Below are 115,343 nucleotides of genomic sequence, written 5' to 3' on the forward strand. Positions count from 1 at the left end.
TGTCCCCGCGCGCGACAGGCCCGTTCGTCAAAGTGAATTGCGCAGCAATTCCCAACGAATTGTTCGAGAGTGAACTATTTGGGCACGAACGAGGCGCGTTCACGGGCGCTGTGTCTCGCAAACGAGGCTTCTTCGAACAGGCTCATGGAGGCACGCTGTTTCTCGACGAGATTGGCGACATGGCTCCATCGGCGCAAGCCAAGGTTTTGCGCACGCTGCAATCCGGAGAAGTCAGCCGCCTCGGCAGCGAACATTCGATACAGGTCGACGTCCGTGTTCTCGCCGCATCCAACAAAGACCTCGAACGCGAAGCTTCTGCCGGTCGCTTTCGCGAGGACTTGTACTTCCGTTTGGCCGTCTTCCCGATTCGCGTCCCTGCGCTGCGCGAACGCATGGAGGACATCCGCCCGCTCGCCGATGCGTTCATGACCGCGTTCTGCAAAGAGAACGGCCTCAAGCCAAAGCGCATCGATCCCACGGTCTACAGTGCGCTCGAAATCCGCAGCTTTCCGGGCAACGTACGCGAGCTGAAAAACGTCATCGAACGCGCGGCGATCTTGTCCGGTGACATGGTGACCATCGCCGATCTTCCCGAAGATCCGCACGCGAGCCCCTTCGACGACGACATCGGCAACGAATCAGCGCCCGCACCGCGTGAATCCACGCCGGCACCGAGCATTCCTGCACCGCCATCACTCGCCGAGATTCCTCGATCCGAAGGAGGCCGGCGTCTCACGTTGCGCGAGTTCCGAGATGCAGCCGAACGTCGCTACATCATCGAAGTGCTGCAAAGCCTCGAGTGGAACATTTCACGCGCAGCCATCGTGCTCGGCGTCGAACGAACCAACCTGCACAAGAAGATCCGCGCGTACGACATTCGTCGCGGATGAAACGTTGGTGCTCAACGCTTTTGCGCGAGCGGCGCGACAATCTCCGACACGTTCTTCGCAAACGCAGGACCATGCTTCGATGATCCCGCGGACGCTCGAAGCACCGGATCCGCAATGAAGACGGCAAACGACACGTAGTCGTGAAGCCATTGCGCAAGCATGCCTTCGGCTTGATCCGGCCCTGCGAGCATCGATGCGTTGTCGATGAGCCGCTGCTCGTCGAGCGTTCCATCGGGCTTGGGCCCTGCGCGCATGAACAGCGTGTCGTAGATGCCTGCACCCGTTGCAAACGAAGCGAGGTGCTTGCGCACTTCGTCGCCTCGACCCACCGCATCGACTTCGCGCATCACGAGCGTCATGGCTTCGTTGAAGAGCGCCACGATCGCTGCCGGTCCCGTCGGTCGTGGTGGACGCACGACGACGCAACCTTCCTGCATCATCTGAAACACGTGTCGCGTGACGTCGAACTCACCCTGCCCCACGACGCGACAGATGTCGGCGATGGATCGCGCTCCGTCGATCGCGTTGTACACGCGCACGAGCTCGTCTTCCTTCGGACGCGCACGATCCTTCACGCGTTCGGGCACATGCTGATCGGACGGAATGCGCTCGCGGAAGTACCGCATTTCATCCATGCGCCGGACGCCTTCCATGATGAGGCTGTTCACGGGCATGTTTTGCCGTGACGCCAGGCGCGATTCGTCGAAGCGATCGAGAAAGAAAAAGACGCCGCTTTCGGTGTGTAGCGTCGCGTAGACGATTTCCTCGACCTGCTTTGCTATGAGCTGAAACAATTTTTCGCGCGTGATGAGGCACATGCGCACGGCGGCTTCGCCAAACCGCGTCTCGGCCGTGACCGCTTTCATGACCGCTGCGATCTGATCTTTCGTGAGCGCGCCGTAGCGGTAGAGCACTTCGCCGAGGCGTTCGCCTTCGACATTGGACTGCGCACTGATGATGGTGCCGCTGTCGAAGAACACGCTTCGCAGTGCGGTTCCGTCGAAGACCGACAGCTCACCGCTCCAGCGGCTCTGGCCGACCATCGCGAACACGTCGCACAGCACGCTCGCCGTGGTGATTTCACCGCACAGGCGGAGCGATCCATCGGTTGGGATGGCGCGTCCTTGCTCGTCGGCTTTGCGCATCAATACGACGTGCGCGGGCGACGGCATGAGTCGGAAACCGCCCTGCCTTGCGCGCATCTTTTGGCTGGCCACTTTGCCAACCGGATGCGCTGTCCCGGTTGCGTCGACGCGCACGAGGTCGTCGCTCATTTGCAGATTGCTCGATCCATACCAGGAACCCATCGGCATGGCGGCATTTGCGGACGATTCTGACCGCATCAAGCCGGGAAAGGCGCCGTGCTAGGGTGCCCGCGTGACCGCCATGGGCCTGACGCCTCCCCCTGCCGCAAACGATCCGCTCGCTTCCGCGCAAAGCTTGGCCACTGCACTGGCTCGAGCCCGCTACTTGGCCGACCCACCGATTGCATTGTCGCTCTGGCTCGCGCTTCGCATGGAGCGTCCGCTGATGCTCGAGGGACCAGCAGGCGTTGGCAAAACGGATCTGGCGCGCGCTGCTGCCGAAGCGCTCGGAAGGCCGCTCTTACGGCTCCAATGTTACGAAGGACTCGACGAAGCCAAAGCGCTCTACGAGTGGGACTACGCGCGTCAGATGCTCTACACGCAGCTCTTGCGCGACGCCGTCGCCGCAGAAACTGCTGGCAAAAGCATCGCCGATGCAGCGCGCATCGTCGCTCAAAGCGAAGCCACGTTTTTCTCGGAACACTTTCTGCTCGCACGTCCGCTTCTCGCGGCACTCCGTAGCGACCAGCCCGTCGTGCTGCTCATCGATGAAGTCGATCGCGCAGACCCCGAGTTCGAAGCGTTCCTCCTCGAAATATTGTCGGAGCTCCAAGTGACCATCCCCGAGCTCGGCACGTTCCGCGCCAAACACCGACCGCTCGTGCTGCTCACGACGAACGCCACGCGCGAGATGACCGAAGCCTTGCGTCGCCGATGCTTGCACGCGTTTCTCGACTACCCGTCGGCCTCGCGCGAGCTCGCCATCATCGAGTTATCCGTGCCCAAGATAGAACGCACGCTCGCGTCGCATCTCGTTTCGTTTGTCGCAGAGCTACGCAAGATGGACCTGCGCAAGCCGCCTGCGGTGAGCGAAACGCTGGACTGGGCCCGAGCGCTCCTACTGCTCGGCGCGTCGACGCTCGAGCCAAACGTTGCACGCGACACGCTGGGCCTGCTCCTCAAGCATCAGGAAGACAAGGAGACGGTCGAGGTTCGTCTGGACGCACTTTTGCCTCACCCCCTAGCCCCCTCTCCACACGGTGGAGAGGGGGAATAGGCCTCACCCCCTAGCCCCCTCTCCACACGGTGGAGAGGGGGAACATCTGTACGGCTCTTTCTCCCCCTCTCCGCTTGCGGAGAGGGGGTCGGGGGGTGAGGCTCTCTCCCCCTCTCCGCTTGCGGAGAGGGGGTCGGGGGGTGAGGCCCTAACGCAGCTCCGCCACCTTCTCGCCGAAAAGCTTCTCCAAGCTCGCAAGCATCACGTCGCTCGGTGAAACCTGCAGATCCCTTCCCAGCGCAAGCACCGCTTCCGCTCCATCGTCGAGCTGAATCAGCAATTGTACCGGACAACCTCCAGGGCTCGATTGCAACACTCCCCGTAGCTTGCCGATGTGATCACGCGTCACCTTCTTCGCCACGAGCTTGATGCGCACATTCTTCGTCTCCGAACGAATCGCATCCGCGAGCATCACCACTTCATCGAGCATCAGCGTCGGATCGCGCGGCCCCGCGTTTTCCTCGTCCCCCTCGTCCACTTGCGGAAAACTCACCTTGCCCGAAACCAGCACCGGCTCTGTCCCGCGCAAAATCTCGCCGTACGCCTCGATCTGTTTGTCCCGTACCTTCACCTCCACGCGCCCCGACGTGTCTTCGAGGTGAAAGAATGCAAGCTTGCCGCCGCCCTTCATGATCTTCTCGCGGTAGCCCTCGACCATCCCGGCCACGCGCACCTTCGCCCAAGAATCCTTTGACGCCAAAGCACCCGTCGGTGTGACGTCGAAACGTCCGAGCTCCGCACCGTAACGATCGAGCGGATGCCCCGAGACGTAAAATCCAAGCGACTGCTTCTCGCGCAAAAGCATGTCGCGCAAATCCCACGGCTCGCACTGCGGATACTCGTCGAGCTTCTGCTCTACGACGGGACCCGCTTTGGCAAAGAGACCAAACAACGACGTTTGCCCCCGCTCGCGATCCTTGCTCGCACTTCGAGATCGCTCGAGCGCTTGATCGAGCGCGGCAAATGCCCGCGCCCGCGTGATGCCTCGTGCCGAAAGCGTCGCGTCGAACGCTCCGGATTGCACCAGCGATTCGAGCACACCCTTGTTCACCCGCCGCGGATCGATGCGCTGCGCAAAGTCGAACAGATCCTCGAATGGCCCGCCCGATTGACGCACCTCCAGGATCGCCTCGAGCGCCGATTCACCCACGCCGCGAAGCGCTCCGAGACCGAAACGAATCTTCGGCTCGAGACGATCCTTCACACGCGTACGTTTTTTGTTTTTCGGTGAACCATTTGCAGACGGCGTCGAATAAATGACCGAGAAGTCGATCTGCGATTCGTTGATGTCCGGCGGCAGGATCTCGACGCCCCACGCACGCCCCTCCGCGATGATGCGAACGACCTTTTCAATCTTGTCGCGATCGGCCGTCATCAGCGCGCACAGGAATTCGACGGGATAGTGCGCCTTCAAAAACGCCGTTTGGTACGTGATCAGCGCGTACGCCGCCGAGTGGCTCTTGTTGAAGCCGTAGCCCGCGAAGTACTCGAGCAGCCCGAAGATCCGCTCGGCATCCTCCGCCGCCACGCCATTGTTCACAGAGCCGTCGACGAACGTTTGCTTCTGCTTCGCCATCTCCTCGGGCTTCTTCTTGCCCATGGCGCGCCGGAGCAGATCTGCGCCGCCAAGCGTGTAGCCCGCGAGCTTCTGCGCGATCTGCATGACCTGCTCCTGGTAAACGATGACGCCGTACGTCGGCAGCAGGATCTCGTCGACCAAGTCGTGCATCTTCGCGATCGGCTTGCGACCGTGCTTGCAGTCGACGAAGTCCTTCACCATGCCGGTGCCAAGCGGTCCCGGCCGGTAAAGCGCCACGGCTGCAACGATGTCTTCGAAGTTCGTCGGACGAAGGTCCTTGAACAATTGCTGCATGCCACTCGATTCGAGCTGGAACACGCCCGTCGTATCGCCCGACTGCAAAAGCTGAAATGTTTCGACGACATCCGGAACGTTGTCGTTCATCGGGATCTTGGCGATGTCGAATTCTTCGCCCGCGGGTTTGTCTTTCTGGTCCGGCCGAGCTCGGATGAGACGCACCGCGATGTCGACGACGGTGAGCGTTTTGAGCCCCAAGAAGTCGAACTTCACGAGGCCCGCGGCTTCTACGTCGTCCTTGTAATACTGCGTGACGAGCGATTCGCCGTTCTTGAAACACGGCACGTGATCCCACAGCGGCCCTTCGCTGATCACGATGCCGGCCGCGTGCATGCCCGCGTGTCGCGTGAGCCCCTCGAGCTTCTGACCTTGTGTCAAAAGCTCCCGTACCGTTGGATCACTTTCGTAAAGCGCCTTGAGCTTGGGCTCGATGTCGAGCGCTTCGGGGATCGTGTACATCTGCCCCGGGCCTTTTTGCGGAATGAGGCTCGCGATCTTCTGCGCCTCGTTCGCAGGAAAGCCCATGGCACGCGCAACGTCCTTGATGACGCTACGAGCCTTCAGCTCGTGAAACGTCGCGATCTGCCCAACGCTCGTTTTGCCGTACTTTTCAGCAACATAACGAATGACTTCGTCGCGCCTGTCCATGCAGAAGTCGACGTCGAAGTCCGGCATGCTGACGCGTTCCGGATTGAGGAAACGCTCGAAGAGGAGGTTGTAGGGGATCGGGTCGAGGTCCGTGATGCGCAGTGCGTACGCGACGAGCGATCCCGCACCGGATCCACGTCCCGGACCGACGGGAATCCCGTGTTCTTTGGCGTGTCGAATGAAGTCCCAGACGATGAGAAAGTAGCCTGGGAATTTCATGCCGATGATGATGTCGAGCTCCATGTCGAGCCGCCTCCGGTAGGAAGCCTCGTCCACGGAAATCCCCACGCGCCGGCCCTCTTCGAATCGTCGCGTCAAACCGTCATGCGCCACTTTCCGGAAGTACGAATCCGTGTCGTACCCTTCCGGCAAGGCGAACGTGGGCAGCATGGGTTTGCCCAGGACGAGTTTCAGGCCGGCGCATCGTTCGGCGATGTCCAGCGTGCTTTTAATCGCACGTGGATAGTCCCTGAACGTATGCGCCATCTCGTCGGGCGACTTGAGGAACATCTCGAAGCTTTGGTGGTGTGCTTCGAAGGCATCGGCATAGGAGCGGTTGGCGGCGATGCACGAGAGGTAAAGGTGGCCTTCGCCGTCCTCGCGGTTGGCGAAGTGTGCGTCGTTCGTGGCGACGATCGGCAAGTCTCGTTCGGCCGCGAGGCGCGCGAGGATGCCGTTCAAGACGGGTTGTTCGACGAGCCCGTGGTCTTGCAGCTCGACGTAGAGACTTCCGGGCTCGAACGTCTCGACGAGTTTGTCGAGCATGGTTCGGGCGTCGTCTTCGCCCGATTCGAGCGCGCGTTGAGCCAGCACGCCGCCCATGCACCCGGACAAACCGATGATGCCCTTGTTGTTCTGCGCGATGACGTCAAGCGTGACGCTCGGAGCCATGCCGCTTGCTGGGGTCACGTGTCCCTCGGACACGATCCGCACGAGGCTTTTGTAACCTTCGGCGCTCGACGCGAGCAGAACGACGTGATCGACGGGTGCGTCTTCGGACTTGCCAGCGCCTTCGCGAGCGCGGTTTCGTGCGACGTTGACCTCGCATCCGAGGATGGCGCCGACTCCGGCATCTTTGCAGGCTTTGTAAAGCTGAATCGTGCCGAACATGTTGCCGTGGTCGGTGAGGGCCACGGAGCGCATGCCGAGCGCTTTGGTTTTGCTTACGAGGTCCTTGATTTTGAGGGCCCCGTCGAGCAGCGAGTATTGCGAATGGACGTGGAGATGAACGAACTCGGCTGCCACTTTTGCCCTCGGTAGCTTGGGGCGATCCACGTGGCGCTGCCTCGTATGCCGTCGCGCCAACGCCGGCAGCTCTCGAGGCTGCCGGATCGCCCTTGCTGAAAAGCTCGGTGCATGGCTAGCATGCGGCCCATCCACGAGCACTCGATTGGCTGCCGTGCGCTTCGCGAACGACCCGGGAATCCGGTTCGAGAAAGTGAGTTCCGTCCCATGCTACGTACTTCTCTTTTGGCCGCGTTCGCGGCGACATCGCTTGCGGTGATTGCAGTCGGCTGTGGCCCGGATGCCACGTCGAACCCGAACCCCACCCCTGTTGACGAGACAGGCATCGTTCCGCCGAAGGAGCCCGAAGGGGCGATGGCATGTGCCGACCCTGGCGGGACCCACGCCGTAAATGAGTTGTTCTTGGGCGATACCGATCGCGACGGCACGCCCAACCCGACAAACGGCTGGAAGACCTACGGTTTCAACCTCGACGGTTTGAAGTCGAGCAAGACCTCGACGAACCTCTGTAAGCCGCGCGCCGGCGGCTCTGCCGCGGCGGTCTACCCCGATGGCACCGACGGCATCGACAACTCGTTTGGCAAGAACATCCTTCCGATCATCCTCGGACTGGCGTCGGATTTGAGCACGACGGCGAACGAGTCGATTCAGAAGGGCGAGTTCACGCTCATGCTCGACTTCTCGAAGCTCGGCAAAGACTGCAACGCCGCATCAGCGAAGCTTTATGCCGGTGCGCAGCTCGTCGACGCGATGGGCATGGACATCGCGCCGAAGTTCGATGGGAACGACGAGTGGCCCGTTTCGCCCGAGCTCTTGAGCAACCCGGCGGATGTGACGTCGTCCAAGATCTCGTTCCCGCAAGCGTACATCGCGGGCAATACGTGGGTCTCGGGCACGAAGGGCACGGTCGCGCTGCAGCTCACGATCAGCGGCTTCACGATCTCGCTCGATATTACGAACGCGTACATCACGCTCGACCTCGGCGATGGCAACACGTCGGGCACGAACGGGACGATCGCCGGCATTCTCGACACCGAGCAGCTCGTCTCGCAGATCGGCAAGGTTGCCGCAGCGTTCGACACGTCGTTCTGCGATCCCGAGTCGCCGACGCTCGTGAGCATCTTGAACCAACTTCGCCAAGCGTCCGACATCATGAAGGACGGCTCGCAGAATCCGGCGGCCGAGTGTGATGGCATCACGATTGGCCTCGGCTTCAACACGAAGTCCGTCAAGCTTGGAGGCGTCGCTAAGCCTGGAGCAGCTCCGCCCGATCCCTGCGCCATGGGTGGCGCCGGTGGTGCCGGTGGTGCCGGCGGCGGCGGTGGTGGCGGCGCCGGTGGTGCTGGCGGCGGCATGTGATCCGTCGCGAAAAACTTTGATGTCGATGGGCCGGGGCTTCCTACCCGGCCCGTTGACTGGTAGCAGTCGTCTCACGGAGGGGGGAATCCGACCCAGGTTTAGAAAACGCCATTCACTTTGAACAAACCTGTTAGGAAACCGTCCCAGCATCGTTTCGCTTGAAAACTTGCTCGATGGCGCCGGGTGCTGATGCCTCGATCGCGCCGTGCATCTCAGAGGAGAACCGTTTCTATGCGTAAACTCGTCGCTCCCGTTCTGTGTACGTTCCTGATGATCTCCGCCGTTGGCGCGTTGTCTGGCTGCACGGCATCTGCATCCATCGGCGGCGGTGCAGACACCCCGCCCCCCCCCCCGCCTCCGCCCCCGCCGCCTCCGCCCCCGCCGCCGCCGGCTGCTGCGCCTGAATTCAAGATGGAGGGCAACAAGCTCTCGTTGCCAGGCGCCATCGTGTTCGAAACGGGCAAGGCCGCGATCAAGATGGACGACGCGGGCACCATCACCGTGCTCGACCTCGTCAAGGCGTACCTCGACGCCAAACCGCAAGTCACCAAGCTGCGCATCGAAGGCCATACGGACAGCGTTGGTGATCCCAGGAAGAACCTCGAGCTCTCGGGGGCTCGCTCCCTCGCCGTCGCCAAGTACCTCGTCGGCAAGGGTGTCGACTGCAAGCGGCTCGTCCCCACCGGGTTCGGCGACACGCGTCCCGTGGGCGACAACAAGACCGAAGAGGGCAAGGCCCAGAATCGCCGCACGGACTTCATCAACGCGGAGCTCAAGGGCAAGGCCATCATGGGTTTGCCTGTCGACGCCAGCGCTCCGGTCGTGAAGGACGCCTGCGCACCGTGACGCATTGGACGCTCGCTTGAACGTCGTTCAGGCGCGCCAATCCCGATCGCGGTCCCATCGAGCCCGTGGTTGCTCATCGCAAGAGCGCCGCGGGCTCGATGCTTTTTCACGTCGAAACTCCTTTCCCCCTTCGCCAATCTCGAGCAACAGTTTCCACCCGTGCTCGTTCGCATCCGAAAAACGCTCGCCAACCGCGCTCGCTTCCGTCATTGCACCGTCATGAAGGTTCGATTCGCCGTGTCGCTGCTCGTCGGCGTCTGCTTTGCGCTCGTCACGTCGGCGTGCGGTCGTTCAAGCGACGTGCGCGAGTGGCAGGCATCCGATCACGAACAGCCCACAGGACAACCAGGCCAAGTGGCTGCCAAGCCGGGTTCGTCCAGCCAAGCAGGCTCGGACAAGAGCCTCGTGGAGCTCGCTTGGGCGCGCAACTGCGCAAGCTGTCATGGTCCCGTTGGTCGCGGCGACGGCCCGCAAGGTCCGATGATGCGCGCGCCCGATCTCACGCGCAGCGAATGGCAGTCACAGGTGACGGATGAACAGATGGCCGAAGTGATCCGCAAGGGCAGAAACCGCATGCCCGCATTCGAAGCGCTTCCGCCGCAAGTCATCACGGGTCTCGTCGCTCGCATTCGCGAAAACCGCTCTCCCCGCTGAGCGATCCTCGTCAAACGCGCAGTACATCGACAAACTCCGCGGGCAAACGGGCTCGGCGCCAAGGTTTGCCCTTGTTGACTTCCCTGCCCCAGAACTTCACCCTCAACAGCGCCCGCTGCCGCAACACTGCGCCGATGACCACCCAAGACACGACCGACCCGCCGGCTTCCAGCCCCGAGCCCTCGAACAGCTCGCCACCACCGCGTCGCAGACGTTTCCTGCCGCTCCTGCTCGTCGCAGGTGCCATCGCAAGTCTCGCACCGCTTGCGTCGCTGCGTCCGAGCGAGCACCAAATCGACTTCCGCATCGAGGACGATGTCGCGTCCGTCACGCGATTCGACGTCGACTGGACACGCATGGACGGCGACGTCCCAGGTGATGTCGTCGCGGGCAGCTCGCGGCGTTTCGAGCGTGGACGTGCACCGGAAATCGTGAATGTAACCGTGCGTTTACCGAACGGATCGTACGCGCTGGACATCCGGATCGAACATGTCGATCACACGGATGCGATGCAGCGTCGCGTGACGCTTGGCGACGCCGATCGAATCACAATTCCGCTTCGCGCAGATGCCGTGCGTCCTTGAAGCATCACTTGCGGCTGCCAAGACACACTCGGATGACCTAGAATCGACTTTGATAACTGACCCCAAATCATTGTTTTTATTGTCTTTTTTATCAACTTTAAGGTTTGCCCCGATCCGTGGAACGGATCGTGTGACGAATTCGCTTGATGCCGCGACAAGATTCACCCTACTTCTTGGCCCGTTGTCTTGGGGTGTGTCACCTTATCCTACATGCTCTTATCTGTCGGCGACACACACACCTTATCTCCTTGGGAGGAGAGTGTCGCGGCGGAGGCGGTGCGCGTAAGCGCGCTGCCAGCACTGACGGAGGACCGATGAAGATCACGCCCTGGTATTTGGCTGCGCTCGCTCCTTTTGCTGCGATTGGTTGCAGCGGCGCCTATCTCGGACATGCGGCTGTCGTAGTTCTCACAATCGGCATCTTCTACGGCACGTTGTCGCTTGGACGGACGCCCAACACACCTCCCCCTTCGCCTCCCAACGCGCGCGTGTGAAAGACGCGTTTCAGGACTGAGTCCAGCGCGCCATGACCTACGACACCGTCGGTACCCTGAAGGGCATCGATGAGCTCACCTTGATGGATCTCGAGGCTGTGCGTCTCGTGCTTCGAGGTGACTCGGTGGTCGACTGGCATCGTCTGCACGTCGAGTCCGAGGAGCAGGCGCGAAGGCTTCTCGTGGCGCAGGACTTTCGCCCGGACGAACCTGCGGATCGCGCACGGCTCGAAGCCATCAAGAACGAAGCCATCGCGTATTTACGGCGTCATTTCGAGTTTCCCATTCCGAAGCCCGTCGCTCGAGCTTCCGTCGAAGAGATCCTCATGTTGGCGTCGGGCAAAGGGCATCGACAGCTCTGTGCCTGCACGATCTTGAAGGCGATGCACATCATCCATCACTTGGATGGGCGCGAGCTTCTGTTCTCGATCCCGATGTCCGATCAGGACGTGTTTCATCTCGTCGAGGAGAAGGTTTATCGCGTCGTTGGCGGGATGCTGGCGGCGGGTTTTCCGATCACCGAATTCGTTGGTGGTCGAAAGAACAAGGACTCGCTCTACACGAAGCTCTTGTCGAAGTCGGACACGGTGGCTTCGGCCATTTACGACAAGCTGCGTTTTCGCATCGTGACGCGTGAAGCCGACGATGTGCTGCCGATCCTGCACTATCTGTCCGAGCGGCTCTTTCCGTTCAACTACGTGGTGCCTGGGCAGAGCATCAACACGGTCTTTCATTTCCGTAGTTATTGCGAAAGCCACGCGTACTTGCGGGCGCTGGTGAAGGGCCTTCAGTCGGGCGTCGATGACGGCATGACGCTGAGCAACAACTCGTTCAGCGATCAGAACTATCGCGTCATTCACTTCGTCGTTGACATGCCCGTGCGTTTGCCGCCTGAGATCATGGAGCTTGCGCCACCGGCAGCGTGGTCGCTCGGGCCCATCGTGTTCGTGCTGTGCGAGTTTCAGATCATCGATCGCGAGACCGAGGCGGCCAACGAGCTTGGGGATGCGAGCCACGCGAAGTACAAGGAGCGGCAGAAGGTTGCCGTGATGCGTCGGCTGAAGCTTGGGCGAGGCGCGCCACCGAGGCCGCAGACGAAGCGGCCGCGTTGACGTAGCGATCATCCGGGGGGAGCGTCGCCACGGGTTGACGAAGGTTTCTCGCCGCGCCGCGGCGCTGAGTTAAAGAGACCGTCTCAGAACTCGAAACGTGCGTCCTTGCCCCAACCCCGCGCGGGGTTGAAACCCCGCGCTACACGTTCAAAAGTCCCTCACTACCGTTCGGGACTGGCGTTGTCCGGTTTGGGATCATCGTCGAGAATTGACGGCCATTTCGCAGCAGATACACATTCTCACGATGCGGGATGACGCTAGTCCGAGCGCGGCAGCGCGAGGACTTTTTAATGTGTAGGGGCGGGTTTCAACCCGCCCCGGGGCTGGATCGCAACCTTGTGCCGGTCAAGTACGCGTCTTCAAGCCTTCGCGGTCGAGCACGACGATGCGGCGACGATCGACCTCGATGATGCCCTTGCGGCGCAGTTCGCCGAGCGTGAGCGTCACCGTTTCGCGCGTCGAGCCGATCATGCTGGCCATTTCCTGATGCGTGAAGGGCGCCGAGATGAGCACGCCACGCGGATCCGGGATGCCCCAGCGGCCAGCCGCCTTCAGGATGAACTCGGCGAGACGTGCTTCGACGTTGCGGAAGAGCATCGAGGCGAGGCGTTCTTCCGTTTCCGCGTTGCGTTCGACGAGCGACGTGAGAAGCGCGTTCGCGAAGGCAAGATCGGTGCCCATGAGGCTGCGCACGGTGGCCATCGGGACGACGAGAGCCTCGACGTCTTCGGTGGCGATCGCGCTTTCGCGGTGGTTCGGGATGCTACCGAGGGCAGCTTCGCCGAGGAGGTCGCCCGCGCCGCGGTAACCGAGCGAAAGCGTGTGGCCTTCGTTCAGCGCGCGAACCAAGCGGACGCGGCCGCTGCCGATCATGACGATCGAGTTGGCCGGATCGCCTTGCGTGACGAGCGGACGACCGCGCGTGACGCGTTGAACCGTTCCCGAGTCCGAAAGCATCGTTTGCGAAGCGGCGGAAGCAGCACTTCCAACCGCTCCACGTCGCAAAATCCGACGCTTGCGCGCATCCGGATCGAGCCCCCCGTCGTTGCCGACCGCTCCGGTGCGTGCCGCTGCGTTCGGTGCCATCGCATCCTTACCCATCATATCGATTGCTCCTACTGGTGTCGTGGTGCGTCATTTCGCCGTTCGGGCCCTAAAAAAAACGCCGTTGCGTTGACATCTCCGAAGTTTGGCCCGTACCTTTCGGCATCGGTCCCCGGAGAACCCTCTCCGGCGGGGGCCGCTGCCCCGCTCACCTCCCAGATACGGATCGTTGGATGCGCCTCTTTAGCGGTAAAATTACTCCCCTCAGTGAAGAAATCGTAAAGACCCTGGCAGACGCGGGGGATGTCGAATGTGAGGACCGCAAAGAGGTGGTCCGCGACATCGAGTCGGTCTTCTCCAGCTACCTGGCCACAGACCGGGATGTCATGGAAAAGGCAAAGACGACCCTCGAGTCACGCGGCCTACCTCAGTCCGAGTTCGGCCGGATCCGCAAGATCATCGCCGAGCAAAAGGGCATCAAAGTCGGCGAAGACATGCTCGACTACTTGCTCGACCAGTGTATCGAGATGCTGCTGCACTCGAACAACGTCGACGAAGTCTTCGTGGCCGACCACGACCTTCGTCGAAAGATGCGACCTCTCCTGAAAAAGTACTTGGCTGCCGACGAAGAGCTCGACACCGAAGTACGAAGCAAACTGAAGCATGTTCAGGAAGGAACGCGTACGTGGGAAGTCGAGTACAAGCGTATCGCGAGCGAAATTCAGCGCCGAAAGGGCCTGACCTGAGGAGCGGGAAATGGGTTGGATTCCCAAGGTCGAACAAAAGCGCCACTTTTGTTACAAGTGCAAAAACGAGCTGATCTTCGAGGTCAAGCTTCAGCGCCAAGACAACTGTCCGCACTGCGGCGTGGACATGCACTGCTGCAAGAACTGCGAGTACTGGGATCCGTCGGCGCACAACCAGTGCAAAGAACGGATCGCCGAGTACATCCCGGATCGGGAGAAGGCGAACTTCTGCACGTTCTTCACGTTCAAAAACGGCGTCCCCGAGGATACGTCCGCGCAGATCGCCAAGTCCAAAGCGAAACTCGACGATCTTTTCAAGAAGAAGTAGCAGACCGCCGCGGCGGCTCGAGCATCTGAGTCGGCATGTCCAATCCTCGTTATCTCGTCACTGGTGGAGCTGGCTTCATCGGCTCGAACATCGTCTCCGCGCTCGTAAGCGCAGGCGAACGCGTCCGTGTGCTCGACGACCTCTCCACCGGTTCCTGGGAAAACCTTGCAGCGCTGGAGAGTTCGTCGTCCGTCGAGCGCATCCAGGGTGACATCCGTAACGCCGACACCGTCGCCCGCGCGTGCGCAGGCGTCGAAGTCGTGCTCCATCAAGCAGCGCTCGGATCGGTCCCTCGCAGCATCGACGATCCCATCACGAGCGACGCCGTCAACGTCGGGGGCACGGTCACCGTGCTCGATGTGGCTCGAAAGCAAGGGGTGCGCCGCGTCATTTTTGCAGCGTCGTCCGCGGCGTACGGCGACACGGAAGTGCTGCCCAAGCACGAAGACATGGCCCCGAGGCCGCTGTCACCTTACGCCGTGACGAAACGCGCGTGCGAACACTACTGCGAGGTGTTCGCCCGAATTTACGGACTCGAAACAATTTCGCTGCGCTACTTCAACGTCTTCGGCCCGCATCAAACGCCCGAAGGCGTGTACGCCGCAGCGATCCCGCGCTTCGTCGATGCAGCGCTCGCGCAAAGACCCATCCGCATTTTCGGCGACGGCGAGCAGACGCGCGACTTTTGCTACGTCGACAACGCCGTCGCAGCGAACCTGCTCGCTGCAACGACGCCGCGAAAATTGACGGGCGAGATCGTCAACATCGCAGGCGGACGGCGCGTCAGCTTGAACGCGCTCTGCACGGAAATCGGCCGCGTCATGGGCCGCCGTCTCAGCGTGCAGCACGAAGATCCGCGGCCGGGAGACGTCCGCCATTCCCTTGCAGACGTCTCGCGCGCGAAGGAGCTCATTGGTTACGAGCCCAAGGTTCGCTGGGAAGAAGGCCTCGAGCCGACGATTCGGTTCATCGAAGCCTTGCGCTCGTCCGGTCTTGCTGCCGCTGCCCGGCTCGTTGCAGCATCTCGGCCGGCTCGTACGCTCGTTTTTGCACACAACAACCATGGTGCGGTCAACGCGGTTGCCGCGCGGCCCGAGGCGACGTAGGCGCACTGCATGCGCAGCATGACGGGATTCGGACTTGGCGAAGTGCCGCTCGGACAGGGCCGCGTGCTTGCCGAGATCCGCTCCGTCAACCAACGATTCCTCGACATACGCGCACGCTTGCCGCGCGAGATGGCGGAGCTGTCGCTGTTCGCCGAACAAGTGATTCGCGAGCGGCTCCGCCGAGGTCGCGTCGAGCTCGTCGTGCGCACCGAAGGCCCGTTTCTGGCGCACGCAACGCTCGATGTCGCGCGCGCGAAATCCGTCTTTCAGCAGCTCTGCACGCTGCGTGACGAGCTCGCGCCGGGAACCGACCTTCCACTGTCCGTGCTTGCTGCCGTGCCCGATCTTTTCGTGCCGCCTGCGGGTCCCGAATTGGCAGAAGTGCGAGACGCAGTTCGTCGTGCGATCGAGGCATCGATCGTTGCGATGGAAGCGATGTGTCGTGCAGAAGGCGAAGCGCTGCTCGCGGATCTCACCGCGCGTTGTCAGGTCCTCGCGAAACTGCTCGATGACGTAGCGGCACTTGCTGCATCGTCGCGTGAAGCTGCGCAGCGCAGGCTCCACGAACGCCTCGAGCGCCTTTTGTCTTCGACCGAAGTTGCCATCGATCACGGACGGCTCGAGATCGAAGTCGCGCTGCTCGTCGACAAGAGCGACTTCAGCGAAGAAGTCACTCGTCTGCGTAGTCATCTCGAACAGGTCGATCGCGTGCTTGCGTCGGGCACGACCGAGCCTGTGGGCAGACGGCTCGACTTCCTTCTGCAGGAAATGGTACGCGAGGCCAATACACTCGGCGCCAAAGCGCAGGACGCTGCGATCTCGCAGCTCGTCGTCAGCATGAAGGTCGAGCTCGAGCGGCTTCGCGAACAAGTGCAAAACGTCGAATGACGATCATCCACGAAGGACCACGACGAGTGCGCGATCAGGGCGTAACGACATGAGCGATTTTCTTCTTCTCATCGTCTCGTCTCCATCGGGGGCGGGCAAGACGACGCTCTGCAACCGGCTTCGGTCGGAGTTTCCGGGCCTCCGTTTCTCCGTGTCGCACACGACGCGCAAGCCGCGGCCGAACGAAGTCGATGGGCGCGAGTATCACTTCACGGACAAAGACACGTTCACGCGCATGATCGACGTCGGCGCGTTCGCCGAATGGGCGCACGTGCACGGCAATTTGTACGGCACGAGTTTGTCCGAGATCGAAGTTGCCAGAAAAACGGGCACTGGAGTGCTGTTCGACGTCGACTACCAGGGAGCTCGGCAGATCAAGGCCCGCATGCCCGAGGCTGTTGGTGTGTTCATTTTGCCCCCTTCCCTCGCAGAGCTCGAACGACGCTTGCGAGGACGCGGCACCGAAGACGAACCGACGACACTTCGGCGTTTGCAGGCAGCGAAGGGCGAAATCGAGCATTACGGGTTCTTCGACTACGTGATCGTCAACGACGACATTCAACGCGCTTACGACAACCTGCGCGCGGTGGTTTTTGCGGAGCGATGCAAACGCGATCGGCATGCGCTCCTGTGCGAGGAGCTCCTCGCCGAAGGAAAGGTCGGCAATTGATATGCAACACGTCCTTGGCGTGATTGGTGGCAGCGGCGTCTATGCACTCGAGGATCTCGAGGCTGTCGAAGAGATCGACGTCGACACGCCGTACGGCCCTGCGAGCGACCTGGTGATACGCGGACGAGACAAACAGTCCGGCACGACGATGCTTTTTTTGCCGCGACATGGCCGCGGGCACCGAGTTTCACCGTCGGACATCAACTATCGAGCGAACGTTTGTGCACTGAAGATGCTCGGCGCCACGCACCTCGTGAGCGTCAGTGCCGTGGGTTCGATGCGTGAAGAGATTGCGCCGGGGCACTTTGTTCTTGCGGATCAATTCATCGATTTGACCAAGCGCCGCGTGTCGACGTTCTTCGATCGCGCGATCGCAGCGCACGTTGCGTTTGCCGATCCGGTTTGTTCTCACCTGCGCGCAGCGCTCGGGGCAGCGGCGAACGAAGTGCTCGAGGGGACGTCCGTGAAGGTTCACGACGGTGGCACGTACGTGTGCATGGAGGGTCCGCAGTTCTCGACGCGTGCCGAAAGCCTCGTGTACCGAAGTTGGGGCGTGTCGGTCATCGGCATGACCGCGATGCCCGAAGCGAAGCTTGCTCGCGAAGCGGAGCTGCCTTACGCGATCCTCGCGATGTCCACGGATTACGATTGTTGGCATTCCACGGAGGAAGCCGTGACGGTGGACGCGGTCGTGGCGGTTTTGCGCAAGAATGTGGAGCATGCGCGCAAGGTGTTGCATGCGCTTGCGCGTCGATTGCCGGATCCGAGCCAAAGCGCGGCGACGGGAGCGCTGAAGGGCGCGGTCATGACGCGTCGCGATCTCGTACCTGTCGACGTCAGAACGCAGCCCGGGGGCTGGCGGGGGCGGGGGGGGGGGGGGGGGGGGCGGGGGCCCGGGGGGGGGGGGCTTGCTCAGCTACGATGGCTCGCTCCTCTGCCGCGCTCGACGCCTGACTCAAGAGGCCCGCTGTGACCGCTCATTCCCCCATGCTCATCGTAGGTTCCATGGCTTTCGACGACCTCGATCTGCCTTCAGGCAGCTTTCGAGACGTTCTTGGTGGTTCCGCCACCTATGCGGCCATGGCGGCGTCCGCATTTGCGCCCGTGCGCATCGTGGCTGTCGTTGGTGACGACTTTCCGCAGCAGACGCTGGACGACATGCGTCATCGCGGGATCGACACGCACGGCGTTCAGCGTGCGTCCGGAAAAACCTTTCGCTGGGCCGGCCGTTACTCGTCCGATCTGACCCACCGCGACACGCTCGACACGCAGCTCAACGTTTTCGCCGACTTTCGTCCGCGTTTGCCCGAGCAGTGGCGACAAACCCCTCTCCTGCTCCTGGGCAACATTCACCCGCGCTTGCAGCTCGACGTGCTCGACCAGCTCGCAGCGCCGAAGTTCGTCATTGCCGACACGATGAACTTTTGGATCAAGGGCGAACCGGGGACGCTTTCAGCGATGCTGCGGCGCATCGACTTGCTGATCATCAACGACGAAGAGGCGCGTCTTTTGTCGGGCGTTCACAACATTCGTCGCGCGGCGAAGGACATCCTCGCGCGCGGGCCGAAGCGGTTGGTCATCAAGCGAGGTGAACACGGCGCGCTGCTTTTCGATGAGCAAGGCGTGTTTGCAGCGAGCGGCTTTCCACTCGAGGACGAGGTGGATCCGACGGGCGCTGGTGATTCGTTCGCTGGCGGGTTCCTCGGGTATCTCGCGGCGACGCCGGAGGTCACGCCGCTCGCGCTGCGCCGGGCGATGGTGCACGGAACGGCGACTGCGTCGTATTGCGTGGAAGGTGTCGGCACGACGAAGATGGCGAGCTTGACGAAGGCGCAGGTTGGCGCTCGCGTCGGCGCCATTCGCGAGCTTTACGAATTCGGCGCGCACAGCATGTGACGCTGCCTTCCCGCACATCCGTTCACTGCCCCGTCCGTGATAACCTCCGCGCCTCACTTTGCGTGGAGGATATCGATGCGATTTTCGACAGTGGCAGCTTCGCTTGCCGTAGGCGCCGTGGGTTTGTTCGGGTTTGTCGTCGGCTGCGACGGCGGTGATACGAACGGAACGACGACGGGCACTCCGTCGGTCACGTGTGACCTTCCGGCGGCGTGTGTATCAGCGGATCCCACGTGCGTGGCGATCGTGGACAACAAGGATGCCAGGCAGTTCGGCCTGCGTATGTCGCAGATTCTCATCAGCAAGCCGGCGACGCTGGGGCCTGCGAAGTTCGTGGGCAAGACCGTCGCGAGCGGCGTGGCGTGGAAGCGGCCGGACTGTTACCTCACGGGCGACGCCGAAGGCGGGACGTTCTCGTGGATCGCGCACTTCGACCTCGACACGAACACCGTTTGCACCGGCGGCGCGAAGCCTCCCGCGAAAGCCGAGGACGGGTACAGCTTCGTCAACGAGATGCTCATGCAGGGTGGGCAAACGTTTGACATCAAACCGATCAAGTTTTCTTCGGATCTATCGCAAGGCAAATTCAGCGTCGCCGTGGCGGATGCTCAGGACATCATCGTGCCGATTTACACGGCCGAGGGAGATCCCATTCTGCTTCCGCTGCGCAAAGCACGGATCACCGAAGGCCAGTTGTCTTCGAACAACAATTGCGTGGGCTCGTTCAATGCGGCAGGGCTCGATCCCTTCAACAACTGCGGTCCGTATCCTGAGGAGAACCAGTTCTCGTTCGTCAACGGCGGGAAGCTCGAGGGGTACATCACGCTCGAAGATGCCGACAACATCGTCGTCGACCTGGCGAACGCCTCGCTTTGCGCGCTTCTCACGGAGAATGGCGACAGTGGGACGCCGATCGAGAAGTGCAAGCGCGACGCGATGGGCAAAGTCGACTTCAAGGGCGATTGGTGCGATGCCACGAATGCGGCAGCGACGGATACTTGTTCCGACGCTGTGCAGCTAGCTGCGGAATTTGCTGCGAGCGCCGTGAAGATCAACGGCGGCTGTCCGATTCCGTAGCGCTTGCGGCACCCGCGCGGGGACGCGTACGATCCATAGGGATTCGTCGATGAAAAACGGCCTCTCCGAGTTTCGGGAGGCCGCGTCGGCGGCCGCCCTTGGAGGTCTTCGCCATGCCGCGCTTCTTCAAACATATCATTGGGATCATGCTCGTGATCCTCATCGCCGGATGTGCTGGCGGTGGGTGCTCGAGCGGTTGTTCGGGCTGCGGAATGACGCCCATCGCGGGAGGTTTCGAGCCGACGGATCGCATCGAGAATGCCGGTTCGGTTCGTCTTACCGACTCGGGCGTCACGTTCCTCGAACAGAACCTTGGACCGCTTGCCAAAGCTGCGCTCGGCGGCAGCGGCAACGGTGGGGTCATCAACTTCCCCATTCCTTCAACGAGCGGCAGCGCCCTCGGCTTCATCAACTACAGCGTTTGTCCGGGTGGAGCAGACGAGAACTCGAGTCCGCCGAAGTGCGTGATGGAGATCGACATCGGCAACGCCCAGCTCGATATCAGCACGGCGACGCCTCACAACATCAAGATCACCGGGCCGCTCCCGCTGCGCCTGCAAAACCTGCCCATCGACCTCGGCTTCCTCGGCAGCACCAACGCTCGCCTGACGAGCAACGGCTGCACCAATCCGCCTGCGTTCGCGGACATCGACCTCAACGTCGACCTCTCCATCGAGGTCGATACCGACATGTCGCATTCGCGGTACGGCTATTCGCGGGTGAAGGTCGGCCAGTTGTCGATCAACGAGACCCAGCTCCAGAACTCGCTCAACTTCTGCGGCGGCGGTTTCTCGAGCACCGTCCTCAACTGGATGAAGGGCTTCATCTTCGACATGCTCGTCGGCGGACTGCTCGACACGCTCGACCAGACGATCTCCGATCAGCTTTGCCAGCAAGCCACGCCGGGCGCGAAGCCCGAGTGTCCGCTCGGCACGAACAACGTGGACGGCGTTTGTCGTTATGGAACCGACGGCAACGCGGAATGCGTGCCGATATTGCTCGGCGTTGACGGCAGCATGGACTTGAGCGGCGCGCTCTCCAGCGTTTCTCCCGGCACGCGAGGCGGCCTCGACATCCTCTTCGCCGTGGGTGGTCCAACCAAACGACCCGACAACAGCGGCTTTGCGTGGGGCGATCTCAATCCCATCGGCAACGGCGCCACGCTGGGGATGTATGGCGGCGGCGAACCGTCGCCGATCTCGAGCTGCGTGAAGTTCTCCGAGATGGCCATCCCCACGGGCATCCCGATTCCGGTCGAGCTCGAGGGCAACACCGTGACCAACTGGCCGGCGGGTCTCGATGGTCCGCACGTGGGCATCGGCCTCGCCGAGCGTTACGCGAACTACGCGCTCAACAGCGTCTACAACAGCGGATTGCTCTGCCTCGGCATCTCCACCGAGACCATTCCGCAGCTCTCGTCGGGCACGCTCGCGCTGCTCGCCAATTCGCTGAAGGACTTGGGTTTGCAGCGTGAGGCGCAACAAGTGGCGCTCGTCGTTCGTCCGGGCAAACCACCGACAGCGACGTTCGGCAACGGCACGGATCTCGAGAAGGATCCGGTCATTCGCGTGCAACTGCCTCAAGCTTCGTTCGACTTTTACATTTGGTCGACCGATCGCTTCATCCGCTTCATGACGGCCACGTTCGACCTCGACGTGCCCGTGAACCTCACGGTCACGAAAGAGGGGCTGCTCCCGGTGCTCGACAAGATTGGCGTCACGAACGGCGTCGTGACGAACTCCGAGCTGCTTCGCGAAGATCCGGTCGTCATCGCGGCCGCACTTCAAGGCCTGCTCGGTGGTCTCGCTGGACAGTTCGTGGGTGGCATCGCTCCGATTGACCTTTCGAGCGCGCTCGGATCGCTCGGCCTGACGCTGACGATTCCGGAAACGGTCGACGGTCAGGGTTCGCCTGGTCTGCGCAAGTTGACGCAGGGCAACGATAACTTCCTCGGCATCTTCGCGACGCTGGGCACCGGACCGGTCGCACCGCTCCTGCCGAACAAGACGACGGTGTCGGTCGTCGGCAAGGACATCGATCCGGCAGGGTTCCGCATTGCATCGGCGGACGAGAGCAACGTTCCGGGGGTGAACATTCAGATGTCCTCACCGCTCGATAACGGAACGCACGCTGTCGAGTACTCGTACCGTGTCGACAACGGCGCGTGGAAACCGTTCAGGCGTGAACGAATGGTCACCGTGCGTGACGAGTGGCTGCGTCTTCAGGGCAAGCACACGATCAGCGCACGTTCGCGTGTCGTGGGTCGTCCCGACTCGATGGACGAAACCCCTGCGACAATTGAGGTCGTGATCGACGCGGAGCCGCCGGTCATCACGATTGCGGAGCCTGTGGGTGCAACGGCGGGCATCGAAGTGCGCGACATCGTGTCGGGCGGCGGCGAGCCTCGCGTGCGTTACCGTCTCGATGGTGGCGCGTGGTCGGATTGGACGCTCGCATCGGCGATCACGGCGGTCGACGTGGGTGATGCTGCCGAGATCACGGTCGAAGCAGAAGACACCGAAGGCAACGTGGCGACCGCATCGCAGGCGCTCATTCGAGGCCGCGCGATTGCAACCGGTGCCGGTTGTGGATGCACCGTCGCTGGCGAGGAGTCGTCGCAGAGCAACGCTGCATGGCTCGTCGCGCTCGGCATGGTCGGCGTAGCGCTCCGGTTTGCCCGTCGTCGTTCGGACAAACCTTCCGCGGGCGCACCGTCAAACCCTAAGGTGCGCGCGGCGACCGGTTCCCGCGGCCGTCGCGCGCTTCGCGCTCTCACGGGCATCGCGATCATCGGCGCAGCAGGTTCGTTTGCTGGCTGCGGTGATGACGGCACGGTCAAGGTCAACACCTACCAGTGCGTCGCGCCAAACTGCACGACGCTTTATCCAGGCCTCATCGGCGCGTACACGTCCGTCGCCACGACGGGCAAGACGATCTGGGTCGCCGGATACGCGGAAGCGGACTGGTCGAACGAGTTCTCGTGGGGCGACCTCGTCGTCGGCACGTGGAGCGAAACCAAGGTCAACTGGAAAGCCATCGACGGCGTTCCTGCCGAACCGCCCGTGGATCCCACGCTCTACAACAAGGACGGCTTCCGCGGAGGCCAAGTCGAACCGGGTGACGACGTGGGCCTATGGACGAGCATCGCCCTCGACCGCGCCGGCAAACCTGCCGTGGCCTATTACGATCGGACGAACAAGGCCCTCAAGTTCGCCCAACAAGTGGACACGGCGTGGAGGATCATCACGGTCGAATCGAAGCCGCAGTCGGACATCGGTCGTTATGCAAAACTGGTGTTCGTCGCCGACAGACCCGCCATCGCGTACTTGTCGATCGAACCTGGCGCTGATGGTGCGGTGACGTCGAAGGTGCGTGTCGCAACGGCCACGTCGACAACCCCCTCGGAAGCCGATTGGACGTTCGAAGACGCGGTGGTCGACAACGCCACACCTTGTCGTGCCTACTTCTGTGGGACTGGCGATGTGTGCGTGGTCGAAAACAACAGGTGCATGGCCAAGCAGACGACATGCGATCCCAAGTGCGGTACGGGCACCGCTTGTGTCGACTTGGGCATGGGAGCCGCATGTTCAGACATTCGTGATGCATCCAAGGTCGACACGTATCCGGATGCGGTGGGTGACTACATCTCGCTCGCCGTCGATCCTTCGGGCGCTCTTGGCATCGCATTCTACGATCGCATCCACGGCAACCTCGTGATCGCATCGAAGGCGAGCGGCTCGTGGACGTCGCAAATCGTCGATGGTCAAGCGCCGGACGGCACCGATACGGGCGACAGGGGCATCGGTGCATCGCTGTTCATCGACGACAAAGGTGACTGGCACATCTCGTACGTCGACGGTTTGTCCGAAGGCCTGCTGTATGCGCAAGTCACCAAAGGCACGACCGTCCTGTTCACGACGGGCGTCGATGATGGTCTCACCGTCGACGGCGTGACGAAGCACGACGACGGCCAGCATCTGGTCGGTGACGATTCGAGCATCTACGTCGGAGCGAGCGGCGAGATTCACATCACGTATCAGGACGCGACGGCCGGCAAGCTGCGTCATGCAGTCGGCACGCCGACGGGCGGCATGATCACGTGGAAGCTCGCGACCATCGAGCAGGAAGGTTTCGCCGGAGCCTTCTCGAAGCCGTTCATCGTCGACGGCAAACTCATGCTCGCCAACTGGTGGCGCATGGGCGGCGAGGAACCGAAGGGCGACGTCTCCATCGTGTCGCCGTGATGGTTCTCGGGGGGGCTCATGAAGCTCCCCCGCCCCTCCCCACAATCAAGCCGCAGCGATTTCCGTCGCCTTGTCCAGCAGCACATCGCGCGTCGCGGGGCCGTTCACGCTAGCTCGTACGGATGCTACGAGCTCCAACAATTCCTGGCGTGTCGCGAGCCCTCCATCGAGGAGCGCTCGCATGTAGCCGTCCACGGCGCCTTGGAGCTTGGCGAGCTTCGAATAGCTCGCGCCTTTCGCTTGCGCGCTCAGCGATTCGTTCAACATCCGCTCGAGCTCAGCCAGCATCTCTCCCTTGCGTCGCATGACACACGTCTCCCTGTCCGGCGCAGCCGTCCTACGAGCACCGCACCACGCGGTCCCTTCGAGGCTCGGTCCATTGTCGAGCGCACTGAACAAGGGCTCGACCTGCCGGCACTTCGGTCCTTATCGAAGGCGATCGAGATGGGCCAAAATTGTGGATGCGATTTTTCTACGAGCTCGGCACCAGCCGCTGCAGCGCCGCGTCCGCAAGCTTCGGATCGACATCGCCAATCGCGAGCGCTCCGCCCTTGCTCGGTGTGATGAGCACCCGACACCGACCCCGACCCACGGGCATCAAGTTCGTCAACGCGAAGTCGAGCGCCACGCCAACCGCAACGATCAACGCGCCCATGCCCAATAAATCCGGCGATCCAGCGCGAGCTCCATCGACGAAGAGCGACACGCCCACGTAGCTCCCGAGCGCCAAAGCAAACAGCCCCGCATACAGCGCCAAACGCGGGTACCGAACGTCACGCGCGACGCTCGAAAGCTGATCGAGCGGAACCACGATCTCGCGTTCGCGCACTGTTCGTCCGAGCAGCTCCGTCTTGGCAATCACCGTGAGCGACGTTGGCGATACGCGAAGCTCCGCAGGACTCCGGTACCGCAAGAACAACCTGCCCGCCATTCGCGCAAGCGGCACGATCACGAGCAGTCCCGTGATCGCCATCAGCACGAGCGCAACGGGACCTCGCGGCGCGGCGATCATCTCGCCCGAAGCGGACGCACCTTCGCCCGAACGCGCTGCATTCGCGAGCAGTGCTCCAATGACAGGATCGCGCGTCTCCGTCCCGAGCGACTTGGCCTCTTCGTGAGCCACGGGCGAATTGCTCGACGCAAGCGCCGCCGCCGCAACGAGAGCTCCCGCTCGCCCGATGGACGCATCACCTGCCTCGATGCGACGAATCAACGCGGCAGTTTGTCTCCACAAACCATCCGCTTTCGCCCCGAGCGCTGTGTCGATCGATGCGAGCGCATCGATGGACGTATGAGCAGCGACCCAGACGAGCGCATCGACGACGCGGCGTTCTGCGTCGGCCCCGTCGGGCAGCGACAACGCGACGCCACGCGCGAGCAGCGCAGACAGAAGAGCACGCGTCTCGGGGCGAGCTCGCGTCGGCGACCCAGGTTCGAGCGCAGTGATGACGTTTCCAAACGACGTATCGGCGTCTTTGGTCGACAGCGACAACTGCGCTGCCGCGTCTTGCACCCCTTCGGGCAGCGTGATCTTTCGTTCGTCCGCGCAGGTGAATGCAACGGCGTGAACCAGACGAGCAAGCTCGTCTCCACGTGGATGACCTGCAAGTTCTGCGAGGACTGCTTGGGGCGTGTGGTCAGCGGGCATGTTCGTGGTGCGTGGCTCTCGCGCCTGTCGGGCTCGAATTAGTCCAACGCTCGCGCGCTGGCCAGTAATCCGCAGAAATCGTCGACCGATCTACTTGGGAGCGCCGGCATCTGCCGCCAGTTTCGCTTGCTGCTCCAAATGCACCTTGGCGAAACCCATGATGTAAATGAGCTGTTTCCGCGTCACGTGTGTCTCGCCACGGATCATGCTCCCTGTCGACGTAAAGGAAACTTTTCCAATCACTTCCCGTTTGCCGATGATGGGCACGTCGTACGACCGAACGGCGTCGATCATCGTTTCGAGTTGAGGGGCGTGTTCACGCGCAAGGTCTTCGTCCTTGTCCTGCGCCTCGAGGATCACGTCCACTCCACTGTCGTCCGTGGGAATCACGTTGATCCTCAGCCACTTGAGCGAGCTGAGAATTTTCATGACCGCGTCGGGAACCTTGAGTGGCGAACCCTTGAGCGCGTTGGCCGGTGTGACCGTGTAGAGCGCGATGCCAACGGCGCTCGACTTGTTGAACGGCTTGATCGCCTTGACCTGCGGCAACTGACCTTTTGCATCGGCAGGCAGCACGACGACGAGGTGTTTGCCGGGGACCATCGCGAAGATGCGTTCACCCTTGTCGGCTTGCGCGATCGCGGCGGGAACGGGCGTATCCGTGAGCCACTTTCCAGGGGGATTGCTGCGCTTGACGATGCCGTCGATGGTTGCCCGCGCCTTCGCATCGGGAACGTTCAGGTCCATCACGACGACGACCTTGCGCGAATCTCGAAGCTGCGGGCCCGCGATGAGCATGTGATCGATGTCCTTGACGGGATCGATGCCGCTCGAACCGATGAACTGCCGCCATTGCGGGATCGATGCGAGCACGTCACCGAACATCGCCCCGAGCTCGTACTTGCGCAGGCGATCACCCGCGATGAGGATCTTTACGTTCGGGTTTTTCCCGACCAAACTCGACGGTGAACCTGCGACAGCCGTGGGATCACTGGTCCCAACGCCTGCATCGACTGGGCCCGCATCGACGGGTCCAGCGTCGACCGGCCCCGCATCGACGGGTCCAGCATCCGGGAGGTTTGTCACTGGATCCACGGGCAAACCAGCGTCGGTCGTAGCGGGGAGAATTCCACCAGACCCGCCGTCGGTCTCGGCACGAGCGATCGGTGGCTCGGCGTCATGATTTGCACCGGCATCGTTCAGCGTCGGCTCGACGCTCGCATCGCCAGCTCCTCCGTCATCGATGCCCGCATCCATTGCAGCGGGCGCTGCGTCCGGTTCGGCGTCGAGGTTTGCATCGGCCACGCCGGCGTCGGGCAATTCGCTCGATGCATCGGGCGCTTCGGCATCCACACCGGCGTCGATGGGTGTGGGATCCGGCTTTTTCGTAGGCGTTGGTGTCGTCGTCGCGACAGGCTCGGTGAAGGTCTCGGGGTCGGGTGGAGCTGCTGGAGCGGTCGTGGTGGGGCCAGGCGCTGCGGCCGATGGGTCGTCGACGAGGTCGAAGTCGATCGGGATGATGACCTCGCCATCCATGTCGTTGAGCTCGATGGGGCCCGAGTTCCACAGGATGGACATCCACAGGAAGAGCCGCGTGGGCACGAATGGAAGGTGCACCAGCAGCGCGACGATCATGGCGATCCTGAAAGCGCGCTTGGCTGGACTACGCACGTGGTGCGCTATCGCCCGATCGGGCGTGTCACGCGAACCACGCGGGTGACTTCGTCCTTCCACAGTTCCGTACGGTAGCAGTCGCAGCCGAGCCGTCATGGTGGCTGGCGCTGGTGGCACGGTCCTTTCAAGGCGGGGGGTCGAAACGAATTGCAGAGAATTGGATTGATCATGAAGGACCAGCTAGGAAGACCGGAGAGCTCGTCTGATGTCGAACAAGGCGCGGCTCCTTCTTCAGCGATGGGAAGCTTTTCTGCAGACCGACCCAGATCCGATCAACAACGGCCGAGGCCGCCGATGAACTCGCGTCCGCCTGCACATCGCCCGCCCGCAGCGGCTCCTCCGCCTTCGGGTGGGACTGGCTCGACGATCCTCGCCAGCATCGTGGGCTTCACGCTCGTCGCCAGCGTCGCGGGAGCGGCTGTGTGGGCAAGCGGTTGTCATGGTGATGCGCCTCCGGGCCCCTCCGCGGACAAACCTTCGCGGACAAACCACCTCCCGGTGCCTCCTCGAGCCGCGACGCCTCCTGCACCGAGCGCATCGGCTCGCGCGGCAACCGCTGCGCCTTCCGTCGCCGATGCAGGCACGGATGCGGCTGACGATGCGGCCGTTGCGGAAGCGGAAAAACCCTACACGGGACCGCTCCTCGGCGCGCTCGCTCTGCAGACGCCCGTCTACGCAACGATGGACACGAGCACCAAGCGCATCGGGTACATTCGACTCGGCGGAAAGGCTCCAGTCGATCCCACGCCCATCAAAAATGCTTCGTGCCAAAAGGGCTGGTACCGCCTTCTCGATGGTGGATACGTGTGCGGCAAGTACGCCACGACGGACATGTCGCATGCGAGCATTCGCATGGGCATCACGACCCCGAACCTCGAGGAAGTCCTCCCGTACAAGTACGCGTACAACACGGCGCACGGCACGCCGCTTTATCGTTCCGTTCCGTCGAAGGACGACATGATCAAGTACGAGCCGTACTTGGAGATCGCGAAGAAGGCGGCGCGCAAGAAGAAGAAGGCCGAAGAAGCCGAGGCAGCAGCCGCTGCTGCATCCTCGGCGACTGTCGCAGAAAGTTCGGCGCCGAAAGAACAAGATACGCTCGTGAAGGATTCCTTGCCGCCCTCGGTAGGTGGTGCGGTCCCTTCGAGCGACGATCCGAACGAGGCGGATCGCATCGGCCCTGCCCCGACGCCTCCTCCGACGATGGCGTCTGCCGATGTCGCCGCGCTGCTCGATGCTGGGCCTCCGGTCGAGGAACCAGAGAAGCCGTGGTGGCAGCAAGAGAAAGGCAAAGCGCCGAACGTCACGCTCGGTGAGCTCGAAAAAGAAGGCGACGCGACGATGGCCAAGCGCATGGTCAAAGGCTTCTTCGTCGCGGTGGACAAGACCTTCTCTTGGAATGGACGCTCTTGGTACAAAACCACCGCGGGTCTCGTGGCGCCGAGCGACCGCATGTACATCACCAAGCCGCACACGACACAGGGCATCGATGTTCCCGAAGGCGCCAAGCAGGTCGGGTTCATCCTGTCGAAGTCGTCGAAGTTCGAGGTCGACGTGGAGCAGAAGACCGTGAAGGTCAAAGGCCCTGCGCCTCGATTCACCGCGGCTGGACTCACGGGCGTCGAAGCGACGGTCAAGTCGGTCGTGTACCGACAAACCACCGAAGGTTGGTGGATGAAGGCTGCCGACATGACGTACACGGAAGCTGGTCCGCCGCCGGCAGATCTGGCGCCTGGCGAGAAGTGGATCGACGTCAACCTCACGCGCAAGACGCTCTTGGCGATCGAGGGGGACAAACCCGTCTACGCAGCGCTCGTTTCACCTGGGCGCAGGTCGAAGAACAAGAAGAAAGACCACTCGACCGTCAAAGGCACGTTCCGCATTCGCGAAAAGCACATCGCGGTCACGATGGATGGCGATGGAACGGCCGCGGGCGATTTGCCCTACAGCATCGAGGATGTCCCTTACGTGGCGTACTTCGAGGGGTCGTATGCGCTGCACGGAGCGTTCTGGCACAACAACTTCGGCCGAGAAATGAGCCACGGTTGTGTCAATCTCTCGCCGCTCGATGCCAAGAAGATCTTTTTCTGGGCCGAGCCGAAGTTGCCACGCGGTTTCCACGCCGTTTGGTCGACCAAGGAAAACCGCGGGACGCTCGTCGTGGTTCACGACTAGGCGGTGACGCTGGGCCCGGGTTTGCACGCTCGCTTCGCGCGTAGCGAGCACACGGACGGGGCCCAGCCATGCGTCCGCAGAGCCTGCTTGCTTCTCAAATCGTCCGCTCCCCTTGACTTGACGCTTTCCCTGGCACACTTGTTGAGCCCGTCATGGACCAATTTTCGGCCCATCTCGATCGCGGTTGGGATCTCGTTCAGCGTGGTGACACACGTGGAGCCGAGGCCTCTGCACGTCGTGCACTCGAACTCGATCCCAGCTCACCCGAGGCGCACAATCTGCTCGGCTACGTTGCGGCTCTCGAGGGAGACGGCGAAGAAGCCATCGAGAACTACCGCCAAGCCATTGCCCTCGACGAAACGTACCTCGAAGCGATGTTGAACGCGGCCGAGGTGTACATCCATCCACTCGGAGACTTCGACCAAGCGATCGATATGTGTGATCAAGCCCTGGATCTTGCCGAAGTGGAGGAAGAGGTCATCGACGCTTTGCTTTTGAAGTTCGATGCGCTGCTTGCCAAGGGGGAGATGGAAGAAGCTGCCGAGGTGGTCGCAAAAATTCCCCCGGGACCTTACGAAAATCCCAACCACGCTTTTCTCGTCGGTCGAGCGCTTTACGAAATCGGACAAACCGAACGAGCTGGCGCGCTCATCGAAGAAGCTGCGCAGAAAGAACCGACGCACGCCGAAGCTCAGTATTACTTGGGGCTCGTGCGTGACGAACGAGGCGACATACGCGGTGCGACGCAGGCGTTTCTTCTTGCGCGCGAGCTGGACGTCGCGATGGGTTTGCCCCCGTGGGCGCCGGGGCGTGAAGCGTTCGTCGCGGTCGCTCAGCAAGCGGTGCAAGCGCTCAATCCGGTGCTTCGCCGTTACATCGACGGGGCCGATGTCTACATTTCCGATGCTCCTGGTGTGGAGCTCGTCGCCGAGGGAGTCGATCCGCGGGCGCTCGTGATCCTCGATGGACTCGCGATCGAAGACGACCTGGGTCTCGAGCTTGGGCTGCACATGCACGACGAGCCTCCGTGCACGCGGGTGTTCATTTATGCGATCAACGTGGTGCGTCTTGCCGGGAGCGCGGAGGCGATCGAGCATGAGATCACGGCGGCGCTCGAACGGGAGATCACCGCAACGTTCCTCGAGGCGGAGCAGGCCGAACGGCCGGAAAGCGAGCTCAACTGACACGCCGGGCTTTCGCAAGTGAGTTGCTTGTCGCAAAGGGTGGGTGCGAATAGGCCATGTCTAGCGTGACGCCTCGCCAAGCAGCCGCTCGCAAGCGCAGCCGCGCGCTGGCGGTGGTCGTGTATTACGGGCTGATTGGCGTGATTTGCATTGCTGCGACGGCACAAATTACACAGCAGTTGTTTTACCAGCCCAAGGTCGCCGCGCCGTATGCGAGCTGTCATGAGGGTCTGTCGGCTCTGGTGTCGGCCATCGAACGAGCGCGTCACGCGGCTCCCGGAACGGATGGCGAGGACCCTGCCATCGAGCGGTTCCGGACGGCGCTGAAGCCCGAGTGGACGTACTTCGATAGCGTCGCGGATGCTTGTCGAGGTTCCGTCAAGGATGAAGGCGCACTCGACGCCATCGAGCGGCTCCGCTATGCGGAGGAACATGCAGTGCGTCGCGAGGCTGGTGATCTGGCGCCGCTTCGGCGCAAAGTCCAAGCGATTGTCGACACCGAACTAACTCAGCGCGCTGCGCCCTCTCGAGTGCCCTGACGACGCACACCGCAGCAGGAACGAATGACTGACCATAGCTCCACTTCTCAAGGCGCCACCGACGTTCGGACGAGCGACGTCCAGCAGGCGAAAGAGCCTTCTGCAGCTTCTGCGCCGACGTTCGACGTGCTGCCTCTTTCCCCCGAGCTCCGCGAAACGCTCGCCGAGATCGGCTACCTCAATCCCACGCCCGTGCAGGTTGCCGTTTGGGAGCCTGCTACGCGCGGGCGCGATGCCGTCGTTCAAGCTCGAACGGGGACCGGAAAAACAGCTTCGTTCGGCCTCCCGATCGTCGATCACATCGTCAAACGATCGGCTGCGCAGGTGCAGGTGCTCGCGCTCTGCCCCACGCGCGAGCTTGCCGTTCAAGTGACGACCGAGCTCGAAAGGCTGGGAAAACGAAAGGGAATTCGCATCACTGCCGTGTATGGCGGTGCGCCGATGCCCAAACAGATCGACGCCATCGCGGGTGGTGCGCAAGTCATCGTGGGCACGCCTGGCCGCGTGCTCGATCATCTCCGCCGCGGCACGCTCGACCCGAAGCACGTTCGCCTGCTCGTGCTCGACGAATGCGACGAGATGCTTTCGATGGGCTTCGAACGCGAGCTCAGCGCCATCCTCGAACGTTTGCCCGCGGATCGCCAGACACTCCTGTTTTCCGCGACGCTTCCGCCCGACATCGAGCGAATTGCTCGCAACAAGCTCCGCAGTCCGGAGTTCTTGACGCTGTCCGGCGATCACATCGGCGCGCTCGAAATCAACCACTTCGTCTACATGGTTGCGGGGGACAAACTCGGATCGCTCGTACGCATCATCGAAGTCGAAAACCCCGAAAACGCGATCATCTTCTGCAACACGAAAGAAGAGACCGAAGTGGTCGCCGCTGCGCTCAGCCGTCAAGGATTCGACGCGGATTGGCTCAACGGCGACTTGCCACAATCCGATCGCGAACGCGTCATGGCGGCGACGCGCGAGGGCAGACTTCGCTTCCTCGTCGCAACCGATGTTGCAGCGCGCGGCATCGACGTCTCGCACGTGACGCACGTCATCAACTACGACTTTCCGCAAGATGCGGAATCGTACGTGCATCGTACCGGACGAACCGGTCGTGCTGGACGAACGGGCACGGCGCTTGCGCTCATCACGCCGCGCGACATCGGCGGCCTGTATCTGCTGCGACTCACCTACAAGATTCGTCCCATCGAGAAGCAAATTCCATCCGAAGGCGAACTGGCGACGCGAACCGAAACCGACCTCGTCAACATGCTCGCCGAAGCCTTCATCCCGCAAGGCGCGCATCCGGATGATTTGTCGCTCGCGAGGCGCCTTTTGTCGCACGACTCCTGCGAGCGCATCCTTGCAGGCCTCTTGCGCAGTCATCTCGGTGCTCGCCCCACCGCGCGCGATGAAGCCGCAGCCGCACGTCGCGCAACTGCCGCACCGAAACCCGCACCGAAACGCGCGCCCGCGGAAGCTCCTGCAGCGCCGAAACCACAAGCACCACCCGCAGCTCCTGTCGTGGTTGTTCCCGACGAACCCGCAGCAGCGCCCACCGAATTGCGTGAAGCTCGTGCTGCAGCCCCCGTCGAGCGTGAACCGCGTGAAGGCCGTGAGCGTGAAGGGCGTGAGCGACGCGTACGTCAGCGTCGTGAAACGCGTCCCGAAATGCCGCGCCCTCCAGCAAGCTCGCGCATGCCGACCCGCGCCGCTGCGGAAGAGGCGCCCGCTCGCCCCCTGCCCGCTCGGCCGCGCCCAAGCGCCCCCGAGCAGGCGGCCATCGCACCGACTGCACCCGTCGTGCCGACTGGACCCGTCGTGCCGGTGAATGCATCCGAGCCACTACCGCCGCCGGCGACTCCAGCACGTCCGCCGATACGTCACGCGGACTTTTCCACATGGCAGCCGCCTGAAGAAGAAGGCGACGACGAGCCTATCTTGCGTGACGCTCCTGCGTTACCTGCCGCGCGCGAGGCGACGACGCCGATGCATCGAGCTGTCGAACCGCAGGCGGCCGCAGCGGCATCGGGTGACTACGCGGAGATCTTCGTCAGCGTCGGGCGTCGAGATGGTGTGCGAGCTGCGGATTTGCAAGAGCTATTGCTCGACCACATCGGCATCGACAAGGACGACGTCAAGCGCATTCGCGTACGCGAGCGCAATGCGTTCGTGAGCATTCGCCGATCCGAAGCGCAACGAGCCATTGACGGCATTTCCAAAGCTTCGTGGGGCAACAGGCCGCTCACTGCGGAGATTGCGCGCGAGCGTCCCATGGGCGGCAGCGGCGCGGATGCCGACGCGGATCCAGCTTTCGAGAACTGAACCGAGGTGGCGGGCGTCGAACGGCGCGAGTGACCGACGATTTCGGGCGCGCAGCAATTCGACGCCAGCCACCGAGCACACTTCTCGCTTGTCGCGCGCGTCCGTCCGGTTCAGATGATAGCCCCCAACATGGCTGTCATCCCTCGGTCCGTTGCGTCACTTCCCGCCGCCGCGCTCACACTCCTTCTGCTGCCGACCACGCTCAATGCGCAACCGGCCGCTCCGGCAGCGACCGCGCCGCCTGGTGAAGCACCTCCACCACCTACCCCTATGGCTCCACCGGTCATCGTCATCGAGGAGCCGCTGCTCGCGCCCATCCCGCCCGCGCCGAAGACGCTCACGAACTGGCAGGATGCCGTGCACCTGGTCGATTCGCGTTCACCGGACCTGCGCATTGCCGAAGAGGAAGTCGAGCGAGCGGTGGGCATGAGTCGCCAAGCGCTCGGGCGGATCTTGCCGACGCTCAATGCGAACGCCAGCGCAGGTCGGCAAGCATCGACGATTGATCAGCCTGCTGGCACGACCTTGTTCGGTCAGAAGATTCCGCAGCCGTTCACGATGACGAATACGTCGACGACGAGCTCGTTCTCGACGACGCTTTCCGTTCCCGTGCTGCAGCCGCGCGCTTGGTATGCCTACGGTACGGCGCGGGAATCGGTCGAGATGGCCAGGTTTTCGGCCGTCGATCGTCGACGTTTGCTCATGACCAACGTCGCATCGGCCATCATTTCCGTTTTCACCGCGGAACGCGTGAGCGAAATCAATCGTGTGGGGCTGAAAACTGCTCTCGAAAGGCTCGAGCTAACGCGCCGGCGAGCTCGCCTTGGAACCGCCACGCGCCTCGACGTGGTTCGCGCCGAGCAGGACGTGACGCTTGCGACCAATACGCTCATTCAGGGCAACGAATCGCTACGCCGTTCTCGCGAGGCGCTTGGTTTGGCGCTTGGCGAAGACGTTCCTTATGGCGTTTCGCCGAGCATTTCGCTCGACGCCATCGAGAGCAGCGTTCGATCGATGTGCAGGGTGGGCAAGCCCGAGGAGCGGGCGGACGTGCGAGCTGCGCAGCAGCAGCTCGACATCAGCAGGCGGCAGATCACCGAGACGCGGCTTGGTTTTCTGCCCACGGCGAGCATTGACGGGACGCTGAGCACCGGGACGTCGCAGCAAACGGTTTCGTACACCATCCCAGGTCTTCCTCCGCAGGAACAGCCCACCAACCGCAATTATGTGTGGTCCATTCGCGCGGTCATCTCGGTGCCCATATTCGAGGGGTCACGGTATGGCGAATTGGCGGTGGGCCGAGCTACTGCTCGGCAGCAGGAAGCGCGTATCGAGGCGATCACGCGCCAGGCGCGTCTGGAAGTCGCGCAAGCCGAGCGAGCCGTGGACGTGGCCGAGCAGGCTCGAGGGGTTACCGAGAGCGCGCGTGACCTTGCAAAGGAAACGGCGCGGCTTACGCAGGTTGCTTACGAAGCGGGTACGGCGACGAGCTTCGAGCTCATCGATGCATCTCGGCGGCAGCGCGAAACGGAGCTTGATCTCGTCGTGCGCGAGTTCGAGCTGCTTCGCGCAAAGATTGCAGCCCTGCTCGCGGCCGCGGTGTGTGAAGAGTAGAGCAACATTTCTTTACATGCCGGACCTCCCGCAGCGGCAGGTTGTGCGTTACGTTCTCTGCCCCCATGAGCTCGCTCGCACTCGACGCCACCGTCCAACAAGTTGCCAATGCCAAAACTGCGCTTGCGCCACCGCCGAACGACGCGTTCGCATCGGCCCCCACGGCGGTAGCGAGTCCCGAATACAATGCTGGCAGTGAATTCCGACTCCCCGGAACCACCACATCGGGAGGTCGAACGACCGTACTACCTCGCATATTGGGCAATGGTTCGGGGCTGGAGGTCGTATCCGAAACGCGCAATCGATACGAGCCGCTGAAGCTTCTCGGATCCGGTGGCATGGGCGAAGTGCTGCTCGTGCAGGATCAGGACATTGCGCGCAAAGTGGCGGTGAAGCGCCTTTTGCCCGAAGCTCGGGATCCCATGTTATTGGCGCGTTTCGTGGACGAGATTCGCACCGTGGGGCGTCTCGAGCATCCGAACATCGTGCCCGTTCACGATGTGGGCGTCGACGAGGTGGGGCGATATTTTTTCGTCATGAAATACGTCGAGGGGGAGACGCTCGAACAAATCATTCGCAAGCTCGCCGAAGGTGATGCCGAATATCATCGCAATTACACGTTCGAGCGTCGCGTGGAAATCATGATCAGCGTCCTCAATGCGCTCGAATATGCGCATGCCAATGGTGTGATACATCGTGACATCAAGCCGGCGAACGTGATGGTCGGTCGTTATGGCGAGGTGGTGCTCATGGATTGGGGCATTGCGAAGCCGATGGATTCGACGCGGGACTTGGCGCAGGGTCCCGATGCGACATTGGGCAATGAAAATGAACGAGGGCGCATGTACATGACGCATGTCGGATCGCTCGTGGGGACGCCGGCGTACATGTCGCCCGAGCAAGCGCGGGGCGAGCTGGACAAGATTGACGTGCGGAGCGATCTTTATAGCGCGGCCGTGATGCTGCACGAATTCGTCACGTGCCGGCATTATTTGGCGGACGAGACGACGACGGAAGGTTTGTTGAAAGCGATCAAGGAACAGGAGCTCGAGCCAGGCGATTTACACAAATCGTGTTCGTTGCAATCGAGTTTGCCTGCCGAGCTCGTGTATGTTTCCTTGAAAGGAATGGCCAAGGATCCGGGGAAACGCGCGTATGCATCGGCGTCGGATTTCGTTGCCGCGTTGCAGAACGTCCTTGCCGGCACATTTTCCGTTACGTGCAAAACGACGATGACGAAGCGCATGTTTCGCGAGATGGCGCGTGCGGTGGATCGATATCCGCGCCTGTCGTTTTATTCGTTCGTGGGCGTCGTCTTGGCGGTGATTTTCGCCGTGTTCGAAGCCGTACGGCTCGTGGTGACGTGACGAGCGCGATTCTCGCTCGAAAGGCGCATGACAGGACGGTTCGTCCGGGGCAAACCATCCAAGTAAAATAGTCGGCGGGGCGACAAGAAAAATGCGCCCATGCTCCACGATTTTCGTTGCACTCGTAGGTTCGTCCGGGCATGATGCGTCCGGTTTTCCGCGGAACAAAAGGAGAAACCCGATGAGCATCGTTTTTTATCGTGCCCCCATGTCCACTGCGACCATGACCGAAATCGTGCTCGCCGAGCTCGATGTGCCGCACGAGGTCGTGACGGTCGATATCCAGAAGGGTGACACGAAGAAGCCCGACTATCTCAAGATCAATCCCAATGGCAAAGTGCCCGTCATCGTGCATGATGGCACGGTGATTTGGGAATCGGCCGCCATTACGATGTACCTGGGCGAGCTGTTCGGCGTCGCGAAGGGCCTTTACCCGGCGCCGGGGCCAGCGCGCGGCGAAGTGATGAAGTGGATCGTTTGGACGAACGTGACACTCGGAGACGCCGTCGGGCGATGGACGCGCAACACGATGGAGTGGTTGCCTGCCGAGCAACGTAATGCAAAGGCGGGGGAAGTGGGCATGGCAGACTTGCAAAATTGCTTGCGCATGGTCGACGAAGCGCTCGAGGGCAAGGAATTCCTGTGCGGCAAGTATACGCTCGCCGATGCGCACTTGAATTCGTTCCTCGACTGGCTCCGTTACATGAAGCTTGATTTTTCGGCCTACGCGCGGCTCAATGCATGGGGCGGCCGATGCAGCGCGCGTCCGGGCTATCAGCGCGTGATGGCGGGCGGAAAGTAAACGTCAATTCAGCGGCGGCACGAGGATCTCCGATTCCAGCACGAGCCGTCCGTGAATCGCGCCAGCCTTCAGCGCCCGCACGAGCGCTTCGGCGTCGGCGAGTTGCTGCGCAGGATCCCCAAAGCCCATCGTGATTTGCACTCGGCCATCGGTAATCGGTGTCTTCACGATGGGCATCGACACGACTTTACCGTCGAGCACGATGGCCAGGGGTTTGTCGACGTTGTCGCGCGACATTTTCGCGAACGCTGCGGCTCCCTCCGGATTGAATCGCACATCGACGACGATGCCAAATTGAGTATTGCGCACGCTCGCGTCTTCGACGCTCGCTGAGCCTATCCCGCCGGGCCGAATGCGCACGGGCTTCGTGCTGCCATCGAGCATCGTCGCCGGGAGCTCCAACGTGCCTTTCGGCAGCGGATCTGCAGGTACGAGGCTATCGTCGACTTCACGAATTTCGAGTTTCCCAATGGTAAGCTCGCGCCGAACGCGCTCGGCGTTCTCCGATGTGATCCCTGGCAAGTCGACGCGAATCGTTTCTCCAACCAAGTATACGTCAGCCTCGAGGTTCAATGCATCGAGCCTTCGCTTGACGACGCGCATTGCCTGTGCGGCTGCATCGGCAGGAGCCCCGGGATCGACTTCCAAAGCATAATCGAGGCGCAAGCCACCGGATGAAGGGCGCTTCGATGACGCCGTCGCGGACAAAGTCGGCGCGGACGAAGTGGTTGCGCGCAAAGGCTCCGGCGTGCGTTTGCATCCGCTCGCGACGAGCACGAATATCAAGAGAATACTTATAATTGGCATTGGCATGAATTCCAAAACGCTGTGGCTACTCCAATGAAATGCCGTCGAGCAGGTACTCGAGCGCCGCGGCTTCATCGCCGAAAACGGGGACCCTGCGCGATTCTCGGGTGAGGCGCGTGGCTTGAAGCTTTCCGAGCGCCGTTCTCACAAGGATGGCGCTGCGAGCGAATCCAGTTAGCATGGTCACACCCGCCGCCTTGACTCTACGTTCCATGTCGGGATCGCCTGTCATGGGCGCGTCGCGGGAGTCGAGCAGGATGACGTAGTGCGAGCGTAGGGACGTGGCGACGAAGCGTTCGAAGAAGGCGACGGCGTCGGCGATGCCGCGGTCGTCGAGGGGCATGGTGGTGCGCTTCAAGCGGAAGAGGCGGCCGCCCGCTTCGCGCGTGGCGATGAAGTGGTCGCTTCGGAAGACTTCGCCCTCGCGCAACTTGCCTCGGCTGCTCGTCACGCGGGGGATTGTACATGGAAAAGGCGCGAGGGGAGCATGCAACAAAAGTGGTTGGCACCTGGGGGGATGCGTAACGCGGCAAACGCCCTCAAAAGTGGTTGGCACCTTGGCTGCACCTTGGGGGATGCGTAACGCGGCAAACCCCCTCAAAAGTGGTTGGCACCTGGGGGGATGCGTAACGCGGCAAACGCCCACAAAAGTGGTTGGCACCTGGGGATGCGTAACGCGGCAAACGCCCACAAAAGTGGTTGGCACCTTTGGGGGATGCGTAACGTGGCAAACGCCCTCAAAAGTGGTTGGCACCTGGGGATGCGTAACGCGGCAAACGCCCACAAAAGTGGTTGGCACCTTGTCCAGCCTACCCGCCCATCATCCGCGGCGCATGCCGCCACTCGACCACGTCGAACCCGGCTTCCATGACCCGCCGTGGAAACGGAATCATCTTGGCCAACTCCGTCCCTGCTGGAATGTCGATCCAACGCAAAGGTTGATCGACCCGAAACACCGCCGGCACCGCGTGAAACACATCCGTCCCCACGACACCTCGAAGCACGCTGTATCCTCGCCCTGGGATTCCCTCAATCAAAACCGAATGTTCCGCCGCCGTAGAAACGAGCGCAGGGGGCTTTACAAAGAAATACGGCTCACCGGGCTGATGTGGCGTCACGTACTTCGTAAAATACCACATTGCACCTCGATGCTGATTCACGAATTCCGCACCAAATACACTTTTCCATGCGTCGCACGTTTGCGACGCGAACTCACCGAGCGCCGTCTGATCGGGTTTCACTTCGGCGTGGTGTCCGTCGAAGTAGCACGAAAGCGATAGCGCATTTTTGAACGCCATGACATCCACATCGGATTCGCCATTTCCTGCGGAAGCGCGTTCTTCAATGCCCCGAGCCGTAAGAAACGCTTTGGCCATGTCCCGCTCGATGCACGATGGCCCCAAGGTCGCAAAACCACTCGATTGAGGTAGCGTGGGCTGCTCGGCACGGTCGACCATGAGCCGGTATTTTCGAGTCGAGCCGCGTTTCTTTTGCGCAAAGTACTTTTCATCGTAAAAGTCGACGTGCGCCCGTCCGAGCTTCTCCGCGTCGGCACGCGAAAGCCGATCGAATCGGACATTCGGGACGAGCGGCATCAGCGTCGCGATTTCACCATGAATCGAAAGCGGAAACGGCGCATCCGGATGAAAGGTCATCGTCACGACGAGCGGAGCGAATTCATTCGAATTGGCAATCCATCTTTCTTCGACATCGAATGCAAGGTTTCGCCGATTCCCTGCATGGCCGAGACGCAACCAATAACCCGGCCTCGGACGCACGAACAAGCCCGTGAAGAGCGAAATCCCACGACGCCCTGCGCGATGGGCAATCCCACCTGCAAATGCATCAGCCCACGCGCCTCGAGCATCGAAGAGTCCCTCGGAAAAGACGCGCGGCATCGAGCCACAAACGGCACGCGACAACATTTCGGGCAATGCGCCCAGCTTTACGCCCGCAAACGTCCGCGAAAACGTCAGGCGCTGCGTCAATTGAATCTGAAAACCGAATCGATTGCCATCGAGCAGCGGCAGGCACGCTCGAGCAGCGCGGAGCGGTAAAGACCCATCGAGCGTCGCATTGGGCTTGACGAGCGTGAATGCACCCCCGAGCACGTCGAGCACATCGAATGCAATCGATTCAGCTACATCCACCGCCGCCACCGCAACCGCCGCCGCCCCCACAACCTCCCCCGCCCCCGCAGCTCGACGACGAGCAGCTCGACGATGAACAGCTCGATGAACTGCTCTCCACCGGCGTTCGCGCTTGCCACCAGGCGTCGGTGCCCGCCCCTGTCGTATCAATGTCAATGTCCCCCAATGCAATATCGCGTTCGGCAGCGAGCGCCGGCCGTAGCCCCAGAAAAAGCGGCGCCGTCGCCAAAAGAACGCCACCTCCGACGGCGACGGCAAGCCCCACGTCCGCTGTGTCCCGGCGCCGTCCTCCTTGCACGTCATTTCGCAAGGAATACGTCGCATCATCGAGCCACGACAAATACGATGCCGTGAGCGTGCTCTTTTTACGCCCGACGTAGGCAATGACAATGCCAATTATCGTCGCAAAAATCATCACCGTTAGCAAATTTCCATAAGGCCGATGGATCTCCTGGAGCCATAGAATGCGGATGGACGCCACGACGACATTGAGCACGACGGGCGCGAGGCCGAACAACACATATCGATGCACTCGGCTTCGCGACCTCAGCAAACCAGCTTGTTCCAGCGCCTTTTTAATGCCGTCCTCGTGCAGCGTCACGAGCTCTTTGGCGGCGTCCGTGAGGGCTGACGCGGCAATGGGCATTTTTTGGCGCTTCAAGTATCCATGCAGCCCCGTCTGATATTCGCTCGACGGAGTCGCCTTGGGATCGATACGATAATGCGTAGGCTCCGCCCCGCGATTGGCTTCGGCCTTGAGCCATTTGTCACCAACGGCTTGCGTGACGAGCACATTGGCGGCCCCAGGGATGCCGCGGCGCAAATACGCCACGGCCACGAGGTCGTCGTTTTGGGGAACGACGCCCTTGACGAGCCTCGAGCCGCTCGATTGCGACTGCCAACCAGGCGCGCTGCGATAAGGTGAACCAGGTGTGCGAACCCAAAGGCCGGTTTCGGATGCCGATTCTGGAGCCTGGTCGATGAATCGGCTGACGAGCATTCGCCGAAGAATGGCGCCGCCAATGAGCGTGACGAGGACGAATGGCAAGTAAAAGCCCAGAAATGGGCCGCCCACTTCGATGTTGAACGGATAAAAATCGAAGAGCAAATGCATCATGTCACCCCTCCATGCGATCGACTTCGTCGATCATGCGCCAAAGCAAATCATTGAGGGCATCGAGCGCTTTGGGCGGATCCTTTCGCACGTCTTGCATCGGCGCGACGTCGACGTTCCAGACTTCGTGCGCTTTGGCCAGCACCGTTTTCAGCTCGTCGTTTGCAGCCGGCGTTTTTCGGAGCGCCAGGAGTGCAAACACAGGGCCGCGAATTTGCTTGATTTTTCGTTCGATGGCTCCGGCTACGTGACTTTCCGAACCGAGCGAATCGACGACGGCTCGACGCAATCGAATTTGCACTTCGCGCAGTTCTTGTTCGATTCGCACGCGTCTATGGGCATCGGAGATCTCGAGGTTCGCGAAGGCATCCTTGCCGGCGAGCAGCACGTGGCAGCTGCGAATGTCGTCGTAAAACAATGGAAATACATCGGCCGCTCGGTGGATTTCGTCTTCTTTCAGGATCATCGTTTCGAACTGGAGAGCGGTGCGGGCGATCGTGAGCGTATTGGCAATCGACAAGAGCACTTTGGGGCTTGGGTCTTTCAAGACCAGCACGAGGTCCACGTCGCTGCGACCTTCGACCCAGCCTCCGCGCGCGACGCTGCCGTACGCGAGCAGCGATACGAGGTTTTTGCCGAGTTGATTTTCCAAGGTTTTGGCCAGCTCGCCGAGTTTCATTTCCGCGGCTGCGGGTAACTTTTTCGTCATGATCGAGCCGACTTCCTTTCGTGAAAGAATACGCGAGCGTGCGGTCCAAAACCTTTGAACGCGAAGACTTTTGCACCACTTGCCATTTGGCGAACTCGAACGAATGGAGCGCTCCGCGGGCGCACCACTTTTGTAATTGGATCGCTATGAAATCGAGTTTCCAGCGACAAGAGGTCTCGTTCTGCGGCGATTGCAAGCGATTCGATGGCGGTTGCGCGACGGGCAATTTCGAGGGCATCGGCAATGGCTGCAAGGCGCGGCGGACGGGCTTTTTGCGCGACGACCTGATGCGCAATGTGCTCCACGTGCGCTCGAAATGGCGCCAGGTACGACAAGAGCGGCAATGCTTCGTCGACGCGTTTTCGGTGCAAAATGGCGCGCGATCGTTCGATGGCGTGGCGATCGAAGCGCTGATCGTCGGGCAGGTCGAGGTCGACCAGGAGCTTGGCAACATGGTTTTGCGCTCGTTCGAGCGCCGCGATTTCGGGAACAGAAACGTAAGCGGAAGCATCTGGAGCGATCGGCGGGGTATGACGAATGACGGGCGCTTCGGCGAGGAGCTCTCGGCAACGATCGACTTCGCTGCGCAATTCGCAAAACGGTGGAAACAGAGCGTCGCGTTCGATGAGAATGGGAACGGGGCCTGTTTTCGCGAGCACGGATTGCAGGAGGGCGAAGACGTCATCGGCGACGGCGTGGGCGTGATCGTCGAAGTAGAAGGCGTGTTCGAGGATGCCGCCGGCGAGGTGGATCATGCCGATGCGGTTCAGCGGAAACGATTCGGCGAACGTGATGGGATTTTTGCCGGAGTTGATGGCGTTGGCGTAGAGGTTGCCGACGTCGAGGAGGAGCGAGCAGCCTGTGCGGGTGGCGATTTCGCTATAGAAGTCGCCTTCGGCCATTTCGGATTCGGGCCATTGAAAGGTCCAGGCGACGTTTTCGAGGAGGAGTGGGACATCGGGCAGGTGGCGCCGGGCGCGATCGACGTTGCGGCAAACGACGGCGATGGCGGTGCGGGTGAAGGGCAAGGCGGTCAAGTGGCCGATTTCGCGCTGACCGCTGCGTACGAAGGCGACGTGTTCGCTGATGACGGGTGCGCGGAGGTCTTTGGCGAGGGCGCCGAGGGCTCGGGCGCGGGCTGGGTCGATGCCTTCGGCGGCGCCGAGGGACAATTTGACGCCATGCGGCACGACGGGCCAGATTTCGGCGACGGCTTTGGCTTCGCGGCGTGCGGCGGGTTTGACGTAGCAGCTTTCGGCGACGACTTCGACGAAGTCGACGGCATTGGGAAAGCGCAACAAGTCTGCTGCGATTTCCTCGCGAAAGCCGAGACCGGCCGCTCGTGGCGCAAGCATCGCGGGAACGACGGTATCGGTTTGGGTTGGAGGGTGCAACCCAGTCCAAAGCCAGAAAAGTGGTTGGCACCTTGTAGAATGAGTGTGACCTTACAGCTAGAAAGGTGGTTGGCACCTTTTCAAGTGGCTGGCACCTTTCCCCTTCCCAAAGTGGTTGGCACCTTTCCCCTTCCCAAAGTGGTTGGCACCTTTCCCCTTCCCAAAGTGGTTGGCACCTTCTTCGCCCCCTCTACTTGGTGTATACAGCGCCCCAGCATGGAACAGCTCGAAAGCTACGTATCGGGAAGCTGGGTCAAAGGTGCAGGCAAGCCCAGCCTGCTCGTCAATCCGGCCACGGAAGAGACCCTCGCCGAAGCGAGCACCGACGGCATCGACTTCGCCCGCGCCTTTGCCCACGCGCGCGACGTCGGCGGAAAAGCCCTCCGCGCCCTCTCCTTCGCTCAGCGCGGCGAAATCCTGCGCGCCCTGTCGCGCGCCATCCACGCAAAACGCGATGCCCTCATCGAAGTTGCCATCGCCAACGGTGGAAATACCCGCAGCGACGCCAAGTTCGACATCGACGGCGCTTCCGGAACGCTTGCCTACTACGCAGACCTCGGCAAACAGCTCGGCGACGCCAAGTTCACCGTCGACGGCGACGGCATTCAGCTCGGCAGAAGCCCCCGGTGGTTCGGCTACCATGCCCTCGTCCCGCGCCACGGCGTCGCCCTGCACATCAATGCATTCAACTTCCCGGCCTGGGGCATCGGCGAAAAGATGGCCTGCGCGCTCCTCGCGGGCATGCCCGTCGTCGTCAAACCCGCGACGAGCACCGCCCTATTGGCCTGCCGCATCGCAAAGCTCTTCGTGGATGCAAACGTCCTGCCCGAAGGCGCGTTTTCGCTGATTGCGGGCTCACCCGGCAACATGCTCGACCACCTGCTGGAACAGGACGTCGTTGCTTTCACCGGATCAGCCGACACGGGCGCTCGATTGCGCACGCATCCTGCCATCGTACGCGGATCCGTACGCCTGAACATCGAAGCGGATAGCTTGAATTCCGCGACGCTCGGCCCGGACGTCACCGCTGGAAGCGACACGTACCGCATGTTCTTGCGCGAAGTCTCGCGCGACATGACGCAAAAGGCCGGCCAAAAGTGCACGGCCACGCGCCGCATTTTCGTGCCGGAATCCATGGTGAACGACGTACGGGACGAACTGGCCGCCATGCTTCGCGACGTGCAAGTGGGCAATCCGTCCCTCGATGGAGTCACCGTCGGACCCTTGGCGACGGCCTCGCAGCTACGCGACATTCGAGCGGGCATCGAAAAGCTGGCCAGCGAAGCGTCTTTCGTCGTCGGCAATCAGCCCGTGACGCCCTCGGGCGTACCCGAAGGCAAAGGATACTTCGTGCCCCCGACGCTCTTGCTTTGCGCAAATCCCGATGCCGCCAAGGCCGTACACCAGCACGAAGTCTTCGGCCCGTGCGCGACCATCGTGCCTTATGACGGCTCGGCCGCACGCGCCGTGGACCTCGTCGCTCGAGGCGCCGGCATGCTCGTCGGATCCGTGTACAGCGACGATCGCGCATTCGTCACCGACATGGTCATGGGCCTCGCCCCGTACCACGGCCGGCTTTACTTCGGCAGCGAGAAGATTGCCGATCAAACGGCCGGCCCAGGCACGGTTTTGCCGCAAAGCATTCACGGCGGCCCTGGCCGAGCCGGCGGTGGCGAAGAGCTCGGCGGCCAGCGAGGCCTCGCGCTCTACTCACATCGCGTGGCCATCCAAGGCGCACGCCCGGTGCTCGATGCCGTACTGGATGTGAAGAAGTAGCGCCTCAAGGCGCCGCTTCATCGCAGCTCTCGTCCGGCTTGTCCGCCATGTCCATCGTCCAGATCGGCTTGTCGGCGCCGAGCGATCGCCCTACCCCGACCACGACGAACTCGGACCGAGTCAGCATCACGCTCGTGTCCGCGTCCATCTTCCACTGATTGAACGTGGCATCGCCTTCGCCATTGCCTTTGGCGATGAACTCGACCATGCCCGCGCTGCCGATGCATGCAGGAGCATATCCGGCAGCGCATGCCCGCGTCGGCGTCGTCGATTTGTCCGGCGCAACGTCCGACAAGTAGTTCTTGTCGCGCATGTCGTCACTGTGCGCCGACGTCGCGACGTTGAGTGACGCGCACACCTTGACCGTGGGTACGCCCGCGCCCGCGCGAAGCTCGTTCAAAAGAACCACCACCTCCGATTCGAACTCGTCGAGCGGATTGGCGACGCTCACGTTGTCCGCAAACTCGACGGAAGTGCAGCCCATGAGCGCGAAGGCCGCCAGGAAATGAGCCGAAAAGTGGAAGTCTCGAAGTAGATGACTGATTTTCGCCATGACCTCCACTTTATCGCGTTACCCTCGCGTTCGGTGACGCTCGTCTCGTTATGTCAAAGGCTCTCGTCGGTCATACCCTAGCAAGTCGATTTCGCCTCACCGGCGTTCTTGGCGAAGGCGCGATGGCGACGGTGTATCAGGGCAGCCAAGACGCCGAACCGCGCGAAGTCGCGGTCAAAGTGATGCACGCCGAGCTCGCGATCGACCCGACGTTCGCACGACGGTTCCGACGTGAAGCTCGCGCCGCCGCGCTGCTCAAGCACCCGAGCACCGTGCAGATCATCGACTACGGCGTCGACGACAAAGTCGCGTACATCGCGATGGAGCTCCTCCGCGGCCGCGACCTATTCGACACGCTCACGCGCGAACGACGTTTGTCCGAAGCTCGAGCCGCCAAGATCCTCATCGAAGTGTGCGACGTGCTCATGACCGCACACGACATGCACATCGTGCATCGCGATCTCAAGCCCGAGAACATCATGCTCCTGCCGAACAAAGACGGCACCGAACGCGTCAAGGTGCTCGACTTCGGCATCGCCAAGCTGCTCGACAAAGAACCCAAAGACGCGGACTCGGGTGCCAACGCACCCGAAAGCGGCGCCATGGTCAGCTCGGCACTCACGACCGTGGGCGTCATCGTGGGTACGCCCGAGTACATGTCACCCGAGCAATGTCGCGGTGAAAGCGTCGACAAACGCAGCGATATCTACTCGTGCGGCATCTTGCTCTATCAGCTCATCACGGGACGCCTTCCGTTCACGGGCGATTCGATCGTCGACATCGCGCTGCAGCACATTCGCCAGCCCGCACCGAAGCCGAGCGACTACGTGCCGTTCGTACACGCGGGACTCGAAGGCATCATCATGACAGCGCTCGAAAAGTGGCCGGCGCAGCGGCAACAGAGCGCGGCCGAGCTGAAAGCGGCGCTCGAAAAGATCTTGCCCGAGCTTCGTACGACGCCGTTTCGCCTTGGAGGAACCGCGAAAGACGAATCGGCCGCGTCACCAGCGAGACGCCCATTGGCCGAAATTCCCGCGGATTCGGTACGCATCGTCAAGACCCTCGCGCCGCCGAGCGGCTTGCCGCCAGCCGAAACGATGCGCTCGGTCGATACGCCGATCCCGCCGGCACCAAGACGCATCAGTGACTCGATTCCATCGACGGATCGCGATGGCGTCGTGATTCACCTGGCAAACGAGTCGGGACCGGTGCTCACGTCGTCACCGACGCTGCCCGCAGCACCGCCCGTGAAAGTCGAAACGCTCGCCTCCGGAGACAGGCCGCCCGTGCAGATTGCCGTGAAAGCGGCATCCAAAGAAACGAGCGGCTCGTTCAAGTTGGAAAGACAAACCGAGCGCACGGGCACGCGCCCATCGTATCCCGCTCCCGAGCCTGTTTTCGTCGATGGGAAGAAGCCCTCGAAGGTCGCCAAGAGGCGCAAGGAAACGAGCTTCTGGGTGCTCGTCCCCGTCGCGGTCCTCATCGGGATCACCGTCGGCGCGCTCGTGTTTTCTTGACCCAATGATGCTCGCATGAGGACGGAAAGGCCGTGACAAACCACGCGCACGAGCACGAGCGCTCGTGGATCGCTTGGTGGTCAAAGCAATGACGACGGCATCCGCAAATCGATTTGTGCCCGTACGTTCTCGGTGGCGCTCGTGGATCGCTTGGTGGTCAAAGCAATGACGACGGCATCCGCAAATCGATTTGCAGCCGTACGTTCTCGGCTCGACCTTGACGTCAAGGTGACGGTGGTCGGTTGACGAGGTGCGACGCAGCCGGAAGGATCACGCGAAAGGCAGTGCCGATGCCGACGGTGCTGTCGACGTCGATGCGCCCGCCGTGGGCGTTGATGATGCTGTTACAGATCGACAAACCAAGGCCCATGCCTTCGCCGACGGGTTTCGTCGTGAAGAAAGGGTCGAATACGTGCCGCAGCGACTCTTCCGAAATGCCTGCACCGTTGTCGCGCACTTCCATGACGACGGCGCGGTGTTCGCACCGGAGAGCGACCGTGATTTGGTTTTCGGCTGCTGGGCGATCGGGCAGCGCTTGAACGGCGTTCATGAGCAGGTTGACGATGACCTGCGAAAGCCGCGCTTCGTTGCCCAGGACGCGAGGCACTTCGCTGATTTCGCGTACGACGCGTGCGCGGCCTTCGATGTTGCTTTGCACCATGCGCAGCGATGCCTCGACCACACTCGTGGGGTCGACCAGCTTCAGCGTCTCGCGATCGGCGCGGGAAAACATCTTCACGTCGCGCACGATGCCGGCGATTCGCCGCGCTCCTTCGAGCGCTTCGGACAGGGCATTGCGAATCTCCGATGACTGCGGTGCCGCGTCTCCGCAGGCGCGGTCGGACGCAAGCGTGTCCACCGCAAAGGCCAAGTTGCCGATGACGTAGGAAAGCGGATTGTTGATTTCGTGCGCGATGCCGGCCGCTAGCGTTCCGAGGGAAGCGAGACGTTCGGTAAGGGCAAGCTGCGCTTCGTAACGCTTGCGTTCGGTCACGTCTCGCATGACCGACACGAGCACGTTGTGACCTTTGCGATCCGCCAACACGGCGCGTTTTTCCGACAGCGAGCGCATGAGTCCGTCCGCAGCGGGCCACGTGATTTCGTGTTCGTCGGACACGTCGGGCCAGCGCCCGTCGCCAGGGACCGCGGGGCGCATCGATGCGACATCGCAGCCGACGATTTCGTCGCGCGCATGTCCCACCAATTCGGCAAACGAGCGATTGACCATCACGTACTTGCCATCGTCGCCCTCGACGGAAATCGGGTCTGGGACCGCATCGATGACGTCACACAGAAAATTGCTTGCGTCGGCGAGCTTTTGTTCAGAACGTCCGGCTGACCGGGGCCCGAGACGCAGCAAGCTCGAATTGGCCTTCTTCTTCGGGCTCGTCCCGCTCGCCATGCACGGCGGACGTAATGTCTCGAGCGACCGTGACGATCTCCTCGATCGCATCGGTCTTGAGATCGCGCACGGGCCTGCAGTGCATCTCGAGCCACGCGAAATCACCATCTTTGCGCTGCAACCTGATGATCGCGCCCGACGTATCGGCCCCTTCTCCAGCCACTCCAGAGCGCCTCGACCAGCTTCGATTCGTCGGCGGGATGCAGCACGTCCAGCATGGACGATCCGAGCAGCTCGTCGGGGTCGTAGCCGAGGATGGTGCGGCAGGCTGGGGAGACGTAAAGGCGCACGCCGCCTGGTGAGCAGCGGGTGAGGATTTCGGTCGAGCTATCGGCGAGGTGGCGGAAGCGTCGTTCGCTGCGTTCTGCGTCGCGCACGGCATCGACGAGGTGTTGTGCGCGGATGACGTCACGTTCGCGCCGAATGGCGCGGGTGCGGCAGACTTCGATGCGTCGTGGCAAAAGCTCTGCTTCGGCGGGCCAGAGCAGGAAGTCGTCGGCGCCGGCATCGAGGAGCGCGTTGACCTGCTGAAGGTCATGCGCGACGGCGAGCAGCAGAGGCTGCCGGTCGGGGCTGCTTCGGAGCCGCCAGCACGCGTCCACGAGCGCTTGGAGGTCAGAGCCGTCCTGGGACGGGAACAGCACGAAAAGCGCACCGCTCGACGCGAGGGTCACCGTCACATCCGCTGGTGAAGTGAGCTCGACGTCGATGTGATGACGGCGAACGGACTCGATCAGAGGACGTGCGCACGATTCTGTGGAGGCGACGAAGAGCGCTTTCACGGGGCCAGTCTTGCGGAGACTCGCACGTTTGGCGCTGCGGCGTCCATCGTTCTGAGCGTTACGGGTTTCTTGGCCCTTCATCCTATTTCTGCCCACGAGGCATTTCAGGAGGACGATGCGGACGACGACGATTGTGATGAAGTCGTCGAAAAATTCGAATTACACGTGGCGCGGTTCTTCAAACCATTTCGGAAGAATCGAAAAGTCTCCAAGCTTCAAACGCCCGTCGTGCCTCCCGAAACGCCCTGAAGTTGCATAGAGCGGCATAAGGTGCCTTGCTCGCCGCTGTGGACGTGCACAATCGTGCCGAACAGCCCTTCAGCTCGTCCGTGGACGTGCACAATTGCGTCGAATCTCCCCTTCAGCTCGTCCGTGGACGTGCGCAATCGTGTCGAACAGCCCTTCGGCGCGTCCATGGACGATGCACAGCCGCGTCGCACAGTTCTTCGGCGCGTCCGTGGACGTGCACGATCGTGTCGAACCTCCTCCTCAGCTCGTCTGTGGACGTGCATAGCCGTGCGGAACAGCCCTTCGCTGCGTCTGTGGACGTGCACAATCCGATGAAACGCTCGTTGCGCCTCGCCGTGACGCTGTAGAGCTGCAAGTCACGAGGTGAGCGGGGTCTGCGCTGGTTTTTCCTTGCTGTGCCTACGCGGTTGTGCATGCGGGCGGTGCAGCGCTACGAGTGCGCGTGAAGGTTGGTCGGAGCGGACTCTTGGTGAGCAAACGTAAATGTGGCGCGTACTCAGACAGGCGGCTGATCTGCGTATCCCCGTACGCACAAGCAGATGCCGGATGTTGTACCCGGAACGCATGCGCGTTTCACCTTGACCACGGCGCACCGCATCGGGTGCCATCGCACCATGGTTCCCACCATCAATAGACTTGCATTGTCATTGGGCTTTGCTGTGGGATTGGGTCTTGCGTTCGTGCCTCAGGGATGCGGGGGCGTTCAGCATCCTGTTGCGGAGATACCCGAGCACGTTGCAGCGCCGATCCGAGGCTGCGCTTTCGAGCACACGCATCACGTCAGAGATGCGGACCATATCGTCGAGTTATGACGTGACGCTCGATAGCAACGGCGAGGTCGACACCATTGCGCTCATGGATTCCACCGTCGGCGATGAAGAGCTGGAGCAATGCATAGCAGCCTCGATCCGCTCGCTGACCCAGTACGATCTTCTGCGCCACCGGTCGGAGAATTTCGATCTCGAGCTTGCACAGCCGGAATCGCGCATGCTGCTGGGTAATCCGGCAGTACCGCTTGCGGCTTGCGTTGCTACGCCACCTTGTTTGCTCGCGCTGACCGTCCTCGCGGTTGCTTCCGCGATCACCGTGCAGATCATGGTGCACACGGCGACCGCGACCGCCAAACCCACCACGATGACGCCGTCCTGGCCGATGGCAACGGCCAAACCCACCGCGACGACGACGGCCCCGCCGATCCCGATCGCCGTACCGCGGAAGTATCCCAACCAGACGTGTGAGGACGACGAGATGGCTCGTTTGGGAAACGCGATGCACAAGATTTGCGACAAAGGATTCGCCGCGACCTGCGGGGGTGGTGGGATCGCCGAGAAAAAGTTGAAGAAATTCCGTGCTCGGCGATCCTGCTCAGCATCCAGCAAAGGCAGGCCTGCCTGGCGGCGCGATGGCTGGTTCAGGACAAGTGCTTCGGCGGCAAGCCAGACGACGTGCACAAGAAGCCGATTGACGACCACCAGCGAGGGGCTCGACTACTGCGAAGCTCTGAAGCTGATCAATTTGCGCCAAGGGCCACCCCATGGCAGGAAAGTAATAAAATCCATGTCTGACGCACTTCTCGACGCCATTTATACGCGCGACGTAGATCGCCTTGCGCAGCTCCTCGCGGCTGGCGCGGATCCAAATGAGACGGCAAATCTCGCTACAGCGATTACGGCAGCGGCCGACAATTCCCATTGCAAGCTGCGGTTGGCGAGCTCGAAGAATTTGGCGAGGACGACCCTGGCGGACCGGAGCCTGCCGGACCGATCGATGCCGTCGTGCTGCTCCTACGGTATGGCGCGAAAGTCAAGGGTTGGGACGTGGACAAGGAAGGGGATCCGCTCTTTCTTGCCGTGGGGATGAATCACATCGAAGCGGTGCGGCTCCTGCTCGCTCACGGCGCCGATCCCAACGTGCGCGACGGTGAGGGTGAGTCGCCGCTTCGTTTCTGTGCCGAAAAAGGTTACCTGGAGATGGCTCGGCTCCTCCTACACTGCGGTGCGAACAAAACCATTCATGAGGGAGGGGGACCAGCTGGCATGAACTCATTGGGGTACGCCGCAACCAGACTCCATGTCGACATGGTGCGGCTACTCCTCGCTCATGGCGCAGATCCCCTGATCGGGGACGCTGACGATATGACAACGTTCAGGCGACTCGGGCTCACGGTCAAGTTTGGTCGTGTCCCCGAGGATCCCGCCGCCCAGGATCGCCTTCGGGAGATTCGCGCGCTGCTCGGCGATCCGCCTGCGTAGTGCTTCGGCGGCGAATTCGTCGATGTTACCTGAGAACGGTTCATTGTCGTCTTCTTGGACGTGATTCAAGAAGCCACGCGGCTGAACATTCTCTTGTGGCTTACGTTCGTGACCGTGGATCCGAGCCAGAACGTGCAGGTGATGCCGCCGGTGTGTCTCAACTGCCTGCAAGTCCTGGTGATCAAAGTGCAGTCGCAGGGGATTGTCCTCACCAGTTTGCCGTTTCGCCTCAAAAGTCAACCCCCTCCGCGCGTCCCCGTGCTATTTGACGCGCCCATCCTGGACGACGGCCTGGCCTCGCCGTGACGCTGTAGAGCTGCAAGTCACGAGGTGAGCGGGGTCTGCGTTGGTTGTCCTTGCTGTGCCTACGCGGTTGTGCATGCGGGCGGTACAGCGCCACAGGTGCGTGTGAAGGTTGGTCGAGGCGGACTTCTGGTGAGCAAACGTCAAGGTGGCGCGTACTCAGACACGCGGCTGATCTGCGTATCTGCGTACGCACAAGCCAACGCGAGATAGTTGTACGGGGACCACATGCGGGTTTCACCTTGACCACGGAGGACTGCATCGGGTGCTATCGCACCATGGTTCCCACTATCAAAAGAATTACATTGTCATTGGGCTTTGTCGTGGGATTGGGTTTTGCGCTCGTGCCGCAAGGATGCGGGGGAGCTCATCCTGTCGCGGACATTCCCGAGCACGTTGCAGCGCCGATCAAAGGTTGCGTTGTGGAGCACACGCATCACGTCAGAGATGCGGACCATATCGTCAAGTATGACGTGACGCTCGATAGCAACGGCCAAGTTGATTCCATTGCGCTCATGGATTCCAGCGTCGGCGATGAAGAGCTGGAGCAATGCATGGCGGCTGCGATCCGCTCGCTGACCCATTACGATCTTCTGCGCACCCGCTCGGAGAATTTCGATCGCGAGCTTGCACAGCCGGAATCGCGCACGCTGCTGGGCACTCCGGCCATACCGCTCGCGGTTTGCGTTGCGTCGCCACCTTGTTTGCTCACGCTGACGCTCCTCATGGGTGCTGTCGCGCTCAATGTGCAGCTCATCGTGCACGCGGCGACGGCCAAACCGACGACGACGACGACGGCCCCGCCGATCTCGATTCCGATTGCCGTGCCCACGACGCGTTACCCCAGCCAGACGTGTGAGGATAAGCGGCTCAATGAACTAGAGGCCGCGAAGAAGGCGGTTTGTCCACCGGCTCGTCCTCTGCCTGGGCAGCCCTGCAAGCCACGCGAGAAGGGCGTCACGCTTCTGCCGCAGTGCCCCTGTTCGCTCATCCGCGCTCGGATCGCAGCGTCGAAGGTGTGCATCGCGGCTCGACAGAAGGTGATGGATGAATGCTTCAAGAACGCAACCGATGCAGCCGCTAAAGGGCATGCCGAACAAATCCAAAATCTCATCAACGGCAGCACGTTGTGTGAGGCGCTCGAGGCGGTCAATTGCGCGCCTGGACATCCAATGTCAGGACTGTAGCCATGAGCGCCGAACTCCACCGCGCGATCGATAACCACGACCTCGACACCCTTGCCCGGCTGCTCGCAGCCGGACATGACCCCGACGAACTCGGGGAAGGTTGGGCACCCCTTCACAACGCCATGGGAGATCTTGAAGCCGTCGCGCTGCTTCTGCGGCATGGGGCCAACCCGAATGTTTGGGACAGAGATCGCTATGTAACACCGCTCCTAACGGCCCTTTTTGGCGGGTACCGGGACGCCGCGCTCATGCTTCTGGCCGCGGGTGCCGACCCGAACGTCAAGAACTGCGTGGGCGATTTTCCGCTGCTGATGTGCGCGGAGCGAGGGGACCTGAAAATGGCCGCGACACTTCTGCGTGCAGGGGCGACAAAGACAATGGAGGAGTCTGGGGGCTGCGGGGCGGGCATGAAGGCCCTCGGCTATGCGGCGTTTCGCCTCGACATCGAGATGATCCGGCTGCTGCTCGCCTGGGGAGCTTCCATCACCATGCAAGACGTCGATCGTCGCCTTCCCCTGGACCTGCTCCCCGAGCGCACGGCGGAAAACGCCGAGAAGTACGACCTCGCCCTCGAGTTGCTATCGCCAAAGCCTTGAACGCCCACGGGCACCATGAAATACAAATACATGAGCGGTATTGAAGTGATGGAAGGAGACGCCGTTATGGTCCACCACCATCGTGAACCCGCTGAAGGCGTCGTTCTCCATGTGCTCCTTCCCAACTCACCGGAGGCTGAAGCCTGGGGAGTGCCTGAGGGTGGCGTCATGATTGAAGGAGGTGGCCTGGGTCTCTTCGCCACCCACTATCTGGAAGACGACGAAGATATCGTCTTTGTGCGTCGCGGGGGCAGCGAACCATGATCGCGCCCGGTCATCCCACCTTGGGAAAGGTGCCAACCACCTTGGAGGCCTCCTCCAAGGTGCCAACCACTTTGGAGGCCTCCTCCAAGGTGCCAACCACTTTGGAGGCCTCCTCCGTTCTCAGTTGATCCCGCAGGTGATCTTGTTGTCCGCCTCGTCTTTGTTGTTTCCGTCGTTGCACTCCGCAATGACGTTGGCCTGATCGACGATGGCGTAGAGCAGCACGAGTAAGCCTGGGGGGAACTTCGATATTTGTGGGTTCAGCATGATGCTTTGGCCGGGATCCAGCGGCCCCGCGATCGTTTCCTCGTGAATCGCCGTGCCACCCGCGTTAGGATCGCCCGCGTAGTAACGCACGACGATGTTGCTCGCGGGCGCCGACCCGTCGTTGTAGACCGTCGTGAGCACCGTGGGCATCGGGCACGACCCGTCGGACGCCAGACCCAAGTCGACACGCAAATCCGGCCCGACTTCGCCCGGCATGACCGGCGCAACGAGCTCATTGTTGTCCTCGTTGCATTCGCGCTGCACGTTGGTATCGTCGACGACCGCCCGAACCGTGGCAGGCAGCACGCCGGGGGAATTGTTCGCAGAATCGTAGCTGACCGTCAGCAGAATCGAATCCCCCGGATCGATGTTGGTCGAAAGCGTCGTCGTGAGCGGCGTTTGCATATTGTCCGCATAGAGCGCTTCATTGGGCATACCGCCCGCCCATTCGCCATAGAACGCGATCACGACCCCGGGGCCGACGCGTTCGTCGCCGTCGTTGCGAATTTCGACGGTAATGTCGAGCTTCTTCGAAAGCTGCCCGCACGCCGCATCGGGCGACGACACTTGAATGGCCGAGACGCGCAAGTCCGGGGCGACTCCATAGGCTCGTGGATTCGATCGATACGTGTTGTATTGGCGCCCATTGTAGGGCTTCCAGCTCTCGGGCTCCTTGACCGGAATCGCGCCGCTTTCGAGCACGTTCGTCACGTGATACGCGTGCTGATTCCACATTCGACGCGCAGAAACCCACGTGTCGCTCGCGTCACCCCAGACGGCGATGCCGTTGGGATGGTTGATGCCCACCGAGCAAGTGCTCGCATCGTTATTCGAGCACAATACGATTTCCGCATTTCCGTCGTTGTCGACGTCGGCGACCACGGGGTTCTCCGTGCGCGTACGGCTCGGCGAATTGCCTTTGAACAGCACTTGCGAAGTCGTCCCGTCATAGATGCGGAACCAACATTCGTCGTTGTAAATGACCTCCGCAGCGCCGTCGCCATTGAAGTCGAATACGCTGGACGACGTGACGCGGCTCGAATCGTCTTCGGTGACGCGCATCCACCCGTTGTGCAAACACGTGCATTCAGCCTTGATTTTGTTGCACACCGCGCCCGCATTGCAATCGGCGTCTTGCGTGCACGTTGCGCCCGGACTGCGTACCGGGTTGCCCTGATTGCCCATCATGGAGTCGTTGAAAGCGGTCGGCCAAGCAGGGCAATTCATCGAAGGATCTTGCAAATCGATCATCATGTACCGCAGACCGAACGCCGTTCCAATTTCGGGGAACCCATCGCCGTCGAAATCATCGACGTTCGGTGCACCGCCATTGGTTCCCGCATTGAGGTTGATGAAGCGCTGCTGAACGCCAGTTTCACCGTTGTAAATGGCCAGATACCCGTTCGAGATGAGCACCACTTCGGGTTTGCCATCGAGCGGATTTTGCGGCCCGGGGGCCATCGATTGGTCCGTTCCGAGCATGTCGACGATGGCACAATACCCATCCCGCTGCGCATTGGGCACCTTCACCGTGCCATTGACGGTTTGTCCATCCCAAACCATCGTCAACCTGCCATTACAAAAATCGCTTGGATCCCCGGCCATGCAATCGGCGCGTTTCGTGACGCCCGCAGGAGGCGTGGGAAATGTATAGACGGTCGTGCCCGCAATGATTTCTTGCCCGCTGTCGCCCACGAGGTTCGCGACGCATGAAATAGGGCCCAAGGTACTGGTGCCATTGGGAACGCCCGTACCAGAGAACTTGTCGAGCAATACGAGCTTCCCCGTCGCCATGTCTTTGTCGAACGTAAACGCATGCTTACCGACGACCACTTCGGCAAATCCCTTGCCATCCAAGTTTGCAATGGAAATTGCGGGGCCGTTGTGACCTCCGCTCAACCATTGATTGTCCGCGCGCATGATCTGGTTGCCCTGGTTGTCCAATATGAAAAATCCCAGAATTTCGCTCGGTACGACGATTTCGGGCACGCCGTCACCATCGATGTCGCCCACGGCGGGAGATGCCGTGGAATTCCCAATCGCATTGGCGCACGTGTATGCCATGTTGAGCGGATCGCCTTCATGCCACACGGCAGGCCCTGCAAACGCAAAGTAATCCTTGCCCTTGTTCGGCCCGCCGCCATGAATGGCCCGAACGATGCCATTCGTCGCCGCATCCGTGCCGCAATACGTCATGAATATGATCTCGGCAAAATCGAGCTCGTTGATGAGACCATCTCCGTTGTCGTCATCCAGGTTCGCGACGAGCGGCGTCATGCTGACTTGCGCCGACACCGGGAACGGAGCATTCACGGCATTGTTGGCCGGCGACCCGGATCCCGTTCCGCCCCATTGAATTTCCTTCGTGGGCAAGACTTGAGAAAACGGCACCGCCGGAAGCGTACACGTGGGCGCTTTGCCCGTGCCAGTGCATTCACCCGCTTCGCACACCGTATTCGAAGGACAATCCCAATCGTCTTCGCACGGACAAATCGAATGACCAGGGCTCTCGTTCGTACACATGCTCGGGAAGTACGAAGTGCTCCCGCAAGTGTATTGCTCTACTTGTCCACCGCCATTCGCATTGCACTCGTAAAGCACCTCCCCAATGCAAGTCGTCGCGCCAGGCGCGCAGATGTCATTGACGCAAACCGTACCATTGCAATACTGATTCGTCGCGCATTGGATGTCCATCGTGCACGAATTGTCCTTGCAAATCGCGCCGCCGCCCGGCGTCGTCTCGCAAATCTCCGTGCCGCTGCACATGAGCCATTGGCAAGTATTGTTCACGCACGTCGCAACACCGCCTTGCACTTCGCAATGTTGATCGGGATTGCACGCGACGCCGGCGCATATATCGCCGCTCCCGCCACCTCCGCCGGATCCACCGGTGCCGCCCGAACCGCCGACGAAGATGTTACCTGCATCGCCCCCCATTCCGCCAGAGCCAGCCATACCGGCTTCGCCCGCAGAACCCCCTGCCCCACCGCTGGTCGATCCGGGGGTTTGGGTCGTGCCATCCCCGCAACCGGTGACCCAGCCAAGAACACCACATATTCCGAGCCCAACAAGTGAAATTTTGGATTTCCGCATGCAAGCACGGTATCAAAGTTCCAAAGCGTTGAAAAGCCCCGCTATACGCATGCTCTCGAACAATTCCCCTTGACGCCGTTTGCGTCTCGTGTGTCGCAAGGTCGAAGGCGCACGGGCCATCGAACCGCTCTGCCAACTCTGGTGCGCTCGCGGGTTCCTCCACGGAAAATGGCAACACGCCTTCGAAACACTCACGCCCCGAGTTTCCCGACGCTCGATTCTTCCCCCCAAATCGCCAGAGATTCATGATAACGTAGCGTCCATGAACAGGCGCATGGCGTATGGGGTTTTCGTATCCATCATTTCTTTGGCGAGCTGCTCGTCGCCCAACAATTCGAACACCAGCTCGTCCACGACCGGATCGGGCGGCTCTGGAGGCTCGGGCGGCGCTGGAGGCGAAGGCGGAGCGCCTCCCTCATCCATCGTATGCGATGCACTCGGCCTACCGTCGAAACCATTTTCCGATGGCCCCACGGGTAGTTATCGACGCGATATCGCGGCCGACTTTTCACTCGAGCTGTTGAACGAAGGCACGTGGCATTTCAAAACACAGTGGAGCGGCTGTGAAAATTACATTTTCATTCCGGATACACTCGTCGTGTCGGCGCTGGATTCCACGAGCATTTGGGAAGACGACATCGATACGTTGATGAAGCGTTCGCCGCCCAACACGCATTACTTTTTCGTATCGCGGGCGCAGACGGATGAAACGGCGAAAACGTCGCTCGAAGCGATGCGAGCGCGGATCGATCAAACATTGACGACCGTGACGGGCGTCGATACGGAAGCTTGGCGCAAGCGACTGCACGTGGTTGCGACGCGTGCGGGAGCAATTGGCGGGTGGGTGCAAGATGTGCTTTCGACGCACGGGCGCGTGGGGTTTGCGATTGACAGGCAGCAGAAAATTCGGGGCGTGGGGTCATTTGCGGATGTGAATCGATTCGATTCGGCGCTGGATCAGGCGATGCAGTGGCCGTGGAAGGCGAACCTTTCGTATGCCGCGTACGAAGCCAAGTTCTTGAATTTCGATGCGGAACAACAAATTCGGCTCGATACGGACGGAGCGACGGTGGTTCCTTTGTGGAATGGCGAAGTGCTCGCGGAGTTTGCCGAAACGGACGTGGCGCTGCCTTCGGCCGACGAAATGGCCAAGTTCGATACGCTGGAAGTGGAAGTGGAGCAAGGTTGTCCCGAGCCGAAGAACCCGGAATTCGGCAATTGCGGCGCTTGGGATTATCTCGCGTCGCTCGGCGTGCGTGACGAAATGATGCAAAACGTCGAGATTGCGCGGTTCATCACGACGTACCATCGCGAATCGCATTGGGTGGTCGACGTGTCCCCGATGCTGGTGCATTTGCAAAAAGGAGGGATGCACCATTTCCGTTGGGACTTTGCGCCGTCGTGGAACACGCAACCGACGGCGACGAAGTTATCGCTACGTTTCTCGAACAAAAACAAGGGCTTGCGCCCCACGCGCGCCACGTTCCTCTGGTCCGGCGGCACGTTCGATTCGATGTACAACATGTCGCACGCGCCGGCGACGGTGGCGGTGTCTCCAGCGGCAAAGCGCGTCGAGCTGTGGGCGTTGATTACGGGGCACGGGGCCGAAACGGGTCAATGCGCAGAATTCTGCAATCACAAGCACGAATTCACGGTCAATGGCAAGGCGTACGTGAAAGAGCACAAAGAAGCGGGTTCGAAGGACAAATGCGTTCCGGAAGCGGACAAAGGCATGACGCCGAATCAAGGTGGAACGTGGTGGTTCGGCCGAGGTGGGTGGTGTCCGGGGCAAAAGGTGCATCCGTGGATGACGGATGTCACGGCGGACGTGACGCCGGGCATGGACGCGATGATTGGATATCGCGGGCTTTATGGAACGAGCGATCCGCCGGATGCCGCGGGCAACATCAACATGGTGTCGTATTTGGTGGAATACGAATAGGTCAACGGAGCGGAAAAGCGCCGCGGTATTCGCGTTCGACCGCGAGGACGACGGCCGCATCGTCGACGAGGTAATCGGTCGGATGACTTGCGCCCGCTATGATTCGCCCGAGCCAGAACCCGCCTTCGTACAAATCGGAACCAAATTTGGCATTTTGCGCCGCCACTTCGGGTAATCCATACTGCCCGAATTGCGCGAACATCATGTCCTCGAGAGCAAATCGCTTTGGAAAACCAAATCCAGGCGCGTCCTCGTGACTCACGAACACCGGCATGGCGCCATCATCGAGGAGCCCTCGGCGCGCGAGCCACGCGGAATCTTCGAGCTGAGCCCACATCGCAATGCAATCGGTCGAGTAAAAGGTGATCCGGCTTTTTTGCTTCAATGGCAAAATGCTCACCGCGCCATCGACGGTCATCCACGCTTCGGGAAACGTGTCGCCTGGCGCAGGTCGCCCAACCAATGCAGGATCCGCATCCGCGGGACGAACGAGCAAGGTCGCAATCGATTCTTTGGAATTGAGACGCCACGAAGGTTCGTCGCTGGCAAGATCCGCTGGATACGACGTTTCGATCCGCACCGAAGTATCGTGAAACATGGGTTTCAAAAGTCCCTCGAAAAGGTTCCACGGCATTTCGAAGGACACCGTTTGGCCCGGTGGAACGTACTTTTCGGCCAAAAGTCGACCCAGCTCGTCGCGCACGGTGGCCTGGAGGGGCAATGCGCCAGGATTGTGCAACGGTAAACGCGCCGATTCGCCCGCTCGAAAATAGGCACCTCGCGGGGCGTCGAGCTGCGTGACGTGTCCTCCGGGACGCAAGAAATACCTATCGACGTAGAAAAAGTCCGACACGATGAGGTCGCCCGCGACGAACGCGGCGTCGGTGCCCACTGCATTGGTTTGCGCATAACCGGCGAGCCGCGGGACGCCGTCGGTAATTTCATACAAGTACGTTCCTGAAAGCGTCGTGGCGGCGAGCCACGGGCCATCGATGTCCACGGCCACGACGACGCCCGGCGGGTGCACTTCCATTTCAATGGCGAGCGATTCTGACGAAACGACGAGCGCGCCTTGGGAGCCAAGCGCGACGACGGCGCGCGAATCACGCGCGGCAAGGTCGACCGGTGGGCCCGAAAGCGGCATCGACGCGATTTCAGCGGGCACGGCGGACGTCGTATCGATCAGCAAAAGGCCGCGATCCGAAGTGGCCACGACGACGCCCTGCGACGTAGCGTCGACGAATCGCACATTGCCGGCCACGGATGTCTTCGCGAGCTCGGACAAGGTGCCGTCCGGCGCAATGCGAGCGTTCCAGAGGCCTTCGTCGAAGCGAGCGAGCCACAACGTGTCATCCTTGACGAAGATATCCCGGACAAACATTTGTGGACCTGGCAAAGCGGCTGCATCGCGCAATACAGGGATACTGGGATCGGCAATGCTGAACGCGGCGAGCGAATCCGATCGGTCCGAGCCGCAAAAAAGCGATGCTGATGGCTCGTGGATGGCCAACGTCGAACATCGCGGCACGGGATCGGCAGGTTTGTCCAGGGTGAGGACGAGCTGTCCTTCGGCGCCAAGCTGATATGCGGCGAGGCCGTCGAAGCTATTGGCAACGTAAATGCGGTCGCCCATGGGCGCAAGCTCGCCGAGATGCGAGCTGAACGTGGTGTGCTCGAATCGCGCGCGTTCGACGATACCTGGAATGACCCATTCGGGTTCTGGATCCGGCGGGACTACATCGACGTGATCCCCCGATTGTGCGGGCGCGGCGGTGGTGCAAGCGGCGAGCAGGGGCCCGCAAAACAGCATGGTTGCGACCATGGGCGTAGCATACCGTTCGACCATGGATGTCCGCGCTGCGAGGTTTTCGCGCATGGCTCGTCGTCGAGCATTTCGCAGCGACGCACAAGTACGAAAGATCGTGCCGAATGAATGGGCGCGAACGCGATCACGGTCGACGCGCTGAGGTGGCAATCGCGAATCCCGATGGAAGGCGCGTCAAGGCACCTTCGTAATCACGCCGCAGCCGACACGTGCGCCCGCATTGCCCGTCGGTTGCGTCACGAAGTCGTCGGCCTCGGCGTGCACCATGAGCGCTCGTCCGACCACGTGGAACCACCCCGAGCCGTCGCCGATCGACCATAGATCCGTGGACATCGTCAACGTACCTTTTCCGTCGGATCCAATGGTTATGTTGCCAATGTCGCCCAAATGAAATTCGCCCACGCCCCACTTACCGTGGTCTTGCATGTCCGGATTCCAATGGCCCATGGCACCCATTCCGTCCATCGAGCAGTCGCCCATCTCGTGAATATGCACCGCTCGTTCACCCGGCACCGCACCGGCGATGTTCAGCGTCAGCGTGACCTTGCCGTTTTCTCCGACGAACGTCGCCGTTCCCGTCACCGAGCTACCGCTTTGCGGCGCGATGATCGCTTCCGCTTTCACGCTCGCCATCGCACCACCCCCGCCACCTTGGCCACCGCCGCCTTGACCACCGCCACCTTGGCCACCGCCGCCTTGACCACCGCCACCTTGGCCACCTGCGGCGCCCGTGCCAGCCGCACCACCTTGCCCATTCGACGACGTGTCACTCGTCGTTTCGCCATCACAGCCGAGGTTCGTCATGGATGCGACAGCGCAAAACAAGCTTACCCATTTCCAATCACAATGATGCATGCTGTTCCCCCCAAGGTTGGTCCGAGGGTACCACAGCGATGCTACAGTGACAGGGTCAAATTCTCTTGGGCCCGCGTACCGACGGCGGCGGTGCAATCGTTCCCGTCGAAGGCGGAATGGGTGATAGCCCGGAGCTCGAATCTCGGAGAGGCGCGATGACGCGGGTCGACGAAGGTCCACCGAGGTACCCGGGGCTCGATGGTGAGGGTCCTTGAATGAATTGCGTCGACGGGGGCGGAAATGTGAGTCCTCGCGTGGATGTGGGTCCTGCGATTGCCTGGTTTTGCTCGAGCGCTCGTTTGGCTTCGGCGCGAGTGGATTCGAGCACGTCGAAGTAGCCAAAAATGTCGTGTTCGATTTCCGTTGGCATGCCGATGGTTCGTTCGATTTCCGCGATGACGTCTTGGCGCAGCTCGTTCAGCATGTGCAAGGTTTCGCCGAGCAAGGTCATTGCATGTTTTCGCGTCCCTGCATTGATTTCGGCGCGCTGGGCGAGCGTGGTGGCGATTCGTTCGCCCGCGTAGACGAATCCCATCGCCCAATCGTAGAGGGTTTTTCCACCTGCAAGCGGAATCCGTAGCAGGTCTTCCACGATGCTCGGGACATTTTGCCTGCGCACCTCGGCCGCCGCGGCTTGTTCCGGATATGCGTCACGTAGTCGGTCGGTATTCGGAATGAGCGCATGCCGCACACGCTTGACCGCCTCGACGATGGCAGGGTCGACCCCGGGGACTCGCAGGTAAGCCTCGGTCAGGTACCAAATGCCCATGCCGAAGCTATCGACCTCCGCATGGCGCAGCGCGAGCTCTTCGGCAAACGGCTTGCCCCCCGTCAGTGGCGCTGGGAGCGCGAGGATTGCCTTACGCTGCTCTTCCAGGATGCTCTCTTGCGCCTTGCCCACTTGGGTACGCAGGAGTGCATCGCGACGGATCGAGAGCAGGTCTTCGAGGCCGAGCCGAAGGTCGGTGAGGTTCAACAGCGCGTATGTCTGCGGCACGACTGGCGTGGAGGGTAGAAGAGTTTCTCTTGCAACGCAAGTTTTGGGCGTAAGGGGAAATGCTTTCGATGAAAAGGTGCCAACCACTTTTGGCGGGGTAGGAAGCGTTACCCCGGTGAAAAGGTGCCAACCACTTTTGGCGAGGTAGGAAGCGTTACCCCCGTGAAAAGGTGCCAACCACTTTTGGCGAGGTAGGATGCGTTACCCCCGTGAAAGGCGCCGAAAAAACGGTTGCTTTTTTCGTACGCTCACGGGGGTCGGACGCGTTTGTCGAAAGTCAACCTATTTGTTGGCTCGATCCGCCATCACTGACAAGACGTCCCCACCGGGTTTGCCGGGCCAACGTCGCCTGTCTGCGCCGCCGCCATTTCGAACCCGAGGCCCATGCTGATGCCATTGCACTTCTGGTTGGGATCTTGCGTGCCGTCGACCATGATGTCCGATGCTTGCCGGACCTGCTCCAACAGGTTGTCGAACAGCGGATTGCCACATAGCTCGAGCAGCGCGCCGACTTTCTTGATTTCGGCCACGAACTCTTCGGTATCGAGCACGCCGCCTATCATCCCGCCCGTTGCGCTCTTGCGATCCTCGGACATCGTCATCGTGATACGCGCGTTGTACGCGGTCAGCTTGATCGATGTGCTGTCCGTCATCGTCTTCACCGGGACCGAGATGATGAACGTGCCGCTCTTGCCCGCGTCGAACGCCGACCCGGTCAGCGAACAGTCCGGGAAAAGGATCGTCGATGATAGCGGATCCATCGGATCGCTGAGCAGCCCCGGTTCGACCGGCCAAACGTCCGACCCATCCCACTTGGGCGTCATCGGGAGCGACGTGCCGCTCAATAGCTTCATGTTGAACTGAGCAACATCGCCCGTCGGAGGCAGACACAATAGCTTCGCCAGCGTCGTGAACCGCCCGTTCGCAATCCCGTTGTTGATATCCGTTACCCACGTCGGATAAAGCGAAAGAATCGTGGGCAAGAGGTTTTTCCCGAACGAATTGTCGATGCCCATGTCACCGTCGGGATATGCCGTCCCAGGCGAACCGTCCGCGTTCGGCTGACAGACATCCTTCGACAAACCGGTCGACTCCTTGTCATCGAGATTGAAGCCAACCTTTTTCCACTCGCCGCTGTTGCCCTCGCCAAAGAAGAGCTCCTTGACCGCGAGAACCGGCCCTTCGTTGCTCGGACAGGCATCTCCACCGCTGCTGCTGCTACTGCTGCTGCTCGAACTGCTCGAGGAGGAGGACGAAGAGCTGCTGGAGCTGCCGCTGCTCGTGCTGGTCACGTTATCGCTGGGGTCGCCACAACCCGCGACCAATGCGGTCACGAGCGCCACTGCCCAATGGATTCGATGAGTCTTAAGCATTATTTTCCTGCCCTTCTTGGGTAACGGTTACTTCAAGCCCGAGTACGTCGGGGGGCGACGTTCGCCCCCTGAACGATGATAATGAAAAGCCGAGTTTGCTTCAATTGAGCACGGAGTCGCACCCGAAGAGCACTTCGACTTTGGCGTTGACGTCGGCCTGCACCGTCGCGCACGACGCAGGACAGAGGATCAGCTTCGTCGGCGCAAGGTTGCTGTCGTAGTACCAACCAGGCAGATCTTTGCAGTCCGCAAGGTCATCGGCTCGGGGCACGATCTTGGGCTCACCCATTCCGTTCGGCGTATAGGTGAAGTTCACGATGTCCGGAACCAGCTCCATCCCATCCGGAGGCGCCGGAAGCTCGAAATCGCACGCGAGCGTCTCCTTGCGAATCTCGGCGATCGTCGCGGCAAACTCGCTGATGTCCTTCGTGATGTCGTAGGCCTTGGTCGTCCCACCCGCCTCGGCAATCTTGTCGAGGTTGGCGATGGTCGAACCGGCGACACCAATGACGTACGTGCGCACGCCGTTGTAATTACGAGCGCTCGTGGCCAGCGCCGCAATGAGGTCGATTTCGAGCGGTTGACAACCCGTGGGATCGCCATCCGTCGCGAGAACGACGATGACCTTGTGCCCCGGGTGCGAATCTTGGTAGGCCGTGGCCGCCGCAAGCGTCCCCTTCAGCGCTGGCCACGTCGGCGTGCTCGAACCAAGCGGATAGAACGGTATCGAGTTTGTCAGTTCGAACGCGTTGGCAGGCAGAACGCTGATGGGCACATCGAGCGTCGAGTAGCTGGCGGGGTTGCAGACGTCCGGTTTTTGGGCCGGGAAGTAGACCATGCCGGCGCTGATGCCAGCCGATGCCGGATCGTTGAAGAACGTGTTCAGAGCCGACTTCGTCCCTTCCCACTTCGCGCCGCCCATGCTGCCCGAACGATCAATGAGGAAGACGATGTCGACAGGAATGCGCCGCGATTCAGCTTTCGTGGTGGCACACGCGCCCGCATCGCCGCCTGTGCCGCCGGCACCACCGACGGTAAGGCCACCACCCTCGCCCCCCGCACCACCCTCACCGGAGGACGAGCTGCTGCTGCTGGTCTGCCATGGCGTGCCATCCGGAGGGCTTGGCTCGGCGCAGCCCCACCATGCGGCGGCAGTCCAAGTCAGCGTAAGTGATACAAAAAGATGCCAAGTTATTTTCCTAGGACGGTTCATAGGCCGCTCCTCAGTCGTCAATGAAGATGTCGTCGATGTAAGCCCCGGGGAAGACGCTCGAGGAATCGCTTTGGAAGCTGAACCGCAAGCGGATCTTCTGTCCGGCGTAAGCTGAAAGGTCGGCTTGCACGAACTGCCAGCCGAGTGCAAATTGGTGCCCGCCCCATGCAGGCCTGCCCGCAATGACCAGCGGGTACGTCGGCGAAACCGCCTGGACGACCGAGAAGGTCATGCCGCCGTCGGTACTGACCTGCAGATTCACGCCGTCGTACGTCGCACCCTCCGTATCGAGCCACATTCGGAACGACATGAGCGGTCCCAACGATCCGGTGAGGTCAATTTCGGGCGAAGTGGCCGTCGTCCCTACCCACGTCTGGAGGTTGTTGTAATTACCGTCGATTTTCGTCGCAAGGCACTGCGTCCCGATGTAAGCGGCGCCGGGCCCCAGGCCCGTGGGCACGCCGCACTCCCAGTCGCCCGTGAGCGTCCAGTCGCCTGGGCACATGGTCTCGAAGCTCGTGTAGTATATGTTACCCAAGACGCTGAACGCGAACGTCCTTTCGGCAAAGTTCGAGGGCAACATGGGTTCTTCGACGCGCACGGTGACGAGCACCGGTCCGACGTCCGCCTTCGAAGGGATGCCTTTCAGCTCGCCGGTCATCGGATCGATGGTGAGCCAACCCGTGTTCTGGCCGCCCGGCTTGATGCTCCACACCGCGTTGCTCGAGCCGCCGACTTTGGTGATCGGCGCCGAGTACGACATCCCAGAGTACACGTCCTCGAGCGGCGAGGTCGTCATGATGTACATGGGAGTCTGCATGGGCTCGGCGACGATGACTTCATCGACGTACAGGCCCGGGTAGACGCTGGCGCCGTCGCTGCGGAACGAGACGCGTAGAAGGGCCGTCTTTCCGACATAGGGGGTCAGATCCGCCTCGAAGTACTGCCAGCCCTTGGTCGAATGATCACCGCCCCACGCGGGCTGACCGGAGATGGTCAGGTAATAAGCCGGAGTCACCCCCATGACCACTGGGTAATTCTGCCCGCCGTCGGTGCTGATTTTCAGGTTCCAGCCGTCGAAGCTGCCGCCTTCGGTGTGTTGCCACGCCCAAAAGGAGAGCTTCGGGTTGGTTGCCGTGGTCAGGTCGAGGGGCGGCAAGGCTGCAATCGCGGTGGCGAAGGCCTGATTGACCGTGTAGAGGCCGTCGAGGTTCGTGCCGATGACGTTGGTGCCGATGTGGGCCGTCTCGGGACCCACTTGCGTGGGCTTGCCGCATTCCCAGTCGCCGCCGAAGGTCCAGTCGCTCGGACACGTCTCGAAGCCCTCGTGGAGGTAGACGCTGCACGAGGTCACTGGACTGCCGGCCAAGCACGTGCCTGCCGAGCATGTGTCGCCTTCGGTGCACGAGTCGTAGTCGTTGCACGGGCTGTTATCGGGCGCTACGGACGCGGCGCAAACGCCGCCCTCCGCACACGCGCCCACGTGGCATTCGGTGATGCCTTCCGTGCAGAGAGTTCCAACGGGCGCGGGACTCGTGACACAAAGACCGCTCGTGGAGTCGCACGTGCCGCTACGGCACCCGAAGTCAAGTGCCGAGCAATCTTTAGGCGTGCCGCCCACACACTGCCCAGCTTGGCAGACTTTGTTGACCTTGCAGAGGTCCCCGGTGAGCACGCACGGGGCGTTGTCTTTGTTGGCGTCGGGGTTTCCGACGCACTTGCCCGTTGCCGGTTCGCACGAAACTGCGTTGCATTCGGTCAGCGGCGAGAACGAGCAGTCCTTGGGCTCGCCGACGCACTTGCCGACCTTGCAAATGCCGTTGATGTGGCAGAGGTTCGACGGCGTGCAGGATGCTCCTTCGGCAGCCGGAAGCGTGTCGCACTTCTTCAACTCCTCGTAGCAAACGACGGACTCGCACCCCACGGGCTTGATGCCGCAGTAGTTCGGCGTTCCGCCGACGCAGGTGCCGCTGCCGTCGCACGAGTCGGCGACGGTGCAGAACCTGCCGTCCTCACACGCGGTCCCAGCGGGTGCAGGGATCACGACGCACGTGTTGAGCTGGCCGATGTACTGGCCTTTGTCGTTGCACACAGCGACGGCGCATGTCGGTACATCGAGCTCCGAGCAGTCCATGCCGCACGGCCCGAGCTCGTTCACGTCCGCACCAGCGTCCGGAGGGGGTTCTACGGGGACGGGTGCAATTCCCCCCGACGCCTCGCAGCCCGTGACAGTCCACACCAGCGGGAGCAAGAGCAAACCCCGCCCATAGTTCGTAATTCGACTAAGCATAACTTTGCCATCCATGTATCCCACTAAGTGCGTACAGAAAGCAAGGGATTAGTGCAAAAAATCTCGGCTCCCGCGGCCCGAGGTCGTTACCGGTAAAACCGACGACCCGAACGATGCCAAGGGTCCAGCCTTGCCAGAAGTGGTTGGCACCTTTTCATGGGCCCTCAAAAAGTGGTTGGCACCTTGTAATTGTTTAAAAATGCACATTTGAAAGCGGTTGGCACCTTTTCAGAAGGGTAACGCCTCCCACCTCTACAAAAGTGGTTGGCACCTTTTCAGCAGGGTAACGCCTCCCACCTCTACAAAAGTGGTTGGCACCTTTCTCGGCTGGAGGTTCTTCTTGCCCACCGGCCGACATTCGTGCGACCATCGCGTGCATGTCGCCTCGCCTACGCTCGTTCGGTATTGCTGCTACGTTTGTTCTTGCTGCGATGTCCGCCGCGTCGTCTGCCGAAGGATTCTGCGGATTTTATGTAAGCGGCGCCGATGCAAAACTCTTCAACAACGCAACGCTCGTGGTGCTCATGCGCGAAGGCACGCGCACCGTGCTCTCGATGCAGAACAACTACCAAGGGCCCGCCGAAGACTTCGCGATGGTCGTGCCGGTCCCCGTCGTGCTGAACGAAGACAACGTAAAGACGCTTCCTGCCGACGTGTTTGGCCGCGTCGATCGTTTGGCCGCCCCAAGGCTCGTCGAATATTGGGAACAAGATCCATGCCGTCCCCCGTACCGCGAAATGGAGATGTTGCGATCGGTCACCGTCGAAGAATCGGGGTCCGTTGACGATGACGAAGAAGTCGCCGAGCGCCACGGGGTCAAAATCGAATCGCGTTTCAGCGTCGGCGAATACAACATCCTCATCTTGAGCGCCAAAGATTCATTGGGGCTCGACACATTTTTGCGCGCGCAAAAGTACCAGATACCCGCGGGAGCCGAACCTTACCTGCGCCCATACGTCGCGCAGGGCAGCAAGTTTTTCGTGGCCAAAGTCGATATCAAAAAGGTAAAATTCGAAAATGGGCAGGCGATGCTTTCGCCTCTGCGTTTTCATTACGACAGCGAAACGTTCAGCTTGCCCGTGCGTTTGGGCCTCATCAATTCCGGCGGCACCCAAGACCTCATCGTGCACATCCTGGCGCGTTCGCGCTTCGAGGTCGCCAATTACGAAAACTTCGCCATTCCGACGAACATTCGCGTGAACGATACGGTAAAGCCGGCATTCGGTACGTTTTACGCGTCGCTCTTCGACAAGGTGCTCGCAAAACATCCGAAAGCCGTCGTGACCGAATACGCCTGGAGCGCTGGATCGTGCGATCCTTGCCCCGAACCGCCGCTCAATGTGGGAGACCTGGCGACGCTTGGCGTAGACGCATTGCCCGGATACGAAGGCGCCAAAGAAGCGCCGCCGGAAATTGCCAATGCGTTCACGCTGACGCGTCTTCACGCGCGGTACGATAGCAATGCCCTCGGCGAAGACCTCGTTTTTCGCGCCGCACCCCCGATCATGGGCGGAAACGGAGTGCCGGATCCGGAAGGTAAAATGACGCGCGGCGCCCAGCCGAGCGGCATCAACATGTTCCAAGGCCGCTACGTGATGCTTCATCCGTGGGAGGGGCCGATTGAGTGCGAGAAGCCTCAGCGCGGCATGTGGGGCGGACCCATCAAACAAGTCGCCAGTGGTCCCACGGTCGCAACGAATACCGCATTTGCTCCTCGCGGCGCGCAACTTGCCTCGTTTCTACAAGCCAACGAAACGGAGCTCGAATCTTCGGAGGACGCCGTGCTTCCGAGCGGCCCCGCCGGTGAGGTGCCTCCCCTGCCCCCGCCAATGAATCGCGGATGCGGAGCCTGCGCGACGGCGGATGCGCAGGGTGGGCTTGGCGCGGTGATTGGTGCGGCGATCGCGGGATTGGCGGCGGTGCTCAGGCGTCGACGAGCAGCCAAATAAAGTCCGCAATCGCCCCTCGACGTTCACCTCGAGTTCGTCCCTACGCATTACCAACGACCGTCGCCGGTCCAGAAATTGCCCCGCGTCGAATCGTCCTCCCATCATCGAGGCATCGGCATGGTGCAGACAGCGATTCCGACTCCACGGGCGGTGCGTGAAATCCTATTCGCTACGGATTTTTCCGAAGCTTCGCGCATTGCGGGCGAAGTTGCACACGCCTACGCGCAACAATTTGGCGCACGCCTGCACATCCTTTACGTAGAGCGGCCGCGTGTGCCGGTGACGATAAGGTCGACCCTCGAACAGTTGGCCGCAGAGCTTGGCGTCGGCATTCGCGTCGAAACGTCGGTCGCATCGGGAAATGCTGCAGAAGAAATCGTCCGGTACGCGCGGCATCATTCGATCGATCTGATCGTCGTCGGCGCTCACGGCCACACGGGCTCGACGAGCGTGCTGCTCGGGAGCGTCGCCGAACGCGTTGCGCGCACGGCTCCTTGTCCGGTCGTCACGGTTCCTTGGATTCAGCGGGTCGAGGGCAAACAGCCGGAAGTGCCCCAAGAAAGCAGACGCTGTCCGGCTTGCGGCACTCCAACGGACGACCTCCTTTGCGAAGCGTGCCGCGCACGAATTCGTGCTCTGGGTTCGCCAGCGCCGGCGTTCGCAGGCCGGGGGTTTTCCGGCGAGCTCACGCAAGACGAGATTGACGAAGTCCTGCGCATGGAAATCATCGGGCATCTCGGGTGCCACGCCGATGACCGGACGTACGTCGTACCGATTGGCTACGTCTATCGCGACAACGGCATTTACGTACATTTGGACGAGGGCCTCAAGGTGCGCATGATGCGCAACAATCCGCGCGTCTGTTTTCAGGTCGATCACATCAAGGATCTCGCCAATTGGCGTAGCGTCATCGCCTGGGGCGTCTTTCGAGAGCTCCACGGCCCAGAAGCAACCGATGGCCTCTTGCGAATTCGAATGCGTCTGACGTCCCTCACGGCAATCGAAGGCACCCGACCAACGCCTTCGTACGACGCGAAGATGTACGAAGGCTCCGACCATCGACCCGTCTCCGGCGGCCGCGAAGCGGTCATCGGTCGCATCGATGTCACCGAGAAAACTGGGCGCTTCGAACGGCGATGAGAAGCCGTGACGGCGTAGCTATGTTCACAAAAACGAGGTTACGCACTTAGATTGTGGGGCACCTCTCTCGGGGCATCGCTTTCCCCAAGTGGTTGGCACCTTTTTCCATCGCGCCGTTTGGGCCGATCATTTTCCCCACGGATCAACAGAAAGACGATAATGTGACCTCCAGAAGGCTTGCTTGCGCAAGCCCCTTGCTTAGGAGGCCGTCGGGCCTTCCAAGGTGCCAACCACTTCGGAGGAGTAATCGTGCGCACTTATTGGTATTCGCCTCGGCTTGCGACGTTCGTGGCCATCATGGGCTTTGCCGCAACTGCACCTTTTGCTGGGTGCGGCGGTGATGCCGTAACCATCAAGCCCAACGGGACGGGTGGTGATGGTGGTGGAGGTGGCGGGGACTTGGGCGTTTGCGGCAATGGCAAGCTCGAGTCTGCGGAAGCTTGTGATGATGGAAACCTCGTTGGCGGGGACGGGTGCGAGCCCGATTGCAGTTACACCTGCAACAACGCGAGCCCTGCGACGGGCGATGCCAAGTGTGACGATATGGATCCGTGTAATGGCCAGGAAACTTGCCTGGACGATCACACGTGTTCGAAGGGGACTGCCGCGGACGACGGAAAGGATTGCGGCAATGGGCAGATCTGCGTCGCGGGTGTTTGCAGTCCTGATCAATGCGGCGACCTTTTCAAGAGCGAATCCGAGGAATGTGACGACGGCAATGTCACGAATGGCGATGGCTGCAATGATTGCAAATTCTCGTGTTTGTCCTCGGATCCTTTGCGTGATTGCACGAACCTCGATCCATGCCTCGGCACGGTTTGCGACGACGCGACGCATACCTGCGGCAATCCCCTTGGTGAAGGCGCCTACTGTGGTCAGGGCCAAGTTTGCAAGGGCGGCACTTGTACGCCGACCGTTTGCGGCGACGGTGTACTCGAATTCGGCGAAGTTTGCGACGACGGCAACCTCGTCGATGGCGACGGCTGCGACGCCAATTGCACGCTTTCCTGCGTCGATCCAGCCGCCGATTGTCCCATCGCGCCGACATGCCAGATTGCAGCGTGCAGTGCGGCCAATGTGTGCACGACGAATCCTGTCGCAGTAGATCCGGCGTGTGTGGCACCGAGCTCGTGTCAAAATGGTGCTTGCCAAGCTCCCACTGCCGTGTGCGGCAACGGTTTTCTGGAAATTGGCGAAGCTTGCGATTTTGGGGCTGGAAACGGCACCAACACGGGTTGCGAAGACAATTGTACACTATCGTGCATGACGGACGTCGATTGCAACGACATGAATACGTGCGACGGCACGGAAACGTGCACCGACACGCTCCAGAACGGTCAAATTGGGAGACGGTGTGCAGCGGGCATGAACGAGCCGAACTGCTCGGCATGCGCAGGCGGCCTTTGCAACAATGGTACGTGCACGGCATCGGCGTGCGGTGACGGGTGCCTCGACACGATGGCGGGCGAACAATGCGAACCGCCTGGATCCGCAACATGCGACGCGATGTGCAAAACCATCATCGTGGCCATTTGTGGCAATGGCACGCGCGAGCCTTCCGAGCAATGTGACGACGGCAATACGACCAACCTGGACGGCTGCAGTGCCACGTGCACCTTCGAGCAGCTACAGCGTGCCAATTGGCTCGCCATGCAATATGGCACGGACACGTATTGCACCGCCAACCGCCTTGGCAGCGCCATTGCAACGGCAGGTCAAAGCACGATTTCCGACGCCATCACTGCCAGCGTCAAGGACGGATCCATCACGATCATCTTCCAGATGCTCGATCTCGACGATTTGAGCGGCACCAGCGATCCCATGTTGCAGCTCGGATCGACGACCGGAATACCCATCATTCCTGCCGGCACTGTATACGATGGCGCTGCAGACCTCGATTGGTGGTACACGATCGACACGCTCACGCTGGATGCTGCCCGCGTGCCAACGGGCAAACTGAGCGCCAGCATTGCGGGCAAAACGCTCAATGCGGGCCCCGGCTCGCTGTTCCTCACCATCAATCTCGGCGGCGTCCCCGCACCGCTCAACATGAACAACGTCAAAATCGAGGCGAGCATCGGCAATGCGACCATGCCACTCGTGTCCATGGGAGCTCCGCCGGGCCATCTCGCTTCGGAAAACCTTGATCCGGCGCTTCAGAGCTTCGAGACGATGGGGCAACCGAATGCCAATGGTGCAGCCAAGCTTTGCGGGAACGTGTCTGCCGCTTCGCTTGCGCAGGTGCCCGTTCCGGCGGTATTGCTCTCGGGCAGCACCGCTTGCAGCCAAGGGTATACCGCGGCAAACAGTTTGCTCGATGTCATCGTCGGCGGCTGTACGGCTTTGGGCATCATTCCTGTGATCATCGCGCGCCAGCCCGATACGCACGATCCAAACCTGACAAACCTTGGCGCAGGTCCCCCCTACACGCTCACGCGTAACACGACGACCAAACAGGTCAATGGATGCCGGGACATGAACAACGTCGCCGTGCCGCTATTCGAATGTCTACAGGACGCGGCGTACTCGGCGTACTTTAAGTTCGCGACCGATCGCGTCATCGGCAAGTGAATTGAAAACGTACGGCACGCCCCCACAAGGTGCCAACCACTTTTGTGGGCGTAACGCGACCTACAGCAAACACAAGGTGCAACGCGTCCCACGCGATAGAAGGTGCCAGAAGGTGCCAACCACTTTGGGGCGCCCAACTTTGGGGCGCCCAGACTTGGACGTGCCAACCACTTAGGGGTGCGCAAGCTCCAAACCCAGGCCAAAGATGCCGACCGAAAAAAAATTCGTCAAATCACGCAACTGGCTCCTCGCCCGGTCGATGTATAGGTATGCGACGACTGCGACAACTTCTCGCTACCGAAATTTATTTTGTGACCATCCGAACCATCGAGGGGCGTTTCGCACTCAGCCCCTATGCATGTCCACGTGCCTGGCAAGAGTCTGAATATCGGCAGGTCGACTGGGAAAACAAGCTCGCGATGATCGAACGCGGACGTGCGTGCGTCGAGGCAACCGAAGCGCTCACGGACATGATCGGACTCTCGGAAACCAATCATACGTCACGCCCCGAGATTCCCTATGACACATTTACCAATTCGATTCCCAACATCATTGGCAGCTGCATGGCGCGCGGCGTTGCAATGTTCGGCGTGCATCTGTACGGTTTCGTTTGGATGAGCAACCACGCGCACTTGCTTTTACGGGCCCCGAAGAAAAACTTCGCAGACTTCATGGCGTATTTGAATGGTCAGATCGCCGTCAATGTGAATCGGTTTCTTGGGCGAACAAATCAATTGTGGGCGCGACGCTATGCGGCTGCTCAAGTGTTGGACGATGCCGCAGAGCTCGAAATGCTGGGGTACCTCCTCGCCAATCCGCAAAATGCGGGGATTGCAAGTTCCATCAGCGATTGGCCAGGGTTGTCGAGCGCCGCGTTCTTTTTCCAAAACCGCAACCAACGATTCTTGTGTTTCGACCGGACAGCTTGGCACAACAATGGCCGGCCAAGCAACATTGCGCCATTCCTGTCGACCGTGACGCTCGAACACAAGCTATTGCCACAACTGTCGCGACTCGACAAGAAAAAGCTCCGAAGAAAATTGCGTCGATTGATCAATGAGAAGCTAAAACCATCGCCCGTTGCCGACACTCATGTCCAGCTCGCACCTGCCCCCCCGATTCGACGGCAACTGCTCGCACGCACGGTCATTCCAACCGAAAGGCCCGCGCCATCTAAGCGCAAGCGCTCACATCAGCCACTTTGCCATACGACGAAGCCGTCGTTGTGGCAACTGTATCACAAATGGTATCGTGAATTTCGCATTGCATTTGCAGACAGCTCACTCGAGTACAAACGTGGCAACACGGATGTGGAATTTCCACCAGGCTCCTTTGCGCCATCCAAATACCCACGAGCACGTTGCTCGAACGATCCAGATGCATTTTCGCGATTGCATCCAACGCGCCAGAATTTGGAAATCGCAGATGCACGCGCCAAGCTAGCAGCATAAAGAGAAAGCGCTGCGCACACGCAATGGGGGCGTGCGTGCGCCGTGCAATGTATTAGACATTCCGTTGCGGATTCGCAGGTACTGGTTTGCGTCGTGCAACCGGCTTGCGATGTGAACTGGACTGTCGCTCCCAATGACGGAGTCGCTGGAACTCGGGACCTCGTAACGCCAAGTTTCTCGGCCCTAAGTGGCTGGCACCTGTTCTTGGCAGGTCTGGCCGGCACGGCCGGCCTTTCCAGGCGCCTTGATTGGTGCTACCAAGCCGCGCCGTGAGAACGCGTTCGCAGACACCGACCAAGCTGATCCATCGGCGACAGACGCTCGAGGTCCCCAGCGCGGGTGCGCGTCTGGTGCTCGTCGCCGACACACACAGCGCGCCGCATCCGGAAAGTGCGAAACACATCGCGGCGCAGCATCCAACGCACATCCTGCACGCTGGCGACATTGGCGACCTCGGGGTGCTCGACCAGCTCGCGAAGCTATCCAACGTGACCGCCGTGCGGGGCAATATCGATGTCCACGCGCACGATCTCCCGGACGTCATCACGATTGACGTGCGTGACCTCGACGGCCCGCTCGTCACGCTGCTTCTCGTCCACATTGCTGTGTACGGGCCCAAGCTGCGTGCGGAAGTCGCGAAACTCGCACATGCAGAGGGCGCATCGATCGTCGTCTGCGGCCATTCGCACGTGCCGTTCATGGGGCGGGACAAGGGGGTCGTCATCGTGAATCCGGGCTCCATTGGCCCGCGGCGATTCCAGCTTCCGATTGTGTTTGCAACGATGGACGTGAGCCGCGAGCGGATATCGATGCAGCACGTGAGCTGCGAGACGGGGCAGCGGTGGGAGCCCTGATGAATTACTGAGACAGGTGCGTCCCGGCATTTTTGGCGGGACGCCCGAAGTGGTTGGCACCTTTTTCCGAAGTGGTTGGCACCTTTTTCGGAAGGAAAAACTGCGCCTGCCCATGCCCGCTTGACATACCACGGGCGCCAAGTAACAGTGGCCAGCGAGTTCGGGGTCGCGTCATGAAAAAATTTCGTCCTGCCATCGGTTACTCGGACTTTCGCGAGCTGCGCGAAGCGGGGCTCAGCTACGTCGACAAGACGAGCTTCATCACCGAAATCCTCGACGACTCCAGCAAGGTGCTGCTTTTCCCGCGGCCTCGACGATTCGGCAAGACCATTAACCTGTCGATGCTCGGGCACTTCCTCCGCAAGACGAACGAAGATCTTCTCCCGTTGTTCGCGGGCCTCGAGGTCACCAAGAACGCCGAGACCATGGCGCACTTTCAACAATACCCGGTCATCTTCGCCACGTTCAAAGACGTCAAAGCCAAGACATTCGCCGATGCGCTCGATGGAATCCGTGCTCAGATCGTTACTGCGTACCGCGAGCACCGTTACTTGCTCGACGAGAACAAGCTCGATGCGACGATCGCGCGGGAGTTCCAACGTGTGCTGACGGGCGAGGCCACCGCGAACGAGCTTCAGTATGCGTTCTTCTGGCTCTCGAAAGCCCTTCATGAACACCACGGCAAACGTGCTGTCATTTTGATCGACGAATACGACACTCCGGTACAGTCCGGCTATGCCCATGGCTTTTTCGATGACGTCGTGTTGTTTTTCCGCAACTTCTTTTCAGCGTGCCTCAAAGACAACAGCGCGCTTTTCAAGTCGGTGCTCACGGGCATCTTGCGCGTGTCCAAAGAAAACATGTTTTCAGGCCTGAACCATATCGATGTTCGGACGATCCTCCACGAGCCCTACAGTACGTCCTTCGGATTTACCGAAGACGAAGTCGCTTCCATCGTCGAGCCTGCGCATTTGGAAGAAGTCCGCTCGTGGTACAATGGGTACGTTTTTGGCGGGCACGTCATCTACAATCCATGGTCGATTCTCCATTACATCAAAAACGGCGTCTTGGAGCCCTATTGGGTGAACACCGCTTCGAACGAGCTCATCGAGCGGCTTGCGCTCAAAGAGGGTCTCGGTTTGTCCGACACATCGGCTGCGCTCTTGAACGGAGGCACCATCGACGTGCAAATCGATTCCAACATCGTCTTGCGCGACATCGATCGGATTCCCGAAGCGTTCTGGAATTTTTTGCTCTTCGCGGGATACTTGAAGGTCGTCGATTTGCAGCTCGACATGGGACGATATCATGGAAAACTCGCCATACCCAATCGCGAAGTGAACATCGTGTATCAGGACCTCTTTCGCATGTGGCTCGCCAAAGCCGATCCGACATCGGATGACACGAAAACCGTCGTCAAAGCGCTGCTTGCCGGAGATGCTGCCACGGTGCAAGAGAGCCTCGGTCGGATCCTCCTCACGGCCATGTCCTATTACGATGCGGCGGGAGCGAAGCCCGAAAAACTCTACCACGGGTTCGTCCTGGGTCTGCTCGTGCACTTGGAGAAGCAATACGAAATTCGGTCCAATCGAGAATCCGGTTATGGTCGTGCCGACATGATCATGCGACCAAGAACTTCTGGGCGCCCTGGCGTGGTCATCGAATTCAAGGTGCTCGACAGCCCGCGAAAAACCGTGGACGGTGTGCTCAAAGAAGGTGCCCAGCAAGTGCGCGAGCTGCGGTACGCGAGCGAGCTTGCCGCGGCCGGCGCGTCACCGGTTTACGAATACGTGATGACGTTCGATGGAAAACAGACGTGGGTGAAGCGTGTGGAAGAAGTCTTGGGGGAGGCGTCGTCGGTCGAGCGCACGTTTTGAAAGCGCGAGCGTACATCTCAAGGTGGTTGGCACCTTGCGGAGTGCGGCACCTTGCGGGGTGCGTTCGGTATTCGGAGGGGATCGTGCCAGCGACGAGGGCGGCGAGAGCGGCTCCCCATCGCCGCGCCCACGTCACGCAGCGGCTGCGACAGGCTCGGTACGGGCGATTCGGTACGCGCTTTCGTCACGCCGACGGCTTCGCCGTACAGCTTGTGAATGCGTCGCACTTCTTTCAGAAACTCGGGGCCGGCAATGGCGTTGATGTCCGCCTCGAGGTTCTCTTCGTCAATGCGCTCGATGCGCTTTTGCGTCTCCGCCCATTGGCTCGCGTAATCGTCCTTCAAGAAAGACACGCCATTCGGAAACAGCGTCGCCAGGATTGCTTGCGCTCGTGCCGCGAGCGGATACGTCTCCGCGGGAAGTCCCGAGTAGTCTTCGATGCGCCCGACGAGGCGGCTCATGGCATTGTCCGCGAGCACGTCGACGGGTCGCGCATCGGCGCGTTTTTCCACGCGATCGCGCGCCTTCCACGCCGATTGCAAAACGATGACCTTCTGACGAAGCGCCTTTGCGGCCTTCTTGACCGCCGCGGGCGCTTTCTTCGGCACCGCCGCGAGCAGCTTGATGGAAAGCGCTATCGCGCTTGGCACATCGAGCTTCGGAGCACGCGCGTACCGCGACGGATCGAAATCGTCATCCATGATACCTCCAAGGTGTATACGAGCGCCATATCCGCGCGGAAAGCCTGCGTCAAAGAGGTTTCAGTGTCTAGGCGGACGACTTTGGCAGTCATGAGACGCAGAACATCGATCGCGCAGGTGGCAGAAGGTCCCGGAACGATGCCAAGACGACCGCGTGAGGTCCGAGGACATCTCCATGGCGATGTGCACATCGATGACCGGAGGTGCGTGAACCTCGGCGAGTCATGTGAACATCGATCGGGAAGGTTCCGGGACATCACCAACGCGATGTGAACATGGGTGGCCGGAGGTTCGGGAAGGTGTGCGGGTCATCCGAACATCGATCGCGAAGGTTCCGGGACATCGACCAGCGATGTGAACATCGATGGCCAAAGGTGCGCGGACCTCGGAGAGCCATGTGAGCATGAGCGGTGCGCGCAAGAGCGCCATCCGCGTCCCTCGCGGGAGTGCAAGCGCCGACAGCAGAATCACCACGGCACCCGCGCCGATGCCAAACGCGCCAGAACGTAGGTGCTGCAGAGCCAGGGGGAGAAAGTAGTCGGGATTCACAGGCTATCTTGTGTCGTCAAGGTTATGGGTGGATCAGCGGCTGCATTGTTTCGCGCAATGACAATCGCTGTTGCAGTCCTCGTAGCCTGCCATCTTCCAGTCGATTGTTTCGAAAGGCGTCTCAATGCATTTCGGGCGCAAGCATGGTCTCGAGACGCGGCGCCAGCTCGGAGATGGCGGCGGGGTATACGGCAGGAGATAGCTCGTCGCAGCGGTATTGGACGAGCAGGGATTCGCTACAATCCTTCGGGCCGAATGCGCAATACGACCTTGCCAGGGCTTTCTTCCGTTGGGCCCTCGAAGCGATCGAAGACCAAAAGATAACGCGTCACCCCATCGGCCGCCATCGTGAGCCACGAAAAATTCGCCGGTGCTTTCGGATTCGTCGCCGGATCCACCCAGTAATCGGAGAATGCGCTGATCACGCGATCGCCACGCCAAACCAAATTCGCTGCCGTGAGCTCGGAATGACCCACCGCATCGAATCGAGCCAGCTCCGTGTCCGCCGTGCGCTCTCTCAATATCGCAAGCGTTTCGTTCTTCGACTCGCCCGCGTGCAAATCGACCGCCGTCACCCCGCGCGGACCCCCAAGCTCGCCATTGACGCTGATCGTCGCGCGACGAAAACAAAGGTGCCAATCTTTCGTGGCCAGGGCGCTCGCAGGTGTGTGAAAAACACGCGCCCCACTGCCCAAATCGAGGCACTCGCTCGGCACGTCGTCCGCAGGCTGCGATCCGCCCGCCGTGCCGTCGATATCAACGAGCTCTTGCGTCGGCCCCGCGCCGGAAGACGTCACTTCGGCCCAGCGCAATCGATAGATCGCCGCAATCGGCGCTCCTTGCATTTCGCCGTAATAACCGAGGATCTGCACCTTCCAGAGTTTGTCCCCCTCGCGCACACCAAACACATGGTACCGCACCCAAAGCACGTGCATCATCGGATCGTACGCCCAATAATCGCTGAACGGTCCACCCGTTTGGTCTTTCGTGACAAACGGCACCGTGGGCGCAATGCCCTCGTCATAGGTCGCCGCATCGAGCGGCCCGAACGCTCCTCCATCGCCAGGCCCAGAAACACCACTATTCGTAAAAATATCGTATTTCTCGAATGCAATGTCCCAGCTCGAATCCATCGATCCGTCGCCCATGGGGGTCACGATCGCCGGTTCTTTGTACGAAACGAACGTCCTGCTCGACGCAGACACCGGCACTTCGAGCGTTTTGCCAGGGTCCTCATTGGGTGTCGTCCCGGTCGACGAAGGATTGCCAACGGATTCGCTGCATCCGGCAACGAAAAGACAAAGCGCTGCTGCGAAAAATGTTCGATTCATCGTTCCTCCAAGGGATATTCGGCCGTGAGGCCTACGTAGATGGTTCGACCCTGGACCGGACGTTGATCGCCCAATCGATCAGGATCTTTTTGCACGCCGAGCGCATTGAGCACGCCCGCATACGCCTGCGCGCCCGACCATAATGGCCTCGCCAAACGCGCATCGAGCGTCTGAAAGCCCGGCGTTCGCAATCCTTCATCGAGGAATGCGTCGGTGACCATTCGGTATCTCATCACGAGCTCCAAGCGCCACGGTAAATCGCCCCGGATTGCCGTATACACCGTGTGCGGCGGACGCCCCTCGAGCGGCCTTTCATTCTCGTCGTCGCGCGTCCAGAGATACGCATATCCAGCTTCGGCACGCAATCGCTTCGAAAGCGTACACGCAGCATCGATTTGCACGCCAAACGTGCGCGCTCGACCGATGTTTCGATACGTATAATCATCAATGCCGCCCTGACTCGTCGTCGGCCGAATGTCGATATCAATCATGTTGTCAATCCAGTTAGAAAAAACGCCGCCGCGTACAAGCAGGTTTTTCGTCATGCGCAGGCTCACGTCGCCGCTCGTCCCCCAAGATGTTTCTGGCCCAAGGTCCGGATTGCCGAGCACCCGATAACCAAGCGCACCGTGATCGAATGCAAACCCGATTTCCTTGGCCGCAGGCGCTCGAAACCCTCGACCAAGCGAAGCACGCACCGTGACCACGCTCGACGGTTGATACGAAAGAGCGAGCCGCGGGACCGCGACCGCACCATAACGCAAGTGCATTTCACCTCGACCACCGACGAGCACGGTCAATGTATCGATGGGCTTCCAACCGAGCTGCGCATATGCGGCAATGCTGCCAAGCGTCGCGGGCGTCAATTCATCCGCAGTATTCGTACGAATTTGTCCGCTCGCAAATTCGGATTTCGTAAGCTGCTGCGATAGTTTTTCCACTTCGGCCCGCGTACCGACCACCCACGTCCTTCGAGGTCCATCGGCAAACGTCGCCGTCGCCTCGAAGCTTGACAAACTGGCATTTCGCGCACGCAATTCATCGAGCGGCGATTCATAGCGATCCTTTTCCGTCGTATCGAACGCCCATTGTTGTCCCAGCGCCAATCGCAAGGTCGAACCTTTGCCGATATCGATGAGCTCCACGACGTGCACGGCAAATCGATCCGTTCGTTGCGGCAAATCGATACGAAATGCCCCAAGGCCAGGCACAATCTGCGTTTGTCGGCGCTCGGAAGCATCGTGAATCCATCGCACGCGCGCCTGTACGCGCGTACGCGGCCCAATACGCGCGCCCAGCCGAAACCCAATCAATCCTTGAAGCCGGTCGGGCATTGCCAAATCCGGCTGGTCCTCGCGCAGCGCAACACCGTCGGTGCGCACGAAGTTTCCATCGAGCGTCGCCCAAACGCGTTCGCCACGCCATGCCGCATTTCCTTGCGATATGAATCCGCGTCGATTGCGCCCTTCGATGCGCACGCGCCCGCTCACGCCCGGATACAGCGGCTGCCCCGTGACCACATTGACCACGCCGCCAATGGCGCTCGTGCCGTACAACGAGCTCATCGGGCCGGCCACGACTTCGACACGCGCCACATCGGAAAGCGGCATGCGCGACAAATCGATCGCCCCGCCCACGTCGCCAATGACGCGCTCGCCATCCTCGAGCACCAGCACGCGTTGCCGATCGAGGCCCTGGATTTGAATGGCGCTCGGATTGCCGATATCGCCATACGCCGCCGGATTGACCTGCACCCCGAGCTGCCCCGAGAGCGCCTCGGCCACATTCGTTGCACCGCGCCGTTCAGCCTCCTGACGCGTCACCACATCCACGCGCACCGTCGCGCGCTGGCTCTGCTCCGGCGTTCGCGTGCCCGTCACGACGACCTCGACGGCCTTGTCGGCCGCGGGCGGGTCGGTCGCAAGCGCGATACCCGGATACGACAGGAGCAACGTCCATGCGACGAGCGAAACCACGCACCGGCCTCGTCGAGGAACCAAAGCGGCGCTAGCGTTGGAGGAGCGTTTGTCCATGTGGCTGTGCCATTTCAAAAATCACTCGACCCATAAGCCAAATTCTGGTTTCTCATAATTCGAAACATACAACATCATCAGTGCCTTTTTTGAGACACATAGCCAACGTTGATTTCATCCTTTAGCGGCAAAATCCACCGCTTCGGCCAAAGCGAATCCTCTTCGGCAGCGAGGTTCACCATGGGATCGACGAGCCTCTGGCTCGGGCGCCCGTTCATCGTGACAAACGCATCCGCACGGACCTCGACGTCCCTGCCCTGCCGTTTTTCCTCGGCCGCAATGTGCTTGGCAAACTCGAGGATCATGTCGGGGCTCATCGACATCATCTTCGTTTGCAGCGGCGAAAGATATTGTGACGGTTCCACAACAAACGCCCGACCGGTGGATTTATCGCGCACGTGATATTCGACAAAGCCCATTTTTTCGACGAGCATCACGCGCCATGCGAAACGAAACCCTTCTTCGGTCCACGCCGTGTTGCCCGGATACAGGAAACGACGCAAAGGAAGCCCAATTTGCACGACGACGTGCACGCACAAGAGCGCCACGCCGAGCCGCTGCATGCGTGAGAGGCGCCCGGAATAGGCAGGCTCTTTCGGAGTGATTTCAATATTTTCCGAAATCGCGTTCCGTTTCCACGACAGCTTTGCAAGGAGTTTCCTCGGCCAGTTCGGCGAGAAAAACACGAGCGCCGAACCCGCCATCACCCAAGGAAAAATGCCGATCGGGAAAAGCGTTCCGGTGATGACGTGGAAAACGACGACGGTCGCGTACGCATAGGGGCGCGTTCGCGCATGGAGCAGGAAAAACACGATGGAAAGATCAAACGCTGCCCCGAAGAGACTCGCCGCATGCGCCACCCAGCGCTCGGCGAGCAGCGGCCCGACAATGGGAATGCCTGTATGCGCCGAAAGCCAAATACCGAGCGGTTCTCCTCGCAAAAGCCAATCCGGTCCAAGCTTTGCCACACCCGCAAAAAAGTACACGATGCCAATTTGGAATCGCAAAAGCCACAGCACCCACGCAGGCGCCGTATCGCTTCGCAGATGCGGTTTGCGTAATGCATCAATCGATGCTGCGTGGTGAAGCGGCATGAAGATCATCAGCAGCGACAGCAAGCTGACGAGGTAATAATGGTTCAGGTAGGTCGCTTTTTCGACGAGCTCCACGTAGGTGAACGTGACGAAAAAGAGTGCCGCTCCTGCCCGGTAGAACAGCCCCAGCATCACGAGCAAGCTCGCAAGGCCCAAGACCGCGAAATGGATGTACATTCCTACGCCTGGCCAGGGCGATATCCAGGAAAAACCCAGCCAGTGGAAATGGAACGGCGGAGCAATGTAAATGTCGCGAATCCATCCGTACGCCCAAAAGCGCACGACACTCGCGAACATCAGCGCGCCAAAAAAGATCCGAAACGCGGCCAGCGACGCGATGTCGACCCGTTCGAAAAGCCTTTGCACGAGGCGCGAACCAGAACTGTTTTCAGTCGCCGTCATTGTCGGTCAAGAGAATGTTGATTCCAAGCACGCTCGCGACGTCGGTGTTCATTCGAATACGTACCGTCCTCACCGCTGCATGCGTGGCCGTGACGGAATCTGGATGATCCGTGACCGCAAGACGCAGCGGAGGAGGAATTTCCGATACTTTCGCCAGCGCGTCCGTGAGCGCCTGCTTTACCGCGGCATCGATCGCAGGGCTTTTTGCCGCCACGAGCACCGTCAAACCATTGCCGCTTTTTTCGCCGTGACGCCCAAGATAAACTTCTTCCACACCCAGCAAATTGTGGCGCAAATCTTCGATGGAATGGTCGCTGAATCGTGACTCCACGAGCGATGCATCGGGCGTGCCCGTTTTCATGCCGGCCGGCGCAGCCAGCTTGTTTTCGTTCACAACTTGCAAGGCGGCATTCAGCAAATTGACCACACGACTGACGCCATGGTAACCTGATACGAACGTCGTGCTGCCCGTTCCAGCTTTGGCAACTTGATCGACGAATCCGCCACCTTCCGGGCTCCACGCAGCTTCCAATGCAGCCGCGTCGTTCGCAAACGTCTCGGCAACGGCCCGTGCATACGCGCAGCGCCGTTTTGCCACAGCATCGGCGCCACCGAGCGACACGAGGATGGACGCATTTCCTCCAATGGGATCGAACATCAAGTATTCGAGCGCCGGCATGCCCTTCGAACTCGTGCCCAGCGACGCAACATGCTCCGCCGTGATCGGTTCCGGCGCCGCCGTGATCGCCATTTCAATGCTATCCGTGCGAACGGGCCAAAAATCGATCGCGGTGCCTAAACGCAGATCGTCGGCGGGACCAAATCGCACGACTTCCGCGTGTTTCCACGGCACGCGCGCCGCACGCCACGCGTCTTGAGCGGCTTTCAACGTTGCATCACTTGGAGAATCGCAGAATGCGGCGACCGATGTCTTGACCTTTTCGGCTTCCGTCGCAAGCTCGCCTTGCAATGGATACATGACGTTATTTGCAAGATCGCGCATGACCCCCTGGTGGAGGGTATCGTCGGCAACGGGCGTGCTGCAGCCAACAAGCCACGCGCTGGCAAGAAGCATGACCGGCACGGATATCCATTTTTTTCGATTCATAACGACTCCACGAAGCGGACCAAGGATTGCCGCTGTTCGAGCGACATGACGCGGAAAGCCTCGCGCGAAGCTTCACCCTCTCCCCCATGCCACATGATCGCCTCCACGATGCCACGCGCACGCCCATCGTGCATCAAATTCGTATGTCCATTGACGACTTCGAGCAGCCCGATTCCCCAGAGCGGCGGCGTTCGCCATTCACGCCCATCCGCATCGAAATCCGGCCGACCGTCAGCAAGTTCGTCACCCATGTCGTGCAGCAGCATGTCCGTGTAGGGTCGAATCGTCTGATTCGATAGCTCCGGATACCCCTCGAACGTCCCCGTTTTGTGCACTGGCGTATGGCATTTTGCGCAGCCAGCTTCGTTGAAGAGCTTTTTACCGCTCAACACGTCTTGATCTTGCCAATCGCGACGCGCCGGCACGGCAAGCGTCGTCGAATAAAACGTCACGGCATGCAGAATGTGGTCACTGCATTCGGGATTTCCGCCATCGGGAGCAGCCGCGCAATCGAGCTGCGCAGCCGTGCATTCTTGTGCTGGAAAAAGTGACGTCGAAATGCCAATGTCGCCCAGAAAGGCTCCCGCGGTTTGCTCGGCAAGGTTCGGCTGATTCGCTTTCCAACCGAATCGACCCAAGACAACTTTCCCAGCCGCAGAATCCCACACCTTGTTTGCCTTACCCGAAATGCCGTCCTCGTCCGCGTCGTCCGGATCGGCCGCGGCAAGGATGTCCGCTTCGGGGATTGCTTCGAGCAGCCCGAGGCCAATCATTTGCGGCGCGACCCGCGGTGAACGCATCGTATCCGCTTGCATGTCGCCTCGATTGAGCGCGAACGAATACGTCGGACGCCGGAGGCTGTACGGTGCTCCATCGGGAAACGTCGCCGGCTGCTCTTCGTACGAGACAAACGCGTCCCCTTCGGGCACGACGCCCGGAATCGCGCGCGGCTGCAGTTGACCACCGTACGTTGGTTCGGGTGCTGGACCGCCATGCTCGGTTTGTCCTGGTACGCTCAGCCGCACGAGCACCGACACGAGCGGCTCGGCTGCGTCTTCCGGGGGACTGCCGCGGCCGTCCAAAAGGTGGCAACCCGAGCACGAACGCGCATTGTAGAGCGGTCCCAGGCCATCGCGCCCCTCGGTGGAAGCAGGCGCGATGACCCAGTTTTCCTTGAAAAACGAATTGCCCACGAAGAACGTGCTGCGTCGTTCCGAGGTCATGTTGCGCGCCGAAAGCGAAAACGCATTCGGCGACGTGTCGAACACCGTCGTCTCGCCGCCCGCGAATTCTTCGCCAGGTTCAGCCTCGAGCCCCGCATTTTGCGCGGGTACTTCCGCGGTGCAACCCACAAGCGCGAGCGCTACGATTCCATTCGCCCATGACCTCGGTCCATGCATGGCCTTCACTCCTCGATGTTGAGCGAAATCCCTAGCAGCGTGGCAATTTCCACAATCGTCGTCGTTTGCTTGCGCAGCGCCTTGATCGCCGCGTCGACGCGCATTCGCCCCTCCGAGCTATCATCGCCCAGAATGGCTTGATCGAACGGCGCGGGTATCGCCTCGATGGCAGCAATGCTTGCCGAAAGCTCCTCCTGCATTCGCTTATCGAGCGCCGCGTCTCGTTCGCGCACCAGCTCGTCGAGCCCCGGCACATCGAGATCCTTGTATTTGCCCAGGTAAACATTTTGAATGCCGCGCGCATTGTTCAGGATGTCGGCAATCGTATTGTCGCTGAAACAAGAATGCTCGTCTTCCTGCTCCTTCGTATCGTAGGCGACCTGCATTCGTTCCCCAGCAAGCTCCGCGCCGCTCAAGCTGCCAATGCCAAGAAGGATGCGCCTGAGAGCCTCCTCGGGCGCCAATTGCACGAACGATGCCCGATACGCGCCACCGTCCGCCCATTCGTCCGCCACGGGCTTCAGATCGGCGATGAGCAGCTTTCCCGTTGCAAGCAGATAATCGCCGCGCCGCTGCTGATTCGACGCCGTACCGCCGGCACCGACGACGTAATCGGTAAACGGCCTCGCTCCAGGTCCGCTGGCATTCTTGTCTTGACCCCACAGGAGAAATTCGATTGCATGGTATCCGGTCGAAATGTTTTTTTCGCCATCCTTTTCGTTGAGCGACGTGAGCAATGGCCCGTCGATGGTCGGGTACGTCATTGAATCGTTGATGATTCCCGCAGCAGGATCGGCATCCACGTAATCGACGTACGATTCATCCATCGGCCACGCATTGATGCGTCCCTCCGGACCGTCGTCGTCATCGATGGGACCACCGTAAAATCGAAATGCCTCGGATTGACCATACGCATTGCGTGCTTCGAGCCACGTAGTCCTGGCCGCACCGAGCGTCGTGTCGGACGGATTGGTAACCAGCGCCCCAAGGGTCGTGTCGATCGCGTTGGCTCCCTCGAGCGCGTCGGTGTATGTGGCAAAAACTACATCCGCATACCCATTGATGACCTTGGGCGCGCTTTCCGCGAGCGGCGGGGGTCCTGAGACCGCATCGGGGCCACAGCCCACGAGCAGCCCAGTCGTGGCGAACACGACCAAGGCTCCGGCGAAGCGTGAAGGAAACCTGAAGTCCACCATGTACCGTTCCTCGTGATGAAGGTGAAAGTGATTTTCATCTTCTATTCTACAAAGACGAACGGCCGTCAAGGTTTTTTCGAGGGTGGCGCCTCAATTGGGAAGTTGGTTGGATGAACTACGCCCGCAAAAGTGGTTGGTACCTTGAGCAGCGGTTGCCGCGTTACGCCCGCAAAAGTGGTTGGCACCTGGGGAAGGTTGGATGGACTACGTCCACAAAAGTGCTTGGCACCTTGGGGAAGCGGTTGGGTGGACTACGCCGACAAAGTTGGCGCGCCCGCGCTAGCACCTTGGGGAAGCGGTTGGGTGGACTACGCCGACAAAGTTGGCGCGCCCGCGTTACTTCTTCGGCTTGATGAACCGCAGCGTCATCCGGTCGCTTTCGCCGATGGCCGCGTACTTCTCGCGATCCTTGTCGCCGAGCTGCAAGGTCGGCGGCAATGTCCACACCCCTTCCGGATGATCCGTCGTGTCCTTCGGGTTTGCATTCACTTCGGACTTCTTGTCCAGCTTGAAGCCCGCGGCTTCCGCCTGCGCAATCACGAATGCTTCGGGCAAATAACCCTTCTTCGCGCTCTCGTCCGGATTCGCATCGGCTTTGGCCCGGTGCTGCTCCACCGCGAGAATACCACCCGGCTTCAAAGCCTTGAACGTTTGAGCCAAAAACCCGGACAAAAGCTTGTCGCGGTGCAGCCCGTGCATCGCGCGCATCACCAGGATCAGGTCCACCTTTTCTTCGACACCGAATTGGATGTTCTTCGGATCGATCACGATCCGTTCCACCTTGCCAAAGAGCTCGGGTGCCCGTTCGAGGAACCTCACGAGTCGCTGGCCATAAAACGTCGAACGAGCCTCCGGCGGACCCTTCGGATCCGTCGTCGTGACGATCAATTTACCTTGTGCCGCGAGCGTCGGTGCGAGGATTTCGGTGTACCAACCTCCGCCGGGGCCATATTCGAGCACCGTCATTTTGGGTGTGAGCCCGAAGAATTTCAGCGTATCGAGCGGATGGCGATCCTTGTCGCGTTCGCGATTGACGGGTGATCGGTGCTCACTTGCAAGCACGGCTTTCAGCGCTGCATCGAGCGACGCGTACTTGCCTTCCGCAAGCTTTTTCGCGGCGGCATGCATGTCCGCGGTGAATCGAGTATCCTCGGCCTTGGCTTCGGCCTCCCACTTTGCCCTGTCGGCGGCGAGTTTCTGTGCGGCTTCGGCTTTTTTCTTTTCCTCGGCGGATGGCTCCGGCGCAGGTGCGGGCGCAGCAGCGGTCGATGTCGCGGCGGCGGTGTCCGCCGGCGTCGCCGTGGGTGCTGGTTCTTTCGGTTCAGGTGAAGATGAACCGCAAGCGACGATCGTCATGGCAAGGCCGGCAATGAGGCTATGTCGTTTCATGCGCGCACTCTTGGCGTGACTCGAGGCAAGAGGCAAGCAATTTCGAGCATCGTTGCTACGAGCCCGAAGTTTCCTCGCCGTTTGGCGCGTTTTGCCATGTCGAAATGTGGTTATCGAAACGCGCGGGTGGAGCGAGGTCCCGAGGCACCGTACGCATCATCGTACCAAGTCGGAAGCATCTTCAATGCGAGCAGGTGCGCCGAATTCGACCACGACAACCGGAGTCATTGCGTCTCGGACAGCCTCGTATCAAGGAGGAACGTATCCCGTGTGTTCTGGACCGCGAGTGCGCCGAGTGTGCGCACGCTCTGGTCGTGACGCGATAGACTGGGGCAAAACAAGCTCAGGCTGGGCACTTTGCGAGATGATTGGACGGAAAAATCATCCGCTATCGCTCGGCCGGTTGATTGCATTGTGACCCGGCCGAGGCGCGAGAGGGGCAAACGGGGGGTTTGCACCCGAGCGCCGGCACGGCTGCATTGAAATGTGGTCGTGGCTGATGGTGACCAGAGGAAAGAGGAGAATCGCGATGAAGCCTGTATCCAAACTCCTACTTACGACCATCGTGGCGGCCAGTGCGCCGCTCTTTAGCGCCTCACATGCATCTGCAGACGCCTCTTATGATACTCGGTTCGGCGACATCAACCGATACATCGACGCCAATGGTAATTTGCGGATTGTTTTCGAGGCAGCTACCGTCGGTCAGCTCGAGGCGCGATTCGCTGCGCATGCGAACGTTCGAGCGGAGATCATGTGCACGAGTCATGGCTGGTCGCGCGGCCAAGCTGCTCGGATTGTTCTGAGCGAGACACTTTATAACGCTGCGCGCTTCCCGATGGCGCCTGGTGGTTATACGCGCGGCCAGCTCGTGCTTTCCTACGACGAGCTGCGCATGCCGTCTGCATGCCCGCTGAACAGCCAGCCGGTTCTCACGCGCCTGACCTACGTGGACATTGCGCTGAGAGACTTGACGACGTTCGACATCGTTCGTCTGCGTAGCATCTCGAGGCGCTACGCCGCCACGTACGGCGACGATGTTGGCGTTGGTCAATACGTGGACGAGCAATTCGACGTTGGCCAAGACTTCTCTGAGGATGACATTGGTCAATACGGCGATGACGATCTCGGCCAGGTTTTTGGCGGCAAAGGCGACGTCGGCCAGGCGTTCCCATCCGGCAAGGGCGACGTCGGACAATCGCAAATGCCCAACATCGGACAGGCTTTCCCGTCCGGAAAGGGCGACATCGGACAATCGCAAATGCCCAACATCGGACAGGCGTTCCCGACCGGAAAGGGCGATATTGGACAATCGCAAATGCCCAACATCGGACAGGCTTTCCCGACCGGAAAGGGCGATATTGGACAATCGCAAATGCCCAACATCGGACAGGCTTTCCCGACCGGAAAGGGCGACATCGGACAAGCGCAGTCGCCCGGACAGTGGCAAATGGCTGGTAAGGGCGACGTCGGTCAGTCGTACCTGCCCGGCAAGGGCGACATCGGACAAGCGCAGCTTCCGAGCAAGGGCGACGTCGGTCAGTCGTACCTGCCCAGCAAGGGCGACATCGGACAAGCGCAGCTTCCGAGCAAGGGTGACGTCGGTCAGTCGTACCTGCCCAGCAAGGGCGACATCGGACAAGCGCAGCTTCCGAGCAAGGGCGATGTCGGTCAGTCGTACCTGCCCAGCAAGGGCGATGTCGGTCAGTCGTACCTACCCAGCAAGGGCGATGTCGGACAATCGCAGATTCCCAGCAAGGGTGACGTCGGTCAGTCGTACCTACCCAGCAAGGGTGACGTCGGACAAGCCCAGACGCCGGGTCAGTGGCAAATGCCCAGCAAGGGCGACATTGGACAGGCGCTCCCGGGCAAGGGTGACGTCGGTCAGTCGTACCTGCCCAGCAAGGGTGACATTGGACAGGCGCTCCCGGGCAAGGGTGACGTCGGACAAGCGCAGGCCGGGCAGTGGCAAATGCCCAGCAAGGGCGACATTGGACAGGTGCTCCCGGGCAAGGGTGACGTCGGTCAGTCGTACCTACCCAGCAAGGGTGACGTCGGACAGGCGCGGCCGGGCGGCAAGGGCGACATTGGACAGGCGCTCCCGGGCAAGGGTGACGTCGGACAAGCGCAGGCCGGGCAGTGGCAAATGCCCAGCAAGGGCGACATTGGACAGGCGCTCCCGGGCAAGGGTGACGTCGGTCAGTCGTACCTGCCCAGCAAGGGTGACGTCGGACAAGCGCAGGCCGGGCAGTGGCAAATGCCCAGCAAGGGCGACATTGGACAGGCGCTCCCGGGCAAGGGTGACGTCGGTCAGTCGTACCTACCCAGCAAGGGTGACGTCGGACAAGCGCAGGCCGGGCAGTGGCAAATGCCCAGCAAGGGCGACATTGGACAGGCGCTCCCGGGCAAGGGTGACGTCGGTCAATCGTACCTGCCCAGCAAGGGCGACGTCGGACAAGCCCAGGCGCCGGGTCAGTGGCAAATGCCCAGCAAGGGCGACATTGGACAGGCGCTCCCAGGCAAGGGTGACGTCGGTCAGTCGTACCTGCCCAGCAAGGGCGACGTCGGACAAGCGCAGTCGCCCGGACAGTGGCAAATGCCCAGCAAAGGCGACGTCGGACAGGCGCAGATTCCTAGCAAGGGCGAAGTCGGACAAGCGCAGTCGCCCGGACAGTGGCAAATGGCCAGCAAAGGCGACGTCGGACAGGCGTTCCCCGGCCAATCGAGCAGCCCCTTCTTCGGCAAGTAAGACCCTGCCCGGTTCACTCCACCCGTAAATCCCCGTCCCCCCGCCCTCTCCCAACCACCCATCACAACTGAAAAAACTGCCGAATCTTGTCGAGCAGCGCCTTGCTCGTCGCTTCGGTCTCCGCCTTCGACCGCTTCTTGCGCGCATTCAAATTCTCCTCCAGCGCAAGCTGACGCTCGACGAATACCCGCGTAATCGGCTCGACGTACTTCGGCTCCGATGCAATCACCGAATGAAACGCCTCCTTGCTCACCTCGACAATCTCGCAATCCGTGAACGCTCGCACCGTCGCCGCGCGCTTTTCGCCCGTCATCAGCGACATTTCCCCGAAAAACTCCCCTGGACCCAATCGCGCCAATTCCGCAACGCTATGCGTCTCGTCCCGGCTCAAACACACCGCAACCTCGCCGCGCTGCACGATGTACAGCGCGCTCCCCGGATCACCCTGCCGAATGACAGCCTCGCCCGGCATGAACGGCAGCGTCCGTGACAACCCCGCCAGCTTGTCGAGCGCCTCTTCCGGCAATAGCCGCAGAAAATCCACTCGCAATAGCGACGATTTGCGCCGCGCCACATCGAGCTTCACCTCCTGCGTGCGCGCTTCCGGCGTCACCGTATGCATCTGCACCGTCCGAATCGGCCGCGCGATCGAAATGCCCGTCCGCTGGAACGCATACCAAATCCGCTGTCGCACATCTGAATCGATGCGATCTCGCTGCGCATAATCGTCAATGAAATACGCAACCCGGTATTCGATTCCGTTTTCCACGAACCTCCACGTCTGCACCACCGGCGGAGGTTCCGCGACAATCCCATCCACGTCCGCCACCACCGAAAGCAGCGCTTCTTCCACTCGGTGCGGCGAAGCCTCGTGCGGCGCCTGCACGAATACATCTCGACGCGACGCCGCCGTCGGACGCGTGAAGTTGCGAATCGTCGACTTTGCGAGCACCCCGTTCGGAATGATCAGCTCGATCTGGTCCCCCGTCAGCACCGTCGTCGCCCGCCAATTGATCTCCACCACGCGCCCTGCGAGCCGCGCATCCGTCTCGACGTTGATCCAATCTCCCACCTCGAACGGCCGTTGCGCTTGAATCGCCAGCCCTGCAAACAAATTCCCCAGCGTCTCCTGCAGCGACAAACCAATCACCGCCGTCAGCAGCGCCGATGTCGTCAGCAGCGACCCCGGATCGACCCCCATTTCGCGCAGCACGATCGCCACCGCGCCCGCGTACACCAGCCATTGCGTGATATCACGCACGATCCGAGGCATCGACTTTGACAGTCGCGCCACCAGGATCCCGTCGACCACCAGCACGAACAGCGCGCGTCCCAGCGCGAAGACCAGAAACACCAGCCCCAGAAGCTCCAGCGCGCGAGCTGCTATCGAGCCTTCCGGCAGCGGCAGCCGGGCGATCATGCACACCAGATGCAGTGCAAACAGCACGAACGGCGTCCGCAAGAGCGTCGCGCGGTCTGCTTTTCGCAGCGCCAGCGCCGACAGCACGAGTATCACGGCACCTGCGCCGATGCCGAACGCGCCAGACCGCAGGTGATGCAGAGCCAATGGAAGGAGTTGTTCAGGATTCACGGCGGTTCGTTCTTGCAGTCCGTGGAAGCTCGCAGCCTCGTTCGTATGGATCATTCTTTCGAGCGGTCGTCAACGCATTTTTGGCATCGAGCAGGGTCCTCGCACGACGACCGAGCGCCGGTAGTCGTCCCTACGCAGGTTGGCAGAATATTTTGCACCGCCTCGTTTTCGTATACAGTTCGTCGCGGTGGGTCGAAGGATGAAAAAGATACTCAAGTACATCGGCATGGGTTTTGGTGGTCTCGTCGTGTTGCTCGTCGTCGTCGGCTTGTTTTTGCCTCGCGAGTGGAGCGTCGAGCGTTCGGTTGTCATCAATGCGCCTTCCGAGCGCATTCATCCGTTCATTGTCAAGTTGCCTGCGTGGCAAGAGTGGGCTGCGTGGAACAAGGGGATGGATCCGGACGTGAAATACGAATATTCGGGTCCCGCGGAAGGCGTGGGCGCGACGTGGTCTTGGAATGGCCCGAAGATGGGCAAGGGCAAGATGATCATCACGTCTGCCGATCCGGCCAAAGGCATCACGGTGGACGAAGCCATCGAGACGGACGAAATCAACGCGCACGGGTCATTTGCATATGCGGCCGAAGGCGCCGGAACGCGCGTGACTTGGACCGATCGCGGCACGCTGCCGCCGGTCATTGGGGGATACTTCCGCGGTCAAATCAACGACATGCTCGGGGAGCATTTTCAGACGGGGTTGACCAAGCTGAAAGAGGTCGTGGAAAAGGCGCCGTGAATGGGGGGTGGCGCGTCCCCAAGGTGCCAACCACTTTTGAGGGCGTAACGCGCCCAACCCGCTTCCCAAGGTGCCAACCACTTTTGGACCGGTGAGGCCTAGCGCATGACGACGTACCCGTGGTACGGTGCGGGCGTGAAGTCCGCAGACGCCGCGATTCTTGGCCGCATCTTCAAGCCCGACGGCGAGGACTTCTCGCCTGAAGTCGCTCGTTCGCTCTTGAAGCTCGAGTTCGATGCGCAGGATCTCGCCCGGATGCACGAGCTCGCCGTACGGGGCCAAGCCGGTCACTTGACCCCGGCCGAGGAGAGCGAGCTCGAAAGCTACCGTCGCATCGGCCGATTGCTGGAGCTCATGCGCTCGAAGGCGCGAAGCTCGCTCGCTCGGGCGGGTCTGGCTGCCTAAATCCGATGGACGCGTCACTCATGGCGCTCGTCCGGAAGCGGGCGCGCTCGCAATGCGAATATTGTCGACTTCCCGCGGCATTTTCAGCGATCCCATTCGAGATCGATCACGTCCTCGCGCAGAAGCACGGTGGCCTGACGCACGAGCAGAACCTTGCGTTATCGTGCTTTTATTGCAACAGCCACAAGGGGTCCCGCGATCCGAGAACATACTCGCCGCGCGCGTGATCCGAGCGCTCGCGCCTTTCGGCGTCATCCGCAAGATCGGCCGCTCGAAGAATCATCCCAATCATCCCGGAACCCAATCATCCCAATCATCCGGGGCTCTGATTTCGCCCGTCAACCTGGTTCCGGGCTCTTGCCACGCGCCCATGTAGAGTCATGCGGCCGCGGACGTGACGATCATCCGCACGGGCCGGAACCCGCCGGCGGGGTGCAGGACCAGCTCTCGTCAACGAGCCTGCACTCAAACGACTCGTTGCTATAGGTCATCTTCTCGGAGGCGCAGTCGGCATCCACACGGCACTCCTGGCCGGCGCCGTAACACCCGAGTCGGCCGCGAGGCCGGTCGCACGAGTCGATATCAACGCTCAATCCGCACAGCCCCTCGCTGCACTCGCCCGATGCCGCACACGTCGCAGGAATACACTGCGCCCGGCCTCCGACGACGCCTGCGCAGGCGCAGACCTTGCCGAGATCGCAATCGGCGTCGGTCGCGCAACCGTACGAGCACTCGCAGTCTCCGAATGGGGAGTTTGAACAGGACCCGTAGGGACGCTCGTTGCAATCGACGTCGGTCGCGCACTGGGGTATGTTGTTGCTCAGTTTTTGGCAGGTCCCTGGAGTCGCTGGGGCCACGCACGTCACGGCCTGGGCTCGATGCACGAACCCATCCGCGCAGTTCATGAACCCACTCTCGGTCGTCGTGCCCGCCTGGAGGATGGGCTCCGGATCGGCGCACGCGCTCGGGGAGCTACACCCACACGCGAGCAGACCACAGGACAACACCGAAATCCCCAGGAGGCGAAGCTCGTTGCGCATGAGTTCTATTAGCAGCCCGTCCCCAAGGTGCCCACCACTTTTGAGGGCGTAACGCGCCCGACCCGCTTCTCGGTGCGAGGTCAAGCGGGTCACTCGAGTCCGGCCGAGGAGCGCAAGTTCGAAAGCTGGCCGCCGCGGTTTGGCTTGTCGCCCAAAGACTACAATCGGTTGGTGCGCATGATGCTGGCGGTGGTGCGGCGTATCGGTTGTCATGACCATGTCACTCCAATGGATGTCGTGCAAGATGCGTTTGTCCTCGCATTATACAAACCCGTGGACCAAAGGCCAAGTGTTGCGCATGAAAAACGATTTTTCGGTTGGATGTGTGCGCTTGCAGAATGTGCTGCCCTAACGAACCGCCATTCGAAACATCAGCGTGTCCATCAATCCGCCGTTACGCATGAATTGCTCGAGGCGGTGTGTGTCGCGACCGCTTATCCTGCGAACGTCGAGCTACAGAAACCATTGCGCCACGCAATCGAGTCGCTCGGTACAGGCGAGCGTGCGCTCATCGAGGCGCATTTGATCGACGACAAGACCATCAAGGAAATGGCAGACGAAGAGGGACTGCCTTGGAGCACGGCGAAATCTCGTTATGAAAGCGCCCTTCGTAGCTTGCGGGATGCTTTTTTCGGTTCCGGGCGTCGCATTCGAAAAGGTTGCATCTCCATCATCGCTGCCCTCGTGCTGTTCGCGCGCCAAGCACGTGCGCAATGCATCGATCTTGCACAGCATGCGCCGCGGTGGCTTGGTCGGTCGATCGCGCAAACGACGTACGCGGGCGGCATGGCCATGGTATGTGGTGCCGCCCTGCCAACCGCGGGAGATGCCTTCGTGACGGGTAAGAATGAGCCGACGATGTCGATGCAAATGCCGGCACGCGCATCAACCTCGACCGCCGCAACGGACTCGACGCCGTTGATGCCAACGGATACGATCGTTTCGACAAACGATGCTGTCATCCCGGTCGGTCCACCGCCGAGCCTTGACGCGTCTGCGACAGCATGCTCCTCTGAGGACATGAAAACGACGAAGATCCTAGGGCATGCTTCCGGACTTATCGTGCCGTTCGGATTCTTGTTGAGCTCAGCGCTAACCAACGTCGCGTGCACCGGTGCAACGCAGCAGTCCAAGGTTTGCGAAACGCCGGATGAGCCGGGCTACAGTTGCGATGAGCATTACCGGCATATGTGCGAAAATCTAACGATGCGTGGCACGCCGTGCCCCGACAAGCAAGACTGGTTCCGCAGTCAGATGCCCGAGTGTGTGTGACGGGCAATGCGGAGAACTGACCGTCGCTCGACGAACTGCAACAAAATAGTTGCCCCCATCTCCATCCGCCATGTAGTCTCGCCTAGTACCCATCGAAAGGAGAGCCTGGATGCGACGATTACGTGATACCGACGGCAGGGACCAGCACAAGCGAGCCGCTCGCGGTCACATGGGCAAGCTCACGCTCGGCGGCAGCGCCATTCATCAAACGCTTCACGCCGAAATGAAGGTCCGCTACGAATCGCTCAAAGAACGCGAGCGCGCCCATGACGACGCAAAAGACGCCGCCGTGGAAGCCTCGGCCATTTGCGATTTCACCGAGCAGATGTTGGAAAACGTCATCCGCGACATCGACGCGGACCTGGGCAAGCTCGATAGGGCCGAACCCGAACGTAATGCGCGCGCCACGGTCTTTCCCGAAGGTTTCGGCAAAGAAATCGACCCCGATGGCGCATCGCAGCTCGATAACCTGCCCACGCTGCGAGGGCGCATCGAACAGGTCGGGCCACACCCCGTCGTGACAGAAACGCTCGCCAAGTTCGATGCCGCGGTGGAAACGTTCAAAACGGCCCTCAAATCCGAAGAATCTGCGGAAGCGCTCGAAGAATCGCTCTTCCAAGAGGAACTGCAAGCTCGGAAAGCCATTCGCGAACAGCTCGAAGTCGCGTACGGCAAATTGCGCGCGCATTACAAGGCCAACCCGCGCAAGGCCGAAGACTTTTTCCTGCGCGAAGGCTCGCGCCGCAAGCCCAAATAAAGGCTCCACGCAGTCGGACCGAGCATTCCTTCGACAGGTACTGATCAAACTTGATCAACCCGGTTCGGCAAGGCAAACCCTCCCACCTCCCGCCACTCCCATCGAGTCGGATGTCGCCAACCTGAACACTTGATCGGCTGACGACAATCGTCCGAGCGCCAAACAAACCGCTTGACCTTGTTTCAATGGCGTTTCGCGCGAGTGTTTTACCACGACGAACCTGCCACGCTATGACACCGTGTCCTAGCGCCGCGGACAACCATCGCAAATCCTTCGTTTGATGCTAGATTCTTCATCGGTTCGCTTGCTTGGACGCTCGCGATGGTCGCGGCGATGGGAGCAAGCTCGATGGGGCGTCGCCTGGCCAACATTTTGCCGCCAGAAAGCGTGTCGATGTTGTGCGCCACCTTGTGGAAGGTGCGAGCGTGCGTGCGACGTCGCGGCTCACGGACGTGTCGATCCCGACGGTGCTTTCGACGCTGCTCCGAATGGGCGCGGGATGCGACAGCTTGCACAATGCAATCGTGCGAGATCTCGACATTCGCGAGATCGAATGCGACGAGATCTGGTCATACGTGCAAAAGAAGCAGGCACGCTTGACCGAGAAAGACCCCATCGAATTCGGCGATGCGTACACGTTCCTCGGGATGGCGCGCACGAAGAAGCTCATCATCTCGTACGTCGTGGGGAAGCGCGACGAAGTGTCGACGAAGCTGTTCACGAACGACTTGCGTGCTCGGCTCGTGACGATTCCCGAGATCTCGACGGACGGATGGCAGAGCTACCAGACTGCCGTTGGACAGAGCTTTGGCGGATCGGTCGACCATGCCATCATCCAGAAGAATTACAGCCGCAAGGGCCGTCCCGATGGCGTGAAGCACGACCACCGCTACGAACCGCCCCGTGACCCGTTCATCACGAAGCAGGTTGGCCACGGTGCACCGGATCTGAAACGCGCTTCGACGTCGCATATCGAACGCGCCAACCTCACGGTGCGCATGCACGTGCGTCGGTTTACGCGGCTCTGCAATGGCTTCTCCAAGAAGATCGAGCATCACCGCGCGGCGGTATCATTGCACGTCGCCTGGTACAACTTCGTGCGCGTGCACGAGACCTTGCGCGTGACGCCCGCCATGGAGGCGGGGATCACGGATCACGTGTGGACGGTGCACGAGCTTGTCGAGCGTGCCCTTGCGGCAGAGCCTTGCGCGGCTCCTGAGCCGAAGCCGCTCGCCCCGCCCGCGCCACCTCCCGGCGAAGCAAAGCCCACGGCGCGCGAGCTTCCGAATGGGCGCGGATGGCTGCGCGTCGTGCAAGGGGGCAAGAGCCCACAGAACGACGCTCCCAAGGCGCCTACGCCGCCCGTAGCGCCCGCGGCGAAACCCGTCGTGGAAGCGCCCGTCATCGTGGAAGAACCTGCCAAGGTGACGCCCGCACCCGTCGCCAAGCCTGCTACGGCATCGACGGTAACAGCCGCGACCCCGGTCAAGCTCGTGCCAAGGCGATGGGAGCAGCTAGATCTCTTTGGTGGGAGCCGAGTGGAGACGCGGGCGTTTGGGGGCGATGACGAGGACGATTGTCCGTACTAGGGCGAGACGAACCCGACCATCATCAAAATCCGCATCCGTATGGGCGTTAGATGCAGTCAAACACCCATACGGATGACGGTCAGGTACACGCGAGTACATCAGCCCGGAGTGCTGGGAAGGTGCCAAAGCCGCAGACTATCCCGCTCGACAAGCCCATCCCTCCTCATTCGTTCGAGGAGCTTCCTAGTGTTTTGTGAAACGTTCCTGGCTTCGCGCGAATCGCCGCGTCCGTTGTGCCCATAGACGGCGAGCGCCAAGGTCTCAACAGAGGCAGGGCCATTTGTGCGGAGCACATACAGAACTTTCTCGCTCGGCCTCGCCTCGACCGCGATCAGCGGCACACCGTTGACGTGCTCAAGCATCGGTGGCGCTGGTACGTCAACGGTGTCCACTTCTGCTGGCAACATTGGCGGGTTGACCGTCTCGACGATTAGCAACTGATCTCCAGTCATCGGGAACGCGACCTTGAACATGTCATCAAAATGCTGCTTACCAGACGCGACAGACATCAGCGTGGTGACGGATGCGAGGTGTCGGTCGACGGTCGGCTCGCCAAGTGCCTCGCTCAGGAACTGGAAAAGCTTGTGCCTTCGGCGCTTATTGATGACCGGGTTTAGGGCGCGCAACTTTTCGAGCACGCCAGGTGGCAATCGCTCGTACACGTACTTGTTGATGAACTTGCCAACGTACCTTGGCCCCTGCGTGACGCCAGGCTGGTACTGCCATCCATGGATGCGGTATATTTGCTTGAAGAACGTGTCTGGGAACAGCCTGACCCATGGGCGCATGTCTTCCACGACATAGGCTTCAACGAGCCTCTGAAGCTCTTCGCTGGCACGGTCGGCCTGGTAACCTGTCGCCTCATCGATCAACGCGACGATCCCGACCCTGGCGAAGGCCCGCATGACAGCCTCTGCGCCATCAGCCACGCGAAGCTGATTCGGCCGAAGCACACCAGCAGCCCGCGCTTCCAAGAGCGTGTCACAGATGAGCGCTAGGATGTCGGCCAAGTAGCCGTAGGCTAGTGATCCGCCACCCATCGGCATAAACTGAATCGTGTTGGTGAGCCGGTCGCGGAGTTCGGGAGAGATATGCGGCTGGAGGTTGTTTGCGGACAAGAACTCGGGGACTGGTGTTCCGTCGGCGAGCGTCGTGCGGCTCTTACCACCAGTCTTAAACGCGCGAAGAAGACCGTTGACAGAGAAAACTCGCTTATGGTTGTCGAGTACGGAGCACGGGATCCCATCGCCAATCTTCAGGACGCCGGTATGTGTTTCACGTGGCAGCCCCTTCACTTTCGCCCACCGCTCGACGGCTGCTTGTGCAGCGATGCGCTTCCGCTCTTCGGGACTCATTGCCGCCGCGCGCGCCTTGCCGCCACGCGCTGCCCTGCTCTTTGTGTCGCTCATGTTTGTGCCTTTCTGCTCCAGATTTAAGCAAGCATGCGTATAGCATGGAGAGCAAGCACAAAGCAAGCATCGGTGGAACAATGGAGCAAGCATCTCATGGAATGGCGCGAATCATTGGCGATTTGGCACTAGGCTGCGATCACCCCGACTCGTTACCGCCTTCCCTTGCGCTTCCACGGCGTAGCCGGTACGGGCTGCGGCGGTTCGCGCCAGTGCCCAGCATCGACGTCCTTTGCCCACTTCCGCGCTTGCTCGCGTCGTGACCAGAAGGTGCTTTTCGGCAACCCTTCGCGCCGCTCGGGATACGGACCATCGAGCACGACGAGCAAGATCCGAGCAACGTCGGGATGCATCGCGATCCGCTGCAACGAGTCGCGCGCTTCCAAGCATGCGTCGGGATTCGGTCCAACCATGTCGGGCATCTCGTTGCAGAGCAGTTCGCGCCACGTCGATTGCTTGCGGCTATGGTTGCGCCAAGCGTTCCAAGCGACTTGGAACATGAAGCCTAGCAAGGCGTCTTCGGGACGGTTGTAGCGGTCCCCTAGAACGCGCTGTTCGACAATGGCTTGCCACGTGATGATTTCGACATCCTGGCAGAAGTCTTCAATGTCCCCATCGGGACAGCGCCAACGATGGAGCGCGGCTCGTATCGAAGGACGAAGGGCGCGAGTTTCCTCGGGAGTCGCGTCCACGATGCGATTCCCGGCAAGGTTTATGCGGTATCGCATCACTTGCCCCCGATCGCTTTGACGCCGCGGTCGGCAACGACGAATCGACCATCGAGCGCGACGTCAAGCGCAAGGCCCGTCGCTTTTGCCACGGCGCGAGCAAGCGCAAGGTTTCCAGGCTCGTCGTCGTGGTAGAACCCTTCAATCGACTTGCGACGGATACGGGTCACGCGAGCAACGGCGATCCATGAGCCGTGAATGCGGTACAGAACGCGCAGCAATACGCGCACTTGCGACCGCTGCATTTCGGTCATGTCCTTGCCACGATGGGGACGGGCGCGATAAGGGGATGTGTTCATCGCGCCCCCTTTCGTGCGCCGCATGTCGGGCAGACATCGACGGATGCTAGCGGTCCAATGAGTTGATCGACCGTCATTCCAACGGCGCGAGCAATGGCGACGGCAAACGCGTACGAGACCTTCGACGTGCTTCCGACATGATGAAGGGAATGCTTCGGGACACCGACGACGACGGCAAGGCACTCGTACGAACCGAATGCGCGGGCAAGGTTGCGAACGGCTGCGCGGAGACGCGTTCGTTCGGCAGACGTAAGGCTCAAACGTGGGTTCTTGCGACGACGTGCACGTTTTTCTTGCCCCTCTTTCGGGGGTTCGACTAGACGCAGCATTGGGTTGCGACCTCGTTCGGGAGGTTGTGGCCAAGTCGCCCTTGGGGGTTTCCAGATCCCCAGGGGCGGCGCTCTTTCGAGCACGCGCATCTTGCGCGTCGTTTTTCGCCGTGTCTACCGACCGATCGCAAACTTGATCAGTCGGGGCCAAACTTGATCAGCACCCTTCGACACGCTAGTCGCTCCCAAATCTCGGAGCGGTGCTTCTTCCGGACGCCGACACGTTCCCCAATCGTCCCACCGCACGTTTTCGACGCCAGGTGCTCATTCCGAAATCTCGGAGCGTCGTTTCCTCCGGAGGTCGCGCGGGTCCGACAAAGTGGAGCGATGTTTCCTCCGAGCGCGCGACGGCTCCGGCTTTTTGCAATGCGACTTTTTTTGCGTGCGGGTGCGATTCCCAAATGTCGGAGCGGTGATTCTTCCGGGGGTGTGACGCGTTCCGACATGTGGGAACGATATTTTTCGGGCGGGTGTAGCGCTCCGACGAATTGGGGCCCCTGCCCTTCGGCGCATCGAGCCACCCGTCCACATCAGGACCCTCGCCGCTTACCCCTCCATTCGCCGCTCACCCCGCCGGCTGTCCCAACACGTCGTCCACGCGCCGCACCCACGTCTGCTTGCCATCGAACGTCATGACGTATTCGTACACCGGCGATGCACCCGCGGCAGCAAGCTCGGCCGCATAACGCAGCTTGCGCACCTGCATTGCACCTTCCTTCAGGATGTCGTCCACGGTTTTTCGTTTGCTGCCGAGCGTCTTGAATTCGATGACCACGCCCGGGCGCCCCGCCGTCTTGGGCCGCATGATCATGTCCGCTCGACCATAACCGGCTTCGCGATTGGAGCGGATTTCGTATTGTTTCTCCAAATGCACCAAAAGCCCCAGAATGAATCCATGATAAAGCTTTTCCGGCTCGGCGCCCGCCGGATCGAAATACGACATTGCCGTCAATAAAATGCGCTGCAAGTTCTCTTCGACGGTCGCTGCATCTCCCGTCACGAGCGCGTCGACGAGGACCTTGGTACTGTTCGACGTGGGATCGGCTTTGGCTAGCCAGAGCTTGAACATCGAACGATAAACGGTGCGCACTTCGATGTTCGGAATGGCCAGCTTGCCCGTGTATTCGCCCATGTCCAGCGTCAAGTCGACGACTTTCAGATAGCCGGCGAAGAGCAAAAAATTCCAAAATGCATCAGGAATTCGCTCGATGTCTCGCAAAACGATGTTCGATTCGATCTGAACGTCGATGGTCCCACCATTGAGCAGCACCGCAGACTTTTCCGATAAACCCAGGCCCTGCTTCAGCGCCAGCCGCTCGATGAGGTCGTTCGACGCCGTGTTGACCCAATACGGCTCGAGCACTCCGTGCTTGATGTAATGCAGGATGGACCAGGGATTGTAGATGACGTGCCCGCCAAAGATGTAGCCATTGTACCACGACCGAACTTCCTCGAGCCGCGACGGATCGACGATGGAGGCGATTTCTTCTTCCGTAAAGCCGAAAATACCTGCTATACGGCTCGCGAATGATGGAGATAAACATCGATATGGTTGAGCCCCGAGAACATGTTTTCTCGTGAGACGCGCAAATGCCCGTGAGCACCGCCCTGAAGAGCGAACTGTTGTCTTTGAGGCACGCCGACAAAAGTTCCGAAAAATAGCACGATGTCATCGAAAGCCATTCCAGAATAACCCGATTGCACCGGCGTGTCGTATTCGTCGATCAGAATGACGACACGTTGACCGTAGTGCGCATGAAGCGCCGCGACAACCAATCGAACGAATACTGAAGCTCGTCGTCGGTGACCGTGCCGCTCAGTACGCGCTGAAATGGTCCATGCCCGAAGGGTCGAGCTTGTTCTCGTCAAGAAGGTGGCGGTATGCTTGGAACGCCTTTTTCGATTTGTTGACGAATGCCGGTCATGGCCCCGCCAGCGTCTTGGCCTTTACGTCTTTGAACGTGACGAAAACGACCGGATATTTTTGAAAGTGCGCCATGGCGTCGGGGTTCTTCGTCACCTCGAGCCCATCGAACAAGTGCGATAAATCTTCGTGCGATTTGCACAGGAAGTACAAGAGCATCGAGAGGTTGAGCGTCTTGCCAAACCTCCGCGGACGCGGAAAAAGCAGCACCTTGCTAGAGTCGTCGAGGACTTCGGTGATGAAGCTGGTCTTGTCGACGTAGCTGAACCCCGCTTCGCGCAGCTCGCGAAAAATCCGAGTAACCGATGGCAGGACGAGCCTTCTTCATGGTTTTGCCCCAGGACGCGCCACGCACTGTTGCCCGATGCGCATCCGATGTCAAGCGAACGCGCATATGCATGAGGGCGAAAGGCAAAGGTGCCGCACATGTCGATGCACGCTCCAAGCCCATTTTCGAGCGGGTCATTCCGACTCTGCGTGTGGCTTTCGTGGATAGACCCGCACGATGCGAACATGGCGCCGGGTGCCGTCGACGATTTCGATGACCGTTCCATCGGGCGCTGCAAGACGTTCTCCCATTTCGGGGATGCGTCGAGCGAGGCACAAGCAGAGTCCAGCCATCGTCGAATAACTTTCTCCGATGGGCAAATCAATTCGAGCGCTCGATTGACGTCGCGCACGGGGACACTTCCTTGCACGAGAAAGGTGCCGTCGGGCTCTATGCGAATCGCCTCGGGTGCTGGAGGCTCGTGCTCGCTGAATACGTCGCCCAAAAGCTCCTCGACCAAGTCTTCGAGGGTGACGATGCCGCTCGTGGTCCCATTCTCATCGACGACGATGGCGATTTGGGTTTTCCGCTTTTTCATTTCGTCGAGGAGCGTCAATGCGGGCGTGGGTTCGGCGACGACGTACGCAGGCCGGACGACATCGGCGACGGTAAACGAGGCGCCATCACCAGACCGAGCGAAGACATCCTTGGCATTGACGTATCCGAGCAAGTGGTCGAGGGTGCCTTCGTATACGGGCATTCGCGTGTGGGCATGGCGAGCGACGACGTTGCGGACGTCGTCGAGGGACGCGTCGCGCGGGAGGGCGATGACGCGGGTGCGGGGGACCATGATTTGGACGGCGGATAGTTCGGGGAAGTCGAGTGCACGGGCGGCCATTTCGCCGGCTGCTGGATCGAGCGAGCCGGTCTTGGCTGCTTCGCCGACGAGCTGTCGGAGCTCTTCGGGCGAGAGGCGGGCTTCGGTGAAGGTGGTGCGATCGCCGAAGAGGCGGAGGAAAACGTTGGAGCTTGCGGTGAGAAACCAGACGAAGGGGCGAGCAATCCACGCGAGCCAAAGAAGAGGCTTGCCGATGATGAGCGCGTAGCCTTCGGCGTAGCGCAATGCGAGGGACTTGGGGACGAGCTCGCCGATGACGAGGGACAAGTAGGACACGAAGACGACGACGACAGCGATGGAGGAGAGGGTATCGGCGTGGTCTGCGAGCCAGGAGCTCGTGCGAAGAAAGGCTCGATGTCCTTGGCAAAGGTGGCTCCACCGAAGGCTCCGGCGAGGGCACCGATGACGGTGATGCCAATTTGGACGGTGGCGAGGAAGCGTTCGGGGTCGTCTCGGAGGGCCTTGACGGAGCGAGCACCGGGGCGTTTTTCGGCGACGAGCTGATCGAGGCGTGACGAGCGTAGGGCCACGACGGCGATCTCGGCGCCGGCGAAGATGCCGTTGATGAGCACCAGGACGAGGATGACGAGGATTTCGGTGAGGATGGTGCCCTCCTGCGTGGTCGAACGCGACGACCATGGAATACAACGGCGCCCGAAGGTGCCAACCACTTTTGAAGGTGCCAACCACTTTTGAGCGCGTTGGCCGGGTCACGCTCCAAAGGCCCGGCCCTACCCAAAGGTGCCAACCACTTTTGAGCGCGTTGGCGGGTCACCCGTCCCCAAAGGTGCCAACCACTTTTGAGCGCGTTGCCCGGGTCACACCTCCCCAAAGGTGCCGTGCCCGGCCGCCAAACGAATGACAAACGACTGCCCTTTCACACGGACGCATCGAGCTGCACGTCGCCGCCGTGCGATCGCGCAATTTGCTGTGCGATGGGTAATCCAAGCCCCGCTCCTGGCATGTCTTCCGCCCGTTCGTGTACGCCTCGGTAGAACGGCTCGAAGATGCGCTCACGCTCGGGCTCTGTGATCCCGGCCCTTCATCGCTCACCGAAACCTCGACCATATCGCCATGGTCCTCGACCACAACCTCGACCCTTCCTCCTTTCGGCGAATGTCGCACGGCATTTTCGATGAGGTTGCGGAACATCTTTCGATGTTGCGCGAATGCCCCATCACGCTCACCGCCGCCCCGCGCACCTCGATCGTCGTGTCCCGCTCTTTGGCTTCCCAAGCGACCGCATCCGTCGCAGCATGCACACGCTGCAAAACGTCGACAGCTTCCGGCGGGTCACGCACGTCGGATCCAAGTCGCGCAAGCGCCAGCAAGTCTTCCGTCACGAGCTTCAATCGTCGCGCCGCATCATGCGCTTCTTCAATCGCTTTGCGGTACGTTTCCGCATCACGCGCTTTACGTAAAGCATGCGACAGCTCGCCGTACAGCGTCGTCAACGGCGACCGCAATTCATGCGCTGCCTGCGCAATGAAACGCTGTTGTGATGCGACCAGCACATCGAGCCGCTCGATCATTTCATTGATGTCTCGACCAAGCTGCGCGGTCTCCGCGTCACCCGAGCGCGTTGCGACACGCGCCGCAAGATCACCCGCCGCAACCCGACGAACGACCAGCGTAATCGCCTCGTGCTCACGCGTGAGTCGTCGCACGATCCACGTGGCGAGCAGCACCGACCACGCCACGGCCACGAAAAACACGGTCACCATGGCTCGCGTCAGAACGATGCGTCGCCATCCAGGTCCGTTCGCGGCGCCGCAAGCAGTAGCCGAGTGCCCGGATGATTCGGAATCGGCACCAGGACGCCTCGCAAGTGCTCACCGCGAAACCAAGATCGAAACACGCATTGGATCCTGGCCCTAAGCGTCTCCAGCGGCGGCGGCGAACCATTGAATGTCGGCGTGATGGCGAGCACTTGGCCATTTTCCCCGAATATCGCTCCATACTTCGTCAATGGCCCAACGTCGTTCGCGGCAGGCCCCGGCCGGTCGCTGATCGCAAGCTCGTCACCACCAAGCGCCGATGCTTCACGCGCCTCCTCCGCAGCCTCCGCACGCAGCGCCTCGTCGAGCTGTTGCTGCTGGAACGCATTGACCGCAATCGAAATGGCCATCAGCGCCCCGCCGAGCGTCGCGACGGTCATCACCGAGACCGCACCTACGAAACGCCTCCGAAAACTCATGCCCCCCGCTCCGCACGCAAGCGATAACCCACGCCACGAACGGTCTCGATCATCCACGAAAACTCACCCAGCTTGTCGCGCAGACGACTCACGTGGACCTCGACGAGATTCGTACCAGGGTCGAACTTCATCTCCCAAACATGCGAGAAGCTCGGATTTCGGTACGACCCGCTCCACGATGCGCAAGGTGCAAGAGCAACGTGTACTCGCGCGTCGTGAGGTCCAGCGAAGCGCCTCGAAGCAGCACGCGACGATGCATGCGGTCGATCTCGATCTCTCCGCACACGAGCTTCGAGAACGCCGACGAACGACGCACGAGCGCCTTGATACGCGCAAGCAGCTCCTCCACCTCGAAAGGTTTCGTCACGTAGTCGTCGGCCCCCGTTTCGAGCCCCAACACGCGCTCACGAACTTCTCCGCGTGCAGTGAGCATCAGGATCGGCATCGCAAAACCCGTACGGCGAAGCGTGCGACACACCGAGAGCCCATCGAGGTCCGGTAGCATCCAGTCGAGCAGGATCAGGTCGTACATCCCTGCCTGAGCTTGCGCGATGGCGTCCGCGCCGCTCGAGCACAGGTCCACCATGTAGCCCTCTTCGACGAGCACCCGGGAAACGAAGCGCGCGACTTTCACATCGTCCTCGACGACGAGTACCTTCATGGGACGCCAGAGGTAGCAGATTTCGGCGCGTTGCCATGTCCGCATGCGCAATCGGAGCGGAACATTACGCAATTGTAATGTTCAGCGTAAAGACGCGTGGCGCTTCAAAGTCTAGTGTCCGGCCACGATGCCTCGACATAAAACCGCCCGCTTCGTCTTCCCGCGTGTTTGCAGCAAATCAAAACAGGATGCATTTCGTAGCGTTCGTGCAGTACGCATTGCATTGACGCTCGTCATGCTCGGTCTGCTCGGCGGCTGCGGAAGCAAAGTCGAAGCTGCCGCGCAAACGCCGCTCCAGAACTTCCCCGTCGCTTCGCCCGAGCGCGCGGATACTTTCTTCGAGCGTGAGTATGTCGCCGAAATACGAGCCATTCGTTACGCCGAAGTGAGGTCGCGCATCAAGGGGATCCTCGAATCCGTCGCCGTCGACGAAGGCCAAGCCGTGAAGGCCGGGCAGACACTGTTCTCCATCAGCGCACGGGACCTCAAGCAGGACGTGCTCGTCGCGCGAGCTGCCAGCCTTGGTGCCGAGGCAGAGCTTGCAGCCGCAAGACTCGAACGCGACAATACGAAGTTTCTATTCGACAAGAAGTTCGTCTCCGAGGCCGAGCTGGCGCTGGCCGATTCGAAGGTCAAGACGCTGAAGGCCAAAGTCGACGAGCTCCGCGCGAGCACGGGGCGCAGCACGATCGAGCTTGGTTATGCGCAAATCAAGGCGCCGTTCGACGGAATCGTGAACCGCATCCCGCGCAAAGACGGTTCCGCCATTGGCGAAGACGAGCTGCTCACGACCATCACGGACACGCGCGAGGTGTATGCGTATTTCAACATTTCCGAGCGCGAATACCTCGAATACATGGGCAAAGCACCGGACGAGCGTCCAAAGGAAGTTTCGCTCGAGCTGGCAGATGGCAGCATGTTCCAAAGCACGGGCGTCATCGACGCCATTGCCAGCGAATTCAGCAAGGAGACGGGCAACATCGCTTTCCGGGCCAAGTTCCCGAATGCGAGCGGCATCCTGAAGCACGGCAGCAGCGGCAAGGTCGTTCTCAGGACGAATTTGCCATCCGCCATGATGGTGCCGCAAAAGTCAACCTTCGAGGTCCAGGGAGAGCTCTACGTGTACGCGCTCGACGCCGACGACACCCCGAGAGCTCGCAAGGTCGTTCCGAAAGTGCGCCTAAAAGACGCATTCGTCATCGAAAGCGGCCTCGAAACGACGGATCGCATTGTCGTCGAGGGCGTGCAGAAGATCAAAGAGGGCGTTCGTATCGGCGTGCTTCCCTCGCATGGCAAGCCGGTCGGAGGCTAATCGATGCTGACAACGTTCGTACGTCGTCCCGTTCTGTCAGCAGTCATTTCGATCATCATCACCCTCCTTGGCTTGCTCGCTCTGCAGCGCATGCCGATGACGCTGTTTCCAAGCGTCGCGCCGCCGGAGGTCAACGTCACGGTCGAATACACGGGCGCCAATGCAGAGACCGTCACCAAGGCGGCGATCGTACCGCTCGAGCGGGCGATCAATGGCGTACCGGGGATGAAGTACATGAGCAGCGACACCGGTAACGATGGTGTCGGCGTCGTGCAAATTCTATTCAGAAACCGGGACCGATCCGGATGTCGCCGCAATCAACGTCCAGAACCGGGTGAATTCGGTCATGGGCGAGCTACCGGCGGAGGTCATTCGCAATGGCGTGAAGATCGCGAAAGAAGAAAACGCAATGCTCATGTACCTGAGCATTCACAGCACGAATCCGGATCACGACGAAAAATTCCTTTACAACTTTGCGGACATCAACGTTCTTGCGGAGCTGAAACGCATCAATGGCGTGGGGTACGCCGACATTTTGGGAGCCAAAGAATACGCCATGCGCGTATGGCTCGAGCCAGACAAAATGGCGGCCTACCAAGTCTCGACGGACGAGGTGCTCGAAGTACTCGAAAACTACAACGTCGAGGCGGCGCCGGGAAAAATCGGCGAAAATAGCGACAAGGGGACGACCCCGCTGCAATACACGCTGAAGTACACTGGCAAATTCAATTCCGTCGAGCAATACGAGAACATCCCGATCCGCTCCACCCCGAATGGCGAGGTCCTCAAAATCAAAGACGTCGCCAACGTGGAATTCGGGACCATGTATTTCGACGTCGAAGCGAAATTCAATGGCAAACCCGCCGCGTCGATTCTCCTCAAGCAGCTTCCAGGTTCGAATGCGCGACAAGTCATCTCCGCGGTCAAAGAGCGGCTCGTGACGCTCAAACAGGACACGTTTCTCCCCGGAATGGACTACGACGTCAGCTTCGACGTGAGTCGCTTTCTCGATGCGTCCGTGCACGAGGTCATCAAAACGCTCCTCGAAGCATTCGTGCTCGTCGCCATTGTCGTGTTCTTGTTCCTTCAAGACCTGCGCTCGACGCTCATCCCCGTCGTCGCCGTCCCGGTATCGCTCATTGGAACGCTCGTCTTCACGCAATTTCTGGGCTTCTCGCTCAACCTGATCACGCTCTTTGCGCTGGTTTTGGCCGTCGGCATCGTCGTCGACAACGCCATCGTCGTGGTCGAAGCCGTCCACTACAAGATGACGCATTTGCACCTCGAGCCGCGCGCCGCGACCGAGCAAGCAATGACCGAAATCGGCCCGGCCATCGTCGCCATTACGCTCGTCATGGGCTCGGTCTTCGTGCCGCTCGCGTTCATCGATGGGCCATCGGGGATCTTCTATCGACAGTTCTCGCTATCGATGCTCATCGCCATCGTGCTGTCCGGCATCATCGCGGTCACGCTGACTTCGTCGATGTGCGCAGCGCTGCTCCGGCCGCACGAGGCGACCTCCGGGCGCTCGTTGCTCACGAGGTTTTTCGATCGATTCAATGCTGGATACCTCGCGTTCGAAAGTCGTTATGCAGGGCTCGTGCGTCGCACGGCTGCGCGTCGCCTGATGACGTGGTCTCTGCTCGGAGCGTTCGTCGCGGGCACGGCGATGATCGCGGGAAAGGTGCCCAAAGGGTTCATACCGAACGAAGATCAGGGCGTGTTTTATGTCAGCGTCACGTCTCCGGCGGGCGCGACGCTCGAACGCACCAAAGAGGTCATCAATGCCATCGCAACCGCTGGGCGCGATATCGAAGGAGTGGAGAGCATATCGACGTTGGCAGGGACGAACATTCTTTCGGACGGCACTGGTGCCACCTACGGGACATGCCTCGTCAACCTGAAGCCATGGGAAGAGCGCACGCAATCGGTCGATGACATCATCGAAGCGTTCAAACGACGTACCGAGCATATTCAAGCGGCGGACATCGAGTTTTTCCCTCCGCCGGCAGTGCCTGGTTACGGCAATGCGAGCGGGTTCGAGCTGCGCGTTCTCGACAAGACGGGTCGAGGCGATTTTGGCGAAATGCAGCGGGTCGTCGACCAATTCATCGTCGACTTGAAAGGGCGGCCGGAGATCGGGAGCGCCTTCACGATTTTCAACGCCAATTACCCGCAATACACGGTGAACATCGACGTCGAAAAAGCCGCGCAGAAAGGCGTCACGGTCGACAACGCGCTCGGCACGCTCCAAACCTTGATCGGCAGCGAATACGCGACGAACTTCATTCGCTTCGGGCAAATGTACAAGGTCATGGTGCAGGCGCTGCCCGAATATCGCGCGACCCCGAGCAAATCTTGAAGCTGCAAGCTCGAAACGATCGCGGCGAGCTGGTCATGTTGTCTTCGTTCATGACCATTGAAAAATCGTACGGCGTGGACCAGACGACGCGTTACAACATGTACCCGTCCGCCGAGCTCAATGGAGACGGCAAACCCGGCGTCAGCAGCGGCGACGTTCTGAAAGCGATTCAGGAAACGGCGCGCGAAAAGCTCCCACGCGGCTTTGCCATTGACTGGGCAGGCATTTCGCGCGACGAGGTGAACGCGGGCAACCAGGGCCTCATCGTCGCCCTCATCGCGCTCATCTTCGTCTATCTGGTCCTCGCGGCGCAATACGAGAGCTTCTTGTTGCCAGCTTCCGTCATTCTCTCCTTGCCTCCTGGGGTATTCGGCGCGTTCGGTTTGCTGAAGTTGACCGGGCTCGAAAACAACATCTACACGCACATCGCGCTCGTCGTGCTCATCGGCTTGCTCGGCAAGAACGCCATTCTCATCGTGGAATTCGCCGAGCTGAAGTGTGCCGAGGGTCTCCGCCCATTCGATGCCGTTCTCGAAGCATCGCGGCTGCGGCTGCGCCCCATTCTGATGACGTCGTTCGCGTTCATCGCCGGCTTGATACCGCTTGCCATTGCGAGCGGCGCCGGGGCGCTCGCCAATCGCACGATTGGCACGGCCACGGTCGGAGGCATGGTCATGGGCACGATTTGGGGCCTCGTCATCGTTCCTGGGCTGTACTTGGTGTTCAAAGGAATTGCGTTGAAGCTCGCGAGATCGGAGAGCCCCGTGGCGCCGAATCCCGATGGAGCCTTGGGATGACCATGCAAACGAAATGGTTGCTCTTGCCCGCATTGCTGACTGTATCGGGCTGCGCGTCGCTCGATACGTCGGTGAAAGTGCCCGAGGTGAAGCTCCCCGCGGCCTACGAGGGAAATGCTTCCGGACGGGCCATCGCGCAAATGAATTGGAAGGAATACTTTGCGGATGAAAACCTCAATGGGCTCATCACGCTCGCGCTGAAAGGCAATTACGACCTGTTGATGGCCTTGCAGCGAATCGAGATTGCGCGGGCAAGCATCAAGCAGACGACGGGGGCGTTGTATCCGCAGGTTTCCTTCGGCGTCGGCGCAGCCGTGCGCAAGTTTGGTCTCTATACGATGGATGGCGCGGGCAATGCGACGACGGACATGACGCCTGGAAAGCGCGTCCCGGAGCATTTGCCCGACTTTTTGATTGGATTGCAGTCGACGTGGGAAGTCGACGTATGGGGGAAACTGCGAAGCCTGCGAGGTTCGGCGCGTGCACAGCTTCTCGCGACCATCGAGGGCACGAACGTGGTCATCACGAATTTGGTCGCAGATATTGCCATAGCATACATCGAGCTCGTCGCGCTCGACCATACGCAATCGTTGCTCGAGCAAACCGTCGAGCGGCAAGCGGAGATGGTCGAGCTGATGCAGGCGCAGAAGGACGCTGGGCGAGCGAACGAGCTTGCCGTGAAGCAGTTCGAGGCGCAGCTTGCGAATACGCGGGCGATGGTGGCCGAGACGAAGCGGTGGTCACGGGAGCTCGAAAACCACATCAATCTTCTCGTGGGGCGGATGCCCCAGCCCATCGTGCGGTCGAAGGATCTTTTGCTGCGTCCGATTGCCGCAACGGTTGCGGCCGGTGTTCCGTCGGATTTGCTCCGAAATCGCCCCGACATTCGGGAGGCCGAGCAGCAAGTCGAGGCGACGAAATTCGATTTGGCGGCGGCTCGCGCTGCGTTCTTTCCGAGCCTCAGCCTTTCGGCGGGCATTGGTTTTCAGGCATTCGATCCGCGGTATTTGTTCATCACGCCCGAGTCGCTGGTGTATTCGTTAGCGGCTGGGATCTTGACGCCGCTCGTGAACCGGAGCGGGCTGGAGGCTCAATTCGACGCGGCCAAAGCGCTGCAAGTGCAAGCGCTGTACAACTACCAGGGCACGATTCTCAGGAGCTTCGTCGAGGTCGCCAATGGTCTCGTGGCCCTCGAACGCACGGCCGAGATCGTCGAGCAGAAGAAGCTTCAGAAAGAGGCTGTTTCTCGGACGGTCGAAACGGCCGAAGCGTTGTTCCGCACTGGCAAAGCGACGTATTTGGAGGTGCTCGTCGCGCAACAAAATACGCTGGATGCGGACTTGGAGCTGATCGACCGATTGAAAGAGCGTCAAATTGCAGCGGTGCGGCTCTACAGAGCCCTGGGCGGAGGCTGGCGCGAAGTGCGTTAAACGGCGGCGCTGATGGCACTCTCTTTCGCTTGACTTACCTTTTCTTGCGCCAACGCTTCGGCGTGGTAATCGACTTCGATATCGATGTGCTTCGCCTCGGGAATGACAGCTCGCACGGCGGCTTCGATGTCGTCAATTTCATCACTTAGCGCCTTGATTGCCCCATCGGCCATCGTCCGCAAGGTGGCTTCACGTTCCGCGCCCGAAAGCGCGCTTGGATGGTTCGGCAATGACCGGTCGAGCTTTTTCGCGAGAAACGCCGGCTCGAACGTGACTTCAGCCTTGAGCTTGTAGAGCTCCGGCGTAATGAGACGACTTTTCACATCGCGCACGCTACGCACGCTGGGCCGTTCGCGCAATACGCGCAAAAACGTTTCTTCGACACCATCCGGCACGGCTTTGCCAATGAGGAGCTCCCGATTCTGCCAAACGAGATGCAGCGCAATGTACCCAAGGAGCAAGCCCACGAGAATCGACGCGATGGCGTCGAATGCAGGATTTCCCGTTACATAAGCTGCGCTGATACCCATCGCGGCGAGGACGAGCCCGAGGACGGCGGCGCCATCTTCCAGCAAAATCGCCACGGTCGCCGGATCGGCCCTCTCCCGGACGTATCGCATGAAGGGCATGGATCCTCGTTGTTTGGACACGGTGCGCACGGCGAATAGCAGCGCACTGCCTTCGATGAGGAACGACAAGCCGAGCACGGCGAAGGTCACCATGTTGATCGAGGGTTCGTGCGGATCGCGCAAGCCGTCGATGCCGTGGTAGACGGTCACGCCGCAGCCAACGAAGAAGATACCGGCCGCCGAAAGCAGGCCGAACACGAATCGTTCGCCGCCGTATCCGTAGTGGAAATCGTCGTCACCTTTTCGCGAACCGCGCTTCAACCCGATGAACAAGAGGAGCTGGTTGCCCGTATCGGCGGCGCTGTGGATGGCTTCGGAGAGCATCGCACCCGAGCCTGAAAGGAAAAACGCAACGAACTTGATGATCGTCACGAACGAGTTCGCCGCGAGCGCAGCTACCACGGCGGGAAGCGAAGACGGAGTCGCCATGAGGCTTCATCGCATGTCTTGGCGCGCGTTCCAAGCCCGTCCCGTTCCCAAAGGTGCCAACCACTTTGGAGCGCGTTGGCCGGGTCACCCGTTCCCAAAGGTGCCAACCACTTTGGAGCCCGTTGGCCGGGTCACCCGTTCCCAAAGGTGCCAACCACTTTGGAGCGCGTTGGCCGGGTCACCCATCCCC

Annotated in this window: 92 protein-coding genes and 5 pseudogenes (1 of these 97 running past the window's edge); 50 read left to right on the forward strand and 47 right to left on the reverse strand. The window is 60.8% G+C overall.

Features of this window, described 5'->3' with window-relative positions; genetic code table 11:
* On the forward strand, window positions 1-890 hold the 3' portion of the coding sequence (locus tag IPM54_27690; protein MBK9263575.1) for a sigma-54-dependent Fis family transcriptional regulator. The gene continues 622 nt to the left of window position 1, outside the view; only the last 890 of its 1,512 coding nucleotides appear in the window; the start codon falls outside the window, past its left edge; its stop codon occupies window positions 888-890.
* A gap of 11 nt (window positions 891-901) precedes the next feature.
* Here the strand turns inward: IPM54_27690 and IPM54_27695 are convergent, their stop codons facing one another.
* Window positions 902-2,164, reverse strand: a complete 1,263-nt coding sequence (locus IPM54_27695; GenBank protein ID MBK9263576.1) for a DUF4388 domain-containing protein — start codon at window positions 2,162-2,164, stop codon at window positions 902-904.
* A 112-nt stretch (window positions 2,165-2,276) separates the two neighbouring features.
* On the opposite strand from IPM54_27695, the gene IPM54_27700 reads away from it, so the two are divergent.
* On the forward strand, window positions 2,277-3,251 hold the full coding sequence (locus IPM54_27700; GenBank protein MBK9263577.1) for a MoxR family ATPase: 975 nt from the start codon (window positions 2,277-2,279) through the stop codon (window positions 3,249-3,251).
* Window positions 3,252-3,399: 148 nt separating this feature from the next.
* On the opposite strand, the gene dnaE is transcribed toward IPM54_27700, so the two are convergent.
* Window positions 3,400-7,020, reverse strand: a complete 3,621-nt coding sequence (gene dnaE / locus IPM54_27705; GenBank protein MBK9263578.1) for a DNA polymerase III subunit alpha — start codon at window positions 7,018-7,020, stop codon at window positions 3,400-3,402.
* A 207-nt stretch (window positions 7,021-7,227) separates the two neighbouring features.
* On the opposite strand from dnaE, the gene IPM54_27710 reads away from it, so the two are divergent.
* The 6 genes from IPM54_27710 to IPM54_27735 all read left to right on the forward strand — a co-directional run bounded on the left by IPM54_27710 (window position 7,228) and on the right by IPM54_27735 (window position 12,069).
* Window positions 7,228-8,379 carry a hypothetical protein gene (locus tag IPM54_27710; protein ID MBK9263579.1) on the forward strand — a complete coding sequence of 384 codons (1,152 nt, stop codon included), beginning with the start codon at window positions 7,228-7,230 and terminating at the stop codon, window positions 8,377-8,379.
* Window positions 8,380-8,610: 231 nt separating this feature from the next.
* On the forward strand, window positions 8,611-9,225 hold the full coding sequence (locus IPM54_27715) for an OmpA family protein (protein MBK9263580.1): 615 nt from the start codon (window positions 8,611-8,613) through the stop codon (window positions 9,223-9,225).
* Window positions 9,226-9,444: 219 nt separating this feature from the next.
* Window positions 9,445-9,879 (forward strand): cytochrome c, encoded by a 435-nt coding sequence (locus IPM54_27720; GenBank protein ID MBK9263581.1) that lies wholly within the window; start codon window positions 9,445-9,447, stop codon window positions 9,877-9,879.
* 134 nt (window positions 9,880-10,013) lie between these two features.
* A complete protein-coding gene (locus IPM54_27725; protein MBK9263582.1) occupies window positions 10,014-10,463 on the forward strand; it encodes a hypothetical protein in 450 nt (149 codons plus the stop codon).
* A gap of 314 nt (window positions 10,464-10,777) precedes the next feature.
* Window positions 10,778-10,957: a hypothetical protein gene (locus IPM54_27730; protein MBK9263583.1), complete on the forward strand. Its 180-nt coding sequence runs from the start codon at window positions 10,778-10,780 to the stop codon at window positions 10,955-10,957.
* Between the two features lie 32 nt (window positions 10,958-10,989).
* Window positions 10,990-12,069, forward strand: coding sequence for a TIGR04552 family protein (locus IPM54_27735; protein ID MBK9263584.1), 1,080 nt, complete (start codon window positions 10,990-10,992; stop codon window positions 12,067-12,069).
* 345 nt (window positions 12,070-12,414) lie between these two features.
* On the opposite strand, the gene IPM54_27740 is transcribed toward IPM54_27735, so the two are convergent.
* Window positions 12,415-13,173 carry a Crp/Fnr family transcriptional regulator gene (locus IPM54_27740; protein ID MBK9263585.1) on the reverse strand — a complete coding sequence of 253 codons (759 nt, stop codon included), beginning with the start codon at window positions 13,171-13,173 and terminating at the stop codon, window positions 12,415-12,417.
* A gap of 173 nt (window positions 13,174-13,346) precedes the next feature.
* Here IPM54_27740 and IPM54_27745 point away from each other — a divergent pair, with 173 nt between their 5' ends.
* The 9 genes from IPM54_27745 to IPM54_27785 all read left to right on the forward strand — a co-directional run bounded on the left by IPM54_27745 (window position 13,347) and on the right by IPM54_27785 (window position 24,068).
* The gene (locus IPM54_27745; GenBank protein ID MBK9263586.1) at window positions 13,347-13,859 is read left to right on the forward strand and encodes a DUF507 family protein; all 513 of its coding nucleotides are present in this window, start codon (window positions 13,347-13,349) and stop codon (window positions 13,857-13,859) included.
* Between the two features lie 10 nt (window positions 13,860-13,869).
* The gene (locus tag IPM54_27750) at window positions 13,870-14,187 is read left to right on the forward strand and encodes a hypothetical protein (protein MBK9263587.1); all 318 of its coding nucleotides are present in this window, start codon (window positions 13,870-13,872) and stop codon (window positions 14,185-14,187) included.
* Window positions 14,188-14,222: 35 nt separating this feature from the next.
* Window positions 14,223-15,293, forward strand: coding sequence for an SDR family oxidoreductase (locus IPM54_27755; GenBank protein ID MBK9263588.1), 1,071 nt, complete (start codon window positions 14,223-14,225; stop codon window positions 15,291-15,293).
* Window positions 15,294-15,302: 9 nt separating this feature from the next.
* Entirely contained in the window at window positions 15,303-16,181 is an 879-nt protein-coding gene (locus IPM54_27760) for a YicC family protein (GenBank protein MBK9263589.1), read from the forward strand.
* A 49-nt stretch (window positions 16,182-16,230) separates the two neighbouring features.
* Window positions 16,231-16,851 carry a guanylate kinase gene (gene gmk / locus IPM54_27765; GenBank protein MBK9263590.1) on the forward strand — a complete coding sequence of 207 codons (621 nt, stop codon included), beginning with the start codon at window positions 16,231-16,233 and terminating at the stop codon, window positions 16,849-16,851.
* Window position 16,852: 1 nt separating this feature from the next.
* A complete protein-coding gene (gene mtnP / locus IPM54_27770; GenBank protein MBK9263591.1) occupies window positions 16,853-17,824 on the forward strand; it encodes an S-methyl-5'-thioadenosine phosphorylase in 972 nt (323 codons plus the stop codon).
* A complete protein-coding gene (locus IPM54_27775) occupies window positions 17,821-18,747 on the forward strand; it encodes a sugar kinase (protein ID MBK9263592.1) in 927 nt (308 codons plus the stop codon). Before mtnP ends, IPM54_27775 begins: the two co-directional genes overlap by 4 nt.
* Window positions 18,748-18,822: 75 nt before the next feature.
* On the forward strand, window positions 18,823-19,824 hold the full coding sequence (locus IPM54_27780; GenBank protein ID MBK9263593.1) for a hypothetical protein: 1,002 nt from the start codon (window positions 18,823-18,825) through the stop codon (window positions 19,822-19,824).
* Between the two features lie 212 nt (window positions 19,825-20,036).
* Window positions 20,037-24,068, forward strand: a complete 4,032-nt coding sequence (locus IPM54_27785; GenBank protein MBK9263594.1) for a hypothetical protein — start codon at window positions 20,037-20,039, stop codon at window positions 24,066-24,068.
* A gap of 45 nt (window positions 24,069-24,113) precedes the next feature.
* Here IPM54_27785 and IPM54_27790 read toward each other — a convergent pair whose 3' ends face one another.
* The 3 genes from IPM54_27790 to IPM54_27800 form a co-directional block, all read right to left on the reverse strand.
* A complete protein-coding gene (locus IPM54_27790; protein MBK9263595.1) occupies window positions 24,114-24,374 on the reverse strand; it encodes a hypothetical protein in 261 nt (86 codons plus the stop codon).
* A 166-nt stretch (window positions 24,375-24,540) separates the two neighbouring features.
* On the reverse strand, window positions 24,541-25,716 hold the full coding sequence (locus tag IPM54_27795) for a hypothetical protein (protein MBK9263596.1): 1,176 nt from the start codon (window positions 25,714-25,716) through the stop codon (window positions 24,541-24,543).
* A 90-nt stretch (window positions 25,717-25,806) separates the two neighbouring features.
* The gene (locus tag IPM54_27800; GenBank protein MBK9263597.1) at window positions 25,807-27,351 is read right to left on the reverse strand and encodes a hypothetical protein; all 1,545 of its coding nucleotides are present in this window, start codon (window positions 27,349-27,351) and stop codon (window positions 25,807-25,809) included.
* A 333-nt stretch (window positions 27,352-27,684) separates the two neighbouring features.
* Here IPM54_27800 and IPM54_27805 point away from each other — a divergent pair, with 333 nt between their 5' ends.
* The 7 genes from IPM54_27805 to IPM54_27835 all read left to right on the forward strand — a co-directional run bounded on the left by IPM54_27805 (window position 27,685) and on the right by IPM54_27835 (window position 37,390).
* A complete protein-coding gene (locus tag IPM54_27805; protein ID MBK9263598.1) occupies window positions 27,685-29,565 on the forward strand; it encodes a L,D-transpeptidase in 1,881 nt (626 codons plus the stop codon).
* Between the two features lie 152 nt (window positions 29,566-29,717).
* The gene (locus tag IPM54_27810) at window positions 29,718-30,749 is read left to right on the forward strand and encodes a tetratricopeptide repeat protein (GenBank protein ID MBK9263599.1); all 1,032 of its coding nucleotides are present in this window, start codon (window positions 29,718-29,720) and stop codon (window positions 30,747-30,749) included.
* A gap of 65 nt (window positions 30,750-30,814) precedes the next feature.
* Window positions 30,815-31,288: a hypothetical protein gene (locus IPM54_27815; protein MBK9263600.1), complete on the forward strand. Its 474-nt coding sequence runs from the start codon at window positions 30,815-30,817 to the stop codon at window positions 31,286-31,288.
* 24 nt (window positions 31,289-31,312) lie between these two features.
* Complete coding sequence (locus tag IPM54_27820) at window positions 31,313-33,607, forward strand: DEAD/DEAH box helicase (protein MBK9263601.1); 2,295 nt, start codon at window positions 31,313-31,315, stop codon at window positions 33,605-33,607.
* A gap of 129 nt (window positions 33,608-33,736) precedes the next feature.
* The gene (locus IPM54_27825) at window positions 33,737-35,221 is read left to right on the forward strand and encodes a TolC family protein (GenBank protein MBK9263602.1); all 1,485 of its coding nucleotides are present in this window, start codon (window positions 33,737-33,739) and stop codon (window positions 35,219-35,221) included.
* Window positions 35,222-35,286: 65 nt separating this feature from the next.
* Window positions 35,287-36,588 (forward strand): serine/threonine protein kinase, encoded by a 1,302-nt coding sequence (locus IPM54_27830; GenBank protein MBK9263603.1) that lies wholly within the window; start codon window positions 35,287-35,289, stop codon window positions 36,586-36,588.
* Between the two features lie 181 nt (window positions 36,589-36,769).
* Window positions 36,770-37,390, forward strand: a complete 621-nt coding sequence (locus IPM54_27835) for a glutathione S-transferase family protein (GenBank protein ID MBK9263604.1) — start codon at window positions 36,770-36,772, stop codon at window positions 37,388-37,390.
* A gap of 3 nt (window positions 37,391-37,393) precedes the next feature.
* Here IPM54_27835 and IPM54_27840 read toward each other — a convergent pair whose 3' ends face one another.
* The 6 genes from IPM54_27840 to IPM54_27865 all read right to left on the reverse strand — a co-directional run bounded on the left by IPM54_27840 (window position 37,394) and on the right by IPM54_27865 (window position 43,525).
* The gene (locus IPM54_27840; protein MBK9263605.1) at window positions 37,394-38,197 is read right to left on the reverse strand and encodes a hypothetical protein; all 804 of its coding nucleotides are present in this window, start codon (window positions 38,195-38,197) and stop codon (window positions 37,394-37,396) included.
* 25 nt (window positions 38,198-38,222) lie between these two features.
* A complete protein-coding gene (locus IPM54_27845) occupies window positions 38,223-38,627 on the reverse strand; it encodes a hypothetical protein (protein ID MBK9263606.1) in 405 nt (134 codons plus the stop codon).
* Between the two features lie 379 nt (window positions 38,628-39,006).
* Window positions 39,007-40,347 (reverse strand): hypothetical protein, encoded by a 1,341-nt coding sequence (locus tag IPM54_27850; protein ID MBK9263607.1) that lies wholly within the window; start codon window positions 40,345-40,347, stop codon window positions 39,007-39,009.
* A complete protein-coding gene (locus IPM54_27855) occupies window positions 40,334-41,464 on the reverse strand; it encodes a TIGR04222 domain-containing membrane protein (GenBank protein ID MBK9263608.1) in 1,131 nt (376 codons plus the stop codon). Before IPM54_27855 ends, IPM54_27850 begins: the two co-directional genes overlap by 14 nt.
* 1 nt (window position 41,465) lies before the next feature.
* Window positions 41,466-42,170 carry a nucleotidyltransferase domain-containing protein gene (locus IPM54_27860; GenBank protein MBK9263609.1) on the reverse strand — a complete coding sequence of 235 codons (705 nt, stop codon included), beginning with the start codon at window positions 42,168-42,170 and terminating at the stop codon, window positions 41,466-41,468.
* Complete coding sequence (locus IPM54_27865; GenBank protein MBK9263610.1) at window positions 42,167-43,525, reverse strand: DUF692 domain-containing protein; 1,359 nt, start codon at window positions 43,523-43,525, stop codon at window positions 42,167-42,169. The genes IPM54_27860 and IPM54_27865 overlap by 4 nt, the downstream gene beginning before the upstream one ends.
* Before the next feature lie 255 nt (window positions 43,526-43,780).
* Between IPM54_27865 and IPM54_27870 the strand changes: the two genes are divergently transcribed.
* Window positions 43,781-45,340 (forward strand): 3,4-dehydroadipyl-CoA semialdehyde dehydrogenase, encoded by a 1,560-nt coding sequence (locus IPM54_27870; GenBank protein MBK9263611.1) that lies wholly within the window; start codon window positions 43,781-43,783, stop codon window positions 45,338-45,340.
* A gap of 4 nt (window positions 45,341-45,344) precedes the next feature.
* On the opposite strand, the gene IPM54_27875 is transcribed toward IPM54_27870, so the two are convergent.
* Window positions 45,345-45,893 carry a CAP domain-containing protein gene (locus IPM54_27875; GenBank protein ID MBK9263612.1) on the reverse strand — a complete coding sequence of 183 codons (549 nt, stop codon included), beginning with the start codon at window positions 45,891-45,893 and terminating at the stop codon, window positions 45,345-45,347.
* A 50-nt stretch (window positions 45,894-45,943) separates the two neighbouring features.
* Here IPM54_27875 and IPM54_27880 point away from each other — a divergent pair, with 50 nt between their 5' ends.
* Window positions 45,944-47,410: a protein kinase gene (locus IPM54_27880; GenBank protein MBK9263613.1), complete on the forward strand. Its 1,467-nt coding sequence runs from the start codon at window positions 45,944-45,946 to the stop codon at window positions 47,408-47,410.
* Window positions 47,411-47,633: 223 nt separating this feature from the next.
* On the opposite strand, the gene IPM54_27885 is transcribed toward IPM54_27880, so the two are convergent.
* On the reverse strand, window positions 47,634-48,863 hold the full coding sequence (locus IPM54_27885) for a PAS domain S-box protein (protein MBK9263614.1): 1,230 nt from the start codon (window positions 48,861-48,863) through the stop codon (window positions 47,634-47,636).
* A 50-nt stretch (window positions 48,864-48,913) separates the two neighbouring features.
* Complete coding sequence (locus IPM54_27890) at window positions 48,914-49,594, reverse strand: PAS domain S-box protein (protein MBK9263615.1); 681 nt, start codon at window positions 49,592-49,594, stop codon at window positions 48,914-48,916.
* A gap of 69 nt (window positions 49,595-49,663) precedes the next feature.
* On the opposite strand from IPM54_27890, the gene IPM54_27895 reads away from it, so the two are divergent.
* On the forward strand, window positions 49,664-49,843 hold the full coding sequence (locus IPM54_27895; GenBank protein ID MBK9263616.1) for a hypothetical protein: 180 nt from the start codon (window positions 49,664-49,666) through the stop codon (window positions 49,841-49,843).
* Window positions 49,844-50,649: 806 nt separating this feature from the next.
* Here the strand turns inward: IPM54_27895 and IPM54_27900 are convergent.
* Complete coding sequence (locus IPM54_27900; GenBank protein ID MBK9263617.1) at window positions 50,650-51,294, reverse strand: hypothetical protein; 645 nt, start codon at window positions 51,292-51,294, stop codon at window positions 50,650-50,652.
* Window positions 51,295-51,534: 240 nt separating this feature from the next.
* Between IPM54_27900 and IPM54_27905 the strand changes: the two genes are divergently transcribed.
* The 5 genes from IPM54_27905 (at window position 51,535) to IPM54_27925 (ending at window position 54,445) form a co-directional block, all read left to right on the forward strand.
* Window positions 51,535-52,095 (forward strand): ankyrin repeat domain-containing protein, encoded by a 561-nt coding sequence (locus IPM54_27905; GenBank protein MBK9263618.1) that lies wholly within the window; start codon window positions 51,535-51,537, stop codon window positions 52,093-52,095.
* A gap of 60 nt (window positions 52,096-52,155) precedes the next feature.
* On the forward strand, window positions 52,156-52,401 hold the full coding sequence (locus IPM54_27910; protein MBK9263619.1) for a hypothetical protein: 246 nt from the start codon (window positions 52,156-52,158) through the stop codon (window positions 52,399-52,401).
* A gap of 275 nt (window positions 52,402-52,676) precedes the next feature.
* Window positions 52,677-53,585: a hypothetical protein gene (locus tag IPM54_27915; GenBank protein ID MBK9263620.1), complete on the forward strand. Its 909-nt coding sequence runs from the start codon at window positions 52,677-52,679 to the stop codon at window positions 53,583-53,585.
* Between the two features lie 2 nt (window positions 53,586-53,587).
* Window positions 53,588-54,181 (forward strand): ankyrin repeat domain-containing protein, encoded by a 594-nt coding sequence (locus IPM54_27920; GenBank protein MBK9263621.1) that lies wholly within the window; start codon window positions 53,588-53,590, stop codon window positions 54,179-54,181.
* Window positions 54,182-54,196: 15 nt separating this feature from the next.
* Window positions 54,197-54,445: a hypothetical protein gene (locus tag IPM54_27925; protein MBK9263622.1), complete on the forward strand. Its 249-nt coding sequence runs from the start codon at window positions 54,197-54,199 to the stop codon at window positions 54,443-54,445.
* Window positions 54,446-54,565: 120 nt separating this feature from the next.
* Here IPM54_27925 and IPM54_27930 read toward each other — a convergent pair whose 3' ends face one another.
* Window positions 54,566-57,805 carry a hypothetical protein gene (locus IPM54_27930; GenBank protein ID MBK9263623.1) on the reverse strand — a complete coding sequence of 1,080 codons (3,240 nt, stop codon included), beginning with the start codon at window positions 57,803-57,805 and terminating at the stop codon, window positions 54,566-54,568.
* Between the two features lie 262 nt (window positions 57,806-58,067).
* Here IPM54_27930 and IPM54_27935 point away from each other — a divergent pair, with 262 nt between their 5' ends.
* Window positions 58,068-59,747, forward strand: a complete 1,680-nt coding sequence (locus IPM54_27935) for a hypothetical protein (GenBank protein MBK9263624.1) — start codon at window positions 58,068-58,070, stop codon at window positions 59,745-59,747.
* A gap of 1 nt (window position 59,748) precedes the next feature.
* Here the strand turns inward: IPM54_27935 and IPM54_27940 are convergent, their stop codons facing one another.
* The 6 genes from IPM54_27940 to IPM54_27965 form a co-directional block, all read right to left on the reverse strand.
* Complete coding sequence (locus IPM54_27940; protein ID MBK9263625.1) at window positions 59,749-61,623, reverse strand: hypothetical protein; 1,875 nt, start codon at window positions 61,621-61,623, stop codon at window positions 59,749-59,751.
* Window positions 61,624-61,746: 123 nt separating this feature from the next.
* Window positions 61,747-62,205 carry a superoxide dismutase family protein gene (locus IPM54_27945; protein MBK9263626.1) on the reverse strand — a complete coding sequence of 153 codons (459 nt, stop codon included), beginning with the start codon at window positions 62,203-62,205 and terminating at the stop codon, window positions 61,747-61,749.
* Between the two features lie 277 nt (window positions 62,206-62,482).
* Window positions 62,483-63,424 carry a hypothetical protein gene (locus IPM54_27950; protein MBK9263627.1) on the reverse strand — a complete coding sequence of 314 codons (942 nt, stop codon included), beginning with the start codon at window positions 63,422-63,424 and terminating at the stop codon, window positions 62,483-62,485.
* A gap of 305 nt (window positions 63,425-63,729) precedes the next feature.
* On the reverse strand, window positions 63,730-64,797 hold the full coding sequence (locus tag IPM54_27955; GenBank protein MBK9263628.1) for a hypothetical protein: 1,068 nt from the start codon (window positions 64,795-64,797) through the stop codon (window positions 63,730-63,732).
* Window positions 64,798-64,897: 100 nt separating this feature from the next.
* Window positions 64,898-66,010, reverse strand: coding sequence for a VWA domain-containing protein (locus IPM54_27960; protein ID MBK9263629.1), 1,113 nt, complete (start codon window positions 66,008-66,010; stop codon window positions 64,898-64,900).
* Window positions 66,011-66,020: 10 nt separating this feature from the next.
* Entirely contained in the window at window positions 66,021-68,300 is a 2,280-nt protein-coding gene (locus tag IPM54_27965; protein MBK9263630.1) for an immune inhibitor A, read from the reverse strand.
* A 377-nt stretch (window positions 68,301-68,677) separates the two neighbouring features.
* Here IPM54_27965 and IPM54_27970 point away from each other — a divergent pair, with 377 nt between their 5' ends.
* From IPM54_27970 to IPM54_28000, 7 genes and pseudogenes are all read left to right on the forward strand, one after another.
* Entirely contained in the window at window positions 68,678-70,249 is a 1,572-nt protein-coding gene (locus tag IPM54_27970) for a DUF2330 domain-containing protein (GenBank protein ID MBK9263631.1), read from the forward strand.
* A gap of 117 nt (window positions 70,250-70,366) precedes the next feature.
* Window positions 70,367-70,789: pseudogene (locus IPM54_27975) on the forward strand (universal stress protein).
* A gap of 177 nt (window positions 70,790-70,966) precedes the next feature.
* On the forward strand, window positions 70,967-71,389 hold the full coding sequence (locus IPM54_27980; GenBank protein MBK9263632.1) for a pyridoxamine 5'-phosphate oxidase family protein: 423 nt from the start codon (window positions 70,967-70,969) through the stop codon (window positions 71,387-71,389).
* Window positions 71,390-71,638: 249 nt separating this feature from the next.
* Window positions 71,639-73,960 carry a DUF4215 domain-containing protein gene (locus IPM54_27985; GenBank protein MBK9263633.1) on the forward strand — a complete coding sequence of 774 codons (2,322 nt, stop codon included), beginning with the start codon at window positions 71,639-71,641 and terminating at the stop codon, window positions 73,958-73,960.
* Window positions 73,961-74,271: 311 nt separating this feature from the next.
* The gene (locus IPM54_27990) at window positions 74,272-75,411 is read left to right on the forward strand and encodes a transposase (protein MBK9263634.1); all 1,140 of its coding nucleotides are present in this window, start codon (window positions 74,272-74,274) and stop codon (window positions 75,409-75,411) included.
* A gap of 269 nt (window positions 75,412-75,680) precedes the next feature.
* The gene (locus tag IPM54_27995) at window positions 75,681-76,265 is read left to right on the forward strand and encodes a metallophosphoesterase family protein (GenBank protein MBK9263635.1); all 585 of its coding nucleotides are present in this window, start codon (window positions 75,681-75,683) and stop codon (window positions 76,263-76,265) included.
* 173 nt (window positions 76,266-76,438) lie between these two features.
* Entirely contained in the window at window positions 76,439-78,142 is a 1,704-nt protein-coding gene (locus IPM54_28000; GenBank protein ID MBK9263636.1) for an AAA family ATPase, read from the forward strand.
* A gap of 17 nt (window positions 78,143-78,159) precedes the next feature.
* Here the strand turns inward: IPM54_28000 and IPM54_28005 are convergent, their stop codons facing one another.
* The 8 genes from IPM54_28005 to IPM54_28040 all read right to left on the reverse strand — a co-directional run bounded on the left by IPM54_28005 (window position 78,160) and on the right by IPM54_28040 (window position 89,084).
* Window positions 78,160-78,843: a hypothetical protein gene (locus IPM54_28005; protein MBK9263637.1), complete on the reverse strand. Its 684-nt coding sequence runs from the start codon at window positions 78,841-78,843 to the stop codon at window positions 78,160-78,162.
* A gap of 785 nt (window positions 78,844-79,628) precedes the next feature.
* A complete protein-coding gene (locus IPM54_28010) occupies window positions 79,629-80,723 on the reverse strand; it encodes an HmuY family protein (protein MBK9263638.1) in 1,095 nt (364 codons plus the stop codon).
* Window positions 80,720-82,561, reverse strand: coding sequence for a TonB-dependent receptor (locus IPM54_28015; protein MBK9263639.1), 1,842 nt, complete (start codon window positions 82,559-82,561; stop codon window positions 80,720-80,722). The genes IPM54_28010 and IPM54_28015 overlap by 4 nt, the downstream gene beginning before the upstream one ends.
* A gap of 272 nt (window positions 82,562-82,833) precedes the next feature.
* Window positions 82,834-84,252 (reverse strand): HTTM domain-containing protein, encoded by a 1,419-nt coding sequence (locus IPM54_28020; GenBank protein MBK9263640.1) that lies wholly within the window; start codon window positions 84,250-84,252, stop codon window positions 82,834-82,836.
* Window positions 84,239-85,360: an imelysin family protein gene (locus tag IPM54_28025; GenBank protein MBK9263641.1), complete on the reverse strand. Its 1,122-nt coding sequence runs from the start codon at window positions 85,358-85,360 to the stop codon at window positions 84,239-84,241. Before IPM54_28025 ends, IPM54_28020 begins: the two co-directional genes overlap by 14 nt.
* On the reverse strand, window positions 85,357-86,760 hold the full coding sequence (locus IPM54_28030) for a c-type cytochrome (GenBank protein ID MBK9263642.1): 1,404 nt from the start codon (window positions 86,758-86,760) through the stop codon (window positions 85,357-85,359). Before IPM54_28030 ends, IPM54_28025 begins: the two co-directional genes overlap by 4 nt.
* A 5-nt stretch (window positions 86,761-86,765) precedes the next feature.
* Window positions 86,766-87,956 carry an iron-regulated protein gene (locus IPM54_28035; GenBank protein ID MBK9263643.1) on the reverse strand — a complete coding sequence of 397 codons (1,191 nt, stop codon included), beginning with the start codon at window positions 87,954-87,956 and terminating at the stop codon, window positions 86,766-86,768.
* Between the two features lie 336 nt (window positions 87,957-88,292).
* Window positions 88,293-89,084, reverse strand: coding sequence for a class I SAM-dependent methyltransferase (locus IPM54_28040; GenBank protein MBK9263644.1), 792 nt, complete (start codon window positions 89,082-89,084; stop codon window positions 88,293-88,295).
* Between the two features lie 790 nt (window positions 89,085-89,874).
* Between IPM54_28040 and IPM54_28045 the strand changes: the two genes are divergently transcribed.
* Window positions 89,875-92,091: a hypothetical protein gene (locus tag IPM54_28045; protein ID MBK9263645.1), complete on the forward strand. Its 2,217-nt coding sequence runs from the start codon at window positions 89,875-89,877 to the stop codon at window positions 92,089-92,091.
* 61 nt (window positions 92,092-92,152) lie between these two features.
* On the opposite strand, the gene IPM54_28050 is transcribed toward IPM54_28045, so the two are convergent.
* Window positions 92,153-93,682 carry a mechanosensitive ion channel family protein gene (locus IPM54_28050; GenBank protein ID MBK9263646.1) on the reverse strand — a complete coding sequence of 510 codons (1,530 nt, stop codon included), beginning with the start codon at window positions 93,680-93,682 and terminating at the stop codon, window positions 92,153-92,155.
* A gap of 199 nt (window positions 93,683-93,881) precedes the next feature.
* Here IPM54_28050 and IPM54_28055 point away from each other — a divergent pair, with 199 nt between their 5' ends.
* The 6 genes and pseudogenes from IPM54_28055 to IPM54_28080 all read left to right on the forward strand — a co-directional run bounded on the left by IPM54_28055 (window position 93,882) and on the right by IPM54_28080 (window position 99,286).
* Window positions 93,882-94,418, forward strand: a complete 537-nt coding sequence (locus IPM54_28055) for an SRPBCC family protein (GenBank protein MBK9263647.1) — start codon at window positions 93,882-93,884, stop codon at window positions 94,416-94,418.
* A 105-nt stretch (window positions 94,419-94,523) separates the two neighbouring features.
* Entirely contained in the window at window positions 94,524-94,823 is a 300-nt protein-coding gene (locus IPM54_28060; GenBank protein MBK9263648.1) for a hypothetical protein, read from the forward strand.
* Window positions 94,824-94,828: 5 nt separating this feature from the next.
* A complete protein-coding gene (locus tag IPM54_28065; GenBank protein MBK9263649.1) occupies window positions 94,829-95,050 on the forward strand; it encodes an HNH endonuclease in 222 nt (73 codons plus the stop codon).
* An 840-nt stretch (window positions 95,051-95,890) separates the two neighbouring features.
* Entirely contained in the window at window positions 95,891-97,135 is a 1,245-nt protein-coding gene (locus IPM54_28070) for a sigma-70 family RNA polymerase sigma factor (GenBank protein ID MBK9263650.1), read from the forward strand.
* A gap of 109 nt (window positions 97,136-97,244) precedes the next feature.
* A complete protein-coding gene (locus tag IPM54_28075) occupies window positions 97,245-97,892 on the forward strand; it encodes a hypothetical protein (GenBank protein MBK9263651.1) in 648 nt (215 codons plus the stop codon).
* A 398-nt stretch (window positions 97,893-98,290) separates the two neighbouring features.
* Window positions 98,291-99,286, forward strand: a pseudogene (locus tag IPM54_28080) (IS1 family transposase).
* Between the two features lie 293 nt (window positions 99,287-99,579).
* On the opposite strand, the gene IPM54_28085 reads toward IPM54_28080, so the two are convergent.
* The 14 genes and pseudogenes from IPM54_28085 to IPM54_28150 all read right to left on the reverse strand — a co-directional run bounded on the left by IPM54_28085 (window position 99,580) and on the right by IPM54_28150 (window position 108,194).
* Entirely contained in the window at window positions 99,580-100,890 is a 1,311-nt protein-coding gene (locus IPM54_28085) for a P63C domain-containing protein (protein ID MBK9263652.1), read from the reverse strand.
* 152 nt (window positions 100,891-101,042) lie between these two features.
* Window positions 101,043-101,582, reverse strand: a complete 540-nt coding sequence (locus IPM54_28090) for a sigma-70 family RNA polymerase sigma factor (protein ID MBK9263653.1) — start codon at window positions 101,580-101,582, stop codon at window positions 101,043-101,045.
* Between the two features lie 35 nt (window positions 101,583-101,617).
* Window positions 101,618-101,917: a hypothetical protein gene (locus IPM54_28095; protein ID MBK9263654.1), complete on the reverse strand. Its 300-nt coding sequence runs from the start codon at window positions 101,915-101,917 to the stop codon at window positions 101,618-101,620.
* Window positions 101,914-102,246: a transcriptional regulator gene (locus tag IPM54_28100; protein MBK9263655.1), complete on the reverse strand. Its 333-nt coding sequence runs from the start codon at window positions 102,244-102,246 to the stop codon at window positions 101,914-101,916. Before IPM54_28100 ends, IPM54_28095 begins: the two co-directional genes overlap by 4 nt.
* Window positions 102,247-102,811: 565 nt before the next feature.
* Window positions 102,812-103,609: a PD-(D/E)XK nuclease domain-containing protein gene (locus IPM54_28105; protein MBK9263656.1), complete on the reverse strand. Its 798-nt coding sequence runs from the start codon at window positions 103,607-103,609 to the stop codon at window positions 102,812-102,814.
* Window positions 103,610-103,615: 6 nt separating this feature from the next.
* Window positions 103,616-103,762: pseudogene (locus IPM54_28110) on the reverse strand (AAA family ATPase).
* The gene (locus IPM54_28115) at window positions 103,759-104,115 is read right to left on the reverse strand and encodes an AAA family ATPase (GenBank protein MBK9263657.1); all 357 of its coding nucleotides are present in this window, start codon (window positions 104,113-104,115) and stop codon (window positions 103,759-103,761) included. The pseudogene IPM54_28110 and the gene IPM54_28115 overlap by 4 nt, the downstream one beginning before the upstream one ends.
* Before the next feature lie 52 nt (window positions 104,116-104,167).
* A complete protein-coding gene (locus tag IPM54_28120) occupies window positions 104,168-104,482 on the reverse strand; it encodes an AAA family ATPase (protein ID MBK9263658.1) in 315 nt (104 codons plus the stop codon).
* Between the two features lie 150 nt (window positions 104,483-104,632).
* A pseudogene (locus IPM54_28125) lies at window positions 104,633-105,980 on the reverse strand (HlyC/CorC family transporter).
* A 127-nt stretch (window positions 105,981-106,107) separates the two neighbouring features.
* Window positions 106,108-106,461: a hypothetical protein gene (locus IPM54_28130; GenBank protein ID MBK9263659.1), complete on the reverse strand. Its 354-nt coding sequence runs from the start codon at window positions 106,459-106,461 to the stop codon at window positions 106,108-106,110.
* Window positions 106,386-107,060: a HAMP domain-containing protein gene (locus IPM54_28135; GenBank protein ID MBK9263660.1), complete on the reverse strand. Its 675-nt coding sequence runs from the start codon at window positions 107,058-107,060 to the stop codon at window positions 106,386-106,388. The genes IPM54_28130 and IPM54_28135 overlap by 76 nt, the downstream gene beginning before the upstream one ends.
* Before the next feature lie 8 nt (window positions 107,061-107,068).
* Window positions 107,069-107,533: a hypothetical protein gene (locus tag IPM54_28140; protein ID MBK9263661.1), complete on the reverse strand. Its 465-nt coding sequence runs from the start codon at window positions 107,531-107,533 to the stop codon at window positions 107,069-107,071.
* On the reverse strand, window positions 107,530-107,664 hold the full coding sequence (locus IPM54_28145; protein ID MBK9263662.1) for a winged helix-turn-helix domain-containing protein: 135 nt from the start codon (window positions 107,662-107,664) through the stop codon (window positions 107,530-107,532). Before IPM54_28145 ends, IPM54_28140 begins: the two co-directional genes overlap by 4 nt.
* Window positions 107,661-108,194 (reverse strand): response regulator transcription factor, encoded by a 534-nt coding sequence (locus IPM54_28150; GenBank protein ID MBK9263663.1) that lies wholly within the window; start codon window positions 108,192-108,194, stop codon window positions 107,661-107,663. Before IPM54_28150 ends, IPM54_28145 begins: the two co-directional genes overlap by 4 nt.
* 127 nt (window positions 108,195-108,321) lie before the next feature.
* Here IPM54_28150 and IPM54_28155 point away from each other — a divergent pair, with 127 nt between their 5' ends.
* From IPM54_28155 to IPM54_28165, 3 genes and pseudogenes are all read left to right on the forward strand, one after another.
* Window positions 108,322-109,506 (forward strand): efflux RND transporter periplasmic adaptor subunit, encoded by a 1,185-nt coding sequence (locus IPM54_28155; protein ID MBK9263664.1) that lies wholly within the window; start codon window positions 108,322-108,324, stop codon window positions 109,504-109,506.
* A 3-nt stretch (window positions 109,507-109,509) separates the two neighbouring features.
* Window positions 109,510-112,665, forward strand: a pseudogene (locus IPM54_28160) (efflux RND transporter permease subunit).
* Window positions 112,662-114,095 carry an efflux transporter outer membrane subunit gene (locus IPM54_28165; GenBank protein ID MBK9263665.1) on the forward strand — a complete coding sequence of 478 codons (1,434 nt, stop codon included), beginning with the start codon at window positions 112,662-112,664 and terminating at the stop codon, window positions 114,093-114,095. The pseudogene IPM54_28160 and the gene IPM54_28165 overlap by 4 nt, the downstream one beginning before the upstream one ends.
* On the opposite strand, the gene IPM54_28170 is transcribed toward IPM54_28165, so the two are convergent.
* Window positions 114,092-115,153, reverse strand: a complete 1,062-nt coding sequence (locus IPM54_28170) for a cation diffusion facilitator family transporter (GenBank protein ID MBK9263666.1) — start codon at window positions 115,151-115,153, stop codon at window positions 114,092-114,094. The two genes, IPM54_28165 and IPM54_28170, sit on opposite strands and share 4 nt — an antisense overlap.
* Between the last annotated feature and the right edge of the window lie 190 nt (window positions 115,154-115,343).

It is taken from the genome of Polyangiaceae bacterium, assembly GCA_016715885.1.
Classification (GTDB): Bacteria; Myxococcota_A; Polyangia; order Polyangiales; family Polyangiaceae; genus Polyangium.

Bases quoted from the DNA above. Each gene is read 5' to 3' on its own strand.
- IPM54_28135 (MBK9263660.1), bottom strand. From the start codon at position 107,060: ATGGTGACCGTGTTTTTCGTGGCCGTGGCGTGGTCGGTGCTGCTCGCC.
- IPM54_28065 (MBK9263649.1), top strand. From the start codon at position 94,829: ATGGACGCGTCACTCATGGCGCTCGTCCGGAAGCGGGCGCGCTCGCAA.
- IPM54_28165 (MBK9263665.1), top strand. From the start codon at position 112,662: ATGACCATGCAAACGAAATGGTTGCTCTTGCCCGCATTGCTGACTGTA.
- IPM54_27760 (MBK9263589.1), top strand. From the start codon at position 15,303: ATGCGCAGCATGACGGGATTCGGACTTGGCGAAGTGCCGCTCGGACAG.
- IPM54_27695 (MBK9263576.1), bottom strand. From the start codon at position 2,164: ATGAGCGACGACCTCGTGCGCGTCGACGCAACCGGGACAGCGCATCCG.
- IPM54_27935 (MBK9263624.1), top strand. From the start codon at position 58,068: ATGAACAGGCGCATGGCGTATGGGGTTTTCGTATCCATCATTTCTTTG.
- IPM54_27830 (MBK9263603.1), top strand. From the start codon at position 35,287: ATGAGCTCGCTCGCACTCGACGCCACCGTCCAACAAGTTGCCAATGCC.
- IPM54_27930 (MBK9263623.1), bottom strand. From the start codon at position 57,805: ATGCGGAAATCCAAAATTTCACTTGTTGGGCTCGGAATATGTGGTGTT.
- IPM54_27925 (MBK9263622.1), top strand. From the start codon at position 54,197: ATGAAATACAAATACATGAGCGGTATTGAAGTGATGGAAGGAGACGCC.
- IPM54_27880 (MBK9263613.1), top strand. From the start codon at position 45,944: ATGTCAAAGGCTCTCGTCGGTCATACCCTAGCAAGTCGATTTCGCCTC.
- IPM54_27915 (MBK9263620.1), top strand. From the start codon at position 52,677: ATGGTTCCCACTATCAAAAGAATTACATTGTCATTGGGCTTTGTCGTG.
- IPM54_27865 (MBK9263610.1), bottom strand. From the start codon at position 43,525: ATGCTTGCGCCACGAGCGGCCGGTCTCGGCTTTCGCGAGGAAATCGCA.
- IPM54_27725 (MBK9263582.1), top strand. From the start codon at position 10,014: ATGACCACCCAAGACACGACCGACCCGCCGGCTTCCAGCCCCGAGCCC.
- IPM54_27955 (MBK9263628.1), bottom strand. From the start codon at position 64,797: ATGCTTAAGACTCATCGAATCCATTGGGCAGTGGCGCTCGTGACCGCA.
- IPM54_27780 (MBK9263593.1), top strand. From the start codon at position 18,823: ATGCGATTTTCGACAGTGGCAGCTTCGCTTGCCGTAGGCGCCGTGGGT.
- IPM54_28020 (MBK9263640.1), bottom strand. From the start codon at position 84,252: ATGACGGCGACTGAAAACAGTTCTGGTTCGCGCCTCGTGCAAAGGCTT.
- IPM54_27940 (MBK9263625.1), bottom strand. From the start codon at position 61,623: ATGCGCGAAAACCTCGCAGCGCGGACATCCATGGTCGAACGGTATGCT.
- IPM54_27735 (MBK9263584.1), top strand. From the start codon at position 10,990: ATGACCTACGACACCGTCGGTACCCTGAAGGGCATCGATGAGCTCACC.
- IPM54_28025 (MBK9263641.1), bottom strand. From the start codon at position 85,360: ATGAATCGAAAAAAATGGATATCCGTGCCGGTCATGCTTCTTGCCAGC.
- IPM54_27700 (MBK9263577.1), top strand. From the start codon at position 2,277: ATGGGCCTGACGCCTCCCCCTGCCGCAAACGATCCGCTCGCTTCCGCG.
- IPM54_27825 (MBK9263602.1), top strand. From the start codon at position 33,737: ATGGCTGTCATCCCTCGGTCCGTTGCGTCACTTCCCGCCGCCGCGCTC.
- IPM54_27860 (MBK9263609.1), bottom strand. From the start codon at position 42,170: ATGACGAAAAAGTTACCCGCAGCCGCGGAAATGAAACTCGGCGAGCTG.
- IPM54_28155 (MBK9263664.1), top strand. From the start codon at position 108,322: ATGCCTCGACATAAAACCGCCCGCTTCGTCTTCCCGCGTGTTTGCAGC.
- IPM54_27920 (MBK9263621.1), top strand. From the start codon at position 53,588: ATGAGCGCCGAACTCCACCGCGCGATCGATAACCACGACCTCGACACC.
- IPM54_27795 (MBK9263596.1), bottom strand. From the start codon at position 25,716: ATGCCCGCTGACCACACGCCCCAAGCAGTCCTCGCAGAACTTGCAGGT.
- IPM54_27740 (MBK9263585.1), bottom strand. From the start codon at position 13,173: ATGATGGGTAAGGATGCGATGGCACCGAACGCAGCGGCACGCACCGGA.
- IPM54_28030 (MBK9263642.1), bottom strand. From the start codon at position 86,760: ATGCATGGACCGAGGTCATGGGCGAATGGAATCGTAGCGCTCGCGCTT.
- IPM54_27885 (MBK9263614.1), bottom strand. From the start codon at position 48,863: ATGCGATCGAGGAGATCGTCACGGTCGCTCGAGACATTACGTCCGCCG.
- IPM54_27720 (MBK9263581.1), top strand. From the start codon at position 9,445: ATGAAGGTTCGATTCGCCGTGTCGCTGCTCGTCGGCGTCTGCTTTGCG.
- IPM54_27755 (MBK9263588.1), top strand. From the start codon at position 14,223: ATGTCCAATCCTCGTTATCTCGTCACTGGTGGAGCTGGCTTCATCGGC.
- IPM54_27785 (MBK9263594.1), top strand. From the start codon at position 20,037: ATGACGCCCATCGCGGGAGGTTTCGAGCCGACGGATCGCATCGAGAAT.
- IPM54_27870 (MBK9263611.1), top strand. From the start codon at position 43,781: ATGGAACAGCTCGAAAGCTACGTATCGGGAAGCTGGGTCAAAGGTGCA.
- IPM54_28085 (MBK9263652.1), bottom strand. From the start codon at position 100,890: ATGAGCGACACAAAGAGCAGGGCAGCGCGTGGCGGCAAGGCGCGCGCG.
- gmk (MBK9263590.1), top strand. From the start codon at position 16,231: ATGAGCGATTTTCTTCTTCTCATCGTCTCGTCTCCATCGGGGGCGGGC.
- IPM54_28005 (MBK9263637.1), bottom strand. From the start codon at position 78,843: ATGGATGACGATTTCGATCCGTCGCGGTACGCGCGTGCTCCGAAGCTC.
- IPM54_27945 (MBK9263626.1), bottom strand. From the start codon at position 62,205: ATGGCGAGCGTGAAAGCGGAAGCGATCATCGCGCCGCAAAGCGGTAGC.
- IPM54_28060 (MBK9263648.1), top strand. From the start codon at position 94,524: ATGACGACGTACCCGTGGTACGGTGCGGGCGTGAAGTCCGCAGACGCC.
- IPM54_27730 (MBK9263583.1), top strand. From the start codon at position 10,778: ATGAAGATCACGCCCTGGTATTTGGCTGCGCTCGCTCCTTTTGCTGCG.
- IPM54_27970 (MBK9263631.1), top strand. From the start codon at position 68,678: ATGTCGCCTCGCCTACGCTCGTTCGGTATTGCTGCTACGTTTGTTCTT.
- IPM54_28145 (MBK9263662.1), bottom strand. From the start codon at position 107,664: ATGAAGTTCGACCCTGGTACGAATCTCGTCGAGGTCCACGTGAGTCGT.
- IPM54_27875 (MBK9263612.1), bottom strand. From the start codon at position 45,893: ATGGCGAAAATCAGTCATCTACTTCGAGACTTCCACTTTTCGGCTCAT.
- IPM54_27745 (MBK9263586.1), top strand. From the start codon at position 13,347: ATGCGCCTCTTTAGCGGTAAAATTACTCCCCTCAGTGAAGAAATCGTA.
- IPM54_27965 (MBK9263630.1), bottom strand. From the start codon at position 68,300: ATGCTTAGTCGAATTACGAACTATGGGCGGGGTTTGCTCTTGCTCCCG.
- IPM54_28095 (MBK9263654.1), bottom strand. From the start codon at position 101,917: ATGAACACATCCCCTTATCGCGCCCGTCCCCATCGTGGCAAGGACATG.
- IPM54_28140 (MBK9263661.1), bottom strand. From the start codon at position 107,533: ATGAGTTTTCGGAGGCGTTTCGTAGGTGCGGTCTCGGTGATGACCGTC.
- IPM54_27840 (MBK9263605.1), bottom strand. From the start codon at position 38,197: ATGCCAATTATAAGTATTCTCTTGATATTCGTGCTCGTCGCGAGCGGA.
- IPM54_28150 (MBK9263663.1), bottom strand. From the start codon at position 108,194: ATGAAGGTACTCGTCGTCGAGGACGATGTGAAAGTCGCGCGCTTCGTT.
- IPM54_28035 (MBK9263643.1), bottom strand. From the start codon at position 87,956: ATGGTGGACTTCAGGTTTCCTTCACGCTTCGCCGGAGCCTTGGTCGTG.
- IPM54_27800 (MBK9263597.1), bottom strand. From the start codon at position 27,351: ATGATCGTCGCGCTGCTGGTGCACCTTCCATTCGTGCCCACGCGGCTC.
- IPM54_28100 (MBK9263655.1), bottom strand. From the start codon at position 102,246: ATGCTGCGTCTAGTCGAACCCCCGAAAGAGGGGCAAGAAAAACGTGCA.
- IPM54_27810 (MBK9263599.1), top strand. From the start codon at position 29,718: ATGGACCAATTTTCGGCCCATCTCGATCGCGGTTGGGATCTCGTTCAG.
- IPM54_28055 (MBK9263647.1), top strand. From the start codon at position 93,882: ATGAAAAAGATACTCAAGTACATCGGCATGGGTTTTGGTGGTCTCGTC.
- IPM54_27960 (MBK9263629.1), bottom strand. From the start codon at position 66,010: ATGAACCGTCCTAGGAAAATAACTTGGCATCTTTTTGTATCACTTACG.
- IPM54_27835 (MBK9263604.1), top strand. From the start codon at position 36,770: ATGAGCATCGTTTTTTATCGTGCCCCCATGTCCACTGCGACCATGACC.
- IPM54_27855 (MBK9263608.1), bottom strand. From the start codon at position 41,464: ATGATGCATTTGCTCTTCGATTTTTATCCGTTCAACATCGAAGTGGGC.
- IPM54_27715 (MBK9263580.1), top strand. From the start codon at position 8,611: ATGCGTAAACTCGTCGCTCCCGTTCTGTGTACGTTCCTGATGATCTCC.
- IPM54_28000 (MBK9263636.1), top strand. From the start codon at position 76,439: ATGAAAAAATTTCGTCCTGCCATCGGTTACTCGGACTTTCGCGAGCTG.
- IPM54_28045 (MBK9263645.1), top strand. From the start codon at position 89,875: ATGAAGCCTGTATCCAAACTCCTACTTACGACCATCGTGGCGGCCAGT.
- IPM54_28010 (MBK9263638.1), bottom strand. From the start codon at position 80,723: ATGAATCGAACATTTTTCGCAGCAGCGCTTTGTCTTTTCGTTGCCGGA.
- IPM54_27805 (MBK9263598.1), top strand. From the start codon at position 27,685: ATGAACTCGCGTCCGCCTGCACATCGCCCGCCCGCAGCGGCTCCTCCG.
- IPM54_27820 (MBK9263601.1), top strand. From the start codon at position 31,313: ATGACTGACCATAGCTCCACTTCTCAAGGCGCCACCGACGTTCGGACG.
- IPM54_28075 (MBK9263651.1), top strand. From the start codon at position 97,245: ATGCGACGATTACGTGATACCGACGGCAGGGACCAGCACAAGCGAGCC.
- mtnP (MBK9263591.1), top strand. From the start codon at position 16,853: ATGCAACACGTCCTTGGCGTGATTGGTGGCAGCGGCGTCTATGCACTC.
- IPM54_27790 (MBK9263595.1), bottom strand. From the start codon at position 24,374: ATGCGACGCAAGGGAGAGATGCTGGCTGAGCTCGAGCGGATGTTGAAC.
- IPM54_27750 (MBK9263587.1), top strand. From the start codon at position 13,870: ATGGGTTGGATTCCCAAGGTCGAACAAAAGCGCCACTTTTGTTACAAG.
- IPM54_28040 (MBK9263644.1), bottom strand. From the start codon at position 89,084: ATGCATGCCGCCGCGAAAAAGCTTGCGGAAGGCAAGTACGCGTCGCTC.
- IPM54_27710 (MBK9263579.1), top strand. From the start codon at position 7,228: ATGCTACGTACTTCTCTTTTGGCCGCGTTCGCGGCGACATCGCTTGCG.
- IPM54_27980 (MBK9263632.1), top strand. From the start codon at position 70,967: ATGGAAATCATCGGGCATCTCGGGTGCCACGCCGATGACCGGACGTAC.
- IPM54_28170 (MBK9263666.1), bottom strand. From the start codon at position 115,153: ATGGCGACTCCGTCTTCGCTTCCCGCCGTGGTAGCTGCGCTCGCGGCG.